The organism is Nocardia sp. NPDC003183 (assembly GCF_053590715.1).
Genome location: NZ_JBSFTG010000016.1, coordinates 1 through 111,604, shown reverse-complemented (window position 1 = coordinate 111,604; position 111,604 = coordinate 1). Strand labels below are relative to the sequence as shown.

Below are 111,604 nucleotides of genomic sequence, written 5' to 3'. Positions count from 1 at the left end.
CGCGCAGTTCACGGGCGGTGAGCTGGGCCACCTGGTAGCCGCGCTGCTGACGGTGGGTGACCAGGCCCTCCCCGATCAGCGTCTTGAGCGCCTCACGGACCGGGATGTGACTCACCCCGAACAGCTCGGCGACTTCGCGCAGCGGGATCACGGTGCACGGCGGTACGGCACCGTCGAGGATCACCCGGCGCAGTTCGCCCAGAATCACTTGCGGTCGGCCTGGCTCATCGACCACAAGCCTTGCGAGCAGCGCCGATCGTCGTCTCGGGGGCATGCAAGCATGCTATGGACCGCGTATTGCGTGCGCGGTGTTCGGTGTGACAGTTAGGAAACGATCACCGTACCGACCGGTCCCTAGTGTGTGATGGCATGCTCGAAGGATGGGAGTTTCGACAGCGCAGTCGGTGGATCGCCGTTTCGTCCGCTTGGTCACCGTCTTCGACCATCTGTTCCGCAAGCCCTCGCACGGCGGTGGCGCACTGTGCGTGTATCTGCACGGCGAGCCCGTCGTCGATGTGTGGGCGGGCTACGCGAGCCCTGGTGTGCCGTGGACTGCGGACTCGGTGGCGTTGGGCTTCTCCACCGGAAAAGGCGTGGCTTCCACCGTGATTCATCAGCTGGCCGATCGGGGACAGCTCGACTACGACAGCCCGGTCGCCGAGTACTGGCCGGAGTTCGCCGCGGCAGGCAAGGCCGCCATCACCGTACGCGATGTACTCACCCACCGCGCCGGCCTGCACCGGCTGCGTGGCCTGCTGCCCGGGCCGATCGAGAGTTTCCTCGATGACGCTGCCGTCACCGCCGCGCTGGCCGCCGCCACTCCCGATCCGCGGCATCGGGTCACCAGCGGCTATCACGGAATCAGCTACGGGCACTTGGCCGCCGAGATCGTCGCGCGGGTGACCGGCCGCGCATTCGTCGATGTGGTGCGCACCGAACTGGCCGAACCTCTCGATGCCGAAGAACTCTGGTTCCGGGTGCCGCACGATCAGCGCCACCGCATCGCCACCACCTTCCCGCGCCTGCGCGCCGCGGGCATGGACTGGGACACCGGCTCCGATCTGCTCACCCGTACCCGTTTCGCCGCCGCCGCGGAGACCACCCCGCGCGGGTTCGCCGACCTGATCGTCGATGAGCGCGTCCACGATTCGGTGATGCCCGGCGTGAACGGTGTCTTCTCCGCCCGCGCGCTCGCCCGCGTGTATGCCGCCCTGGCCAACGGCGGCGAACTCGACGGCACCCGCATCCTCTCCCCCGGCTCGATCCCCCGCTTCGCCGCGCGCCAGGTCTTCACCCCCGACTACGTCCTGGCGTTCCGCATCCCCTGGGCCATGGGCTTCCACGGCGTCCCGATGAAACCCTCCAAGGCCGACCCGATCTCCGCCTTCGGCCACTTCGGCCTCGGCGGCTCCGGCGCCTTCGCCGATCCCGAAACCGGCCTCTCCCTGGCCTTCGTCACCAATCGTCTCGGCGGCAAACTCACCCCGCTCGGCGACGCCCGCCTCACCCGCCTCGGCACCATCGCCCACAACATCGCGAAGTCCTCGCAACTGCGCTGAGCCACTCGCCGGGCGGTTGATCACTGCACAATATGGACGCAACGCCGGGATACCCGACTGGCGATGCCGAACCTGGCACCATGTGGCCGATGGAGACCGTGGGACTGGAGCGGATCGAGGAAGCCGCGCGATTGCTGGCGCCGGTGATTCGACGGACACCGATCGTGGGGTCGCGGGTGTTGTCGGAGCGGGCGGGTACGCAGGTGCTGCTCAAATGCGAGAACCTGCAGCGGACCGGGTCGTTCAAACCGCGCGGGGCCTACAACCGGATCGCCCATCTCCCGGCGGCGGATCGCGCGCGGGGCGTGGTGGCAGCCAGCGCCGGCAACCATGCGCAGGGGGTGGCGTGGGCGGCGAGCGAGCTCGGGATCGCCTCGACGGTGTTCATGCCGGTCGGGGCCTCGCTGCCGAAGCTCGTCGCGACGCGCGCCTACGGTGCCGACGTGCATCTGGTGGGCGACACGATCGACGAATCCCTGGACGCCGCACAGGAATTCGCTGATCGGACCGGCGCGACCCTGATCCATCCTTTCGACCATCCCGACATCGTCGCCGGACAGGCGACGGTCGCGCTGGAAATCCTCGAGCAGGTTCCCGAGGTGGGTACGGTCGTCGTGCCCACCGGTGGTGGCGGGTTGCTCGCGGGTGTCGCGGTGGCGTTGCACGCGCTGGCGCCGAATGTCCGGGTGATCGGCGTGCAGGCGGCCGAGGCGGCGGCGTGGCCGGATTCGCTGGCGGCGGGCAGGCCGGTCCGGGTGCCACGGATGTCGACGATGGCCGACGGTATCGCGGTCGGACTACCCGGCGCGGTGCCCTTCGCCCATGTCGCCGAACTGGTGTCCGAGATCGTCACCGTCGACGAGGACGCCCTGTCCAGGGCCCTGTTGCTCTGCCTGGAACGGGCCAAACTCGTCGTCGAACCCGCGGGTGCGGCGGGCGTGGCCGCCTTGCTCACCTCCGCTCTCGAAGATCTGCCCGGCCCCGTGGTGACCATCGTGTCGGGCGGGAATATCGACCCGCTGTTACTCACGCGCGTGATCGGCCACGGTCTCAGCGCCGCGGGCCGCTACCTGGCCATGCACGTGACGATCGACGACCGGCCAGGCGCCCTGTCCGCGCTGCTCGCCGTGGTCGGGCGCGCCGGCGCGAGCGTGGTGGATGTCGTGCACTCGCGAACGGGGCCGTGGCTGGCCGTCGACGAGGTCGAGGTGTCGCTCACCGTGGAAACCCGCGGCTCCGCGCACCGCGACGACGTTCTGGACGCACTGCGTGACTCGGGTTTCCGCGTACACGCCGAGCTCTAGAACCCCGTGCGCGCACCGGGTTCCCGCACCACGCGCCCGGGGATCACCGCGTCAGTGCGCCATTTTCAGCCCGACCACACCGGCGACGATCATCACCAGGAACACGGCCTTCACGACCGAGAAAGCTTCCGCGCCGGTGACCATGGCATAGACGACGGTCAGGACGGCGCCGATGCCCACCCAGACCGCGTACGCGGTGCCGACGGGGAGATCACGCATGGCCAGCGCCAGCCCGGTCATGCTGGCTGCCAGGGCTACGCCGAAAACCACGGTCGGGACGAGCCGGGTGAACCCTTCGGTCCGGCCCAGCGCGGTGGCCCACACTGCTTCCAGTACACCGGAGATGACGAGCAGAATCCACGACATGACGAGCCTCCTGTGGCCGTCTTGTCGCGTTCCGGGTACGGCTACCCTCGTCCGGGAGCCCCGTTCGGGCTCACTGCCAAGTTGTCACACCGGCAATCTCTTGGCAAGCAGGTGGTGGGTGAAGTCACCACCTCCCCGCCTCAGCTCAGCCAGGCGCGAGCGTCGTCCGCGGTCTTGCGGACCTCGTCGAGCTGTTCGGCCACACGCACACCGGCGGTGCCACCCCGCGCGTTGCGCGAGGCGATCGAACCCTGCACCGTGAGCACCTCGCGCACACCGGCGGTGAGCGCGGGGTCGACGGCGGCGAACTCCTCGTCGGTCAGCTCGTCGAGACCGACACCACGCGCCTCGGCGACGCGCACGCACGCACCGGCCGCCTCGTGGGCGACACGGAACGGAACACCTCGGCGCACCATCCATTCCGCGATATCGGTGGCGAGGGTGAACCCGGCGGGTGCGAGTTCGGCCATCCGGTCGGTGTGAAAGGTCAGGGTGGCGACCAGGCCCGCGATGGCGGGCAGGAGCAGTTCGAGCTGGGCGACCGAGTCGAAGACCGGCTCTTTGTCTTCCTGCAGGTCCCGGTTGTACGCCAGCGGTTGGGCTTTCAGCGTGGCGAGCAGGCCGGTCAGGTTGCCGATCAGGCGGCCCGCCTTGCCACGGGTGAGCTCGGAGACATCGGGGTTCTTCTTCTGCGGCATGATCGACGAACCGGTGGACCAGGCGTCGGCCAAGGTCACGTAGCCGAATTCCGGTGTGCTCCAGATGATGACCTCTTCGGCCATCCGGCTCAGATCGACGCCGATCATGGCCAGCACGAAGGCGGCCTCGGCGGCGAAGTCACGCGAGGAGGTGGCGTCGATCGAATTGGCGGCGGAGGCGGTGAAGTCCAGTTCGGCGGCGATCTGCTCGGGATCGAGGCCCAGCGAGGAACCGGCCAGCGCGCCCGAACCGTACGGGGAGATGGCGGCGCGCTTGTCGAAGTCGCGCAGGCGTTCCAGATCGCGCAGCAGCGGGTGCGCGTGGGCGAGCAGGTGATGCGAGAGCAGTACCGGCTGGGCAGCCTGGAGGTGGGTCTTGCCCGGCATCACGGCGTCGGGATGCGCGGCGGCCTGCGCGACCAGCGCGTCGACCACGTCGAGCACCCCGGCGGCGACGCGACGCACACCGTCGCGCAGCCACATCCGGAACAGGGTCGCCACCTGGTCGTTGCGCGAACGACCGGCCCGCAGCCGACCACCGAGCTCGGTCCCGACCCGCTCGATCAGGCCACGCTCGAGCGCACCGTGCACATCCTCGTCGGAGTCGGCGGGGCCGTAGGCACCGGAGGCGACATCGGCCGCGAGCGCGTCGAGACCGGCCAGCATGGCGGGCAGATCCTCGTCGGCGAGCAGCCCGGCCTTGTGCAGCACGCGAGCATGCGCCTTGGACGCGCGGATGTCATACGGAGCCAGCACCCAGTCGAAGTGGGTCGACTTGCTCAGCGCCGCCATCGCCTCGGCCGGACCGGAAGCGAATCGCCCACCCCAGAGCGCACCTTCGTTGGTTCCACTATGGGTCATCGTGTGCCCTCTCCTGGGTATAGGCGGTCGCGTTCACAGTCGCACATCGGCTGCCAGCGCACGAAGGGCAACCGAATCGAGCCTACGGTTGCCGACTGATCTAGCGAGAACATGGGTAACTCATCGGGCACCCCCAGAACAGATGTACACCTCAGGCGAGCCCGGAACCGACGCCAACCGCCCCCCTACGACCGGCAGAAGTCGCGGGAGGCGGGAAGGCGGCGGGCGTGCTTACTTCTGGTTCAGGTCGCGGCGGGCGGCGACCTTGGAGGACAGGCCGTGGATCTGCACGAAGCCCTTGGCCAGCGACTGGTCGAAGGTGTCGCCCTCGTCGTAGGTGGCCAGGTTGAAGTCGTAGAGCGACTGCTCGGAGCGACGGCCGTTGACCACCGCGGACCCGCCGTGCAGCACCATCCGGATCTCGCCGGTGACGGTCTGCTGGGTGTCGGAGATGAAGGCGTCGAGTGCGCGCTTGAGCGGAGAGAACCACAGGCCGTCGTAGGCCAGCTCGCCCCAGCGCTGCTCGACCTGCCGCTTGTAGCGGGCCAGCTCGCGCTCGACGGTGACGGCTTCGAGCGCCTGGTGCGCGGTGATCAGCGCGATGGCGCCCGGCGCCTCGTAGATCTCGCGGCTCTTGATACCGACGAGGCGGTCCTCGACCATGTCGAGACGGCCCACGCCCTGACGGCCGGCGCGGGTGTTCATCTCCTCGATGGCCTGCAGCACCGAGACGGGACGGCCGTCGATGGCGACCGGCACACCCTTCTCGAAGGTGATGATGACCTCGTCGGGCGCCTCGAAGTTCACCGTCGGGTCGGCGGTGTAGTCGTAGACGTCCTTGGTGGGCGCGTTCCACAGGTCCTCGAGGAACCCGGTCTCGACCGCGCGGCCCCACACGTTCTGGTCGATGGAGAACGGCGACTTCTTGGTGACGTTGATCGGCAGGCTGTTCTGTTCGGCGAAGGCGATGGCCTTCTCCCGGGTCCAGGCGTAGTCGCGGACCGGGGCGATGACCTCGAGGTCGGGCGCGAGCGCGCCGATGCCGACCTCGAAGCGGACCTGGTCGTTGCCCTTGCCGGTGCAGCCGTGCGAGACGGTGGTGGCGTTGTGGAACTTCGCGGCCTCGACCAGGTGCTTGACGATCAGCGGGCGGCTGATGGCCGAGACGAGCGGGTACTGGCCCATGTACATGGCGTTGGCCTGGATGGTGGGCAGGCAGTACTCGTCGGCGAACTCGTCGCGCGCGTCGACCACGATGGCCTCCACGGCGCCGCAGTCGAGTGCGCGCTGTCGGATCGCGCTCATGTCCTCGCCGCCCTGGCCCAGGTCGATGGCCACGGCCACCACCTCGGAACCGGTCTCCTTCGCGATCCAGCTGATGGCGACGGAGGTGTCAAGCCCACCGGAGTAGGCGAGTACGACGCGATCGGACATGTCTGTTGTGCTCCTCGAAGTCTGGTACGTAAAAAGGGCTGCCCTGAGCAGTATGGATGCTCCGGCCGCCGGTCGGCTCACGCCGTTGCTACAAATGATTATGCATGATGATGCAATCTCATTCATAACCGGGGGGTACGGCCTCGGACGTACGCCGGCGAAATAGCCGATCACCTGCGACGACACCAGCGCAGCCCTTGGCGAGTACTCTCAGCTATGAGACGCTGGTCACAGCAGATAGCCATCAGGTCGGGACCGAAGGAGAGCCATCATGCAGTCGCTACGTGATTTCGCCGAGGCCAACTACGACCTGATCGGAACGGTTGTCATCGGACTCGGGAACCTCAGCCTGACGGTGGCCAAGGCTGTCATCGACCTCGGCACTCCCCTGCTCCAGGGATTCTTCGCCTGACTCACCGACCTCGAATCCAGGGAGCACATCATGGATGAAGTCCTGCAGTTCCTCTCCGACAATTACGAGGCAGGCGCCGCCCTCGGCCTCTATGTCGGCCGTGCCGTCTTCGAGATCACCGCCCCACTGACCCTGCTGATCCTGAACTTCCTCAACTCCTGACTCCTCACCTGTGGCACTCTGGGAGAGCACTATTCGGCTCGCCACACGTGAGGACGAACAAGATGCTCCACTACATCGCGCAGGAATTCTCGACCCTCGGCAACGGTGTTCTCGATGTCGGTAGAGCAGTCGTCGAGCTGGTTCAGAACATCATCGACATCGCCACGCCGAATAATCGCGGCGGCGGCGCGGGCGGCGGGCAGTACCCGTTCAACTGAAGACCACATCCCAGCTTTCGGCGTGAGTTACCGCTGAGGGCATAGTCACGCGGCTAGTGTGCGAATCATGACCGACGATGTGCGGCTCGATGTCGGCTCCGCGGGTCTCACGATCGCCCCCGGCGACGGCGGCGCGATCCACAGCCTGACAGTCGACGGCACCGAACTGCTCCGGCAGGATCCGGGCACCGGCTGTTTCGTCATGGCGCCGTGGGCAGGTCGGCTCGGCGACGGCGAACTGACCGTCGGCGACCACACGTATCAGATGCCGATCAACAACCCGCCGCACAGCATTCACGGCACCGCCCGCGACGGAGTGTGGGAGGTGGTCGCGGCTTCGCCGACGGAGGCGACGATCAGCCATCGCCTCGGTGATCCGTGGCCGTTCGCGGGCACGGTCACCCAGACGTTCACCCTCACCGACACCGGCCTCACCCTGGCGATGCGCATCGCCACCGACCACGACGCCTTCCCCGCCCAGGGCGGCTGGCATCCGTGGTTCCTGCGCGAAGTCCCGCCCGCGACCGGGCCGGTGCGGCTCGATTTCGACCCGGCATGGCAGTACGAACGCGGCGACGACTACCTGCCCACCGGCCGCGAGATCGCGCCGACGCCGCCACCGTGGGACGACTGCTTCGGCATGCCCGACGGCGTTCTCGCCCGCCTCACCTGGCCCGGATTCCTGGCATTCACCATCACCAGCCCCGTCCACGACGTCGTCGTCTGGACCCTGCCGGAGCAATCCCTGTCGGTGGAGGCCCAGTCCGGCCCACCCAACGGCCTGAACACCGCACCCCGGATGGTCACACCCGACTCTCCACTCGATGTCCACGTCGACTGGACATGGCAACGCCTGTCGCGGAACCGAACGACTCCGCAGCCCGAGTAGCCCAGCACCACAGCCGATTACGGTGATTGCGTGCCGATCACGTTCGCCCATCCCGTCGCGGTGCTGCCCTTCGCTCGATACCTCCCCCTTCCCGCACTCGTCGCGGGATCCATCGCCCCCGACGTCGTCTACTACCTGCCCGGTCCCCTGTCCGGCACCACCACCCACTCGGTTGTCGGCGTTCTGTGCTGGGACCTGCTGATCGGCCTGGTGCTACTCGTCGCTTTCCGGCTTTCCACCGGCCCGGCCTCGGCGCTTCTCCGCCTGGCGCCCGCCTCGTCCCCTGATCCCAGATCAGCGGGGCTCGCGGCGGTTTCGACGGTCACCGCCCTGGTACTCGGTGCCGCGACACACGTGGTCTGGGATTCTTTCACTCAGACAACAGGTTTCGTGGTCCAGCACTCGGCTCTGTTGCGGACGTCGGTCATCGAGCCGCACAAGACCTACAACGTCCTCGGCTATCTCTCCTCTCTCGCCGGAACGGTGGTCCTCACCTACCTCGTGGTGCGCCGCACCCGGCGCAAGGTTCGCCCACCCACGTGGACGCACCGGGCCGTCGTCGCCGTGCTGCTCACCGCGCCGGTCATCGGTGTGGCACTCGCCGTCGACGACCCGGTCACCCGGGTCAGTACCTACGACCTGATCCGACACACGATCGTCGGTGCGGCTCGGGCGACGGTTGTCGCCTGGGCCGTCTACGCCGCGCTCTGGCACCTCGGCGCAGGTCGCGTGCGCTCACCGCGGCGAGCGGACGCTGCGGAAGGTGAGCGCGACCAGGAAGGTCAGGGCGGCGATGACGGCGGCTGCCGCGAAGGCGGCGGTCATGCCGCCGACCAGGGCGTGGGTCGGTGAACCGCCCGCGTCGCGCGCGGCGGTGCCGAAGATCGTCACCAGGATCGCCAAGCCCAGCGCGCCGCCGGTCTGCTGCATGGTCTGCAGGGCGCCGCCCGCCGCACCCGCCTCGTCGGGCGAGACCGTGGACATGATGATCACGTTCAGCGGCGAGAACGCCAGCCCGATACCGCAGCCCATCGCGACCATCGCCACGAACAGCAGGGGGAAATAGCCGGAGTCCTCCGAAAGCCTGGTCAGCAGCACGAGTCCGACGACCATGGCGACGGCGCCGGTGAGCGTCACCGGCTTCGGGCCCAAGCGTGCCAATAGTCGCGGGATCAGCCGGATCATGGTGAACATCAGCACCGCTGTGGGCAGGAACGCGAAACCCGTTGCCAGCGAGCTCATTCCCAGCACATCCTGCAGATACTGCGTGAGGAAGAAGAACATCGACATGCCTGCCATCGGCCCGAGGAACATGTTCAGATAGCCGGCGGCGCGGTTGCGATCGGCGAACAGGTGCAGGGGCAGAAGTGGTTGTGGCGCACGCAGTTCGATCGCGATGAAGGCGGCCAGCAAGGCCGCCCCGATCGCGAGCCAGATATCGGTGCCCGCCGCGCCCCAACCGTGCGAGGCGGCACTGATGAAACCGTAGACCAGGGCGGCCACGCCCGCGGTTGCGGTCACCGCGCCCGGCAGGTCGAGCCGGGCGGCACGACGCGGCAAGTCTGGCAGGTACCGCAGCGCGAGTACCGCGATGACCAGGCCGAACGGCACATTGATGAACAGCACCGAGCGCCAGCCGAACCATTCCGTGAGCAACCCGCCGACGATCAAGCCGATCGCGAATCCGGCGCTGGACATCCCGGAGAACAAGGCGAGCACCCGGATTCGAGCCTTGGGCTCGGTGAACGTAGTGGTCAGGAGCGCAAGGGTATTCGGCCCGGCCATGGCGCCGCCGATGCCCTGGAGCACGCGGGCCGCGAGCAACCACCCGGCCGACGGCGCCAGGCCACCGGCCAGCGAGGCCACGGTGAACAGCACCACGCCCGCGATGAACAGGGTGCGCCTGCCGAACAGGTCGCCCGCGCGGCCGCCGAGCAGCAACAGGCCGCCGAAGACGAGCGTGTAGGAGTTCATCACCCAGGACAGGCCGGTCGCGCTGAACTCCAGGTCGGTCCTGATGTGCGGCAGCGCCACATTCATCACGGTGATGTCGAGAATGATCATGAGCTGACAGGTCAGCAGGGTGACCAGGACGATCCGTGGCCGAACGCGTTCGACCCGGTCGATTTCGGAGAGTGTGGGGGCAGTCAAGAACGCTCCATCAACAAGGAACTCAAACGGAGAGACTCTCCGTTTATGACAGAGCTAGCATAGGGAGAAAGTCTCCGGTTCCGCAAGACTAAACGGAGACTTCATCCGTTTCCAGTGGAGGATCTTGTGGACGCACCGTCGCGGCCGATGCGCGCCGACGCACGCCGCAATTACGAGCGCATCGTCGACTGCGCCCGCGACGCGTTCGCCGAGCACGGCACCGACGCACCGCTGGACGACATCGCGCGACGCGCGGGGGTCGGTCCCGGAACGCTGTATCGCCACTTCCCGAATCGCACCACGCTGATGGAAGCGGTGTATCGCGCCAATATCGAGACACTCGCCGCGCGGGCAGACGAACTACGCCGAACGCACGCCCCCCTCGACGCGTTCGACGCCTGGTTCGGCGAGCTGGTCACCTACATTCTCGAAAAGCACGGCCTGGCAACCACTCTCAAAGCCGCCATCGACCGGACCTCGGACACTTTCGCCGCCTGCTCCGCCCTGCTGGCCGAGGCCGCGGGCAGCGTTCTGATCCCGGTACAGGAGGCAGGCGAGATCCGCCCCGAGGTGAGCCCCCGCGACATCCTGCGCCTCGGCCACGGCATCGGCGCGGGCTGCCAGGCCGCCCCGGAGTCCGCCCCACTGCTCACCGACGTGGCGCTGGCCGGCCTTCGCGCCCAGCGCTAACGGCGCTCAGGCCAGGTCTTCGATTTTCGCCGCCAGTTCGGCGCCGGTGAGCGGCTCGCGGGCGATGACGGCGATGGTGTCGTCGCCGGCGATCGTGCCGACGATGTAGGGCAGGGCGGCGCGGTCGAGGGCGCTGGCCAGGAAGTGGGCGGCGCCGGGCGGGGTGCGCAGGACGGCGAGGTTGCCGCTGGCGTCGGTGGAGACGAGCAGGTCACCGAGGAGTTTGGACAGGCGGCCGGTGCCGCCGGTGACCCCACGCACGGGGCTGCCGTCCTCGGGGACGATGTAGACGCCCGCGCCACCGTCGGCGGCGCGCAGTTTCACCGCGCCGAGTTCGTCGAGGTCACGCGACAGGGTGGCCTGGGTGGTCTCGATCCCCTCGGCCGACAGCAGCGCGGCGAGTTCGGTCTGACTGCGGACCGAATGCGAGGTCAGCAGTTCGATGATGCGTGACTGGCGGCCGGCGCGGGTGCGAGCGATCGCGGGCGAGCCCTTTTCGGGCGCGCTCATCGCCCAGCCCCCACGCCGGCCCCGGTTCGCGGTCTCACGCGGCGGCTTTCGCGAGCAGCCACACCAGCAGCGCCTTCTGCGCGTGCAGGCGATTCTCGGCTTCGTCCCAGACCACACTGTGCCCACCGTCGAGCACCTCGTCGGTGATCTCTTCGCCGCGGTGCGCCGGAAGACAGTGCAGCACAATCACTTCCGGAGTCGCGTGGGCGAGCAGCTCGGTGTTCAGCTGGAACGGGCGGAACGGGCCGACGCGGTCGAGACCGTCGTTCTCCTGCCCCATGGAGGTCCAGGTGTCGGTGACCAGCACGTCGGCACCGGTGGCACCGACCACCGGGTCACCCGTGACCGACACGGTCGCACCGGTTTCCGCGGCCCGCTTGGCGGCGGCGTCCAGGATCCACGGCAGCGGTTCGAAGCCCGCGGGCGCGGCCACGGTCACGTTCATGCCCGCCGTCACGCCACCGAGCAACAGCGAGTGCGCCATATTGTTGGCGCCGTCACCGAAGTAGGTGAGGTTCAGCCCGGCGAGCGAGCCCTTGCGCTCGCTGATCGTCTGCAGATCGGCGAGCACCTGGCAGGGGTGGAACTCGTTGGACAGCGCGTTCACCACGGGAACCGTCGCGGTGACGGCCATCTCGTCGAGACGGGACTGTTCGAAGGTCCGCCACACGATGGCGTCGACGTAGCGCGAGAGCACGCTGCCGGTGTCGCCGAGGGTCTCCTCACGACCCAGCTGGGTGTCGCGACCGTCGACGACCACCGCATGCCCGCCGAGCTGAGCGATGCCCAGCTCGAACGAGAAGCGGGTGCGGGTGGAGTTCTTCTCGAAGATCACCCCGACTCCGCGCGGGCCGTCTAGCGGCCGGTGCGCGAAGGGGTCCTTCTTCAATTCGGCGGCGATGGCGAGGATCTCGGCCTGTTCGGCCTGCGTCACATCGTCGTCGCGCAAGAAATGACGCAGGGTCACTTGGTCGCTCCCTTAGCATCGGCGGCGGCCTTGTCGAGGATCTCGGGCAGGTCGGCGACGAAATTGTCGGCCTGGGTTTCGGTGAGCACCAGGGGCGGCGCCAACCGGATCACGTCGGGCTTGGCGGGGTTCAGCAGGTAGCCGGCCTCGCGCGCCCGTTCGCCGACGTAGGCGGAGATGTCGTTCTTCAGCACGATGCCGATGAGCAGACCCGCACCGCGCACGTGGTCGATCTCCGGATGCTCGAGCAACGCGATGCCGTCGCTGAGCTTCTTGCCCACCCACTCCACGTGGGTCAGCAGGTTGTCGGAGTCGATCGTGCGCAGCACGGCCAAAGCCGCTGCCGCACAGACGGGATTGCCGCCGAAGGTGGTGCCGTGCAGACCCGGCGTGAGCAGTTCGGCGGCGCGGCCCTGGGCCAGCACCGCGCCGATCGGCAGGCCGCCGCCGAGCCCCTTGGCCAGGGTGATCGCGTCGGGCACGATGCCCGCCGCCTGGTGCGCGAAAAATGTTCCGGTGCGCCCGATTCCGGTCTGGACCTCATCGAGGATCAGCAGCGCCCCGGCCCTGGACGTGATCTCCCGCGCCTTGGCGAGATAGTCGAACGGCGGGACGACCACACCGCTCTCCCCCATCATCGGTTCGAGGAACACCGCGGCGGTGTCGGAATCGACCACGGCTTCGAGCGCGGCGGCGTCACCGTAGGGCACGTGCACGACGCCGGGCGGCATCGGCTCGAACGGTGTCCGCTTGGCAGGCTGACCGGTCAGGGCGAGCGCGCCCATGGTGCGTCCGTGGAACGCCTCCTCGGCGGCGACGATCTTGGACCGCCCGGTGAGCCGCGCGATCTTGAACGCGGCCTCGTTGGCCTCGGTGCCGGAGTTGCAGAAGAACGCCTTGCCCTCACCGTCGCCGAAGTGGGCCAGGAGCTTCTCGGCCAGCTCGATCACGGGCTCGCTGGCGTACAGGTTCGACACGTGGCCGAGCGTGCCCAGTTGCTGGGTGACCGCTTCCAGGATGGCGGGGTGGGCGTGGCCGAGGCTGTTGACCGCGATGCCACCGAGGAAGTCGATGTAGCGCTTGCCATCGGCGTCGTAGAGCACCGCACCGGCGCCGCGCACCAGCGCGACCTTCGGGGTGCCGTAGTTGTCCATCATCGCGGCCGACCACCGCTGCTGCAGCATCTCTGTTTCGCTCATGATTGCGTTCCATCCGGCGCCCCGGCAGGGGTCACCATGGTTCCGATTCCTTCTCCGGTGAACAGCTCCAGTAGTACCGAATGCGGGACGCGCCCGTCGATCACGTGGGCACTGGGGACCCCGCCGAGCACGGCGCGCAGACACGCTTCCATCTTCGGCACCATGCCCGCATCCAGGCGCGGCAGCAACTTCGCCAACGCGTCGGCGTCGATCCGGCTGGTCAGCGAGGAGCGGTCCGGCCAGTCGGTGTAGAGGCCCTCGACATCGGTGAGCACGACGAGTTTCTCGGCGCCGATGCCCTCGGCCAGCGCGGCGGCGGCGGTGTCGGCGTTGATGTTGTGCACCACGCCGTCGGCGTCGGGGGCGATGGTGGAGACCACCGGGATGCGGCCCGCGTCGATCAGGTCGAGCACGGCGCCGGGGTTGACCTCGGTGACGTCGCCGACCAGGCCGATGTCGGTGGCGACGCCCGCCACGGCGACGGTGCGCCGGGTGGCGGTGAACAGGTGCGCGTCCTCACCGGAGATGCCGACCGCGTACGGGCCGTGCGCGTTGATGAGCCCGACGAGCTCACGGCCCACCTGACCGAACAGCACCATCCGCACCACGTCCATCACCTCAGGGGTGGTGACGCGGAAGCCGCCGCGGAATTCGCCTTCCATGCCCAGCCTTTTCAGCATGGCGTTGATCTGCGGGCCACCGCCGTGCACGACTACGGGATGCACGCCGACGGTGCGCAGGAAGGCCATGTCGGCGGCGAAGGCCGACTTGAGTTCGTCGTCGACCATGGCGTTGCCGCCGTACTTCACGACCACGATCTTGTCGCGGAACTTCTGCAGCCACGGCAGCGCGTCGGCGAGCACGTGCGCCTTGTCCAGCGCCGAAAGAGTGTGCACCACACTGTTACTCATGAGCTGTACGCCGAGTTCTCTTCGACGTAGGCGTGCGAGAGGTCGGTGGTGCGCACCATCGCGGTGCCCTCCCCCACATTGAGCTCGATCAGCACGTCGACGTCCTCGCCGGACAGGTCGACCTCGCGGGCGCCGGGCGCGCCGACACTGTCGACGCAGACCGGATTGCCGTTGAACGACACCGCGATCCGGTTCGGGTCGAGGGTCACCGGTGCGATGCCGACGGCGGCGAGCACACGACCCCAGTTCGGGTCGGAGCCGAACAGCGCGGTCTTGACCAGACTGTCGCGGGCGACCGCGCGGGCGACGGTGAGCGCCTCGTCCTCGGAGGCTGCGCCGGTGACGGTGACCTGGACCCGCTTGGTGACGCCCTCGGCGTCGGCCATCAGCTGCGCGGCCAGGTCGTCACACACGGTGAACACCGCGGCGTCGAGATCCTCCTGCGCGGGCGCGACGCCGCTGGCGCCGTTGGCCAGCAGCAGCACGGTGTCGTTGGTGGAGCAGGAACCGTCGACGTCGAGCCGGTCGAAGGTGTATTTCGTGGCCTTGCGCAGGGCGGAATCGAGCTGCTCGGGTGTGGCCACGGCGTCGGTCGTGAGCACGACGAGCATGGTGGCCAGCGACGGCGCGAGCATGCCCGCGCCCTTGGCCATGCCGCCCACATTCCACTTGTCCTCGCTGTGGAATGCCGACTCCTTCGGCACGGTGTCGGTGGTCATGATGGCGTGGGCGGCGTCGGAGCCACCCGACATGCCGCCGCCCATCTCGTGCACGATCTCGGTGATCGCCGGGACGAGCTTGTCCATCGGCAGGCGGTCACCGATGAGACCGGTGGAGCAGACCGCGATCTCGCCCGCACCGGTCTCGGTGCCCCAATTGCTCAATGCCGCGGCGAGTTCCTCGGCGGTCTTGTGGGTGTCCTGGAAACCGCCGTGGCCGGTGCAGGCGTTCGCGCCACCGGAGTTCAGGATCACCGCGCGCAGATGACCGGTCTTCAGCACCTGCTGCGACCACAGCACCGGCGCGGCCTTGACCTGGTTGCTGGTGAAGACGCCGGCCGCCGCGTATTCGGGGCCCTCGTTGAGCACCAGCGCGAGGTCGGGCTTGCCGCTGGCCTTGATACCGGCCGCGATGCCCGCCGCGCGGAATCCCAGTGGCGCGGTGACGCCCTGGGTGTGGATCAGTTTGCCGTGGTCCGGGGTCTGCGGATCAGGGGTCGTCACGGTGCCACTCCTACGGTGGAAAGTCCTGCGGTCTCGTCGAATCCGACGGCCAGATTCATCGATTGCACCGCGGCGCCCGCGGTGCCCTTGGTCAAGTTGTCGATCGCGCCGATCACCACGAGCAGACCCGCGTCGGCGTCGACGGTGACCTGCAGGGTGATGGCGTTGGATCCGAGCACCGAACCGGTCTGCGGCAGTACGCCTTCGGGCAGCAGGTGCACGAAAGGTTCTTCGGCATAAGCTTTTTCGTAGACGGCACGTGCCTGCGCGGCATCGACCTTCGTCGGTGCGGTGCAGGTGGCCAGGATGCCGCGCGGCATCGGGGCCAGCACCGGGGTGAACGACACCGAGACATCCACGCCGCCTGCGGCTTTCAGGTTCTGCGCGATCTCGGGGGTGTGCCGGTGTGCGCCCGCGATGCCGTAGGCCCGGACACTGCCCATCACTTCGGACCCGAGCAGGCCGACATCGAGTTTGCGACCGGCACCCGAAGTACCGCTCACCGCAACGACATTCACCGCTGGCTCGATGATCCCGGCGGCGATCGCCGGGGCCAGCGCCACACTCGACACGGTCGGGTAGCAGCCGGGCACGGCGATCCGCCGGGCACCGGTGAGCTTCGCCCGGCCGCCGGGCAGTTCCGGCAGGCCGTAGGGCCAGCTGCCCGCGTGGGGGCTGCCGTAGTACTTCTCCCAGGCGGCGGCGTCGGTGAGCCGGTAGTCGGCGCCGCAGTCGATGATGACGGTCTCGTCGGGCAGGGCCGCCGCGATGGCGCCGGACTGACCGTGTGGGAGGCCGAGGAACACGATGTCGTGACCGGCCAGGACCTCGGGAGTGGTCTCCTCGAGAATCCGGTCCGCCAGGGGCAGCAGATGCGGCTGCAGCGCGCCCAGTGCGGTACCCGCGTTGGAACCGGCGGTCAGCGCCCCGATCGCGAGGCGCCCCGCTCGGTATTCGGGATGACCGAGCAGTAGACGCAACACTTCGCCACCGGCGTATCCACTCGCACCGGCAACCGCCACCCGCAACACGGGTCCTCCCGACGAATCAACCATGTGATGATTATGCATGACTATGCAAGCTCATTCATGAGCGGGTGTGACCGACTTCGCCTCCGACGCCCCGATCAGGCGTGCGACCAGCGGAAACACCAGAACGGTCGTCGCGCCCGCCGCGACCAGGATCGAGGCGACCTCGGCGGTCAGCAAGCCCGTTTGGGTGGCCACCTGGGTCACCGCGACGATGATCGGCAGGCCCGTCGCGGCAAAGAGCGCCAATTCGACGCGTTCCCGTGCGGTCGGCAGGGTGTCCGCGCGCGGCACGAACCGCTCACTCAGCCAGACGGGCAACCCGCGGGCGATCGCGATGGTGACCACGAACCACAACCACAGTGCCGGATTCCGGCCGACCGCCGCCACATCGATGCCCATGCCCGACACCACGAAGAACACCGGGATCAGCAACCCGTACCCGATGGCCTCGAGCGAGGAGTCCACATCCGGATGCCCCGCCGCGATGAGCCGCCGCAGAATCATGCCCGCGGCGAACGCGCCGAGAACCACGTCCAGATCGAAGACCTCGGCGACCACCATCAGCACCAACAGCAGCAGCACCACCCCGCGCACGGGCAGCTGCGACGTGCCACCGCCCAGCTTGGCCAGCCCGGCGCCCAGATCCGGCATGCGATCGAACATCCGCACCGGCACGAATCCGACCACCACGGCCGCCACCACGAACATCACGACGACCACCACCGCGCTGCCCGCATCGCGACTGGTGAGCAGCACCGACATCGCCACGATGGGCCCCAGCTCGCCCACCGCGCCGTGCGTCATCACCGCCCGGCCCAGCCGCGAGTCGAGGATTCCCGCCTGCTTCAGAATCGGCAGCAGGGTGCCGAGCGCGGTGGAGGTCAACGCGATCGCGACCGCGATGCGGGTGCCGTTGGAGGTGTCCGTCGCCACCATGACGATCACGAACGCGAACAGCAGACACACGATCCACACCACCCACGCCGTCCGCCCGGAGCGGCCGCGCAGCAACCGCGGATCGAGCTCGTAGCCCGCCAGCAGGAACAGCATCCCCAGGCCCAACTCGCTGACCAGGTCGACCCCGCCCGCGCTGCTCGCCCACCCGAGCACGTGTGGTCCGACCACCGCCCCGGCCACCAGCAGGATCACCACATCCGGCAGATACCCGCGCACCAGCCGCGACAGCAGCGGTGCGACCACCGCGATGAGCGCGATCCAGAACAGCGAGACGATCGGCGAGGGATCGCCGACACCCTCGGAAGCGAGCAGATCCATGCAGGTCATCGTGGCACAGCGGCATGCCCGATCCCCGAAACCGCGCGCGGGCGATCGGTCACACCACCGCGCGCGCAGGGATGACTCAGTGCTTGCGGACGACGGTTTCGCCCGCGCCCGGTTTCCAGACGGTGATGTCGAGGTGGTCGTCGTTGGTTTCGACGGTGGAGGCTCCGGTGAGGTCGGCGACGTAGAAGTGGTCGAATTTCTCGCCGCGGATGTCGAAACCGCTGTCGTCGAAGAGCTTTTGGGCGAAGCGGGCGTGGACGGTTTCGTCCTTCAGGTCGGTGACGGTGCCGAAGAGTTTCGCGTCGCCGTCGGAGACCATGGTGTCGACGGTGGCGGTGTGCAGGCAGAAGCGTGGGTCACGCGCGAGATCGTCGAATTTTCGGGTATCGGGCATGCCGGCCAGGACCAGCATGTCCTCGAAGACCATCGGCTCGATCGGGCTGATGCGTGGCGATCCGTCGGCGCGCAGGGTGCCGAGCATGCACAGTTTGCCGGTGGCCTGGTGTCTGCGCTGGAACAAGGCCGCGATGCTCGGTGCTTCTTCGGTGAACTGGCTCCACGTGGTCATATCTCGTACGGTACGACCCAACCTTGACATCTTGTGTCAGGTTTCGCGGCTAGTCTCCGACTATGCGAGCGAGCAGGTTGGTGCAGTTGCTGCTGCTGTTACAAGCGGGCGGCGGCGCGACCGCGAGCGAGTTGGCACGCGAGCTCGAGGTGTCGGTACGCACGGTGTATCGGGACGTGGAAGCACTCTCGGCGGCAGGAGTTCCGGTGTACAGCGAGCCGGGGCGCGGCGGCGGTGTCCGGCTGATCGACGGCTACCGCACCCGGCTCACCGGCCTCACCTCCGACGAAGCCGACGCCGTCCTGCTCGCCGGCCTCCCCGGCGCCGCCGCCGACCTCGGCCTGGGGACCGTGCTGGCCACCGCCCAGCTGAAAATGCTCGCCGCCCTGCCACCGGAACTCCGCGGCCGGGCGACCCGCATCGCCGAACGGGTCCACATCGACATGCCCGGCTGGTTCCAGCGCCCCGACGACACCCCCACCCTGGCCACGGTGGCCGACGCCCTCTGGCACGACCGCCGCCTCGTGATCACCTACCGCCGCCGCGATCGCACGGTGGAACGGACCCTCGACCCACTCGGCCTGGTCATGAAGGCAGGCACCTGGTATCTGATCGCCCGCGAACACACCGACATCCGCTCGTACCGGGCGAGCCGCATCGCCGCCGCCGTCCACACCGGCGAATCATTCATCCGCCCAGCGCCTTTCGATCTGGCCGAGCACTGGCAGTCCGCCGCCGAGGAGTTCGCCCGATCCATGCTGCGCGTGAGCGCACACTGCCGGATCTCCATCGACCACCTGAGCCTGCTGCGCCTCATGAACGACCCCGCCGCCGTCCGCGAAGCCCTCGCCTCGACGGGCACCCCCGACGCGGACGGCTGGGCCGACATCACCATCCCCGCCGAGTCCTACGAAGTCCTGGCCCACGCCCTGCTCCCCCTCGGTGCACACATCGAAGTCCTCACCCCACCCGAGCTCCGCGCGAGCATGACCGCCATCGCCGCGGCCATGCTCGCCCGCTACCGGCGACCGACGGCGACCTAGGCACCCGAGCACCGCGAAACCTACGCCGACGTCGAGGTGCCCGGCCGGCTGAACTCGACGCAGTCAGGGCATTCGTCGACGATCGGGTGAGTACAGCGCAGCACGTGACCGAGGAAGTCGATGGTTCGGGTGAGGTCGTCGACGTGCGCTCGCAGTTCGGCTTGCTTGTCGGCGAAGAGCGCTACCCGCCGGGCCCTCGACCTCGTGTCGAAAAGATCTTTGATCTGCGCCAGGGACAGCCCCGCTCGTTGACAGAGCTGGACGAGGCGGGCCTGAACGATCAGTGCGCCGTTGTAGATCCGTTGCCCGCCGGGCGCGCGGGGCGGAACCAGGACACCGGCGTCCTCCCAGTGGCGCAGGACATGAGCGGCGACGCCCAATTCGGCGGCGGCGTCACCGATGCGGCGCAGCCCGTCGGCATGCGGCATATTCACCCCTTTACTTCAGGTCGACCTGAAGTTTTAGCGTACTTCGCATGGGACACAACGACAATCGGACTCCATTGATCGACTCGATCGCGACACCGGACTTGTGGCGCTGTTGCCGATCCGTGGGATCGGCGGTGACGGGCGCTCTGCGGCCACGACAACCTGACCGCAGGTTCCTGGCCTCGTTGCCCGATCACGACCTACCACGCGGCACAACGACGGTCGAGCTGACAGTTCTGGCGCAGAACGCCAAGAGTGTGCCGACGGCAGCGATCGTCGAAGGCCTGTTCGCCCCGCGACGGATCGATTCCGCGATGACGGCTTTCGTGGTCCGGCATCCGAAGGCGACTTTTCTCGTGGACCCGGGCATCTGCGTCGACGTCCACGACCGAGCGGTGGTGGAACTCCCCCGGATATTGCGGCTCGCGGTGACGCCTCCGAAGGACGTACTCGACATCCGCGAGTCACTGCATCGCAGCGGAATCGAGGCGAACGCCCTCGACTTCGCGCTGCCGACACATCTGCACTGGGACCATATCGCCGGCCTGCTCGATCTCCCCGGGCTGGCACTGCGCCTGCACCGACCGGAGCACGCATGGGCGATGGAGGGTCCGGTGGCGCCGGTCGGCGGCGTGCGGCGAGCCGTTCGCGAACGGCCTCTCGATGTCTACGATCTGGACGGTCCACCCGTTCTCACCTTCGCCCGCAGCCACGATCTCTTCGGAGACGGCGCGGTGCTACTCGTCGACCTGTCCGGCCACACCCCGGGTAGCATCGGTGTGCTCTTACGCACCGAACACGGTCCGGTCCTGCTCGCGGGGGACGCGATCTGGCACAACCTCCAGACCGAGGAGCTACGGCAGAAGTCCGGCTATCCCGGCATGCTGGCCGACAACGACCGCACCGAGACCTGGCGTACTGTCCACCGGCTGCACGCGATCCGCAGCGCTGTTCGCATCATTCCCAGTCACGACCATCGGGCGGCGTGCGCGTGGCACGAGGACTCGCGAGCACTGCGGTCGAGGCAGCTGTGACCTCACGACTTCCAGTCGAGAATCTCTGCCATGGAACGCAACTGGGTCGAGGTGGGGGTCAGGCGTAGGGCCGTGTTGCGGAGGGCGACCAGGGGGCGCGCGGACAGCTGGGCGATGGTGCCGATCCGGGCGGAGCGGGCGGTGATCATCTGGGTTCGGGGGCGGCGTTCTCGGTCGTAGCGGGCGAGGCCGTCCGGCTCGCTCGCCGAGCGGGCCAGGATCACCGCGTCTTCCAGGGCCTGGCAGCCGCCCTGGCCGAGGTTCGGCGTCATCGCGTGGGCGGCGTCGCCGAGGAGGGCGATGCGGCCGGCGGTGAAGGTCGGTAGCGCCGGTAGGTCATAGATGTCGTTGTGCAGCACCGTGTTCTGGTCCGCGGCGGCGAGGAGGGCCGGGATCGGGTGGTGCCAGTTGTCGAAGCGGTCGCGCACTTCGGCGAGGCTGCCGGGGGCGTTCTCGGGGGCGTCGTAGACGGCGAAGCAGTAGACGCGACCGTCCGCGAGCGGGGCCATGCCGAACCGTGCGCCGCGACCCCAGGTTTCACCGAATTCGGTGAGCGGCTCGTCGATGTCGACCACCGCGCGCCATGCGGTGTAGCCGGCGTAGCGTGGCGCGACTTCGCCGCACACCGCACGCCGGACGACGCTGCGAATGCCGTCGGCACCCACGACCAGGTCGGCGGAGGAGGTGCCCGAGGAGTGCACGACCGCGCCGTCGGTCGTCGCCTCGCGCACCGAGATCCCGGTGTGCACAATCCCTTCCGGAAGCGCCGCGCGCAGAATGTCCAGCAGCCGGGCGCGGTGGATCACGACCGGCGCACCGAATCGCTCGCGCAGGGTCGCCACATCGGTACGTGCGAGCCATCGCCCACGGTCGTCCCTGATTCCGGCCGACACCTCCGCCAGACCCTGCGCACGGACCGTGTCACCCACACCGAGGGCATCCAGCGCCCGTAAGGCATTGGACCACAGGGAAATCCCGGATCCCACGTCGGCGATCTCCGGCGCCCGTTCCAGTACCTGAACCGACCACCCCTTCCGAACGAGCGCGAGCGCCGCGGCCGTTCCGCCGATTCCGCCACCGACGACGATTGCTGTGGACATCGCACACTCCCTCGTTTCGAGTACGACACGAACGGCGTCCGCACGCAGGCGCGCTCGGCGCTGTTCGGCGAGTCGCAGACGATGCCCATTCTTGCCGAGTCGGTGCATCGTGGGCACCAGCGGCTGCGCGCCCGGCAGGTCCCGACTTCGTCCGGGCCGGTCGCGGATCCGTGCTCGGCCCAACACGAAGCCGGGCTGCCCCGTGGGGACAGCCCGGCTTCGCGGTAGGTGTCAGACGATCGAGAACAACAGGGCCGCGACCGCGAAACTGACCACCGACAGGATGGTTTCGAGAACCGTCCAGGTCTGCAGAGTCTGCTTCACCGTCATGTTGAAGTACTTCGCGATGATCCAGAAGCCGCCGTCGTTGACGTGGCTGAGGATGATCGAGCCCGCCGCGATCGCCATGGCGATCAGCGCGATCGACATCTGCGAGTAGCCCTGCTCGGCCACCAGCGGCGCGACGATGCCGCCGGTGGTGACGATGGCGACCGTGGCCGAACCCTGGGCGATGCGCAGTCCGCAGCTGATCAGGTAGGCGAGCACGATGATCGGCAGTCCCGCCGCCGACATCGTGTCGGCCAGGGCCGTGCCGATGCCGGTGGCCGAGATGACCTTGCCGAAGAAGGCGCCTGCGCCGACCACCAGCAACACCATGCCGACCGGCTTGAGCGACTCGGCGGTGATGGTGCTCAGTTCCTGCACCGTCGAGCCTCGCCGGATCCCGAGGAGATAGAACGCGACGAGCACGGTGATGAGCAGCGCGACCGCCGGGGTGCCGAAGAAGGTGAGCACCTGCAGCAGCGTCGAATCCTTGTCCAGCAGCTGGTAGCCGAATGTGGCGCCCAGGATCAAGACCAGCGGGATCGCGATGATGCCGCCGATCAGCGCTACCGAGGGCGGCGATTTCGTGAGCACCGCGGTCCCACCCGAACCGTCGGCCTGCTCGGGCTCGAGCTCGGGCTCCAACGGAACGAACTCCTCGGGCACCGACACCTGCACGCGCTTACCGATATAGCTGCCCCACACGATGCCCGCGGCGATGAAACCCGGAATGCCACAGACGAAGCCCATGAGAATCAGCCAGCCCAGACTCACCCCGAGCAGCCCACCGAGCGCGACGGGGCCGGGGTGCGGCGGCAGGAAAGCGTGCGTCATCGACAGACCGGCGAGCATCGGCATGGCGTAGAGGACCAGCGAGCGCCCGCCGCGCTTGGCCGCGACATAGACCAGTGGCGCGAGCACGAAGATGCCGATGTCGAAGAACACCGGGATGCCGAAGATGAGCCCGAGCAGGCCCATCGCGACCGGAGCGCCCTTCTCGCCGAACATCTTCAGCAGTTTGTCGGTGAGAACATCGGCGCCACCGGATCTTTCGAGGATCGCGCCGAGCACGGTTCCCAGACCGATGATCACCGCGATGTGACCGAGGATGCCACCGAAGCCTGTTTCCAGCAGTGACTCACCGGCTTTCAGCGGTGTGCCGACGATCTGGGAGATCGGCAGCCCGGCGGCCAGCGCCAGCAGGAGTCCGGTCAGCAGCAGCGCGACGAACGGCTCCAGTTTGACCTTGATGATGGCGATGAGTAGGACAGCGATCGCGAGACCGCACAGCACCAGCAACCCGGGGGTGGTGGTGCGCAACCAGTCGATGGTGGCGCCCATGGAAAACCTCTCAATCCAGCGAATGAACGAAATGCGCGGCTTTGGAGCCGATGTGGGACCAGCGCGCGGCCTCGACGTCGGCCGGGGCGACCACTTCGGTGCCCGCGGTGACGGCGATCGCGCCCGCTCGGAGGAAATCGCGGGCGTTGTGGGAATTGACGCCGCCGGAGGGGATCAGGAACATGTGCGGGAACGGCCCGAGCAGATCCTTGAAGTACTGCGGGCCGAGCGCGCGAGCCGGGAAGATCTTCACCGCCGCCGCCCCCAGCTCCGCCGCGGCGAGCACCTCCGACGGCGTGAACGCGCCCATGATCACCGGAATCGTGTGTGCCGCCGCCACTTCGGCGACCTCGGGGCGCAGCGCGGGCGTCACCAGGAAGCGGGCGCCGACCTCGATGGCCGCTTCGGCCTGCGCACGGGTGGTGACGGTGCCGACCCCGATCACGGCGTCGGTGACCGCGCTCGCCTTGCTGATCGCGTCGAGCACACCGAGAGTGGTGAAGGTCAGTTCGACCGCGCGAATACCGGCGCCGGCGAGCGCTTCGGCCAGCGCGGCCGGGTCTGGGATATCGGGGGCGCGGACCACTGTGAGGGCACGATCCGCGCGGATCACGTCCATGGCCTCCGACGACGAGCTCAGCAACGGGTTCATCGGGTTTCCTCCTTCGTGGGGTCCAGGCGCAGGGAGCGACCGGCACGCACGCCGGTCGCGGTGCCGTTCTCCAGCGCGAATTCACCGTTGACCAGTACGTGCTGGATGCCACGGGCCTGCTGCTGGGGATGCTCGAATGTCGCCGTGTCGTGGATCGTCGCCGGATCGAAGACGACCAGGTCGGCGGCATAACCGGGCCGGACGAGGCCGCGTTCGGCCAGGCGGAGCCGGGCGGCCGGGCGGCCGGTGAGGTGATGCACGCAGTCCTCGAGATCGAGCACACCCAGTTCCCGGACATAGCGCGACAGATAGCGCGGGAAGGTGCCCCAGGCGCGCGGGTGCGGTCGGGCGCCGACGAGCAGGCCGTCGCTGCCGCCCATGTGGCCGGGGTCGACCATGATGGCGCGCACGTTCTCCTCGTGGCCGACGTGCTGCAGGATCGTCGTGGCGAGCTGGTCACGGCGCAGCAGGTCGAAGAACACCTCCGCCGGGGCGGTGCCGCGCTCGGTCGCGAGCTCGGCGACAGTGCGGCCCACCGCGTCCGCGAGCGCGTCGTCGCCGACGCCGCTGATCTGGATGGTCTCCCATTCGACGGTGACGCCGTGGCAGCCGTCGGAGCCGTTGACGTCGACATCTTCGGTGATCCTGGCGCGCTCGGCCGGATCGTCGAGCCGAGCGAGTGCGGCGTCGGGACCGCCCGACATCGCCCAGCTGGGCAGCAGTGCGGACAGGGTGGTCGAGCCGGGCAGATAGGGGTAGGTGTCGAGGGTGATGTCGCAGCCGTCGGCGCGAGCCGCGGCGAGCATCGCGAGGAATTCCGGTGCGCGGCCGCGGTTCACGCCGAAGTTCATGGTGGCGTGGGTCAGGTGCAGCGCGCAGCCGGTCGCTGTCGCCAGGCCGATCATCTCCGCGTAGGCCTCGAGCGCGCCCGCGCCGTAGGAGCGGGTATGCGGTGCGTAGAAGCCGCCGTAGGACGCGACCACCGAGCACAACGCGGCGAGTTCGCCGGTGTCGGCGTACATTCCGGGCGTGTAGGTGAGACCGCTGGACATGCCGACCGCGCCCTGGTCGAACCCCTCGGCCAACAGCGCGCACATCCGGTCGATCTCGGCGGCGGTGGCGACCCGCTGCTCGCTGCCGAGCACGAGCATGCGCAGCGTGCCCTGGGGGACGAGGTAGGCGGCGTTGGGCGTGATGCCCTGATCGAGGCGGTCCAGGTATTGCGCGACGGTGCGCCAGCTGAAGTCGAAGTCCCCCGGGTTACCGTTCCAGCCCGCGATCTGCTTGCGTACCACCGCGAGTGCGGCATCGTCGATCGGCGCGTAGGACAGCCCGTCCTGGCCGATCACCTCGGTGGTGACGCCCTGGGTGATCTTCGGGAAGTGATCGGGATGGGTGAGCAGGTAGAGGTCCGAATGCGCGTGCATGTCGATGAATCCGGGCGCGAGAACCGAACCAGGCTGCACCGGAACGACTCTCGCACCGGAGTCGACGGTGCCGGGTGGCGCGATGTCGGCGATGCGGCCGTCGCGGACCAGCACATCGCCCCTGGTGCGTGGGGCGCCGGTGCCGTCGACGATGTCGATGTCACGAAAGAGCAGGTGCGTCATGGTCATCCGTCAGAAGTAGGTGCGGATCAGATCGATCACGCGCGGATCGGGCGCGTCGACGCTGTCGATCACCGGGATCAGGCGCCACTTGTCGAATGCGGTGCACGGGTGTGAGAGACCCAGGCGCACGACGGAGCCGACCGGGAGATCAGCCGCGTCGGCGCCGGGCAACCGCAGGAAGGTGTGCTGATCGTTGAGCGCGGTGACCACCGCGTTCGGTGGAAGAGTGCCGCCGACCACCAGTTGGGGCACCGGCAGACCCTCGTCGAAGGGGAAATCGCGTTTGCCGCCGTCGAGCAAGGCCAGCTCCGGTTCGGGCCGCGAGACCACCCTGGCCCAGCCGTGCATGGCGGACCGGAGGCCGGGCCCCTTCGCGGGCGCGGCGAGCGGGGAGATTCCCGCGTAGAAGCCGTCGTCGTGGACAACGTAAGCGCCACTGCGCAGAACCACTGTGGTCGGCACACCGCGCACACCCCCGGGGTCGGCCAGTCCGGCGAGTTCCTCGACCACGAGCTCGGGGTAGGCGCTGCCGCCCGCGGTAACCACCGCCGGGCCCGAATAGGCTCCTGCCGCAACGAGTTCAGTGTGCAGCGCGGCCAGTTCGCGCAAATAGCCGCGCACCGCCGCGACACCCTCGACGCTGCGATCGTGAGCCAGCGCGCCCTCGTAGCCCGCGACTCCGGCCAGGCTCAGCCGCTCGCTCGCACCGATGGCGGCGGCGACCGCGTGCGCCTGGGCCCGGGTGCGGGCTCCGGTGCGGCCGTGCGGTCCCCCCAGCTCGACCAGCACGCGCACCCGCGAACCCGCAGCGGTCTCGCGCAGGATCTTGTCCATCAGTTCGACGGTGGCGACGCCGTCGGCCCAGCAGTACAACTCGAAATCTGCCTCGCGTGCGGATTCCGCTGCGGCCCAGGCCAACCCGACCGGGTCGAGCAGGGTATTGGCGAGCATGATCCGGCCGACACCGAACGAGCGCGCGAGCTGCGCCTGCCACGCGGTGGCCACGGTGATCCCCCACGACCCGGCCACGAGCTGCTCGCGCCACAGCTGCGGCGCCATCGTCGTCTTGCCGTGCGGGGCGAGCGCGACGCCCGCCGTGGCGGTCCACTCGGCCATGAGGTCGCGGTTCGCGTCGAGCCTGCCGCGGTCGAGGGTGAGCAACGGCGTCTGCCACTGGTCGAGTCGCGGTGCGCCGGCGAGATATTCGCGCACGGCGCTGCCCCACGCCGCGGGCGGCGCGCTCTTGTCGTGGGGTCCGAGCAACTCGTCGGCGAGGGCGTCCACGACGTCGTTGTCGATGATCACAGCATCCCTTTCTGTCGACCGAGCCCGGGATGGCGGCTCGATCAGTCATATCGAACAAACATTGCACAGTATGCAACGGTGGTTGCGCTGAATGTTTCTGCTCGTTATTGTGCATCTCGAAGGCAGTGACCGCAAGCACGAAAGGGCGAACAAGGTGACCCAGGCAACATCCACTCCGCCCAGAGCGGTCACTGTCGGCGAGGGGCTGGCCGTGCTGATCGCGGGCGCGGGACCCCTGGAACTGTCCGCGCGGTTCGATCGGGGCGCGGGCGGCGCGGAGGCCAATGTGGCCGTGGTGCTCGCCCAGCTCGACGTGTCGGCGGCCTGGCTGTCGCGGGTCGGTGACGACGGATTCGGGCGATATCTGGTCGCCGAGCTCAGCGCGCAGGGCGTGGATGTCGCGGCGGTCGCGGTCGACCCGATGCGGCCCACCGGCCTGTACGTCAAGGAACGTGGTGCGGGCTCCGGCCTGGCCAACGATCTGGACGCCGATGCCAGCCGCATGCACTACTACCGCACGGGTTCGGCTGCCAGCGCACTGTCGCCCGCCGATCTCACGGACCGGGCGGAGTTGCTCGAGGGCGCCGATCTCGTGCACTTCACCGGCATCACCCCGGCGCTGTCGGCATCGGCGACCGAACTCACCCGCGCGCTGCTCGCCAGGCCGCGTCGTGCGCTGGTCAGCTTCGACCTGAATTACCGTCCGGCAGTGTGGGGTTCGCGCGTCGACGAGGCCACCGACGAACTCGCCGCGCATCTTCGCGGCGCCGATGTGGCGTTCCTCGGCGCCGACGAGGCCGAGGAGATCTTCGGCACCGGCGAACCGGCCGCCCTGCGCGCGTTGTTTCCCGAACCCGCCCAGCTGATCGTCAAGAACGACAAGCACACCGTCACGGGATTCGACGGCGATTCCTCGATCGAGGTGCCCGCGTTGACACTGGAGATCACCGAGCGCATCGGCGCCGGCGACGCCTTCGCCGGCGGTTATCTCGCCGCCCTGCTGCACGGCGCCGACCTGCGCACCCGGCTTCGATACGGCCATTTGTGCGCGGCGGCAGCGCTGACCGCGACCGGCGATTCGGCGAAACTGCTACCGCCCCAGGATATTCAGCGCCTCGCGCTGCTTCCTGACGAGATCTGGGCCACGCTGCGCTATCCGGCGGCGCTGGATGAAACGATCAGCGCATGAGTCAAAGCGTGTCGCGGGCCCTGTCCATTCTCATCGCCCTCGGCGAGAACTCGCAGTCCCTCGACGAGTTGGCTGTCCGGCTCGGCGTCCACAAGTCGACGGTGCTGCGCATACTGCAGACCATGCAGGCCGATCGGTTCGTCGTGCGCGACAACGCGCACCGCTACTCGCTCGGCACCCGCATGTTCGAATTGGCCAGTCGCGCACTGGAGAACCGTGACGTGCGCACCGTAGCCCGCCGGCATCTGAGTGCGCTGGGCGCGGCCACCGGGCAGACCGTACACCTGGCGGCCTACGAATCGGGCGACGCCGTCTACATCGACAAGGTCGACGCCGAGCAGGCGGTGCGGATGTACTCGCGGATCGGCAGGCCCGCGCCCCTGCACTGCACCGCGGTCGGCAAGGTGCTCGTCGCCGCGCTGCCACGCAGCGAATGGGCGGCAGTGGCAGCCCGATTGGACTACCACCCCTTCACCACCCGTACCCTGCGCACCCCCGAGCAGTACCTGACCGAATTGAAACTCGTTGCCGCGCAGGGCTTCGCCGAGGACCACGAAGAACACGAGAGCTTCGTCAACTGCATCGGCGTCGGCGTCCGCGACGGCATCGGCGCCGTCGTCGCCGCCGTGTCGGTCTCCGTTCCCGACGTGCTGCTCGACCATGACCAAGTGCTGGCACTGTTGCCGCAGCTCAGGGCGACGGCCGACGCCATCTCCACCGAACTCGGCTGGGACCCCCACCGAGACGTCACCGCGAGGAAAGGCTGAACCCATGTCCGACAAGACCGCCGTGCGCACCTCCGACGCCCCGGCGCCCGCCCACACCTTCTCCCAGGGTGTGCGCAAGGGCCCGTTCGTCCAGGTGTCCGGCCAGGGACCCGTGGACCCCGAGACCAACGAGTACCTGCATCAGGGCGATGTCGCCGCCCAGACCACGCGCACCCTGATGAACGTCAAGGCGATCATCGACGCGTCCGGCGCCACCTTCGACGATGTGATGATGCTGCGTGTCTACCTCACCAAGCGCGAGGACTTCGCGATCATGAACGAGGCGTACGGCGAGTTCGTCACAAAACACACCAGCAACGGCGTGCTGCCCTCGCGCACCACCGTTTTCACCGGCCTGCCGCGCGCGGAGATGCTGGTCGAGATCGACGCGATCGCCGTCGTAACCGGCTGAGCCACCGCGAATCCCGCGATGTCGTGGACGCCGTCGGCGCATCGTGTTGAGATGGGGTCGCCCCCGCACGGGGGTGTTCACCCCGTTCTACCCGAGGATCAGCCTATGTTCGCCAAGATCGCCCGCCCGCTCGCCGTCGCCGCCCTTGCCCTGTCCGTGACCGGGATCGGCGCCGCAACCGCATCGGCCGCCCCCGCACAGCCGGTCGTCGGCTCGGTGTCGATCTGCACCGGCATCCCGGTCGGGCCCTTCACCATCAGCGTCTGCCTGTAGCCGCTACCCCGAGTTGTCGCTACCCCGAGTTGCGCAGCGCGGTGGCCAGGCCGTTCATGGTGAGCAGGATGCCCCGCTTCACCAGTTCGGAATCGTCGCCGCCGCGCAGCCGGGCCAGCAGGTCGACCTGGAGCTGGTTCAGCGGCTCCAGGTAGGGGAAGCGGTTGTGGATCGACTCGGCCAGCGACGGGTTGTCGCTGAGGAGTTCGGCGTGGCCGGTGACCGCGAGGTACATGCGGATGGTGCGGGCGTGTTCGTCGGCGATCATGGCGAAGATCTTCGCGCGCAGTGTTTCGTCGGTGACGAGCTCGGCGTAGCGGGCGGCGATGTCGAGGTCGCTCTTGGCCATCACCTGGGCCAGGTTCGACAGCACGGTATTGAAGAACGGCCACCGCTGGTAGAGGTCGGTGAGACGCGCGAGGCGGGCCGGATCGTCGCCGACCCAGTCTTCGAGCGCGGTACCGGTGCCGTACCAGCCGGGCAGCATGACCCTGGCCTGGCTCCAGGCCATCACCCAGGGGATCGCGCGCAGGTCCGAGACCGAATTGGTGGGTTTGCGGGAGGCGGGGCGGCTGCCGATATTGAGGTCGCCGACCTCGGCGACCGGGGTGGATTCGCGGAAGTACTCGACGAAGCCGGGGGTGTCGTGCACCAGGTTCGCGTAGGCGGCGCGAGCGCGGGCGGCGAGGTCGTCGAGGAGTTCGTAGGCCGGTTCGGCGTCGTCGCCGAGACCTTCCACGTCCAGTAGCGTCGACTCCAGGGTACCCGCGATCAGCGACTCCAGATTGCGGTGTGCCGCACCGGATTCGGAGTATTTCGCGGCGATCACCTCACCTTGTTCGGTCAGTCGCAGCGAACCCCGCACCGCGCCCGCGGGCTGCGCCAGGATGGCGTCGTAGCTGCGGCCACCGCCGCGACCGACGGTGCCGCCGCGACCGTGGAACAGCCGCAACCGGATACCCGACTTCCTGGCCACCTCCACCAGGTCCAGTTCCGCGCGGTAGAGCGCCCAGTTCGCGGCGAGATATCCGCCGTCCTTGTTGGAATCGGAGTAGCCGAGCATCACTTCCTGGCGCATGCCCGCCGCCTCGACCAGCTCGCGATAGACCGGAACCTCCAGCACCGCGGCCAGCGTCGACGCACCGGCGCTGAGGTCCTCGATGGTTTCGAACAGCGGAACGATGCCGACGGGACAGCTCGGCGCGGTGTCGGCGGTGCCCGGATCGAGAATGCCGGATTCCTTCAGCAGCAACGCCGCTTCGAGCATGTCACTGACCGAGGTGCACATGCTGATGATGTAGTTCGGGACGGCGGCGGCACCGAAGGTATCGATGACCTCCTTGGCGGCGCCCAGGACCCCGAGTTCCTTGGCGGCGAGTTCGCTCAGCTGCGCGTTCGGCCCGAGAAGTGGTCGGCGCGTGCGCAATTCCGCGGCGAGCAGCTCCACCCGCCGGGCTTCGGACAGGCTCGGATAGTCGGGATGCACGCCCGACCACGCCAGCAGTTCGGTGACCACCTGCTCGTGGACCTCGGAGTTCTGCCGCATGTCCAGGCCCTGCAGGTGGAAACCGAAGGTCTCGATGGCGTGGCGCAGCGCGGCGAGACGGTCGTCGGCGAGCAGTCCGTCGCCGCTGGCGCGCATGGACTCGTCGATCGCGTCGAGGTCGTCGAGGACCGATTGCGGCGTCGGATACGGCGCGGCGCCGGTGTCGAGGCCGTGTTCGGGCAGTTCACCGAGCGCGAGCTCGGCAGTGGCGCTGAGCCGGGCCCGAATCGCGTGCAGCGCACGGCGATACGGCTCGTCGGCGAACAGGCCGGGGTCGGGGTAACCCGCTGCCGCGAGTTCCGCGACCCGGGGTGTCACCCGCACCAGGCGGGCCGATTGCGACAGGGTCTTCTCGAGTTCGACCAGCTCGTCCAGATAGCGGCCGAAGGCGTAGGCGGCGGCCTGCTCGGCGGCGGTGTGCACGACTTCGGCTGTCACGAACGGGTTTCCGTCACGGTCGCCGCCGATCCACGAGCCGGGGCGCAGGATCGGGCGCGGCAGGAGGTCTTCGGCGGGCCAGCGCGTCCGCAGCGCCGCGCGCACCTGCGCGTTGATCGCGGGGATCACGTCGTAGAGGGTCAGATCGTAGTAGCGCAGACCGACGGAGATCTCGTCCTGGATCCGCAAGCGCGCCAACCGGATCAGCGCCGTGCGCCACAGGGTGAGCACTTCGCGGCGGATCCGCTGTTCGGATTCGTCGAGGCCGGGCTCGCCGGGTTCGAGGCGCCGGCGCAGGCGCATCAGCTCGGTGATCTTGGACTGCACGTCGAAGACGGTGCGCCTGCGGGTTTCGGTCGGATGCGCCGTGATCACCGGGGAGACGAGCGCGTCGGTGAGCAGGTCGGCCACCACGGTGCCGTCCAGGCCGGCCGCGTCGAGTTTGTCGTAGGTGGCGGCCAGGGAGGAGTCCTGGGGTGGTTCGCCCGCCGCCACGTGCACGGCGCGGCGTCGATCACGCTGGATGTCCTCGGCCAGGTTGGCCAGCAGCACGAAGTAGCTGAACGCCCGGATCAGCGGGATCGCGACCTCGGTGGGGGTGCCGTCGAGCATGTCGGCGACGGCGCTGCGCTCGACCTCCTCGCGGCGCACCCGGAACGCCTCGATGCGGACGCGCTCGATCAGGTCGAACACCTCGGGACCTTCGTGGTCGCGGATGGTGTCGCCCAGGATGCCGCCGAGGAAGCGGATGTCCTCGCGCAGCGGCCGGGTAGCTTCGGGTTCCATCTCGATTCGCGATTCGCCCATGGTCGAACAGTATTGCCGCCGGGCCGCGGGCGCGACCCGACGCCGCACCCGCACCGCATGTCGCGCTCAGCCGTGGTGGCGAGCGGTGAAGCGGATCTGATTGCCCCACGGGTCACGGAACGCGCAGTCGCGGCCGTATTGCTGGTTCACGATCTCCTGGGCGACTTCGGCCCCGGCGTCGCGGATACGGGTGAAGGTGGCGTCGATGTCGTCGGTGGCGAAGATGACGGTGGACTGGGCACCGCTGTCGATGCGCGCGAGCGCGGCCGCCCGGTAGGCGGGGTCGGGGGCCATCTCCGGGACCTCGAGCACGAATTCCAGGTTCTTCTGGTCGACCGGGCCGACCGTCAGCCAGCGCGTGTTGTCGCCGAACGGCATGTCGGTGCGGACCTGCAGGCCGATCAGGTCCCGATAGAAGGTGAGGGCCTGGTCCTGGTCGCCCACGAGCAGCATGACGTGGGTGAGGGAGAGATCTTCGCCGTGGCGCATCCGGTCTCCTTGGGTCGGGCGTCAGCGGTGCGCAGGCGCCTGCGTTCCAGCGTAGCCAGCGAACCTAGAGTTGCCGGATGACCCGCGCCGGATTGCCCGCCGCGAACACCCGGTCGGGCAGATCGCGGGTCACCACGCTGCCCGCGCCGACCACCACGTCGTCGCCGATGGTCACACCCGGGCACACGATCACCCCACCACCGAACCAGGCATTGTTCCCGATCCGGATCGGCGCCGCCGATTCCCAGCGCTGCCTGCGCTTTTCGTGATCCTGCATCGGATGCAGCGCGGTGAGCAGCTGACAGCGCGGCCCGATCGAACAGTCGTCGCCGATGGTGATCGGCGCGCAGTCGAGCAGGATCGCGTCGTAGTTGAGGAAGCTGTTCGCCCCGATCTCGATCAGGTATCCGTAGTCACACTGGAATCGCGGCATGATCCACGAACCCTCCCCCAGCTTGCCGAGGAGATCACTCAGCAACTCGGTGCGCCGCCCGGTCTCGTCGGGCCCGGTGCGATTGAACTCGTCGCACAACCGTTGTGCCCGTTGCCGTTCGGCCACCAGTTCCGGATCGTTGTCCTTGTACAGCTCCCCGGCCAGCATCCGCTGCTTCTGTTCGCCCACCCCGCCGAGTGTAGGGGTGGGCGAACACGGCGCGTTCGACCTACTTGGCCGGGTCGACCTCGAAGGTCTTGGCGATGTCGTCGAGGACCGCGTGGGCGCCGGTGAGGCCGACCGAGGTCAGCCAGACCAGGTCGTCGACCGGGGTGACCTTGCCGCGCAGCTGGTTCCACAGCGGGTTGGCCTCGGCGGCCGCCTTGCGCTGTGCGGCGGCGTCCTCGCCGTTGCTGGTGAGGAAGACGTAGTCGGCGTCGGCGTCGAGGAGCCGCTCAGGGCTGAGGGTGATCGAGAAGTCGTTCTTGGGGTCGTCGGACTTGTCGAGCTGGTTCAGACCGGCGTCGGCGAAGATGTCGCCGACAAAGCTGACCCGCTGCATCAGCCGGTCTTCCTTGGGCAGGAAGCGCAGTAGCGACACGGTCGGCGCGTTGCCGCCGTTCTTCGCCTTGATCGCCGCCCCGATCTTGGTGGCACGGTCCTGGTACGCCGCCAGCTTGGCCTGCGCCAGGTTCTCCTTGTCGACCGCCTTGGCGAGCAGCAGCAGGTTCTCCTTCCAGGTGGCGCCGGTGGTCTGGCTGAACACGACCGGCACGGTGCCCGAACCGAGCTTGATGCCCTTGAACTGCTCGTACTGCTTCTCGTGACGCACCTTCGCCGACACGATCAGATCCGGCCGGGCGCCGGCCAGTTTCTCGATATCGGGGGTCTGCAGATTACCGATGTTCACCGCCCGCCCGCCACAGGTCTGGGCGGCCGCGCCGAGGAACGCGGGCAGCTTCTCGCCCATGGACTGGTAGGTCGTGTACGCGACGACTTCGGTGTTCAGCACCAGGGCGGCGTCGACGAACGTCTGATCCAGCGCCGCGACCCGAACCGGTCGGGTGGTGATGGTCGCCGGGTCGACGACCGTGCCGACATTCGTGCCCGCCTTGTCCTTGACCGCCCCGGCCTCGATGGTGCGCGGGTACGCGCCGCCGTCGAGGTTGCTCGCGGTATCGCAATCGCTGCTCGCGGCGCCGGTGGCCGACCGGTCCTGGCCACACGCGGACAGGCTCAGGACGGCGGCGGCGACTGCCGCGGCAGCGGCGAGCCGACGGCTCAGTGGGGTGTTCATCGAGGTCTCCCGAGTGGTTCAGAGTTCTTTAGGGTTGCTAACCTAGCGAAGCCTTACCTAATTACCAACTATGAAGAGGGACAGTGCCCGCATCGCCGCCCGGAGTCGTGTTCGCCAACACACGGTCTCGCCGGTTGCTACTCATCGCCGGACTCGTGGCCGCGGTGTTCGCGACCGTCCTGCTCAGTTTGGCCATCGGTTCCAAATTCATTGCTCCCCTTGATGTTCTGCACGCACTCGGCGGCACGACCGACACCGAGACCGGCGCCATCGTCAACGGTCTGCGCCTGCCACGCACGCTGCTGGGGGTCCTCGCCGGTCTCGCGCTCGGCATCGCGGGCGCGGTGATCCAGGGTCACACCAGAAACCCCCTCGCCGACCCCGCGCTGCTCGGCATCACCCAGGGCGCGGCGCTCGGCATCGTCCTGGCGGTGATGATCGGCGGCATCTCCAGCCTGTTCGGCTACGTGTGGTTCGGCTTCGCCGGCGCGCTGATCGCCACCATCACCGTGTTCGTCATCGGCGCGACGGGCCGCGGCGGACCGACCCCGGTGACCCTCGCCCTGGCGGGCGCCGCCGTGAGCTACCTGCTGCAGGGCCTGATCTCGGCGGTGGTGCTGTTCGACACCGACGTCACCGACATCTACCGCTTCTGGAAGGCCGGTTCGCTGGTCGGATCCAACCTGGACCTCCTCGGTAAGGCCACCCCGTTCATCCTGGTCGGGATCGTCCTCGCGCTGGCCAACACCTCCGCGCTCAACGCGCTCAGCCTCGGCGAGGACACCGCCCGTGCGCTGGGCCATCGCGTTTCGCTGGCGCGCGCCGTCGGCATCGGCTCGATCGTGCTGCTCACCGGCGCGGTCGTGGCGATCGCGGGACCGCTCGGCTTCGTCGGGCTCGTCGTCCCGCACCTGGCCCGCGGTATCACCGGGCCCGACTACCGCTGGCTGGTCCCGGTCGCCGGGTTGCTCGGCGTGGTCATGGTGCTGGTCGCCGACATCGCGGGGCGGCTGGTGCTGGACAAGGGCGAACTTCCGGCGGGCATCATGCTGGCCTTCGTCGGCGTCCCGTTCTTCATCGTGTTGGTCCGCCGCCGAAAGCTGGTGAGCATATGAGTACCGTCCGGGCGGTCCGGCTGGGACCGGTGTCCTGGCAACTGCGACTGCGCACGACGGCGGTCCTGGTCGTCGGGCTCGCGATTCTCGGCGCCGCGAGTTGCGTCGCGCTGGCGCTGGGCACCTACACGATGCCCGACGGCGGTCCGGTCACGCCGTGGGACGTGCTCGCGGTGCTCGGCGGTGGCGGCGACGACGGCCTGGCCTATGTGGTGTGGGATCTGCGGCTGCCGCGGATTCTCACCGGGGCGCTGGTCGGCGCGGCACTGGCGCTGTCCGGCGCGATCACGCAGGGCATTGCCCGAAACCCGTTGTCCAGTCCCGATATTCTCGGCGTCACGGCGGGCTCGAGCGTGGCCGCGGTCGCGGTGATCGCGCTGTCGGGCAGCCGTGGCCAGATCAGCGGCGCCGCCGCCGAGATCGGGGTGCCGATCGCGTCCATGCTCGGCGGCCTACTCGCCGCGCTCGGCGTTTTCCTCCTGGCCTGGCGCGGCGGTATCGAGGGCTATCGGCTCGTGCTCGTCGGTCTCGGCGCCGGTTCGCTGCTCTCCAGCGTGACCTTCTGGCTCCTCAGCGTCGGCGACGTGGATATCGCGACGCGGGCGGTGACCTGGCTGACCGGCAGCCTCAACGGCAGCAGCTGGATCCAGGTGACACCGGTGGCGATCGCCCTGGCTGTCCTGGTGCCGGTCGTCCTCGGGGGCACCCATCTGCTCGGCGCGCTGCATTTCGGCGACGACACCGCCCGCTCACTCGGCGTGCGGCTCAACGCCGCCCGGCTGACGCTCCTGGTGCTGGCCGTGTTGCTCGCCGGAGTCGCCACCGCCTCGGCGGGCGCCATCATCTTCATCGCGCTCGCAGTGCCGCAGGTAGCACTGCGTCTCACCGGTTCGGCACAACCACCGCTGCTCACCTCGGTGGTGCTCGGCGCGGCCTTCACGGTCGCCGCCGATCTGGTCGCGCGCACCCTGCTGCCCGCCGGCGAACTGCCCGTCGGGGTGATCACCGCTGTCCTCGGCGCGCCCTATCTGATCTATCTGTTGATGCGGCGCAATCGCGTCGGGAAAGCGGGCGTGTGATGACCGTTCGGCTGCAGGCCAGCGAGCTGACCCTCGGCTACGGGCCGACAACCGTCGTGGACGGTCTGGATCTGGACATCACCGGTGGCACCGTCACCGCGGTGATCGGGCCCAACGGGTGCGGCAAATCCACCCTGTTGCGCGCGATGGCCCGGCTGCTGCGGCCCGCCGGTGGTCATGTCCACCTGGACGGCAAACGGATCGACCGCATGTCGACCAAGGAAGTGGCACGCGTGCTGGGCATCCTGCCCCAATCCCCGCTGGCTCCGGAGGGTCTCACCGTCACCGACCTGGTCGCCCGCGGCAGGCACCCGCACCAGCGCTGGTACCGCCAGTGGTCCGACGACGACGAAGCCGCCATCACCGAGGCGCTGACCTGGACCGACATGGTCGAGTTCGCCGATCGCTCCCTCGACGAGTTGTCCGGCGGCCAACGCCAGCGCGCGTGGATCTCGATGGCGCTGGCCCAGAACACCGACCTGCTCCTGCTCGACGAACCCACCACCTTCCTCGACCTCGCCCACCAGATCGAGGTTCTCGACCTGGTCCGGCGCCTGCACGCCGAAGCGGGCCGGACGGTGGTGATGGTGCTGCACGACTTGAATCTCGCCGCGCGGTACGCGCATCGACTGGTCGCGATGCGCGCGGGCCGGGTGGTTGCCGCGGGTACGCCCGCCGAAGTGCTCACCGAGGACGTGGTGGCGCAGGTGTTCGGACTGCGCGCCAAAGTGATCGACGACCCGGTCACCGGCACTCCGCTGGTGGTCCCGATCGGCCCCGTCGACGCCGGCGCCTCGACCGAATCCTGAACAGTAGGGTCATGGGGTGACCTCTGGGCGGACTCGACACAACTACACCGGCACCTCGGTCGCCGAACGACAGGTCGAGCGCCGGGCGCTGTTCATCGACGCGGGACTGACCGTGTTCGCGGAGAAGTCGTACGCCAACAGTTCGCTGACCGATGTGTGCGCGGCCGCGGGGCTGTCGCGTCGGCAGTTCTACGAACAGTTCGCCGGGCGCGAGGAACTGCTCGTCGCGGTGTACGACTCCGTGCAGGACAAGGCCGGGGCGGCGGTGGCCGCCGCGCTGGCAGCGGCGGACTCCGACGAACTGCGCACGCTGATCGACGCGGCCGTGCGGGCGTACACGACGGCGATCACCGACGACATCCGATGCGCCAAAGTCGCTTTCGTCGACATCGTCGGGGTGAGCCCCGAGATCGAGGCGTATCGGGCGCAGGTCAGGGATCGGTGGGGCGAGGTGGTCACCGCGATCGCGGCCGGTCGCGACGGGGTACGGATGCCGCCCGGCGGCTGGCGGGTGCCGATGGCGGCGTTCATCGGGGCGGTGAACGGCGCCGTGCACCAGTGGAGCCTGGACGACCCGAGACCACCCGTCGACGAACTGGTCGACGTGTTCTCCACCATCCTGAACAGCCTGATCTCAGCGACGCCCCCCGGCGCGTGATTGCGATCTGCGCCACACCCATGTCATAGTTGCCGCTATTGAGACGAAGGCGTCTCAATTCATGTGAGGACTGTGCGCGATGAGATCTCCCTTCGTTCAGCGATGGCTTGCCCTTGCCACCGGTGTGCTCGCGGCGGCAACGGTGATGACCGCCGGGCCGGTCGCGGCCGAGCCGCCGGCGGCGCCCCCGCCGGTGATTCCACTACCGCCCGAATGGGATCCGGGCTTCTACCTACCGCCCGCGGACGTGGTGGCGGCGACCGCGCCGGGTGCGATCATCGCGGTCCGGCAGGTGCGGGTCGCCGATTTCGGTCTGCTGCCGATCGATGTCGACGCATGGCAGGTGTCGTATCGCTCCAACAACAGCCGTGACGAGGCGATCCCCGCGGTCGCCACCCTGATCAAGCCGCGCGGGCAGGCGCCGAACCCGCGCAAGCTGCTGTCGGTGCAGCTGGCCGAGGACTCGACCGCGGGCTACTGCGCACCCTCCTATGCGCTGCAACATCTCTCGGCGGCCGCGGTGGCGGGCCAGATCGTGGTGCCCGCCGAGTTCCTGTTCGCGCAGGCAGCGCTGTCACAGGGCTGGGCCGTGGTCGTTCCAGACCATCAGGGCCCCGATTCGGCCTACGCGGCCGGACCGCTGGCGGGCCGGATCACCCTCGACGGCATTCGCGCCGCGACCAACTTCGCCCCGCTCGAGGCGGGACCGACCGCACCGGTGGGCCTCTACGGCTACTCCGGCGGTTCCATCGCGACCGGTCACGCCGCCGAACTGCACAGCAGCTACGCGCCCGAACTGAACATCGTGGGCGCGGCAGAGGGTGGGGTCGGGGCCGATCTCGGCGCCGCCTTGAGCATGGCGAACAACCAGGCGACCTCGGGTCTGGTGTTCGCCGCCGTGCTGGGACTCACCCGCGAATATCCCGATTTCGCCGCCTACCTCGATCAGCGGCTCGATCCGCTCGGCAAGGCCCTGTTCGCGATCAAATCGCCGCTGTGCGTGCAGTACCAGTCGGCGCTGCTGCCGTTTCTGAATCTCACCGGCATGATCGGTTCCGACGGTAATCCCCTCGACGATCCGCCGGTCGCGGCGATGCTCGACGACACCCGTATGGGCAAGTCCGTCCCCGGCATGCCGCTGTTCGTCTGGCATTCCGCGTGGGACGAGATCCTGCCGCTGGCCGCCACCGACACCTTGGTCGACACCTACTGCCGCGATCCGAACACCTCGCTGACCTACACCCGCGACCACGCCAGCGAACACATCGTCGCGGAAGTGGTCGGCGGTCCGGCCGCGCTGATCTGGCTGCGCGACCGCCTCGACGGCGTCCCGGCCGCTGCCGGCTGCACCACCTCCGACGCGGGCACCATGGCCGCGACCCCCGGCGCCCTGGACTTCCTCGGCGACTCGCTCGCCGCGAAGTTCGCGTCCCTGTTCGGCATGCCGCTCGGGAGCCGCTGACTCGACGAATCGGCGAACTCGGCGATACACATTGACGTTCGATGTTGATTTGTATCATACTCGCCGAGTTCGTCGATCATGAGCAGGAGGTGCCCCGTTGACCGACAACGCGCGGGCCGCGCTGGAGATTCTTCGCGATGCGAGCCAGTTCAAGTGGTATGTCATTCCGCTGTTACTGGTGGTCATCTACATCTACGCGGTCGAAGTCGAGCGGCGTAACTGGAATGTGCTGTTCGCCGGGCTCGCGCTGTGGGGCATGGACTGGTTCAACGAGATCTGGAACGCGCTGGTCTTCCACTTCACCGCGCGGGCGCCGGTCTGGGCGGCGAGCGGACCGACGGCGTACCAGATCCTGATCGGGCTGAACATCGAGATCTGCTTCATGTTCGCGATCATGGGCATCGCGGCCGCGAAGATGTTGCCGCCGAAGGAAACCCGGATCTTCGGGCTGCCGAACCGGCCGGTGCTGATCGCGATCAACTCGATCGCGGCGGTGGGTGTCGAGATACTGCTCAACAAGGCCGGCGTGCTGACCTGGGATTGGTCATGGTGGCAGCCCGGCTTCCCGTTCCTGATCTGGATCATCGGGTACGTGCCGTTCTTCGCGGCCTGCTTCTTCGTGCACGATCTACCGAGCGTGCGGAGCAAGGCGCTGGTGGTCGGCACGATCTTCGGGATCGACGCGATCGCCCTGATCGGTTTCGGCGCGGCGGGGTGGCTGTGAGGCCCGGGCACGCCGTCCGGCGTACAGCGGTGATCGCGGCAGCCGGACTGGTATTCGCCGGAGTGACAACACAATCGGCGGCCATCGCCGATCCGGGGTGTCTGGCGGTGGGTACGGTCGGCACCCCGGAGGTGAGCGTCGACGCATCCGACGCCGGACTGGCGGCGTTCGCCCCGGCAACGGTCGCGCTGCCCGAGCAGGTGTATTTCCGCACCACCACCGAGTCGTTCAACCGCCGCTGGACCTTCGCCACCCGCGACGGTCAGGTGTACGTGAAACCGGCTGCCGCGCCGGGTGGTTGGCGCATGATCGCGCTGCCGGGCTGCCTGGCGGGCACGATCGCCGGTGTCTCGGCCGACGACGACGAAGTGATGATGATCGACCGCGACGGCCGGTTCGTCACGATGGATCACGCACTCAGCGCTCCCGCGGACTGGAACTGGAGCAGCCGCTACGGCGCCCCGCTGTGGACCGGGCCCGGCAACACGCTGCCGCCGGGCGCGCCGGCCTGGTCGTGGTCGGTGTTGTCGCCCACCGAGGATCACGTGTGGACAGATACCGCGGGCAACAAACACCCCGTCGGCGGGGCGAAGGTGTCGCACGTCTTCGCGCTGACCCACGGCGGTCAGCGGATCCAGTACGTCGACCCGTGGCTGCCGGTGGACCACAGCTACGAGATGAGCACTCCGCTCGGTGGGCGGTTCCAGGCTGTCGCGTTGTCCACCAGCGCGTCGACCTCGCTGGTCGTCAACCGGTACGGCGACTTCTACACGCGCCTCTACGATTTCGACATCTCCGGCGCGGACAAGGTCTTCTTCCGCTACTCCTACGAGGACCAGCGCGGCCTACCCGAAGCGCCGGACATGCTGTCGGAGCGCATCGATTCTCGCTACGCCGCCATCCAGCTGCCCGCACCGGACTGGGTCGCGCAGCCGAAGGTGCCCGGTGAGATCACCGACCGCATCTCCGTCCACCGGACCGGGCCCGGCTCGGCGGCGCGAGAGCTGCGCGTCGAAGGGCGCGACGGTGGCCGGACCGGGTTCTGGCGCAAGATGCTCACCGACGCGTCGTGGACCTTCGTCGTCACCGATCAGCCGCTTTCCGGTGCGGCACTGGAGAACTCGCCGGTGCACCGCGCTCACGAGACGCTCGGTCCTGTGTCCGAGTACGACTACCAGGGCGTTTCGGCCCAGGGGTGGATCGCGCGGATCCAGTCCTTCGATCCGGCCGTCTCCCCCACACCGCTGCGGATCGAATTCGGTGACGGGAGCGGGCTGGACGTCGTGCTGCACACCGTCGACGGCTTGCGGCAGACACCGCAGCAGCCCGGGATCACCGCGCAGCCGCGGTTCTTCGACGGGACCATCGAAGTGCCGCGGGAACTTCTCGCCTCGGTAGACGCGCAGCCGAGCACCGTGCGCGACTTCCTGCGGAACACGCTGGGCGCCAAGCGATTCACCGACACCTCGGTCGATGTCACCGACACGCGGTTCCACCTGGCCCTGTCGGACCTCACACTGCATCGACGCTGACCGGTGCGACGGGAGGTGGGCTCAGCTCACCTCCCGCTGTCGAGGTTGGACGCGGTGCAGCAGGACCTGTTCGAGCAGCGCGACCAGGACATCGCGCACGGAGTCGCGGTCGCGGGCATCGCAGTCCAGCACCGGGATCCAGTCGTCGAGGCCGAGCGCTTCACGGACTTCACCGAGATCGAAGCGGGTCGCGTCGGCGAAGCGGTTCACCACCACGACGAAGGGCGTGTGGTGTTCTTCGAAGTAGTCCAGGACGGGGTAGCAGTCTTCGACCCGGCCGGTGTCGACGACGATCACCGCGCCGAGGGCGCCGTCGACCAGGTCGTCCCAGAGGAACACGAATCGATCCTGGCCGGGGGTGCCGAAGAGGTAGAGGATCAGCGACCGGTCGAGGGTGATCCGGCCGAAGTCCAAAGCCACTGTGGTCGCGGTCTTTTCGGCGCGACGACCGGGGTCGTCGACACCGATGGAGACTTCGGTCATCGACGCTTCGGTGACCAGTGGCTCGATTTCGGAGATGGCGCCGATGAAGGTGGTCTTACCGACGCCGAAGCCGCCGCTGATCACGATCTTCACCGACGACGGCATGGCTGGTGCCTCAAAGTGCGCGGACAAGGTCGCGGATCCTCTCGATGGCGGCGGTCGACAGTTCCGGCGCGTCACGGACGGTCACATGCCCCGCCGCCGCCAGATCGCTGACGATCACCTTGGCGATGCCGACCGGAACCCGCAGGGCGGCACCGATTTCGGCGATGGAGTGCGGCGTCAGACACAGCTGCACCACGGTGCGTTCTTCGAACCGCAGCGGCGCCGACAGTGCGGACGGCGGTGCCTGGACGAGGGTTTCGATGCGCAGGCCGTCCAGCACCGGGACGGTGCGGCCCGCGGTGACCACGAACGGGCGAACGAAGCGGTCATCGACATCGTCGTGGTCGGTGGGGGTCACCGGCACCGACGGGACGAGACCACGCCACCCCGCCGGCTGGTTCATCGGGATCATGCGCGGGTCCGGCAGCCGCGGGAGATCGAAATCTCTCATCTGCGCAACGACTCTCGCAATTCGCTGATCAGCAGCGGGTCCAGCAGCGATCCGGCGCGTTCGGCGAGGATCGCCATCTCGTAGCCGACCAGGCCGACATCGCAGCCGCCGTCGGCGATCACGCCGAGGCAGCTGCCGTCGCCCAGCGCCGACACCAGCAGGAAGCCGCGCTTCATCTCGATCATGATCAGTTTGAGGCCGTCGAAATCGTAACTGCGCGAGGCACTCCGGGCGAGGCTGGACAGGCCCGACACCATCGCGGCGAGCCGGTCGGCACCGGTGCGGTCGAGTCCGTCCGACATCGCGATCAGCAGCCCGTCGGAGGAGACGGCGACGGTGTCGCGCACGCCGTCGGTATTGCGGACGAAGTTGCCGAGCAACCAGTTGAAGGTGTTTGGATCGGCGGTCGGTAGGTGGGTGGTCACCGGGTCTCCTGGGGTCTTGTCCGATCGGTCAGCGGGTGGGATCGAGTGGCGTGGAAGAGGATTCGGTCTCGCCGCCGCGTTCGTGGCCGGTGCGGAACGAGGAGAGCATGCTGCGGGTCTGGTCCGGAGTCCGTTCGACAACCGGGGGCCGGGCCGGGCCTGCGGCCAGATCGCGGCGGGGCCGCTCGGGCGCACCGGTGATCTTGGCGCGCTTGCTGCGTTTGACCAGGCCGTTGCGGGTGCGTTCGACGGCGGGTGCGCCGATGGACTCCACGGCGGGCAGTTCACGCGATGGCGGTACCGGCGAGCTGGTGTGCCCTCGGGCCTGCCCCTCCGAGCGTTCCGGGGCTACCACGCCGTAGTGGTCCTCAGCCGACGCCCCGTTGCGGGCCGCACCGTTGCGCGGACGCGCGGAATCGGTGGAACTGCTGAGGAACTGCGCGTAGACGGAGCCGGTGGACGAATGGTTCGCCGCGGCCGGACCACTGCCGTTGGTGCTGTTGCCGGCTCCCGATTCCGGATTCCGGCTGTGCCGCGACCGCCCGTTGGTGCCGGTCGGCGACGCCGAGCCACCGCGGATGGCGTGCGACGTCTCGCCGAGGAAGCCGACCGGTCGATCATCGCTACGGTCCGCACCTGGCACGCCGGCCGGGGTCACGTGGTGTCCCGGTGTCGCCGAACCGATCGTGGCCCCAGCGCCCGCAGGTGCCACCACGTGACCCACGGCGACGGAGGTGTCCGTGCGCTCCAGGGTTGCGGGTTCGGCCAGATCCTGACTTGCGGGGCCGCGGGCGGCGCCCTCTCGCGGATCCGCTGCCTGCCCGGCTTTTCCGTCGGCGAGCAGCGACGGCGGGAGGAGCAGGCGGGCGACAATGCCGCTGACCGGTGACGTGTTCAGTTCCACGTCGATGCCGAGGCGCCCCGCCAGCCGACCGACCACGTAGTGGCCCAGGTAGCGGGTGGAGGCCACGATGAAGTCCTGCTCGCCGCGCAGCCGGGCATTGGCTTCGGCGAGTTGCTCGGCGGGCATGCCGACGCCGTGATCGACGACGGCGAGCAGGTAGCCGCCCGCGACCTTGCGGCCGTACACCTCGACCTCGAGATCGGGCGGCGAGAAAGCCAGCCCGTTCTCGATGAGTTCGGCCAGGATGTGCGCCAGTTCGCTGACGACGGCGCCGGTCACCGCGATGTCGTCGATCCGGCGCAGCACCACCCGCCGGTAGTCGTCGACCTCGGACAGCCCGGCCCGGATCACGTCGGTGAGCGCGATCGGCTCGGCCCACCGGCGCGGACTCGCCTCGCCGACCAGCACCAGCAGACTTTCGGCGTTGCGCCGCATACGGGTGGCCAGGTGGTCGAGTTCGAACAGGTTCGACAGTGCCTTCGGGTCGAGCTCCTCGCGTTCGAACTCGCTGATCAATCCCAGCTGACGGCGCACCAGGTTCTGATTGCGGCGGGCCAGATTCGCCATCGATTCGGTGGTGTTGCGCCGCACCAGCGCCTGCTCGGAGGCGAGGTCGAACGCGGTGGTCTGCACGCGATCCAACGCACCCGCGACAGCGGCGATCTCCACGCTCGCGCCGGGAGGCGTGCGCACGGAGGCGGGCGGATCGGGTTGAGCGTCGGCGGCACTGTGCCAGGCCGCGATCACCTCGGGTAGCCGGGTGGAGGCGACGTCGTCGGCTTCGGTCGCCAGCTGGGCCAAGGGGCGGACGATGGCCCTGATGCTGGCGAAGACGAGCGCGAACTCGGCGGCGATCGCCAACAGTGCGGCCAGGGCGAAGGCGCCCAGCATCAGCGCGGCGTCGCGGCGCAGTGTCTCGGCCCGCGCGCCGACGTCGTCGCCGATGACCTGCTGGACCCTGCGTTGCTCGTCGATGACCGCGGTCATCTGCGTCCACCACACGGCCGGGTCGACCGGCTGAACCAGCGGTCCCAGCGTCGAGGCGATCGCGACGTTCTCCGATTCGGTTGCCCGCGTGGCGTTCTCACTTGCCAGCACCGCGTCCAGACGTGCCTGCTGGGCGGGCGTCGCGTCGTGGCCGAAGGCGGTGAGCGCGGCATTGCGGGCAGCGCGGATGTCGAGGAACTGCACGTACTCCCCCGGCGCGAATTCTCCGGCGGCGAAAACGCCGTTGAGGAAACCGCGTTCACGAGCCGCGAATTCCTTCGCGTCACCGAGCGCGTAGAGCGCTTGCAGGCCGTGCCGGACGGCCGGGTCACGCGCCTGGTCGAGACCGAGCGAGAGACGGTTCAGCGCGTCGATGCCGTCGGTGTAGAACTGGAACGCCGCCTGCCGGGTGACATTGCGATTGTCGACCTGGGAGCGGATCGCGGGCAGACCCGCCAGATGACCCAGCGCCGAGCGCACCTCCCCCGCACCGGGCGGGTTCCCCACGACGGCGTTCACCAGGGCATGCAGGGCGGCGTCGGTACCCGTGCGCTGGTCGGTGACGGGCTGGCGCAGGCGCTGATCACCGCCGAGCAGACCGTTGCTCAGACCGCGTTCGCGCTGCACCTGCTGCACGAGGTCCTGCGCGGCCAGCGCGACCGCCACCGCGTCCACGGTCTCCCCGCTGCGGCGGTAGGCGCTGACCTGTGTCGACATGGTCAGCCCGAGCAGCGCGAGCACCAGCACCAGCGACACCACCAGGATCCGGGCGAGCTGTCCGGAGATGGTGCGCGGCCGGATCAGCCCGGCGCCGGCCCGCTGCCCTCGAGCGCCGCCATCCGATCGGGTTCCGGTCGGGTTCGGCCGGGAACGTGCACGCACACCTACTCCTTGGCAATGCCACCGCAACGTCGGTCACGGTGGCTCACGGAAAGTCAGGTGCAAACTTGCACTCCGCGCAGTGCGCGGTCAATGCGGAACGGTGTAAAGCAGCAATTCGTGCACTGATCTAAACATGCCGGAAATCCAGCGGGCTTTGTGTAGCCGAATGCTCACAGCCGCACCGGCGGCGAGTTGGTCGGCCGGTTCACTGCCGGATACATACAGGTCACCAGAGAGCGTGACACACAGCACATTTGATGCGGCCGATCAGAAGCGGCAATTCGAATGCTCGACATCACTACCGGTTGCGGCGATGTCACGCAAATCGAGAAGCAAAGTCGTATCGATCAATTCGCGTTGCCGAACGGTATTCGAGAGAATTACTCTCCGCCGAGAATTCCCAGCACCTGATCGGAGTAGAAGAACGGCTCGAGCCGCTCCCGGATCAGCCCGGCCAACACACCGTTGCGCTTGGCCGCCTCGATGACAGCCGGCCCGTAGCGCAGGATCTCGGTACTGATGTCGTCGGCATCGAGACCGAGTTCGGGCAGCATCGCCGAGAGCGTGTGGTCGCTGTACCTGGCGTAGAACACCTCGACGCACTCGCGCACGAGCAGGCCGAAGTACTCCTTCTCCCTGGTCGTCACCGCGATCTCGTAGCAGATCTGGACCAGCTCGTTGAGGTCCTTCTGGGTGAGGTACTCGCGCAGGCCCGCGACGGGTTCGTCGGCGTGCAGGTCCCAGAATTCCATCGCCGCCGAGTGCACGGGCGCGTCGCGCAGCATGTCGCGGATGGCGTTGTTGGTGCGCTTGAGCGCGAACAGCGCGCCCTTGCCCGCGAGGTCACCGACGAAGGTGCTGTCGGCGGCGACCTTCTTGGCCCGGTTGGCAGCGGACTGACCCAGCGACATCAGCGAGGAGACGCCCGGAATCTTCTCGGCGCGCTCGCGATTGGCCTGCATGAAATCGCCGATCAGCTTGTCGACGAAGCGCGAGGCCACCGTGGCGACGAGCGGGCTCTCGGTGAGCCGGTCCAGGATCCGCTCCTGGGCCTGGTGCATGCCGAAGATCTTCTCCAGCAACGCTTCCACCGGTTCGCGGTCGACCACGTCGCCAAGGGTGTATTCGGTGTTCGAGGCGATGTGGTCGTAGATGGCGTCGGAGAAGATACCGACGGTATCGGCGATCACGGGGCTGCCGCCGATGCGGTCGAACACGGTGGCCACCGTCTGCTCGCCCTGTTCCAGGGAAACCACGTCACCGAACCTGATCGACTCGCCGACGGCCAGCACGGCGGCCACATCGCGGGCGATCACCTCGGCGAACCGTTCACCGGTCACCTCGGCGAGCAGGAATTCCACCTGCGCATCGAGTAGTCGGTCGGCGATCTGGCGCGCCTGCGTCATCTGTGTGTCCACCCATCACGTCGTTACCGGAAGGGAGGACGCGTGGCTACTTCTCGCCGGAATCGTTGCCCTGCACCGATTTCCGGATCTGATCCAGCCGCTCACGCGCGGCCTTCTCCCGCGCCTCCCATTGCTCGTCGACGCTGCGACCCGCGGGAGTCTGCCGGTCGAGCTCGTCCATTCCCTGCGCGGTGCCGAAACGCTGCTCGACCTTATCCCGAACCGAGTCGAATGTCGGCACTCCGGAAGTGGAATATCCGCCGGTGGCGGTGGGTGCGCCGGTCACCGGTAGCCCGGACGGTACCGGCGGTACCGGCATCGCGCCTCCGACCTGCCCGGATGCGACGGGCACCACATCCGCGTCGATGACGTTCGTGTCCAGAGTCACAGGCGATCCGGTTTCGGCATGACCGATCTCAGCCTGGGCCAGCGCGGCGGCGACCGCGCCGAGCCCGGGGCGTCCGGCGACCGCGGCGCGCAGCACCGACACCAGCTCGTCGTCGGGCAGCGCAGCCAGGCGGCCGAGGAGTTCGCTCGTTTCGCTCATACCGCCAGGCTACGCAGAATCCAGCGACCCTCGACGACGACCGGGCTGCGGCGTTATCGAGCCGCCCAGTCGGCGATGATCTTCGGCCACTGGGCGCCGAGCGTGTCGATCACATCGTTGTGACCCGCGCCGGGCACCACGATCAGCTGTTTCGGTTCCCGCGCCGCCGCGTACAGGCGTTCGGCGTGGCGCAGCGGGAGGAGTTCGTCGCGGTCACCGTGCATCATCAGGACCGGGACGCGCAGGTTCGCGATGTGCCGCAGGCTCGGATACGCGTTCGGGATCAGCGGCGCGGGCAGGAACGGGTAGACCGAACGCGCGGCGGCGCGCATGCCGCTGAACGTCGACATGAGGATCATGCCCGCGGGCGGATATTCGCCCGCCAGTTCGAGCAGTACCCCGCCACCGAGAGATTTGCCCAGGTAGTAGACCCGATCGGGATCGACTTCGGGTTGCTCGAGCAGGGCTTGGCGGGCAGCTCTGGCGTCGAGGTAGGTGCCCTGTTCGCTCGGGGTGCCCGTGCTGTGGCCGAAACCGCGGTAGTCGAAGGCGAGCACGTCGAAGCCGGCGTCGACCAGCAGCGCGATGATCGAGACGCGGTCGCCGATGGTGCCCGCGTTGCCGTGCGCGTAGAGGATGTGACCGCGGGGGCGCTCGGCCCGCACGAACCAGCCGTGCACATCGACGCCATCGGCGGTGCGCATGGTCAGATCGCGATAGTCCAGGCCAAGCGCCGCCGGGGTCTGGGCGACGTGCTTGTCGGGGTGGTAGACCAGCGCGTTGAGCACGCGCGTCGCGGGATGCCGGATCATTTGCCGCGGCCCGCCTGGAAGCCGAAGTCCCAGTTGTACAGGCGCGCGATCTCCACGACACCGCCGCCCGGTTGCCCGGCGGGCGGGCGGACGAAGCTGCCCTCGCGGCGCACCACGAACTCGCCGTCGACGTTCTCGAGCGCGAACAGCACCGCGTCGCGGGAGTTGTCGGTGCAGCCGTCGAGCGTCATCTCGATGGGCGCGGAATTCACGGTGTGCAGGGTGACGGTGGCGTGCACATTGCGGAAATCGCTGGCACCGTCGTAGATCGAGGCGAACACGAGGATACGGCGGATGAACTGGGTGTAGTCGAGATTGACCGACAGGTTCTCGCCGGTGATGCTGGCACCGGTGCGGTCGTCCTGATCGAGGTGGATGAACGGCGGTTCGTAGAGGGCGCCGAAGCGGCGGTCGAGGGCGCGCACGGAACCGATCGCGCCGTTGACCAATTCGAAGAAGCAGCACAGGTCGAGGTCGATGTTCTTGCCGCGGAGTTTCCCGAAGAGGCGGCCGGTGGCGGCCATCGAGGTCCAATTGAGGTTCACGCGCATGACGCCGCCGGTGGCGCCGTGTTTCGTCAGGGAGACCGACGGGGCTTCTTTGGTGAGCGAGACCTTGGCGAGGTCGACCGGAGGTGGTGGGGGCGGGGCGAACTGGGGGTTGCGCTGGGGTGGGATGCCGGGCTGGTTCGGCGGCGGCGCGTACTGCTGCTGATTCGGCGGGAACACCGGGGTCGGCGGGCTCGGCGGCGGGGTGTGGGGCCGGTTCGGCTGAGGCGCGGGGATGAAGGGCTGTGTCGGCGGGGCGTACGACTGTTGCGGAGTCGGCTGCCCCGAGCCGAACGGCTGCGGGGGCGCGGGAGGCGCGGGAGGCGCGGGAGCATCGTCGACGGAGATGCCGAAATCGGTAGCGAGCCCGGCCAATCCGCTGTCATAACCCTGGCCGACCGCACGGAACTTCCACGCACCCTGGCGGCGGTACAGCTCGCCGAGCACGAACGCGGTTTCCGTGGTCGCCCCGCTGCTGTCGAACCGCGCAACCTCGGCGCCGGTCGCGGTGTCGATCACCCGGATGTAGAGCCCGTGGAACTGACCGAAGGTCCCCCCGTCGGCGGACGCGGCGAGCACGATCGTCTCGATCTGCGGCTCGACCTGCCCGAGATTCACCGAGAGCGCGTCGACAACGGTGTGTCCCTGCTGTTTTCCTTCGTGCCGCACCGCGCCCGAGGGATGCACGGCCTGGTTGTAGAACACGAAGTCGTCATCGGAGCGCACCTTCGCCCCGGCGAGCAACAGCGCGGACGCGTCGGCATCGGGCACACCCGGCCCCGACTGCCAACCCAATTCGACGCGGACCGCGGAAGCAGGCACCGCGACATTGGCACCTTTCATCATCGACACACCCTCCAACCTAGCCCGCCCCCGGTCCGAGCCCAACCGCTCGCCCCCACTCCCCGCGCACCACCGCCGAATTCTGGCGTCGTGCCGCGAAGGTGGATCCTTGCGCCGACTACGCGTGCCGGTCGTGATCGGCGGCGCGCCACCGGTAAGCGACAGCGGCCGCACTCGCGTCGCAGCGCCGGGTTCGGGTTCGGGTTCGTCAGACGTGAAACAACCTGAGGGACAACGGCTCACGACGAAGGCCGCCCGGCGGAACCGGGCGGCCTTCGGATGTCGGGTGAGGATCAGCCGCGCAATTCGGCGCCGACCGCGGTGGTGGCCGAGGCGACGGCGGCGTCGCGGGCGGCGCTGGCCTCGTCTTCGGTGAGGGTGCGGTCGGGGGCCCGGAAGCGCAGGGCGTAGGTGAGGGATTTGCGGCCCTCGCCTGCTTGGGCGCCTTCGTAGACGTCGAACAGAGCGATGCTCTCGAGCAGGTCGCCGCCGCCGGTGCGGAGCGCGGTTTCGACCTGCGCGGCCGGGACGGCCTTCTCGACGCTGATCGACACGTCCTGCAGGACTGCCGGGAACGCCGAGATCGTCGGCGCGGGCAGGGATTCACTCAGCGGCAGGGCGTCGAGGTCCACTTCCAGCGCGCAGGTGCGCGGCGGCAGACCGGCGCGCTCCAGGACGGCGGGGTGGAGTTCGCCCGCGTGGCCGACGACCACACCGTCGACGAGCAGTTCCGCGCAGCGACCGGGGTGCCACGGGAGGTAGGCCGCGGCCCGGCGTTCGATGACCACACCCGCCGCGTCGGCGATGTCGTCGACCAGCGCGAAGGCATCGGCGGCCTCGGCCGCACGGCCCGGGCCCCACGGCCCGCGCGGGTCGTGCTTACCGCTGAGCACCGCGACGACGCGCACCGGCTGAGCGGGCAGCGACGCTTTGAGCTCGGCGATCTGCTCGTCGGTGGGACGACGGTCCACCGGCAACGCCTCGACCGAGTGGGTCTGCGCGCCGGGCTGCACCACCTGGGCGATGCCGTAGATCGTCAGGTCGCGCGCACCGCGCGAGATGTTGCGGGCGGCCACTTCCAGCAGACCCGGCAGCAACGTGGTCGCCAGTTCGGGGCGGTCGCTGTCGAGGGGGTTCAGGACGCGGGTGGTGTTGCGGCGCGGGTCGTCGGCGTCGAGCCCCCACACCTCGAATACGCCACCGGGCAGGAAGGCCGGCGGCGGCACCTCGACGGCACCGGCGAAGGCCAGCGCCCGGCTCACCGCACGACGACGCTGCTGCTGCGCGGTCAGACCGCGACCGCCGGGCGCGGTCGGCAGCACGGACGGGATCTGCTCGAGGCCCTCCAGCCGCAGGACTTCTTCGACCAGGTCAGCGGGCTGCGAGAGATCGGGGCGCCAGCTCGGCGGGGTCACCAGCAGCTGGGTCTTGCCCGCGTCGTTGACCTCGATCTCGACGCCCGCGCCGATCTGGGCCAGCCTGCGCACGGAGGTGCCCGCCGGGTAGGTGACGCCGGCGACGCGGTCGGGCAGGTCGATGTCCATCGCGATCGGCGCGACCGGCTCCAGCGGCACCCGGATGTCGGTGAGCGCGGATTCGATGGTGCCGCCGGTGATGTCGGCGAGCAGGGTGGCGGCGCGGTCGAGCGCGACGATGTTGATCTCGGGATCGACGACGCGTTCGTAGCGCTTGCCCGCCTCCGAGGAGAGCTTGTGCCTGCGCGAGGTCCGGTACACCCGCAGCGGATTCCAGACGGCGGCTTCCAGCACCACGTCGGTGGTCTCCGCGCCGACCTCGGTGCTCGCACCACCCATGACACCGGCGAGGGAGATGACGCCGGAATCATCGACGATCACCACGTCCTCGGCGTCGAGGGTGCGCTCGGTGTCGTCGAGGGTGCGCAGGGTCTCGCCCTTGTGCGCCGAGCGAACCACCAGACCGCCGTGCAGCTTCGCGGCGTCGAAGGCGTGCAGGGGCTGACCGAGTTCGAGCATCACGTAGTTGGTGACGTCGACAGCCGGGGAGATCGGCCGCATGCCCGACAGCATCAGCCTGCGCTGCAACCACAGCGGGCTCACCGCGTTCGGGTTGATCCCGGTGACGCGGCGCACGCCGAAGCGGGTGCAGTCCGCATCGTCGTCCAGGCGAACGGGCCAGGCCTCGGAGTCGGCCTCCGGCAGCGTGCGCACGGCGGGGTCGGCGTATTCGAGGTCGAACCCGCAGGCCAGCTCGCGGGCCAGGCCGCGCACCGAGAAGCAGTAGCCACGATCGGGGGTGATGTTGAGTTCGATGATCGTGTCATCGGTGCCGAGGAGCACGTTCGCGTCGTCGCCGGGCTGCGCGGAACCGGGCTCGAGCACCAAGATGCCGTCGTGATCCTTGCCGATGCCGAGTTCGGCGACCGAGCAGATCATGCCGTTGGAGGTGTGACCGTAGGTCTTGCGCGAGGAGATCGTGAACCCGCCGGGCAGCACGCCACCGGGCAGCACGACCACAACGAGGTCGCCGACCGCGAAATTGCGCGCGCCACAGACGATTTCCTGCAACTCAGGGTTGCCGACGTCGACCTTGCAGAAGCGGATCGGCTTCTTGAACTCGGTCAGTTCGGTGATCTCGGCGACGCGGCCGACGACCAGCGGCTTGTCGATACTGCCGCCGATCGGCTCGAGCTTGTCGACCTCTTCGACTTCCAAACCCACCCGGACGAAGCCCGCGTCGAGCTCTTCCGCCGACACCGACCACTCGGGGGTGGTGCGCTGCAGGATCTCGGTCAGCCAGGACTGTGCTACTCGCACTTGACGTTTCGCTCTCTCTCTAAGACCGGATACCGAAGGGCAGGGTGAACCGCACATCACCCTCGACGATGTCGCGCATGTCGGCGATGGTGGTCTGGAACTGCAGGGTGCGCTCCATGCCCATGCCGAACGCGAACCCGGAATACACCTCGGGATCGATGCCGCTGGCGATCAGGACCTTCGGGTTGACCATGCCGCAGCCGCCCCACTCGATCCAGCCCGCGCCGCCCTTCTTGTTCGGGAACCACACGTCGACCTCGGCCGACGGCTCGGTGAAGGGGAAGTAGTTGGGGCGCATGCGAGTACGGGTCTCGGGGCCGAACATGGCCTGGGCGAACGCGTCGAGGACACCGCGCAGGTGCGCCATGGTCAGGCCCTTGTCGATCGCCAAACCCTCCACCTGCGAGAACACCGGGGTGTGGGTGGCGTCGAGCTCGTCGGTGCGGAAGGTGCGACCGGGGCACGCGACGTAGATCGGCACCTCGCGCTCGAGCATGGACCGCACCTGCACCGGTGAGGTGTGCGTGCGCAGCACCTGGCGCGAGCCCTCCGGGGCGATGTGGAAGGTGTCCTGCATGGTGCGCGCCGGGTGGTCGGGCAGGAAGTTCAGCGCGTCGAAGTTGAAGTGCTCGGTCTCCACCTCGGGACCCTCGGCGACCTCCCAGCCCATGCCGACGAAGAAGTCGGCGATCTGCTCGGAGATGACGGTGATCGGGTGCCGGGCGCCCACGGGCCGACGACGGGCTGGCAGCGTGACGTCGATCTTCTCGGAGATGAGCACCGCCTGATCGCGCTCGGCCAAGAGCGCGGCGCGGCGCGCCTCGAACGCGTCCGATACCCGCTTACGCGCGACGTTGACCCGCTTACCGGCCTCGGCCTTCTCCTCCTTGGGCACACTGCCCAGACCGCGCTGCGCGAGCGCGATCGGCGACTTACCGCCGATGAAGTCGGTCTTGGCGACCGCCAGCGCATCCAGATCGGCCGCCGCGGCAAACGCCTTCTCGGCCTCCGCCGCCGCTGCCGCGAGTGCCTCCTCGGTCAAAGAGGCGTTTTGCTCGACTCCACTGTTGTCGTCGGCCACGATCTTCTCGACTCTCCCCTGGGGATCGGTTCGCGGGCGCGTCATTGCCATCCCGCATCGGTGCTGCGTAAATCCTATGGGATGGGGTTGACGCGATTCATCCGGATTACTCGCGACGCGATCAGCGCAGGTCGGCAGGGTCGCGAGACAGACCCATCAGCGCACTGGAGGGCGCGGATCCACAGCGCAGGTCACGCGAATTCTCGCTCCCGGTTCCGGCGCGGGTTGTCGTCGACCACGAACCACATGGATGCCACTCGAACATCCTGTGCGGGAAGTTCAGTGGCTCGCGAGCAAACTCGCGCACAGCCTTCGTATGGATCCTGCAATCGCGGCCTGACCGATCTGGTCAGGGGTCGTGCGCGGCTACTCGTCGTATCGGGGCAGGCAGGCAGTGTCGAGGGACAACCCCAGGGGATCGAGGAGGCTGATCGGATCGCCGTATATGCCTTCGATCAGTTCGGCGTAGCCGCCTGCGGCGGGACCGGCGAACAATGCCCAGCGGCCGACGCGAGGGTCGATGACGAGCAGGGCGCGCACGCCCGCCGCGGCGTACCAGCCGTTCTTGCCGTTGATCTGCGCCGCCCGCTCCGACTTCGAGATCACCTCGACGGCGAGTTCGACATCGAGGGGGTCGGCGAGCCAGTCATCGTCGGTGTCCCAGGTATCAGGGAGGATGACCAGGTCGGGAGTGCAGTAATCGTCGTCATCATCGGGCATCGCGATCGAGGTGACCTCATATGCGGCCAGCCCATTCGGCATCGATGCCTCCAACTGCTGACGCAGTCGGCGGATGGAACCCGCGTGTTTTCCACGCGGGGTCGGTGACATCACGAGCGCCCCTCCCAGAATCTCGACACGCAGACCGGTCGCGCGTTCGATCTCCTCGGCGACCTCACGAAGGTTGCCTGGCCGAGGATGCATCGCGGGAAGGGTCATGCGGTCGCTCCATTCGTGCGGACTGCTGTGGTCAACGATACCGCGACCTGGTCGAGCCAGTGATCAACCGGCTCACCGCGGTGACCTGGCAACGAATTCCCCCACGGTCCCCACGGAGCGCTCCGTACCGCGCGATATCGGAGCTGCGCGCGGCGTCGGGTGTTGTGCCCGAATCGGCTGTTTCTCAGGGCAATCGGAAAGCAGTCCGAATTCGAGGGAACCGAATGGGATCGGGGCGCGTCCAAATGAGCAAACACACCAGCGTGTTCGACTCGAGAACAGGACGACTCGATGGCTGAACAGACCGGCGATCCGACGTCTGCGCGGGGGCGGCGTGCTCGACTCACCGCTGCGGGGAGCGGGCTTGCGTTGTGTGGCTTCGGGATTCGGCCCGTGGGGCGGCGTCCGTTCCCGCGTGCGGCGGGGTTGTGCGCGCACCGGCCCGAACAGCAGGCGGCGCCCGAGCAGGGCCAGCACCCGGACAGTGTCGGATGACAGGGCCGAGCGGCCGTCGGGTCACGTCGGCGAGCGCACTGTCCTACGTTCGATTCCAGGCTGCGCAGCCCAATCGACACGGTCGACATCCGGGCGTGTTCGGCCTGGTGAACGGGCTGTGGACCGCAGGGCACCTGAGTGCCGGGGAGGTGCGGTTCCGCCGGGGCGGCAACGATTGGTTCAGCGAGAATCTGACGAATCCGAGTGACGTCGACCCGGGGGTGTACGACCGCGCACGGCATCCAGGTGCCGCCTCGTGGTTCAAGGCGAGCGCGGTGTCGATGATCGAGCGGGTCGAGGGATACCTCGCGATCCTCGACGCGCACGGCGTCGAATGGGAGCGGTTGGACTCCGCCGCACCGGGCACCATCATCTATGACGATGCCGAGCAGGTGGTTGTCGTGCCGTTCGGCGACAACCACCTGCTCAGGGAACCGATCAGCGGCTATCGCGCGGGCTGAGTGTGCCGGGGCAGGAACGCTGCCACCACCGCTGCGCAGGCGACCAGGGCGGCACCCACCCACACCGCAGGGACGAGGCCGTCCACATAGGCCTGGGGGTCGGTGTAGGAGCCGTGGGAGGCGAAGACCGAGGCCAGGACGGCGATGCCCATGGCGACGCCAACTTCGCGAACGGTGCTGCTGATGCCCGACGCCATGCCCTGGTCGGCGGGGGAAGCGCTGGCCATGACGATGGTGGACGAGGGCGCGAAGGTGAGGCCCATGCCGATGCCGCCCAGGACGAACGGGGCGACGAAGGCGAGATAGGGGACGTCGGCGGTGGTGATCATCGCCATCCAGCCGAGGGAGACGGCCAGGCAGAGCTGGCCGATCGCGATGAGGGTGCGGGCGCCGACGCGGTCGACGATCAGGCCGGCCAGCGGTGCGACGACCATCGGGACCATCGTCCACGGCATCGTGCGGATGCCCGACTCCAGCGGTGAGTAGCCCTGGACCACCTGGAAGAACTGGGCGAGCAGGAAGATCGAGCCGAAGACGCCGGACGAGAACCCGAAGGACACGATGAAGCTCAGGCTCAAGCCGCGGGATCGGAACATGCGTAGCGGGAGCATCGGATCGGTGGCATAGGTCTCCCAGACGACGAACGCGACGAGCAGCACGGCGCCGCCGATCAGCGCGGTGAGAACCTGCGGTGCGGTCCAGCCGTCATCGGCACCGTGGATGACACCCCAGACCAGCGCCAGCACGCCACCAGCCGAGAGCAGCACGCCCAAGTAGTCGAGTTTCCGTGCGGCGCCCCGTGATTCGGACAACATGCGGGCAGCGAAGGGCAGCGCCAGCAGACCGATCGGGACGTTGAGCCAGAAGATCCACTGCCAGTTCAGGCCGTCGACCACCGCACCGCCGACGACCGGCCCGACGGCGACGCCCAAGCCGGCGATGCCGCCCCAGATCCCGATCGCGGCGCTGCGCATCTTCTCGGGTACCGCGGCGGCCAGCAAGGTGAGCGACAGCGGCATGACGGCCGCACCACCGACGCCCTGCACCGCACGGGCGGCGATGAGCATCCACGGCTCGGTGGCCAGCGCGCACGCCGCGGAAGCGACGACGAAGATGCCGATTCCGGCCAGGAAGACCCGGCGCCGGCCGATCCTGTCGCCCAGGGCCGACGCCGACAGCAGCAGCGCGGCGAAGGACAGCGTGTAGGCGTTGATGAACCATTGCAGGTCCGACAGTGACGCTCCCAGTTCGGTTTTGATCACCGGGAGGGCGTTCGTCACGACGAGATTGTCCAGCGTGACCATGAACATCGGAATGCCGACGGCGGCGATCACCGCGCCGAGCGGCTTGTTCTTCGCCCCGGAGTTCGGTGGCGTCACGGCGGCTCGCGCGCCGCCGGATTCGAGTGTCTGCGTCATGCCAAACCCTTAGTTGTTATTGACTGATAACTTCCCCGCTTATCGTTATGCATCGACTGATAACATGTCAAGAGGCATTCGAACGAGGAGGCAGTGACGCCCATGACGAGAACCCGGATGACCGCGTCCGAGCGCAGCGCCCAGGTGCTCGAAGCCGCGATCCATGCCTTTGCCGAAACCGGCTATGCCGCAACGAAAACCGATGAGATCGCTCGGCTGGCGGGAGTGTCGCAGCCCTACGTGATCCGCCTGTTCGGAACCAAGCAGCAGCTGTTCATCGCCTGCCTGCTGGAGGTGTGTACGCGCATCGAGCAGGTGTTCCGTGACGCCGAGATCGCCCCCGGCGCCGACACCTCGGAGGCATTGCGCACCCTCGGCCACGGCTTCGATGTCTTCCTGGCCGAACGCGAACTCCCCCTCGTACTGCTGCACGGCGCCGCCGCCAGCGCGGATCCGGCGATCGGCGACCACATGCGGGAGCGATTCGGGCGCATCTATCGCCTGATCGGCGAACTCACCGGCGCCGACACACTGGAATCGCGCCGCTTCGTCGCCACCGGCATGCTGCTCACCATCATGACCGCGATGCAGGTCGCGGGCAGCGACGCGATCACACTCCCCTGGGCCACCGAAATCCTCACCGACCTGCGCAGTGCCACCACCCCCTCGTGCTGAGGCCGGTCAGCGCGCGAGCAGCGCGGACCAGTTCTGCGCATCGGCCCAGTCCGTGAACAAATGCCAGGCGACGTCGGGGTACGCACGACGCAGGCCGCTGACATCGACGTCGAGGCCGACGGTGGCGAAGTAGTCGAACATGGCGGCCAGATCCTCGGAATGGCCGCGAACGTAGTCGAGCGGGACTTCGTGGTGTGCGATCGGACGGTCGAGGGCGACAGCCAGGGCGGCGGCGAGCCGGTCCGGGGTGAGTTCGTCGGCGGCGATGTCGATGCGGCGGCCCGCGAACTCGGCGCGGCGATCGAGGGCGAGCGCGGCGAAGGCGCCGATGTCCTCGGCACAGATCAGCGTGAGCGGGCGATCGGCGGGCATCGGCCAGGCGAAGGTGCCGTCACGGAGGCCGTCGAGGGTCCAGCCGGTGGCGTAGTTGTCCATGAAGGCGGCGGGCGCGATGACGGTCCACGGGACGCCGCTCGCCCGCAGATGCTCTTCGATCGCGAATTTGCTGTCGTAGTGCGGGATTCCGGTGGCGCGGTCGGCATGCGCGGCGGAGGTGAAGACGATGTGGCCGACACGTGCGGCACCGGCGGCATCGATGAGGGTGACGCCGTGGCGGGTTTCGGCGGCGGTGTCGGTGCCGAACGGCGTGGTCACGGCGAAAAGGGAGTCGACACCGGCCAGGGCGACGCCGAGGGAGCCACGGTCGTCGAAGTCGGCGTAGTGGATCTCGGCGCCGAGATCGCGCAACGCCACCGCGGCGGGGCCGTCGGGAAATCGGGTGAGCGCGCGGACGCGGTGACCCAGGGTGAGCAGGGCGCGAGCGGTGGCGCCGCCCTGTGCGCCGGTGGCACCGGTCACGGCGATGGTGAGCATGATGTTTCCTCCGGTATGATTTGCTGTGTGGCACATTAACTGTGTCATGCAGCAATCTATCCGTTTTAACTGCGTCGCGCAGCTGATAAGGAGTGTGATCCGGATTACAGAGCAGAGTCGACGTGCCCGCTACGCGGAGTTGTCGCGCGTCTCACGGCAATACATGGCCTCGTATGTCCTGTTCAATCAGGCAGTCGCCGACCATCTGGGCCTCCACCCCACCGATCTGCAATGCCTGAGCCTGCTCACCGCGGAGCCGCAGCCACTCACCGTCAAACAGATCGCCGATCTGACCGGACTCACCACCGGCTCCGCCACCCGATTGGTCGATCGACTCGAACGCGACGGCTATGTGATGCGCGAACCCGACGCCGAGGATCGCCGCCGGGTGCTGGTCTCCCCCGTACCCGAGCGCGTCGCCCGCGTCACCGCCGTCTGGGACGACCTCGGCGAGGGCTGGGAGGCGCTACTCGACACCCATACCGAGGACGAGCTCGCGGTGATCACCGATCACATGCGCAAGGCCGAGCAGCTCAGTCACACCCAGATCGACTATCTCCGGGGCCGCGCCGCACCGGCGTGAGAACTACCTCGCGTGCTGGACGCGAGCGCTCGCATAGAGGCAGATAGCCGCTGCCGCAGCCAGATTCAGGCTTTCGGCGCGGCCGTGGATGGGGATGCGGATGCGGTGATCGGCGCGGGCGGCGACGGCGGGGTCGAGGCCATGTGCCTCGTTGCCGAAGAGCCAGGCGACCGGTCCGCGCAGGATGTCGTCGGCGGCGTCGAGGTCGACTTCGCCGTTGGCGGCGGTCGCGAGGATCGTCACGCCCGCGGCGGAGATCGCGTCGAGAGTCGCGGTGATGTCGCGGCTGCGGGCCACGGGGACGTGGAAGAGGCTGCCCGCGCTGGCGCGCACGCATTTGCCGTTGTGCGGGTCGACGGTCTCGCCCGCCAGCACCACCCCGTCGGCGCCGACCGCATCGGCGACCCGGATCAGGGTCCCCGCGTTGCCGGGTTCGGCGATCTCCACCGGGACGGCGAGCATCCGTGGGCGACCATCGAGAATCTCACCGAGCGGCACGTCGATGAGTTCGCACACCGCGACCAGGCCGGGCGCCGTGACGGTTTCACCGAGATGTTCGGCGGCGCGATCGCTGACCAAGGTGGTACGGACGCCGTCGGCGGTGGCACCGGCGATCAGCGCGTTCTCACGACCGGCGGCCGCGAGCGAATAGAAGATCTCCCGGACGCGGCCGGTCTCCAGAGCGGCGGACACCGCGTTGGCCCCCTCGGCGAGGAACAGGCCGGACTTGCGGCGCTGGGCCGCGCGCTGGAGCTTGACAGCGGAAACGACCCGCGGATTGCGCTCGGAGAGCGCGTCCACGGGCCGTTCCGACAGATCGCTGTGTGTTGTCAAGCTCAGGCAGCGGTGGCCGGGGCGTTGACGTCGGCCGGCAGCGCGGCCTTGGCGACAGCCACCAGGCCGGCGAAGGCCTCGGCGTCCGAGACCGCGAGCTCGGCGAGGATCTTGCGGTCCACCTCGACACCAGCGGCCTTGAGGCCCTGGATGAAGCGGTTGTAGGTGATGTCGTTCAGACGCGCGGCGGCGTTGATACGAGCAATCCACAGCTTGCGGAAGTCACCCTTGCGCGCCTTGCGGTCACGGTAGGCGTAGGTCAGCGAGTGGAGCTGCTGTTCCTTGGCCTTGCGGTACAGGCGCGAACGCTGGCCCCGGTAGCCCTTGGAGGCCTCGAGGATGGAACGGCGCTTCTTCTGAGCGTTGACGGCCCTTTTGACGCGTGCCACTGTGATAGTCCTTGATCATCTGGGGGCGCGGCGGCGCCCGAATTCGGTAGTTGTCGGCGTCCGGTTATCCCGGCCGCGGAATCGTCGGGTTGCGACGGTCGAGCTGACCGGAGAGGTCAGGCGAGACCGAGCAGCCGCTTCACGCGGGGGACGTCGACGGAAGCGACGGACTCCGTGCCTTCCAGACGACGAGTCCGGCGAGAGGACTTGTGCTCCAGGAGGTGGCGACGGTTCGCCTGCTCGCGAAGCAGCTTGCCCCGGCCGGTCACCTTGAATCGCTTCTTGGCGCCGCTGTGGGTCTTGTTCTTCGGCATGGATTCCTCTATCTAGTCGTTGAAATCGTTTTACTGCGGGTCGGCCGGCGCAGCCTGCTCGGCAGGCGCGGCCTGCTCGACCGGTGCGGCCTGCTCGACCGGTGCGGCCGGGTCTGCACTCGCGGGACCGGTCGGCAGCGGCTGACGTGTCGCCGCCGGCGCCGAAGAGTCCTGCTGGGCCTTCACCCGCGTCTTCGCACCCTTGTGGGGAGCGAGGACCATGGTCATGTTGCGGCCGTCCTGCTTGGCCGAGGTCTCGACGAACCCGAGATCGGCCACATCGGAGCCCAGACGCTGGAGCAACCGGAAGCCGAGTTCGGGACGCGACTGCTCACGACCGCGGAACATGATCGTGACCTTGACCTTGGACCCGGCTTCGAGGAAGCGAACCACGTTGCGCTTCTTGGTCTCGTAGTCGTGGTCGTCGATCTTCGGACGGAGCTTCTGCTCCTTGATCACGGTCTGGACCTGGTTCTTACGGGACTCGCGCGCCTTCTGCGCGGTCTCGTACTTGAACTTGCCGTAGTCCATGATCTTGCAGACCGGCGGACGGGCATCGGGTGCTACCTCGACGAGGTCGAGGTCGGCTTCGAGCGCGACGCGTAGTGCATCTTCAACACGCACGATCCCAACCTGTTCGCCGCCGGGTCCGATGAGACGAACCTCGGGAACACGGATGCGATCGTTGATGCGGGTCTCAGTGCTGATGGGGCCTCCTAGGTCAAGCGGTGTCGTCTTAACGACCGCACGCAATAACTGCAACCCCTGATTCAACACGAAAGCCCCGCTGCGGTATTTCTCCGCGACGGGGCCCGATGTCGACCGATCGCCCACAGCCGATGCCCTCACGAGCTCGGTTGTCGACCCCCGCGCGCCAGGCACACGGGAAACCCACCACAATGAGCGGGTGACCGGGACCGTTTATCCGAACGATGGATCGCCGGTAACGGTGGGAGTCGGGCTCCACTTATCTGCCCCACGGATGCATGACACATCCAGGGGCGGTCGTCAGCGGAAAGTCTAGCATGGCGTTGGGCTATCACCGAATCGGCCGGGCGCGAGCAACCGCGATCGGGCTCGCTATAGCCTGATCAGCATGACTGACGAGCTCGATCCTCCTGTGCGCGACCTGGCCGACATCCCCGCTGTCGAGGTGATCAGCCGGGCCGCCGTGATGCTGATGAGTTCGGCCGCGGAGAAGCTGGGCCTGGCAGGCGAGAACCCGGATTCGGGCGCGGGCGTCGACCTCGACGAGGCGCGCCGGGTGATCACCGCACTGGCCGGACTGGTCACGGCCTCGGTGGAGTACCTCGGCCCGCACGCGGGCCCGATCCGCGAGGGTTTGCAGGCGCTTCAGCGCGCGTTCCGCGAGGCATCCTCGGTACCGGACGCGCCGGGGACGGGACCGGGCGAGAAGTACACCGGTCCGGTGCACTGAGTTCCGCACAACGAAAAGATCCGCCGGCGCAGTGCGTCGGCGGATCTTTTTCTGTGCTGCGAGCGAACGTCGCGACTCAGACCACGGGGGTCGGAGTGGGACCGCCGGGGGTGACCGAGACGGCCGAGCCGGAGGAGATCATGTTGGCGAGTGCGGTGAGCAGCGCCGCGCTTCCGGTATCCATTACAGGCGTTCCTTTCGAATCCAGGTCAGACGGTCGGCTTGGTGGGCTCGTAAGCCAACGATGACCCGCCGGCGAGGAAACCGAGAATCTGGGCGATGAGCGCCGTGGTGGCTTCATCCATGAGGACGTTCCTTTCGAACTACACGACGATCGAGCCGTCGACAAACCGCTACTACCCGGCATTCCGGGGACGGTGAGGCGAATGTTACCCACGGCTGTTTCACTTCGTGGCGCTTTCGGAAAGTCCCTGCCGGAACGTCTCGAAAAGGACGGTAGCCCGGCTCAGCGCAGCGCGGCCGCCTTTCGCGCCAACCGCTTGGCCGCAGTCGTCTCCGCCGGTGCCTTCTTCGCCGGGGCGGCTTTCTTCGCCGCCTTCTTCGCGGCGGGCTTCTTCGGCGCCGGCGCTGCCAGCACCTCCTTCAGGAACTGACCGGTGTAGCTGTCCGACACCCCGGCGATATCCTCCGGCGTGCCGGTGGCGACCACCGTACCGCCGCCGGAACCGCCCTCGGGGCCCATGTCGATGACCCAGTCGGCGGTCTTGATGACGTCGAGGTTGTGCTCGATGACGATCACCGTGTTGCCCTTGTCGACCAGTCCGTTGATCACCTTGAGCAGTTTGCGGATGTCCTCGAAGTGCAGGCCGGTGGTCGGCTCGTCGAGGATGTAGACCGTCCGGCCCATGGACCGTTTCTGCAGCTCGGCGGCCAGCTTCACGCGCTGCGCCTCACCGCCGGACAGGGTCGGCGCGCTCTGGCCCAGCCGCACGTAACCCAGGCCGACCTCGACGAGGGTCTTGAGATAGCGGTGGATCGAGGTGATCGCCTCGAAGAAGTCGGCCGCCTCGTCGATCGGCATGTCGAGGACTTCGGCGATGGTCTTGCCCTTGTAGTGCACCTCGAGGGTTTCCCGGTTGTACCGAGCGCCGTGGCAGACCTCGCACGGGACGTACACATCGGGCAGGAAGTTCATCTCGATCTTGAGCGTGCCGTCGCCCGAGCAGGCTTCGCAGCGCCCGCCCTTGACATTGAACGAGAACCGCCCGGGCTGATAGCCGCGCACCTTGGCCTCGGTGGTGGAGGCGAACAGGGTGCGGATCTTGTCGAAGACGCCGGTGTAGGTGGCCGGGTTCGAGCGCGGGGTGCGCCCGATCGGCGACTGATCGACCTGCACCAGCTTGTCGAGGTTGTCGAGGCCGTTGATCCTGGTGTGCCGGCCCGGCACCTGGCGGGCACCGTTGAGCTTGTTCGCGAGAACGGTGGCCAGGATGTCGTTGACCAGGGTCGACTTGCCCGAACCGGAGACACCGGTGACCGCGGTGAGTACACCCAGCGGGAACGCCACGTCGACATTGCGCAAATTGTGTTCGGTGGCGCCCACGACGGTGAGCTTGCGCTTCTTGTCGATCGCGCGCCGCACCAGCGGCAGCTCGATCTGCTCGCGGCCGGAAAGATAAGCGCCGGTGAGTGATTCGGGCTCGGTCAGCAGCTCCTCATAGGGACCGCTGTGCACCACGCGACCACCGTGCTCGCCCGCGAGGGGACCGATGTCGACCACCCAGTCCGAGGCGCGGATGGTGTCCTCGTCGTGCTCGACGACGATCAGCGTGTTGCCCAGCTTCTTCAACCGCAGCAGCGTCTCGATGAGCCTGCGGTTGTCGCGCTGGTGCAGACCGATCGACGGCTCGTCGAGAACATAGAGGACACCGACCAGACCGGAACCGATCTGGGTGGCCAGCCGGATGCGCTGGGCCTCACCGCCGGACAGGGTCGCGGCCGCCCGCGACAGCGTCAGGTACTCCAGGCCGACGTCGAGCAGGAAACCGAGCCGGGCCTGGATCTCCTTGAGCACCTGACCGGCGATCGCGGTCTCGCGTTCCCCCAGCGTGAGCGCATTCAGGAAGTGCGCGCAGTCGCCGATGGACAGTTCACTGACCTCGGCGATCGACTTGTCGGTGCCGTCCGAGGCCAGGGTGACGGCCAGGATCTCCGGGCGCAGCCGGGAACCGTTGCAGACCGGGCACGCCACATCGCGCATGTACCCGTCGTAGTGCTCTTTCATCTGCTCGGACTCGGTGTTCTCCATGCGCCGCTGCAGGAACGGCATCACGCCTTCGAAATCGGCGTAGTAGGAACGCTTGCGCCCGTAGCGGTTGGTGTAGGACACGTGCACCTGGTCGGAGCTGCCTTCCAGCACCGCCTTGCGTGCCTTCGCGGGCAGATCGCGCCACGGGGTGTCCATCGAGAAGCCGACCGCCTCGGCCAGCCCGGAGAGCAACCGGTTGAAGTACTCGGCGGTCTGCCCGCGCGACCACGGGGCGATCGCGCCGTCGGCCAGGCTCAGGTCGGGGTCGGGCACCACCAGTTCCGGATCGACTTCCTTGCGGATGCCGAGGCCGGTGCAGTCGGGGCAGGCGCCGTAGGGCGAGTTGAAGGAGAACGAACGGGGCTCGAGGTCCTCGATGTCGAGGGGGTGGCCGTTGGGGCAGGCCAGACGTTCGGAGAAACGGCGCTCCCGGTCGTGGGCGTGCTCGTCGCGGTCGACGAAATCGAGCACCACGATGCCGTCGGCCAGGCGCAGCGCGGTCTCGATCGAGTCGGTGAGGCGCTGCTTGGAGGCGGCCTTGACCGAGAGGCGGTCGACGACCACCTCGACGTCGTGCTTCTCCTGCTTCTTCAGCTTCGGCGGATCGGTGAGCGGGTACACCACGCCGTCGACCCGCACGCGCGAGTAACCCTGGGTCTTGAGCTGGTCGAACAGGTCGACGAACTCGCCCTTGCGGGTGCGCACCACAGGCGCCAGCACTTGGAACTTGAGGCCGTCATCCATCGCGAGCACCTGGTCGACGATCTGCTGCGGGCTCTGCTTTTCGATCAGCTCGTGGCAGACCGGGCAGTGCGGCGTGCCCGCGCGGGCGTAGAGCAGGCGCAGGTAGTCGTAGACCTCGGTGATGGTGCCGACCGTGGACCGCGGGTTGCGGTTGGTCGACTTCTGGTCGATCGACACCGCGGGCGAGAGCCCCTCGATGAAGTCGACATCCGGCTTGTCCATCTGCCCGAGGAACTGACGCGCGTAGGCCGACAGCGATTCGACGTAGCGACGCTGTCCCTCGGCGAAGATCGTGTCGAACGCCAAGCTCGACTTCCCGGAACCGGACAGACCGGTGAACACGATCAGGCTGTCGCGCGGCAAATCCAGGTCTACACCTTTCAGGTTGTGTTCCCGAGCTCCGCGCACAGTGAGGCGTTCCGCCACCTGGTGAATCCCTTCTCCATCGTCATCCGCCGACCGGACATATTCCCCCGTCGTCAATGCTAGGCCGGGGGTCCGACAAGTTTCGGTCCGCAGGCGAGCGGCCCCGTCGACCCAGGGCTCTGCGCAGGGGGCGTGACATTTCTCGTTCGCCGACAGGCCCCACGACCGAGATACGCGGATTATGTTGGACCACAAGGGGGGATCGCTCGACATGATGAAGGAGCCGGCGTGCTCGAGGTGTTCCTGGTCGACGACCACGAGATCGTGCGGCGAGGGTTGATCGACCTGCTGGAAGGTGATCCAGAACTCACTGTGATCGGTCAGGCGGGCGGTGTCGCCGAGGCGATGGTGCGCATCCGCGAGGCCCGCCCCGATGTCGCGGTCCTCGACGTGCGGTTACCCGACGGCAACGGCATCGAGCTGTGCCGCAACCTGCTGGCCGAATTCGACGACCTGCACTGCCTGATCCTGACCTCGTTCTCCGACGAGCACGCCATGCTCGACGCCATCCTGGCCGGCGCCAGCGGGTATGTGGTGAAGAACATCGACGGGATGAAACTGGCCGACGCGATCAAGCAGGTGGGCGCGGGCCACTCGCTGCTCGATACCCGCGCCGCCGACGCCCTGCGCGCCCGGCTGCGCCGCAGCGCCGAACCCTCCGGGCCGCTGGCCGGGCTCACCGACCAGGAACGCCGGCTACTCGAACTGCTCGGCGAGGGTCTGACCAACCGGCAGATCGCCGCGCGCATGTTCCTCGCGGAGAAGACGGTCAAGAACTACGTCTCGCGGCTGCTGGCGAAACTGGGTGTCGAACGCCGCACCCAGGCGGCCGTCCTGGCGACGAAACTCCGCGAGCCGTGACGGTTCAGGACGGGACGACGATGGTGAGGTTCCCGTCGTAGCGGCGGTAGAGCAGGTTGCCGCGGCCGGTGTGGCTGTCGGTGAAGAACAGGTAGGGCAGCCCGGCGGCGCACAGCGCGTCGGAGGCCTCGTCCTCGGCGAAGACGGGAGCCGCGTCCTGCACCACCCGGACCGGCATCGCGCTCGCGGTCAACGGCAGCTCGGCCGAGGAGTCCGCCGCGGCGGTGAGCCGCTGCCTGGCCAGCGCGACGCCGTGCGGGTCGGCCCACGTGACGATGGCGTCCTCACCGGTATCGGCGTCGGTGAACAGGTAGGCGTCGTAGTCCATCGCGTCCAGCACGGTGCTGGCTTCCAGCGGCGTTCCGGTCATCAGGGCACAGTCCTTGCGACGGATGATCGGCCGCGTCTCGGTGATCTGGGCCAGCGGCCGACGGGCCGGGTCGGGCCACGCGCCGCGCGCTTCCTTGCCCGCGCGGCGGGCGAGCTGACGGTCGAGCCGTTCGGCGGCGAAGGTGACCGCGAAACCGCCGGGGCCGGTGACCTGGACACGGGTGAAGGTGTCGTTGGTACGGATATTGGCCTGCACCAGGGTCGGCTCGTCGTACCCCTGCGGCGCGGTGACGCGCACCCTGGCCGGACTGTCGAGATGATGCCTGCGCATCACGCGGGTGATGGCCCGAACAGCACGGGTGACGTCCTGGGCCGGCACTTCGCCACGCGTGGTCACGGCGAGCTCCGGGTCCGCGGCGGTCGTCCAGTGCTGGGTGCTCGACAACGAATTCATCATGTGCCCCACTTCTCGATCCCAATTCCCGGTGCCCAATGCCACCACTACCGCCGGTGCGAGTGAAGGGCCGAAAGTCCCCTCATTGCGGACTAGACTTTGCTTCGACTCACTCGAGGAGCTGCGAAGACGGGGTACTGCGATGGCGAACGACGGTCGGGGCGGCCGCTATTCGGCTGACCAGACGGTGTCGCGGCAGATGTTGCGCAGCCTGCTCGGCGAGGTCGCCGACCGGGTCGAAGTGATGATCGGTTCGCGCGATCGGATGGACGGCCTCGTCGAGGCCATGCTCACCGTCACCGCGGGTCTGGACCTGGACGAAACCCTGCGCACCATCGTGCGGACCGCGATGAGCCTGGTCGACGCCCGCTACGGCGCGCTGGCGGTCCGCGGCCACGATCAGCAGGTCGCGCAGTTCATCGACGAGGGCATGCCGGATCAGATCCGCGACCGGATCGCGCGATTACCCGCGGGCCACGGCGTACTCGGCGCGGTGTTCGCGCACAAGGCGCCGCTGCGGCTGGCCGATCTCACCCAGCACGAATCCTCGATCGGGTTTCCGGCGGGACATCCGCCGATGCACACGTTCCTCGGTGTGCCCGTACGCATTCGGGACGAGGTGTTCGGCAGTCTCTATCTGACCGAGAAGTCCGACGGTCAGCCGTTCACCGAGGAAGACGAAGTCCTGGTACTGGCGCTGGCGGCCGCCGCGGGCATCGCGGTCGACAACGCGCGACTCTACGAGCAGGCACGCACCAGGCAGGCGTGGATCGAGGCGACGCGCGATATCGCGACGGAATTCCTGGCCGGTACCGAATCCGATCGGGTGCTCGGTCATGTGGTCGATCACGCGCGCGGGCTCACCGGATCGCATCAGGCGTTTCTCGCCTCGGTGCCGGTGCCCGACGAATTGCCCGGCGAGATCAGCGAATTGGTGGTCACCCAGTGGACCGGCCCCGATGCGGGCCAGGACTGGCAGACCATCCCGATCGCGGGGACGGTGGTGGGCGACGCCTTCAGCAGACGCACACCGCTGCGCTTCGACGACGTGTCGCAGGTGACACTGGGCGTCGAGTTCCCCGTGGCCGAATTGCCCGGAGCCGGACCGGCTCTCGTGCTGCCGCTGTGCACCCCCGATGCCACCCTCGGCGTCCTGGTGACGTTCCGGCCGCCGGGTTTCGCGCCGTATTCCGACGAGATGCTCGAGCTGACGGCGGCCTTCTGCGATCAGGCCGCGCTGGCGGTGCGGCTGGCCGACGCGCAGCAGCGGATGCGCGAACTCGACCTCGTCGCCGACCGCGACCGGATCGCGCGCGACCTGCACGACCATGTGATCCAGCGCCTGTTCGCGATCGGCCTCACCGTGCAGGCGACCCTGCCCAAGGCAGTGGTTCCCGAAGTGCGGCAACGGCTTTCGACGGTGATCATGGATCTGCAGGAGGTGGTGCAGGAGATCCGCACCTCCATCTTCGATCTGCACGCCAGCGGCTCCGGTCACAGCGAAGGGCTGCAGCAGCGCCTCGAGGTGGCGATCCGTCGCCAGACCTCCGATATCGCCCTGCGCGCGACGATCCAGGTGTCGGGCCCGCTGTCGGTCCTCGATCCGCAGCTGGCCGACCACGCCGAGGCGGTGGTGCGCGAGGCGGTGAGCAACGCGGTGCGCCACTCCGGTGCCGACACCGTCGCCATCGTGATCGAGGTGGCCGACGATCTGGTGATCACGGTGTCCGACAACGGCTGGGGCATTCCGAACCACGTCATCCGCAGCGGGCTGCGCAATCTCGAGCAGCGCGCGCAGGAGGCGGGCGGGTACTTCGAGGTCGGTCCGGCGAAACGCCCCGACGCCGACGGCAACCACCCCGAGATGCCGGGCACACAGCTGCGCTGGGCGGTGCCCCTGCCCCAGGACGCGCCGACGACCGGCGGATTCGCCCTCGCCGCCGGACCCGAGACGGGCGAGGATTGAGTCAGGCCGCGGCCAGGACCACGGCGGCGTTGTTGCCGCCCATTCCCATCGACAGTTTCAGCGTCGCGCCGTCGAGCAGCGGGGTCGGGCCGTTGAGCAGTCGCGGGTGCGCGGTCGCCACAGCCGGCGCCGACGCGACGATGCCGCGCTCGTAGGACAGGGAGATCGCGGCGACTTCGACCGCCGCGCAGGCGCCTTGACAGTGCCCGGTGAGCGGTTTGAGCGCGGCGATGGCGGGCCGGTCGTCGAAGACGGTGCGCAGCACGTCGCGTTCGGCGGCATCGCACTGCCTGGTCCCGGTGCCGTGCGCGTTGTAGTACGCCACGTCGCCGGCGTCGATCCCCGCGTCGGCCAGAGCGCGCCGGACGCAGGCGATGATCTGGGTGTGGCTGGGATCGACCGAGACGACATGGAAGGCGTCGTTGGTCATCGCGCCGCCGAGCAGCCGCGCATAGGGCCGCTCGACCGCGTCGGTGAGCAGCAGCGCCACCGACGCCTCGGCCATCGTGAAACCGAGGGTGCCCTCCTGAAAGGGCCTGCAGGCGGTGAACGGGTCGGCATCGGCGATCGCGGCGCCCAGACCGACGAAATGTTCGAGCATGTCCGGGGTGGCCGACAGGTCGGTGGTGATGCACAACACATCGTCGACCAGACCCGCGTCACGCCACATCTTCGCCGTCAGCAGCGCGACAGTGCCCGAACTGCACGCCGCCGACACGTTCATCGCGGGCCCGTGGAAACCGAACTCCTGCATCACCACCGAAATGGGTGTCGACGGCAGCATCCGCAGATAGTCGCGTGAGCGCCGGTGGCCCTCGTCACGACGGTAGAAATCGCGCCAATCGGCGACATCGCCCAGGGTGAACGCGTGCACGAGGCCGACGGTGCGCCCCTCCCGGCGCCACCCGCGTTCCTGCGCGTCGGCGATCGCCTCGGCGGCCGCGGCGAACACGGCACGCCCGAACAGACCGGTTCCGTAGGCTGCGTCACCACCGTCGGGAATCAGCCCGACCCAGGCGTGCTGATCACGTCCGGGCCCGTAACCGGGGTACAAACGGGCTGCCGGTTTGCACCCCAACAATCCCTGCCACAGCGATTCCCGACCCCACCCGTAACCGGAGACAACACCCATGCCGGCGATCGACATAGAATCGAGGCGGTGGGTCATGCCGCCCGTGAGCACATCCAGTGTCACATCGCTCCTCGCGGATCTTCATGAAGGATCACCAGACTAGTCCGGTATGCCGTTCGCAGACCAGGCCGAGATCGGGGGTTTCGCAGTGGGAGAAGGAAGGACCGACGCGGCGAGCGCCGAGCAGCTCGCGCAGCGCTACCGGTCGCTGGTCGAACACACTCCCGATGCCATCTGTGTGCACGAGTCGGGGACGATCGTCTACGTCAATCCGGCGATGGTTCGCCTGCTCGGCGCCCGTTCGGTGGACGACCTGCTCGGCTTGTCGATCACCGACTTCGTCCATCCCGATTCCGTCGCGGCCATGCTCGAACGGATCGATCAGCTCACCGCCGAGGGATCGGCCTCGCCGCCCACCGACATGGATCTCGTCCGGGTGGACGGGCGCACGGTGCCGGTGCAGACCGTGTCGGTGCTCACGGTGTGGCAGGAGAAGCTCGCGTTCCAGGTGGTCGTGCACGATCTCACCGCCCAGCGCGCGGCGGAGGCGTCGGCGCGGCAGGCGGAGGCGTATTTCACCACCGTGGTGTCGCAGCTGGAAGAAGGCGTGCTCGTCGTCGATCGGCGCGGTCGCCTCGAATCGATCAACCCCGCAGGCAAACGCATACTCGGCATCGCCGCGGAGGCCGAGCCGGTACTCGGACTGCACATCGACGAACTGCCCATGAAAATGCTCGACCGCGACGGCCGGCCACTCGCGCCCGACCAGCATCCGATGGCGCGCACCCTCGCGACGGGAGAGGCGGTGACCCAGTTCATTTTCGGGGTCGAGCGCACCGACGGGCAGCTGGTATGGCTGTCGTGCAACTGCCGATTACTCAATCCGGACAGCCCGGAGTCGGCGGGGGTGTCCTCGTTCGCCGACATCACCGCGTTCCGGGCCAGCAAGCGCCAGCTCGAGTACCAGGCCACCCATGACGCGCTGACCGGGCTCGCGAATCGTTCCCTGATCCTGTCGCAGCTGTCCACGGCGCTGGCCGACGACGGCGGCACGCTGATCACCACGGTGCTGTTCATCGACCTCGACGGCTTCAAAGCGATCAACGACACCCTCGGGCACGCCATCGGCGACACGGTGTTGCAGATCGTCGCCCAGCGGTTGCAACAGGCGTTGCGCACCGAAGACCTGGTCGGGCGGCTCGGGGGCGACGAATTCCTGGTGTTGCTGGCCGGTCATCCGCAGCGCGCCGACCTGCCCGCACTGGTGGAGCGCCTGCGCGTGAAGATGGCGGAACCGATCATCGCCAGCGGTCACCGTCTCGAGGTGAGCGCCTCGGTCGGCATCACCGAACTCGGCCCGCACGAGCGGCGCACGCCCGAAGCCGTGCTGCACGACGCCGACCTGGCGATGTACCGCGACAAGCCGTCGGCCCATCGTGAGCTCGGTCTCGGTCAGAATCGACGCTCGAACAACACCCACGCCTCCTGACAGACTGGTCGGCGTGATCGTCGAACACGCGCTGTTACCCGTTCGCCCCGGCGCCGCCGCCGCTTTCGAAGCGGCCTTCGCGCAGGCGTATCCGATCATCGCGGGAATGCCCGGTTTCGGTGGGTTGTCGTTGTCGCGCTGTGTCGAGCGGCCCGACTGCTTCCTGTTGCTGGTGCGCTGGGAGCAGCTGGCCGACCACACAGTGGGATTCCGCGAGTCACCGGAATATCAGCGCTGGCGTGCGCTGTTGCACCACTTCTACGAACCTTTCCCGGTGGTCGAACACTTCACGCCGATCCTCGGCAACGAAGTGTTCCCGGTCGCGGCGGCCCTGCCCGCGGACACGTAGACTCGACAACTCTGTTCTCAACGCGGTGACAAAGGAGTCCTGTTTTGCCCGACCGCCTCGCCGACGCCTCCCCGGCCGCGCACAACCGCGAGATCGAACAGGAGCAGCAGTACCTCTCGGTGCTCTACGACCGGCTCGACGGCATGCGCGACTACGCGCAGAACCGGCTCAAGACTGTGCTCCTCGAATCCGGTGGCACACCGCAGGCGCGCAGTGAGCGCGAGTCCTTCACCCAGCTCTACAACGAGGACCTGTCCAAATACGACGCCGCCGAGCACGGTCTGTGCTTCGGCCGGATCGATCTGGAAGGCACCGAGGACGCGGCGCGCTACATCGGCAGGCTCGGCATCCTCGACGAGGACAACGACTACGAGCCGCTGCTGCTCGACTGGCGCGCTCCGCTGGCCCGCCCGTTCTACCTGGCCACCACCGCCAATCCCGAGAACGTCACCCGGCGCAGGCACATCCGCTCGCGCAACCGCGCGGTGACCGCGATCAACGACGAGTACCTCGATCTCGATGCCGCCGAGCGCGACGGTGTGGTCGGCACCGACGACGGCGTCGGCGGTGAGAGCGCGCTGCTGTCGGCACTCAACGCCGCCCGCACCGGGCACATGAACGACATCGTCGAGACGATCCAGAGCGAGCAGGACGCGATCATCCGCTCCGAGCACAAGAGCGTGCTCGTGGTGCAGGGTGGGCCGGGCACCGGCAAGACCGCCGTCGCGCTGCATCGCGCGGCCTTCCTGCTCTACACCTATCGGCAGCAGCTGGCCAAGAGCGGCGTGCTGATCATCGGCCCGAACGCCACCTTCCTCGACTACATCGGCCAGGTGCTGCCCTCGCTCGGCGAGACCGGCGTGCTGCTGTCGACCATCGGCGACCTGTACCCGGGGGTGAAGGCGGTGCGCGAGGATTCGCTGCGCGCCGGGGAGATCAAGGGTTCCCTCGACATGCTCGAGGTGCTCAAGCAGGCGGTGCGCGACCGTCAGGAAGTGCCGTCGGAGCCGGTGCGCCTGGCGTTCGACGGCTACCCGGTGACGCTGGACCGCAAGATGGCGACCAGGGCGCGTGGGCGGGCCCGCTCCTCGCGACGCCCGCACAACCTGGCCAGGCCGATCTTCGCGTCGTCGGTGATCGACGCGCTCACCGATCAGCTCGCCGCCACGATGGGCGCCGACCTGTCCGGCGGCACGAGCCTGCTCAGCTCCGCCGACCTCAGCGAGATCGGCGACGAGATGCGCGCCGACCCGCACGTGCAGGCCGCGATCAGCGCGCTGTGGCCGGTGCTCTCGCCCCAGGAAGTGCTGGCCGACCTGCTCGCCGACCCGGCGCGTCTCGACCGCGCCGCCAAGACGTTGAGCCCCGAGGACCGCGCCGAGCTGGTGCGCTCCGACGACGGCACCTTCGGCGCGGCCGACGCCCCGCTGCTCGACGAGCTGGCCGAGCTGCTCGGGGTCGACGACACCGAGGAACGCGAACGCTCGCGTCGCCGGTGGCGAGCCCAGATCGAGGAGGCCCAGGACGCCCTCGACATCCTCACCGGTTCCGCCCCGCAGGACATCGAGGACGAACTCGATCCCGAGATCCTGATGGCCTACGACCTGATCGACGCCTCCCAGCTGGCCCAGCGCCAGGAATTCGGCAACCGCCAGACCACCGCCGAACGCGCCGCGGGCGACCGGACCTGGACCTACGGGCACGTGATCGTCGACGAGGCACAGGAGCTTTCGGAAATGGCGTGGCGCATGGTGATGCGGCGCATCCCGAATCGCTGGATCACCGTCGTCGGCGACGTCGCCCAGACCGGTGATCCGGCCGGCGCGTCGTCCTGGCAGCGGGTGCTGGAACCGTATGTCGCACAGCGCTGGAAGCTCACCGAGCTCACGGTGAACTACCGCACTCCCGCCGAGATCATGGCGGTCGCGGCCGATGTGCTCGCCGAGATCGACCCGGGTACCAAGGTGCCGCGTTCGGTGCGCGAGACCGGCAATCCCCCACGCGCCTACCGGGTGTTGCCCGCCGACGTCGCGGGCGAGGTGGCGCGGTTGCTCGAGGTCGAGCACGGTCCGGGTACCTCCGCGGTCCTCGCTCCCGCGACCCTGGTACCCGAATTATCCTCGCTGGCAGGTGAATCCGTTCAGGTCCTCACCGTGCACGACGCGAAGGGCCTCGAGTTCGACCGGGTGTACCTGGCGGAGCCACAGGCGATCCTGGACGAGTCCCCCCGCGGACTCAACGACCTGTACGTCGCGCTGACCCGCGCGACCCAGCGACTGGCCGTGGTGCACACCGAGGACCTCCCCGAGGTGCTGTCCGCGCTCGAACCGGCCTGAGACACAACGAAGGCCCCTGACCGCAGTCGGTCAGGGGCCTTCCTCGTCGAACTAGCGGACGGTGTGCACGATCAGCACGTCCGAACGGGACTTGCGGGCCACGTCCGAGGGGACAGAGCCGAGCAGGCGACCGGTGAGGGTGTTGAGGCCTCGGTTGCCGACGACGAGCAGGTCGGCGTCCACTTCGTTGACGAGGTCGAGCAGCGAATCGACCGGCTCGCCGACGATCGCGCGGTCGACGATGTTCTTCGCACCGGCGGCCAGCGCCTTCTCCCGGGCGACGTGCAGGATCTCGTTGGTCGGGGCCGAGCCACGGACCTGGTAGGCCTCGTCCTTGAGCACATCGGCGGCAGCGGCGACGTCGCGGTCGTCGGTCGGGAAGTAGGCGCAGGCCAGCACGAGAGTTGCCTCAGCGTCCCCGGCGAGCGCCGCGGCCTTCTCCACCGCCACGTACGACGAATCCGAGCCATCAGTACCGACGACAATGGTCCGGTAGGCGGTCATCTCTCCTCCAACTTGGTCGGTGCCAGCACCGAACCACTCGGGAATCGAGCGTCAGCGCGGCAATTGGCTCGACCCTAACGCCAAATCAGGCCGATTTATCAGAAATCGCAACAGATCACACCGGGAGTGTTGGCGCCCCTGCCCGATGTCACGGTGGCCTTCGCAACAATCGAGAAGATTCACCTGCGGCAACAAGACCGCAGTTCGAAGAAATTGTGGCCTATCACAACACGATCAACGACGTAGTGCGGCTGGGACTTTGATCACATCAACCGGAGAAACTGGGGAACCCGCAGGCCGCGCTTCCGGTGCCGGTATTCGCCGCCACGGTCACCGTGGCGGGGGTGATCCACCAGCTGTTGAGATAGCTGTCGACTTTCGCCGTCAACTGGTGCGAGCCGGCGGCGGCGGGACGCCAGGAGGTCTTGGTCTCGCCGATCGCCGGGATCGCGACCGTGTCGATCACGTCACCGTTGTCGTAGAAGGTCACCGGTGCGCCGGCGTGGCCCGAGCTGTAGCCGACGACGTTGACCGCGACCACCGTGTAGGAACAGCCGACCTTCGGATCGGCACTCGATACGCTGACCCGCTGGCCATCCGAGATGTCCGCGTGCGCGCCCGGCGCGAGTAGAGCCGTGGCGGCCAGCGCGGTCGCGAGGGCGGCGCCGAGACAAGCGGTCCGATCGAATGATGTTGTCACTGTTGATGTCCTGACTTCTCCACGCAGCAACGGCCGCTGCGAATGCGGTGACACTATCGACGAACACCGCTGTTCCAAGGTGGAACGCCAATATTTCAGACCCCCTACTTCTCGGGTCTGGACGCACCCGGTCAGCGCGCCGTGGGGACAGCGCTCACCGCCTGTGCGCTGCGCGCGTATTCCGTCGGCGACATCCCGATCTCGGCGGTGAATTCACGGCTGAAATGCGCCTGGTCGAAATAGCCGAGCTGGGCCGCGAGTACCGCGAGATCAGGGCGGCCGTGCGCGAGCAGATCGGCGGCGTCCTGCAATCTGAACCGGCACAGCACCCACTTCGGGCCTGCCCCGACATAGCGGCGGAACAGGCGTTGCAGGGTGCGGATCGGAACGGCGAAACGATCGGTGACCTGGTCGACCCTGGTCAGCTCCGGATCGTTCGCCATGGCGGTGACGATGCGGGTCACCAGCGCGTAGTGCGGATCGTCGGTGCGACCACGGCCCGCGAAGAACTCCTCGACGATGTCGCGGCGGCGCTCGTCGGACTGTTCGGCCAGCACTCGGTCGGCCAGGCCCGCGGCCTCGGGCAACACCGCGCACAGCGGGGCCGAATCATCGCGCAGCGCGCCGACATCCATGCCGGTGAAGGCACCGAATCCGCCGGGGGCGAACCGGATGCCGAAGGTCTCGCCTTCCCCGGCGAGCTCGCGCACGTACTTCGTCGTGCACACCCCGGTGACGAAGCCGCCGGTGCGGATGGTGCTGCGTTCGAAGGTGACGTTCACACACGGGAACGACAGCACCTGCGCCGAATAGCTGGGCCGGCCGCGCAGATCCCACCGCACCACCCAGTACCGGTCCGCGAACTCGGCCAGCGCGGGCCCGACCCCCAGCCGGTTCAGCGACCGGTGTCTCGCCTGCTCCTCCGGGTGCAGGATTCCTTTCACATCACCGGGATCCGGCGCCGCCGTCATCATCGGCCGATCTGTCGCGTTCTTACAAGACGGGCCGTCGGCCGCGGAGCAGGATCGTATCCATGACCAATCCCGTTGCGCCCATTCCGGAGGGCTACCACTCCATCACCTGTTTCCTGGCCGTGCCGGACGGAAACGCGGCCATCGACTTCTACACCGCGGTCTTCGAGGCGAAGGTGCTCAGCCGCGCCGATCTGCCCGACGGCCAGCCCGCGCACGCCGAACTGCTCATCGGGGATTCCACCCTGCAGCTCGGAATGCCCGTCCCCGACAACAATGTTCGCGCCCCCGAGGACTGGGTGCACACCTCGGTGGTGCACTACTGCCCCGACGTGGACGCGGTGATCGCCCGCGCGCTCGCCCACGGTGCCCGCAGCGCCGAGGAACCGCAGACCTTCGTCACCGGAGATCGCTTCGGCGTGGTGATCGACCCCTTCGGCCACCGCTGGGCGGTGATCACCCGCGTCGAGGACGTCTCGAAGGAGGAGGCCGACCGCCGCGTCGCCGCGTGGATGGCCGAGCAGGCGTAGCGCCCCGCCGGGCCGGGTCCGCAGCGGCCTCGCCTCCGAGCAGCACCCGCGCGATCGGTCGCGCGACTCGGGGGCGGGGTCGCCCGGGGACCGTGGCGCCGGCATGGTCAAGAAATCCCCGCGGCGTCCATCCCGCGCAGCTCCTTCTTCAGGTCGGCGATCTCGTCACGCAACCGGCCCGCCAGCTCGAACTGCAATTCGCGGGCCGCGTTCATCATCTGCGCGGTGAGTTCGGTGACCAGGGCGGCCAATTCGGCACGTGGCATCGACTTCACATCGCGTTCGGCGTAGATACCCGAGCTGGCCCGGCCCGGTTCGCCCTGGGCGCGCCTGCCGCGGCTGGCATTGCGGCCCGATCCGCCGACGGCCACCTCGTCCTCGGCCTCGGTATACACCTGATCCAGGATGTCGGCGATCTTCTTGCGCAGCGGCTGCGGGTCGAGGCCGTTCTCGGTGTTGTAGGCGATCTGCTTGGCACGGCGACGGTCGGTCTCCTCGATGGCGTGCTGCATCGAGTCGGTGATCTTGTCCGCGTACATGTGCACTTCGCCGGACACGTTGCGCGCCGCGCGGCCGATGGTCTGGATGAGGCTGGTGCTCGACCGCAGGAAGCCTTCCTTGTCGGCGTCGAGGATCGCGACCAGCGACACCTCGGGCAGGTCGAGGCCCTCACGCAGCAGGTTGATGCCGACGAGCACGTCGTATTCGCCCAGGCGTAGCTGCCGGAGCAGTTCGACGCGCCGCAGCGTGTCGATCTCGGAGTGCAGGTAGCGGACCTTCACACCGAGGCCGAGCAGGTAGTCGGTGAGGTCTTCGGACATCTTCTTGGTGAGTGTGGTGACCAGAACCCGCTCGTCGCGCTCCGACCGCTCACGGATCTCGTGCACCAGGTCGTCGATCTGCCCCTTGGTGGGCTTGACCACGACCTTCGGATCGACCAGGCCGGTCGGGCGGATGACCTGCTCGACCACCTCACCGCCGACCTGACCCAGCTCGTAGTTGCCCGGTGTCGCCGACAGATACACCGCCTGGCCGATCCGACCGGCGAACTCCTCCCAGGTCAGCGGCCGGTTGTCGACCGCCGACGGCAACCGGAAACCGAAATCGACGAGGTTGCGCTTACGCGACATGTCACCTTCGAACATGCCGCCGATCTGCGGCACCGTGACGTGCGATTCGTCGATCACGAGCAGGAAGTCGTCGGGGAAGTAGTCGAGCAGCGTCGCAGGCGCCGAACCCGCCGGGCGCCCGTCGATGTGGCGCGAGTAGTTCTCGATGCCCGAGCAGAAGCCGACCTGACGGATCATCTCCAGGTCGTATTCGGTGCGCATGCGCAACCGCTGAGCCTCGAGCAATTTGCCCTGACGTTCCAATTCCTCGAGCCGCGCGGCCAATTCGGCCTCGATGTCGCCGACCGCGCGCTCCATCCGCTCCGGACCGGCCACGTAGTGGGTGGCCGGGAAGATGCGCGCCGAATCGACCTGGCGCACCACGTCACCGGTGAGCGGGTGCAGGTAGTAGAGCGCCTCGATCTCGTCACCGAAGAACTCGATGCGGATCGCCAGCTCCTCATAGGACGGGATGATCTCCACGGTGTCGCCGCGCACCCGGAAGGAACCCCGGGTGAACGACATGTCATTGCGGGTGTACTGCACGTCGACGAGCAGCCGCAGCAACGCGTCGCGGTCGATCTCGCCGCCGACCTCGAGCTGCACCGACCGGTCCAGATACGACTGCGGGGTGCCGAGACCGTAGATGCACGACACCGAGGCGACCACCACGACATCGCGACGCGAGAGCAGACTCGAGGTCGCCGAGTGCCGCAGCCGCTCGACGTCGTCGTTGATCGAGCTGTCCTTCTCGATGTAGGTATCGGTCTGGGCGATGTACGCCTCGGGTTGGTAGTAGTCGTAGTACGAGACGAAGTACTCGACCGCGTTGTTGGGCAGCATCTCGCGCAGCTCGTTGGCCAGCTGCGCGGCCAGGGTCTTGTTCGGTGCCATCACCAGCGTGGGGCGCTGCAACTTCTCGATCAGCCAGGCGGTGGTCGCCGATTTACCGGTACCGGTGGCGCCGAGCAGGACGACGTCCTTCTCCCCCGCGTTCACCCGGCGCTCGAGCTCGGCGATGGCCGCGGGCTGGTCGCCGGCGGGCGAGTACTCGCTGACCACCTCGAATCGAGCGCCCGAGCGCTCGATCGTGCCGACGGGGCGGTGTTCGGAATGGGCGATCGGGTGACCCCGCTCTTCGTACCCTTCCGTCGGGATCTCGGTTGCGAATGCCATGGATCCAGCTTAGGCGCGACCACTGACACGTTTGCGCTCCAGCGAGCCGCCGCCCGTCCGCCACACCCCGCGCCGCGCCGAGCGCCGCCGGTCGGGTCGTGGTCGTTCTGGTGAACTTCTGCTCATCGATGCCGTCGCGGCACTGCGCGACTGTGACAACAGCCACCGGCAAGCAAACCGTCGGCGACCCCCATTTCGCCTGGTCGGGGGGACCGCCCACGAACGCGGCGAATGCCCGGCACTTCGCGCGATGTCCGAAAAGTCCCTTGCGCCAATGATATTCGACGATCGAGGCGCCGAATCGACCACGCCACAACTCCCGATGCGGGCGTACCCTGAGTTGATCATCGGACGTGGTGAAGGACAAGGCCATGAGCGTTCTACTTCCCCTGCTCGTCGCGGCTCCCGCGGTAACCGGATTCGCCGGCTATTTCGCCAGAGAGATACGCGGCCCGCTAACACCGACCACCGTCTCCACGACCGTCGCCCCCTCTGCCAGACCCCGGGTCGAATACTTCGACCTGGCCGAGCTGACCAGCACCGACACCAAGGGCTACATCCGCCCGGTCGACCGGTACGAAGTGCAGCCGTGGGGCATCTACCTGGCCCGCATCCTCGACCGGCCGCACGGTCGCTACGAGGAGTCGTGGATGCTGCCCGGCCAGGCCATTCGCGCCACCATCAGCCACGACCGGCCCGGCCATCACCGCAGCCACGACTACGTGCTCGACATCATCGAGTGCGTCCAGGTCGGGCCGAAACGGTGGCGGGCCACCGACTACTTCCTCGACATCGCGGTGCGGCGCGGCCGGTCCTCGACGCTGTCCGGGTCCAGCGAACTGCTCGCCGCGCACGCCGCGGGCCATGTCGGCACCGAGCCCGCCGACCGGGCATTCGAGCGTGCCGCGCACGTGCTCGACGGGCTGGCGGCCAACGACCACGATGTCGAACAATGGTTGCGGTCGCAGGAGATCACCCTGACCTGGATGTGACCGGCGACCGGGCGCGGGTCGGCACGCGCCGGTAGATTCTGCGCTCATGACGCAGGCATCCACCGTGCACGTGCATCCACCCAAGGTCGAGTACTTCGACGTCGCGGCCGGAACGAACACCGATCCCAAAGGTTTCGTCCGGCCGGTGGAGATCTATCGGGTGGAACCGTGGGGCCTGTACATGGGTCGCCACTCCGATCACGCGCACTTCCACTACCTGGAATCGTGGGTGCTGCCGGAGTTGTCGCTGCGGGCGTCGAAGCTGCACTACAACCCCGGCGTCGAGCAGTGGCAGGACATCTATGTCGATGTGGGCGCGTTCACCAGGGAGTCGCCGACACTGTGGCGCTCGGTCGACCACTACCTCGACGTACTGGTCCGCACTCGGCGTGATGTCCGGCTCGTCGACGTCGACGAGCTGCTGGCCGCGCACACCGACGGCCTGCTGGACGCCGCGCAGTGTCAGGCGGCGATCGAACACGCCACCGCGGCGATCGACGGGATCGCCGCGCACGGCTATTCACTCGAGGAGTGGCTGAGCACCTTCGGGATGACGCTGACCTGGCGCCGAAACGACGAACCGCCCGGACCTCGGTAGGCGGGTCCGGGCGGTGCGGGGAGTCGGTATCAGCCGGCCGACAGGCTCGGGAACAGATCCGCGAGGCCACCGCCGCACGACGCGCTTCCGGTGCTGCCCGCCGCACCCACGGTGACGGTGATCGAGTCGCTGATCAGCAGCTGACGCGCTTCGAGCTTGTGCTGGCCCGCCGTGGTCGGCTTCCAGGTGATGCTCACGGTGCCCGAGAGCAGCGACGGCGACACCGGGCTGCCCGGAATATCCACGCCGTTGTCGGTGAACTTCACCGAGGTCAGCCGGTCGACCTCGACGCTGGCGGTCAACTTGTAGCTGCAACCGACCTTGTGGTCGGTTCCGGCCACGCCGAGATTGCCGACCCAGGCCGAGGCCTGCGGAGCGGCCAGCACGAGGCTGGCGGCGACGGCGCCGAGTGCGGTGATGCCGAAGCCCGCACGGCCGAACTGACGGTGATGTGTTGTCATACGCGCTACAACTTCCCTGTGAATCGAGTCACCCTGTAGTGACTTCGCACAATTTACACAGCGCGCGACAGCGTGCGGACAGTTTCCGAAACATTGACGTTTAACAGATTGGTACGCGGTTCACGCGCGGGCGGTGGCCCACTCGGTGACCACCGGATAGACCGCGTCGAACCACGGTTCCTTCACCACGTAGTAGGCGTCACCGGCTGCGTCGTCGGTCAGATCCGCCGCCGCGAGCTCGGCTCCGCGCTTGACCGCCAGGTACTCCGACCGCGCGCTCTCGTTCGCGCGCAACCAGTCACGCAGATCGAGCGCGAACCGCTGGCCGAGCGAATCCCGCACGCGCAGATGGATATTGGCCGGCCTTCCCGGATCGGCGTTGCCGTGCAGACGCTTTCCCCACCGGGCGAGGTCGGTCCCCTCGGGATCGCCGTGACTCGGTTTCGGATTGTCGTGCGTCACCTGGGGAGCGAGCGGGAACCCGGCGGCCGTCAAGGCATCCGTCAGCGATTCGGCCGTGGCCATGTCGGCCACCGTCACCTGGATGTCGATGATGTCCTTGGCGGGGAGCCCGTGCACCGCGGTGGATCCGACGTGATCGATGCGCACCGCCGACGCACCGCAGGCCAGGTGCAGCCGGGCGATGATCCTGCGCGCCTGCATATCCCATTCCGGGTCGGTGACGAGAACGTAGCCGGCTCGCGCCCGGACGCCCTCGCGCTGATTGCGCTCGAACGGCACCAGCCGTCGCGTCCACAGGTCACGGACCCGCGCCTCGACCACCTCCGGCGCACCGTTGTTGTCGAGCCACACATCGGCGACCGCGCGGCGCTGGTCGTCGGTGGCCTGGGCCGCGATCCTGACTCGCGCGTCGGCTTCGGCCACGCCGCGATGTTCGACCAGCCTGCGCAGCCTGGTCTCCTCCTCGGCCCCCACCACCACGACGAGCTGCATCAGCGGTGCGAGCCCATTCTCGACCAGGAGCGGAATATCCTGCACCACAACGGCATCGGTGGCCGCCTCGCCGATCAGATCCGCGGTGCGGGCGCCGACCAGCGGATGGGTGATGGCGTTGAGCTTGCCCCGCGACACATCGTCGGCGAAGGCGACCGCGGCCAGCGCGGGCCGGTCCAGGCTGCCGTCGGGGCTCAGAATGCCCTCGCCGAACTCCTCGACCAGCGCGGCCAGACCCGGTGTCCCGGGGGCGACGACCTCGCGGGCGATCGCATCGGAGTCGATGAGCACCGCCCCGAGTTCGACCAGCGTCCGCGCCACTGTGGATTTACCCGCTCCCATGCCTCCGGTGAGGCCGATCCGCAACATGGGCCCAGTCTCGCATCCCCGCCGCCGCGCCGTGGCACCTGCTCCGACACGCCCATGCCCGGAGCGGCGGAAGATCCCGGGCCGGGCGCGTCGCGTGGATTAATCTTCCGCGCAGGCGAGAAGGCCGCACGACTACCGGAGGATGATCATGAGTACCAGGAACCACCGGGCGGCTCGCCACCGCCTCGGTATGCCGGGCGGTGTGCACTGCATCGAATTCCCGGCTGTCGCAGCGACTCTCGCCGAGTACCGGCGCTCCTGGTTCAGTACCCTGCTCTCCCCCGCCAGACACAGCTTCGCCGCGATGCGCAAACGCCCGAGCATGGCCACCGGATACTGGTCGCCCGCCGCCGCGAGCTGACAGTGGGCCCGGCGCGATGCCGAGCCCACCCCCGGCTCAGACGCCGACGAGACCGCTCGGCGCGCGCCGCGCGCCCGGCTGCTGCGCCGGCATCGCATTCGGCGGCACCGGGTACGGCACACCCTGTCCGAGAGTGCCCGCCGCGATATTCGGACCGCACTGCGCGATCGCCGCGTCGGCCTTGGGGCGAGGGTCGGGCAGCACCGGTTTCGCGGCATCAGGCGCCGCGGCAAAGTCGAACGTGGACGTCATATCGCCGGTGACGCTGCGTCGCCACGCGGTCAGATTCGGCACATCGACACCGAATCTGGTTTCCAGCAACCGCAATTGGGACGTGTGGTCGAAGGTCTGCGAGGCGACCAACCCACCGCGGCTGTACGGCGAGATCACCATGCACGGCACCCGGTAACCCAGTCCGATCGGGCCGGTGATCCCGCCCGCGGCGGGCACCCGATCCAGTGGCACCGTCAGGAATTCGCCCGCGGTGCCGGGCGGCGGGGTCGGCGGCGTGACGTGGTCGAAGAAGCCGCCGTTCTCGTCGTAGCTGATGATCAGCGCCGTCTTCTCCCACACCGCCGGATTCGAGGTGAGGATATCGAGGAGCTGCACTATGCCGAGCGCACCGAAAGCCGCCGGCAGCGCGGGGTGTTCGCAGTGCAGCAGCGACGGCACCACCCAGGACACCGCGGGCAACGTGTTGTTGGCGACGTCGGCCTGGAAGTCGTTCGGGTAGGTCGGTGCGATACCGCGTCGCGCCAGTTCGGAATTCGGGTCGGCGGCCTGGGTGAAGCAGCCCATCATGCCGTCCAGGATCATCGACGAGGCCGGGCCGACATCGCGATTGCTGTAGATCTTCCACGGCACCCCGCCCTCGGACAGGTTCTCCGGGTAGGTACGCCAGCTGTAGACGTTCTTCGGAAGCAGGGTCGGCGTCTCCACCAGCGGACCGCCCGCCAGACCGTCGGGGTCGATGCTCGCGCTCATCCAGTACAGCCGATTGGGGTCGGTGGGGCCGAGCACCGAGCAGTGGTAGTTGTCGCACAGCGTGAACGCCTGCGCGAGCTCGGTGTGGATCGGAATGTCTTCCGGCAGGTAGTAACCCATCGCCGCGGGCGCGTTCGCCGGCCCGACCGAGGCCACCGACATCGGCATCCAGCCGTCGTTGCGGCCGTTGTTGAATGCCTTGTGCATGCCCGGCCAGGTGTGGTCGGGGTCGTTGATGCACTCCCCGTCCAGTGTGGCGCCGCGGGTGGTGTCGAGCCGGAACGGTTCGACGAAACCGTCTGCGGTGGGCCCGATTCCGGGCGACCACCCGTACTGACGCCACGACGCGGAGGATTCACCGAACCCACGCACCCCCGACAGGGTGCCGAAATAGTGGTCGAAGGACCGGTTTTCCTGCATGAGCAAGACGAAGTGCTCGATATCGCCGAGCCCGCCCATCCCCACCGGATCGGCGGCGAAAGCTCGGTCGATAATCGGATTCGCCCAGGTGGCAAGCGTTCCCACCGCACCGGCGGCCATCGCTTTCGCGAGGAACTGTCGCCGGTTGAGGCCGGCGAAGGGACCAGAACTCATCGGAGTGGAGCACCTTTCCCGTAGGGGATGGAGCAATCGCGCACACGCTACACCCCACCGGAAAAGGCCGAAGGCCCCGGTCCGTATGGACCAGGGCCTTCGGTAGTGCAAAGGGTGATTCAGCCGTTACCGGTGAATCAGGCGTTGCCGCTGAGCTTCTCCCGCAGAGCCGCGAGCTGGGCATCGCTGGCCAGCGAGCCGCCCGTGGACTCGGCCGGACCGGAGGTGGACGCAGCCGCGCTGCCACCGGTCTCGGAGGAGTAGTTGCCCGCGACGGGACCACCAGCGGCGGCCTCGGCGGCAGCGTCGGCTGCCATCTTCTCCATCTGAGCAGTGTGCATCTTGTGGCGACGCTCGGCCTCGGCGTAGCGGCCTTCCCACTCTTCACGCTGCTTGTCGAACCCGTCGAGCCATTCGTTGGTCTCGGGATCGAAGCCCTCGGGGAAGATGTAGTTGCCCGCATCGTCGTAGCTGTCGGCCATGCCGTACTTCGACGGGTCGAACTCGGCGTTGTAGTCCTCGTTCGCCTGCTTCAGCGACAGCGAGATACGACGACGCTCGAGGTCGATGTCGATGACCTTGACCATGGCGTCGTCGCCGACGGCCACAACCTGGTCCGGGACCTCGACGTGGCGCTCGGCCAGCTCGGAGATGTGGACCAGGCCCTCGATGCCCTCTTCGACGCGCACGAAGGCACCGAAGGGAACCAGCTTGGTGACCTTGCCGGGCACGATCTGGCCGATGGCGTGGGTCCGGGCGAACTGACGCCACGGGTCTTCCTGAGTCGCCTTGAGCGACAGGGAGACGCGCTCGCGGTCCAGGTCGACGTCGAGAACCTCGACGGTGACCTCGTTGCCGACCTCGACAACCTCGGACGGGTGGTCGATGTGCTTCCAGGACAGCTCGGAGACGTGCACCAGGCCGTCGACGCCACCCAGGTCCACGAAGGCACCGAAGTTGACGATGGAGGACACGACGCCCTTGCGGACCTGGCCCTTCTGGAGCTGGTGCAGGAATTCGCTGCGGACCTCGGACTGGGTCTGCTCGAGCCAGGCGCGACGCGACAGAACCACGTTGTTGCGGTTCTTGTCGAGCTCGATGATCTTGGCCTCGATCTCCTTGCCGACGTACGGCTGGAGGTCGCGGACACGACGCATCTCGACGAGCGAGGCGGGCAGGAAGCCACGGAGACCGATGTCGAGGATCAGGCCGCCCTTGACGACCTCGATGACGGTGCCCTTGACGGCCTCGTCCTTCTCCTTGAGCTCCTCGATCGTGCCCCACGCGCGCTCGTACTGCGCCCGCTTCTTCGACAGGATCAGGCGGCCTTCCTTGTCCTCCTTCGTGAGGACCAGGGCCTCGACCGCGTCGCCCACGGAAACGACCTCGTTCGGGTCGACGTCGTGCTTGATGGAGAGCTCGCGGGAGGGGATGACGCCTTCGGTCTTGTAACCGATGTCCAGCAGGACCTCGTCACGATCGACCTTGACGATGGTGCCTTCGACGATGTCACCATCGTTGAAGTACTTGATCGTTGCGTCGATGGCGGCCAGGAAATCCTCGGCGGAGCCAATGTCGTTAATGGCTACCTGCGGCGAGGTGACGGTGGTGGGCATATGTGGGTTTGCTCCGGACGGATTGTGGTCGGTTGCGGACATTGGATCTTTCGGTACGCTGCGAGATCACCGCGACGACGCGACGAAGGGATACCGGTAAAGTATCGCACGGACCGTCGCACTTGCCGCTGATCAAATTCAGCGTCCCTCTACAGCGTGCATCAGCCTACGCGACCCGCGCCGAGCCGGGCAAACCACCCCCCGCACCACGCCGATACCCTGTTGGCCGTGTCCGACGACGAACGCCACGCGCAGGCCAACGCGCTGCTGGGTACCTCAGCAACCACCCGAACCAAGATCGATTCGCGCGACAGCGAGCGCGCGAATCGCCGCTGGTGGGACGCCGACGCCGAGCAGTACCACCAGACCCACGCCGACTTCCTCGGCGTCGACTCCCCGGGCGGCGAGTTCGTGTGGTGCCCGGAGGGCCTGCACGAGGGCGACATGGGTTTCCTCGGCGACGTGACCGGCAAGACGATCTTGGAGATCGGCTGCGGGTCGGCGCCGTGCTCGCGGTGGCTGGCCGGGCACGGCGCGTTCCCGGTCGGGCTCGATGTGTCGAAGGGGATGCTGGAGCGTGGCGTGGCCGCGATGGATCAGGGCGGACCGCGCGTACCCCTGGTTCAGGCGGGCGCCGAGGCGCTGCCCTTTACCGACGCGTCGTTCGATCTGGCCTGCTCGGCGTTCGGCGGGGTGCCGTTCGTCGCCGATTCGGCGCTGGTGATGCGTGAGGTGGCTCGGGTGTTGCGCCCGGGCGGGCGCTGGGTGTTCTCGGTGAATCATCCGATGCGCTGGATCTTCCCCGACGATCCGGGCGAAGCGGGTCTGACCGCCACGATCCCGTATTTCGACCGCACTCCTTATGTAGAGGTGGACGGCGACGGTGTGCCGACCTATGTCGAGCACCACCGCACGATCGGTGACCGGGTCCGCGAGATCGTCGGCGCCGGTCTGCACCTGGTGGACATCGTGGAACCGGATTGGCCGGAATGGCTCGACCGCGAATGGGGTCAGTGGTCGCCGCTGCGCGGGCAGATCTTCCCCGGGACCGCCATCTTCATCGCCGAAAAGCCCTAGAACTCGGGCAGCGCGGCGAACGAGGGGTCCACGCGCACGTTCGGCACGGTGTCGGCGACCCAGCGGCGCGCCCTGGTGAGCGCGTGATCGGGGAATTCGACATCGAAGCGGACGTCATCGGACAGCAGATAGGGCAACCGGCCGCGCAGACCGGGCGCGTACGGGTGGGGCGGGCACATCTCGTCGCGCCGAACCTGCCGGCCGATCAAGGTCTCGCGCGCACCGGGCACCCCGGTCTCGGGGCAGATCACCTGGAACACCGCCGAGCACCGGTCCTTGGGCACCACGATCGACGCCGCGAAAACCAGCTCACCGTGCGGGCCCGGCAGTTGGGTCTTCTCCACCCGCAGCAGGGCGGGCAACTGGTCCACCCACACCACGAAGGCCTCGATCAGGCAGCCGGTCCGGGCGTGGTGCTCGGCCAGCCGCCTGCGCAGCCGTTTCAGGTCGTGCAGGCGGGCGGGCAGGTCGGGCGTGCCGTTGACATAGGTCAACGCGACGACGTCACGAGTGGCCGGATTCCCCCAGGTCGTGTCGTCCAACTGTTGCATTCCAGGAATGTCGAACGAGATGGGCACCGGATCAATTTACCGGCGGATTCGAGTTCGGTTGTCCCCGTGGGGCGCCCGGCGCGTCGATCAGGCCGAAATCCGCTCGTCGACCACGTCGACGAGCCAGGCTTCGTGACTGATCACCATCGCGCGGCTGCGCGGGGTGGCGAGCACGGTCGCCAACGCGGCGCGGAACGCCTCGGCGGCCGCCCGATCGTCGAAATCGAGGTCGATGAGGACGCGGGGTGGTGTGCCCTCGACGCGGCCGACGCGGTAGGCGCGAACGCCGTTGTCGGCGCGGAAACGCTCGAACTGATCGAACGCGGCCTTCCAGTCGTCGTAGTCGCGAACGGTGTTGTCGATGTGCAGGGTGACGGTCATGGTGACCTCCGTGGTCGTGCTGGATGGGTAGCTCAATGGTCGGCCCGTTCTGGGCACCGGAACATCCCTGATCCTGGGGGTTTTCCGCCGTAGACTGGGTGCGTGCCGAGCACCTTGGCAGACCGGATCGGCCGTCTGTGCCGCGCCGGGCACTCCGCCAAACGATTGCGTGAACTCGTCCTGGTCGAGATCCGCGCGAGGATCCCGTTCACCGGCCATGTCTTCGCGCTCACCGATCCCGTCACCGCGGTCGCGACGGCGCCGCTCGCCGACGTCCCCGGCCTCGATCTCGCGCTGTTGCCCGACTTGATCCGCGCCCGGTACCTCACTGCGCTCAATCGCTGGGACACCGTGCGCGGCACCGGCGCCCATTCTTTGCTGGGCGCCACCGACGGCGACCCGGAACGCTCCCTGCTCTGGCGCACCGCCCAGCACGATCTCGGCGTCACCGACTCCGCCACCGTCACCTTCGCCGACCGCTACGGCTGCTGGGGCTTCCTCGAACTGCTCCGCTACAGCGAACCCCCGTTCACCACAGCAGAACTCGGTGAGCTGAGCACGCTGACAGCACCGGTCACCGCAGGCCTGCGCCGTACCGTCGGCGCCACCTTCGTCGAATCCGACGCCCAGCTCGCGTCGCTGGGCCCCGCGGTCGTCCTGCTCGACGACACCCTGCGGGTGCGTTCCCAAACGGCAGCCGCCGCAGATTCCCTCCTGCGCCTACTCCCCCCGGACGAACCGATTCCCCCCGTCCCCGCCTCGGTCTACAACGCGGCCGCCGCCCTGCTCGCCACCGAGGCCGCCGTCCCGCTCGGCCCCGCCGTCTCCCGCATCCACCTGGGCGGCAACCGCTGGCTCACCGTCAAAGCCGACCGCATCGGCCCCGACATCGCCGTGGCCCTGGAACCGAGCACCGCCACCGAACGCCTCGACCTGTTCGCCCGAGCCCACGCCCTCTCCACCCGGGAATCCCAGGTCCTGACGCTGCTGGCGACCGGCCTGGACTCCCACGAACTGGCCGCGGAACTGTTCCTCTCCGAACACACCGTCAACGACCACGTCAAAGCCGTCCTCGCCAAATCCGACACCCGAACCCGCCAACGCCTCCTCACCCGCGTTCTCGGAGTCGGCTGAGACGACATGATCGATCGACTAGTTGCGCTTGGGTTTTCGGCCTGCTTGGTCGAGGGCAAGGCGGAGGGCGTATTCGATTTGGGAGTTGATGCTGCGCAGGTCGTCGGCCGCCCACTTGGCTATTGCCTCGTGGACGGCCGGGTCGAGCCGTAGCAGGATCTTTTTGGGGTCCTTCTTCGGCTGGGTCATCGGGCGGCTCAGGAGTAGAGGGATCCGGTGTTGACCACCGGCTGGGTGGCGCGGTCGCCGCACAGGACGACGAGCAGGTTGGAGACCATGTTGGCCTTGCGTTCCTCGTCGAGTTCGACGGTGCCCTGTTCGGCGAGGCGATCGAGGGCGAGAGCGACCATGCCGACGGCGCCTTCGACGATCTGGGTACGGGCGGCGACGACCTGGGCGGCCTGTTGGCGGACCAGCATGGCCTGGGCGATCTCGGGGGCGTAGGCGAGGTGGGTGATACGGGCCTCGATCACCTCGATGCCGGCGGTGAGGGTGCGTTCGCGCAATTCGACGGTGAGTTCCTCGGCGACTTCGGCCCCGTCGCGAAGGCTGGTGCGGGAGTCGTCGTGGGCGTCGTAGGGGTGGGTGGTGGCGAGGTGGCGCACCGCCGCCTCGGACTGGGTCTCGACGTACTCCTCGTAGTCGTCGACGGCGAAGGCGGCCTTGAAGCTGTCGACCACCTTGTAGACGACCACCGCCGCGATCTCGACGGGGTTGCCGTCGGCGTCGTTGACCTTGAGCTTCTGGGTCTCGAAGTTACGCACGCGCAGCGAGATGGACTTGCGGTCGGTGAGCGGGACCACGGAAAAGAACCCGGGCTCGCTCACCGAGCCGATGTAGCGACCGAAGAAGGTGACGACCTTGGCCTCGTTGGGGTTGACGATGATCAGCCCGGTGGCGAGCAACCAGACGACCAGGATCACGACGACGGCGGCCACCGCGCCGATCCAGGCCAGTGCGCCACCGTTGTGCTGGGTGGCGGCGATGAACGCGAGAACGGCGGCGGCCCCGAACAACAGGGTGAACACCAGCCACCCCAGCACGACGACGAATCCATTGACGCGGAATGCGGACCGCAGCTCCATGACATCCTCCCGATATCTGAGTGATATCACTAAGATAGTAGATATCGAGAGGCCGAGCAAGCGGCGCTAGGAACCGGGGGCGATATTGCGGTTGGCGCGGAACATGTTTCGCGGGTCGTACTTCGCTTTCGCCGCCGCCAGCCAGCGGTAGGTATCCGGGGAGTAGCCTGCCGCGGTCTGGGCCTCGTCCGCCGCGCCGCCCGCACCGTAGAGGAACGCGAGACTGTGCCCGATCGTCCACGGCGCCAATGCTTCTCGCACCTTCGCGAGCCCTTCGGGTGCGGAGTCACCCTCGCCGGGGCCGGTGATCACCCGCACGATGTACTCCGCATCGCGATGATCGATCGAGGCCGGGCCACCGTGGCGCAGGGCCGCACCGAGATGGCGGATGTCGATGACCGCGTCGACCGATCCCCCCGGGGCCGTCAACGCGCGCAGCGCGGACAGACCCTGCGGGGTCAGCTCCGAGAGCAGCGCGTTGGTCGCGGCGTAGGCGTGCGGAAAAGGCGGGTCACTGTGGATGGTGTGTGATTCGGCGTAGGGCATCGTGCGCAGGTCCTCGTGCAGTCGAGGTCCGATCCGCCGCAACGGCGCGACCCACCGCTGCCCCTCCTCGTCCGGCCCGTCGAAGGCGATTCGGATCGAAGCGACGTGGCGGCCTCGCAAGGATTCCGGCACGGGCGGGATGTCGGGATAGGTCACCAGCGCGATCGTGGAGGTGAGCGCGCTCGGTACGGTCTCGGTCCAGGTGCGCCATGCCTCCAGCGCCGCGTCGACCAGGGGCGCGTCGAAAACCAGCTGACCACCATAGATTTCGGCGACGGGCACGAGATCGAGTTCGAGACCGGTCACGACGCCGAAGTTCCCGCCGGAGCCCAGTACCGCCCCGAACAACTCGTCGTCCGGGCCGAGCGAGCGCATCCTGCCGTCGGCGGTCACCAGTTCGACGCGGCGCACATGATCTGCGGCATAACCGAATTCACGGGCCAGCAATCCGAGCCCGCCGCCGAGCACATACCCGACGACGCCCACCGACGGCGACGACCCGTTCAACGGCGCCAGCCCGTACCGCGCGGCCGCCTCGACCAACGCGCCCGCCCGCACCCCGGCCCCGATGTGAGCGGTACGAGCCTGCGGGTCGACGGTGATGGCGTCCATGCGTCCGGTCGTGATGAGCACCCCGCCGTCGGTGGCTACCGACAGACCGTGTCCGGTCGCCTGCACGGCCACCGACAGCCCGCGCCGTGCGGCGAATTCCACGGCGGCGCGCACGTCCTGGCCGTGCTGGGCGCCGACCACGAACGCCGGACGGTGGGTGTAGGCGGTTTGGAAGCCGGCGATCTCCTCGGCGTACCCGGGGTCGTCCGGAGTGAAGACAGGACCAGTGAACTTCGTTGCGATATCGGTCATGTCTTCGACTCTGCTCGCCGAAGATGAATAAGTACAAGAGATAGATCTTCTATTATCTATAATCAATAATTATGGAACTGCGGCAGCTGCGCTACTTCGTGACGATCGTCGACGAGGGCGGGTTCACCAAGGCCGCCGAACGGCTGCACTTGTCCCAGCCCGGCCTCAGCACCCAGATCCGCCAACTCGAACGTGAACTCGGGCAACGTCTACTCGACCGCGGTGCGCGCACCGTGACACCGACCGACGTCGGCGCCGCGGTGCTCACACACGCACGCGCCGCCCTGGCCGCCGCCGACCGGATCGGCGACACGGTCGGGGAGTTCACCGGATTGCTGCGGGGTCAGGTCCGGCTCGGCATGATCTCCGGGGCAGCGTCGGAGGTCTTCGATGTCGCGGGCGTCCTCGCCGATTTCCACCACGATCATCCGCAGGTCGGGATCAGCCTCACCGAGGACACCGCGGAAAGGATGCTCGCCGCCGTCGAACACGGTGAACTCGACATCGCGTTGACCGGATTGACCGGCGCGCCAATAGATTCCGGCATCGGACTCGAGGTGATCCTGGAGACCGCGCTCGTCGCCGCCGTCGCCCACGATGCGCCCATCGACCCCGCCGAATCAGCGGGCTCCATCACCTTGGAAGCCCTCGCCGATCGCCGCCTCATCTGTCTCACCCGGGGCACCGGCCTTCGCGGGGTATTCGAACGCTCTTGCGCCGCCGCCGGTTTCACCCCGAACATCGCCTTCGAAGCCGCCGCTCCCCCGCTGCTCCTCGACCTTGCCGCACGCGGGCTGGGAACCGCCATCGTCCCAGCCCTCACCACCGCCGAAGCTGACGCCTTCGGCGTCCGATCCCTCGACATCGTCGACCCCACCATCCACGGCCGGCTGGCCCTGGCCTGGCGCACCGATCCCCCGCCCGGCCCGGCGGCGAAGGTGCTGCTCGGGCAACTGCGTATCGCCTTCGGCGGCCACACCTCCGCCGTCGATCGGTAGGCGCGGGCGGTCAGGGGGAAGACTTCAGGCGGGCGATTTCGGCCTCGAGCTCGGCGTTGCGGTGTTGTAGACGCTCGATTTCGGCTTCGAGAGGAGCGCGGCCCGCGCGCAGGTAGTCCTGGATCCACTCGGTGCGGTAGCGCGGGGTGATGTTCTTGGTGCAGTTCCGGTCGAACGCCTCGACCCGCACCACGAACGCCCGGTCCGAGCGTGCGTCGATCGGGCCCGCCGACGTGGTCAGGAGGCGGTCGAGCAGGCCGGGATCGTCGGCGCGTTCGACGACCTCGACCCGACCGAAGATCTTGACCCTGGTGCGCGTCGGGTAATCGATGAAGAACAGGGACACCCGATCGTCGATGTCGAGATTGCCCACAGTGACGAACTGGTTGTTACCCGCGTACTCGGCCCACGCGATCGTCGACGAGTCGAGTACATGCGCGAAACCTTGTGGACCGCCGCGATGTTGGATGTAGGGCCAGCCGGATCCGGTGACGGTAGCGAGGTAGAACGAGTCGGCCTGCCGGATCAGGCCCGCCACTTGGGGCTCCAGTTCTTCGGGCTCGCCGATGTCGGCGCCGTCGGCCATCCGCCTGCCGTGGACGGTGAAACCACCACCGCTGCGCTGGCGGCGCTCGGTGGCCGAGGAGAAGGCGATCGCTCCGTATCGGGTCGGCTTGTTCACCCCACCCACGGTACGACGCGTGATTCGTCAAGGATCAGTCCGCCGTGCCGCTGATGTCGGCGCGGACGTCAGCGCTACGCTTTGGCTAACCGATGAAGGAGAGCTCGACCAGGACGAGGAAGGGCGTGCGTGGTGGAGTCGACTACTGCTGCGAAACTGCAAGAGCTGCGGGACAATCTGAGGGCGGCGCGGGAACCCGCGGGGGATGCGGGGATAGCCAAGCGTGCGGCGAAAGGAATCCCCGGTCCACGCGAACGCATCGAAATACTTCTCGACCAGGGCAGTTTCACCGAAATCGGGGCGCTGGTGAAGCAACCAGGCGCGGCCGACGGACTCTACGGCGACGGTGTGGTCACCGGGCACGGCAGGATCGACGGGCGCCCGGTGGTGGTGATCGCCCACGACCAGACCGTGTTCGGTGGATCGGTGGGTGAGATGTTCGGGCGCAAGGTCGCGATGGCGATGGATCTCGCGGCCGATATCGCCTGCCCGTTCGTGGCGATCAACGACTCCGGCGGCGCCCGGGTGCAGGACGCGGTCACCTCGCTGGCCTGGTACGCGGAGATGAGCAGGCGCCAGACCCGGCTGTCCGGGGTGGTGCCGCAGGTGTCGGTGATGCTGGGCAAATGCGCTGCGGGCGCGGTGTATTCGCCGATCAACACCGATGTGCTGATCGCGACCGAGTCGGCGTACATGTTCGTGACCGGTCCCGAGATCATCCGCGAGACCACCGGCGAGGAAGTGACCCTCGACGAGCTCGGTGGCGCGTTCAACCAGGCGCACAACGGCAACATCCATCACGTGGCGGCGGACGAGAAGGCCGCTTTCGAGTGGGCACGAACGTATCTGAGCTTCATGCCGTCGAACTGCTACGAGCGTGCTCCCCTGATCAATCCCGGTCTGGAGCCGGCGATCACGGACTCCGACCGCGAACTCGATTCGCTGATACCGGATTCCGATCGCCGGGGCTACGACATGTACGAGATCCTGCTCCGGATCTTCGACGACGGGGAGTTCCACGAGATCGGCGACGGCGCCGCCCGCAATCTGATCACCGGATTCGCCCGGGTCGACGGGCGTAGCGTCGGTGTAGTCGCCAATCAGCCGCTGGTGGCCAGCGGCGCGATCGACGCGCGCGGGTCGGACAAAGCCGCGCACTTCATCCGCCTGTGCGACGCGTTCGACATTCCGCTGGTGTTCATCGTCGACACCCCGGGCGTGCTGCCGGGCGTGGAGGAGGAGAAGATCGGCGTCATCAAACGCGGCGGACGATTCTTCTACGCGGTCGTCGAGGCCACCGTTCCGATCGTCACCGTCGTGGTCCGCAAGGCCTACGGCGGCGGCTACGCGGTGATGGGGTGCAAGCAGCTCGGCGGCGACATCAACCTGGCGTGGCCGACGGCCCGGATCGCCGTGATGGGCGCCGAAGCCGCCGTGGGCCTGACCCAGCGCAAACAGCTGGCCGCCGTCCCCGAGGCAGACCGACCGGCCGTACGTCAGCAGATGGTCGACTTCTACAACGCCGCCGTCGCCACCCCGTGGATCGCCGCCGAACGCGGCTATATCGACGCGGTCATCGAACCGTCCACTACCCGGCTGGAAATCCGCAAAGCGCTGCGCCTGCTCGGCGACAAACACATCGAGCAGGCACCGCGCAAACACCGCCTGATGCCGTTGTAGAGCCGCGTCACCGCGCGGTGGCCAGCACGCACGCTTCCACATAGCCGGCGACGAGTGGACGGTTGTCGTCACGTCGCCAGGCCAGGGCGAGTTCGCAGGGACTCACGCCGGTGACCGGCCTGGTCACCACGCCGTCGTGGGCGACCAGCGCGGCGTTGCCGGTGGCGAGCAGGACGATGCCGTCGAGGTTCACGAGTGCCTCGTAGGTCTCTTCGGTGCTCGACACCTCGGCGCCGATGATCGCCGGTCGCCCGGCGCGTTCGTCGACGGCGAGCCAATAGTCGCGCAGGGGGCCCGCCGAGCGGGGCAACGCGAGGAAGGGCTCGTCGAGCAGGTCGGCGAACTCGATCCGGTCGCGCGCGGCGAGGTGGTGCGACTGTGGAAGGGCCACCAGCCGGGGTTCGGTCGCGACCACCAGCCAGCGGTAGCGGTCGCTGTCGAGCAGCGGCAGCCAGACGAAGGCCACGTCGCTGGCGCCGTCGGCCAGGCCGGCGGTCGGGTCGTCCCAACCGACCAGGCGCAGCACCGGTTTCGCGTGTGGAAACGCGGTGCTGAATCGGGAGCGCACGGCCGGCAGGATGCCTCGACCGGGACTGGTGCTGATGCCGATGGCCAGCGCGGCCTCCTCGGTGGCTTTCGCCGACTCCACCGCGGCCTCGGCGGTTTCCCAGGTCGCGAGGAGGCGCAGCGCGTGCGGCAGCAGCGCCGCGCCGACCGGGGTGAGGGTGACCGAGCGGGAATCACGCACGAACAGTGCCGCACCGAGGTGACTTTCGAGTCGGCGGATCTGTTTGCTGAGCGCGGGCTGCGAGATGTACAGCACCTCCGCGGCGGCGGTGAAGCTCAGGCGGTCGGCCACCGCGACGAAGTACCGCAGGTCGCGTCCGTGGACATCCATAACTCCTGGTTATCACAAAGGATCTTGGACTTCCATCTCGTCCGGGCGGAAGTATTGCGCACGAAACATCAACGGACACAGGAGAACCTGATGAGCATTCCGAAGATCTGGCTGGTCACCGGCGCGAGCAGCGGGTTCGGCCGCGCCATCGCACAGGACGCCGTCGACGCGGGCGATATCGTGATCGCCGTCGCTCGCCGCACCGCCGCCCTCGACGATCTGGTCGCCGCGCATCCCGATCAGCTCGAGACGATCGCGCTCGACGTCACCGATACCGCTCGCATCGACGAGGTCGTCGCCGATGTCGTCGCCCGCCACGGCCGCATCGATGTGCTGGTCAACAATGCCGGTCGCACCCATGTCGGCGCGGTCGAGGAAACCACCGAGGCCGAATTGCGCGGACTGTTCGACCTGCACCTGTTCGGCCCCGCCGCCCTCACCCGTGCGGTGCTGCCCCACATGCGCGCCCAGCGCGGCGGTGCGATCGTGCAGATGAGCAGTGTCGGCGGGCAGCTGTCCTTCGCGGGGTTCTCCGCGTACAGCGCCACGAAGTTCGCGCTGGAAGGGTTGTCGGAGGCACTCGCCGAAGAGGTGGCGCCGTTCGGCATCAAAGTACTGATCGTCGAACCCGGCGCCTTCCGTACGGGACTGTTCGGCCCCGGAGCCGCGGCGTTCAGTCCCGAGTCCGACGTTTACGCCGACACCGCGGGTGCCACCCGTCGCATGGTCGAGGGCGGCGACGGCACCCAGCCCGGCGACCCGGCCAAGGCCGCCGCCGCCATCCGCGTCGCCCTGTCCGCCGAGAAGTCGCCGCTGAGGCTGCCGCTGGGCGGCGATTCCGTCGACGCGGTCCTGGGCCACCTCGATGCCGTCCGCGATGACGTCCTCGCGTGGGAAAAGGTCTCCCGCGCGACCACTTTCGACGAAAGCTGAGGGCACACGCGCACCACACCGTGACGCACCGCTGCCGCGGCGGCGCTGCTCGAGCTGGAGTCTCCGAACCGGACGGTCATGGAGCTCTACTTCACCCGGGCCGGCGAACCGGAGCGCCTCGCCTGGCCGGGTAGCGCTCACCCGCCGCACGTGAACCACGTCTGCCGGACTCCTCGGAGTCCGGCAGACGGCACTACGCGCTGACCGCGCTCGCCCGCGGCACCGGCGAACTATCGCGTCGGGCGACCGCACGGACCAGCAGGTAGATCGGAAAGGCGATGGGCGACAACAGAATCGTGCCGACCAGCAGTGGGCCCATCAGCAACGGGTGGACGTTGCGCTCGCGACTGTCGAGGTAGATCCAGCGGCCGAGGAACAGGTCCCACGCGATGATCTGCGCCCACAGCGCGGTGAGCACGGCGGGGTCGGCGGCGGCCTCGGTGATGGCGGCCAGGGACGGCGATGTCACCAGCGACCACATCGCACCCAGCACCGGCATCGCGACGATCGCCCACACCACCAAGGGCACCAGCACAATCCACGGTGCGGAGATGATCGCGCGGGTCCAGCGCCACGTCGGGGCGAAGATCATCAGCGCCCAGAACGGCACCGTGACCCAGAACGACAGGTCGAACAGCGTGCTCATGCAGTAACCACCTTTCGGGTACCGGCCGCGCTCGCGACCGAGATCATTGCTCCGACAACTACTCCGGTGACGATCGCGGCCGCGGCAGTCAGCGTGGCCTGATCGGGGTGGATCAGCGGCTGCCCCCGCAACGCCTGCCAGGTGACCAGCGCGAGCACCGCCGCGTACCCGGCAGACGCGGTGATGATCAGGCCGAGCCGAACGCGCACCGACCGCAGCAACGGGATCCGTGGCGCCAGCACCACCAGCAGTGCCGCGAGCAACGGCAGTGCCTGGAGCGCGTGCATGCCGAAGAAGTGTGGAATGCGCAGGTCACCATCGGTGGTGCTCCACCCCGTGAGCGGCATGCCGGGCGTGCCGTCGGGAGCTCCGACCGTGTGCGCGCCCGCGATGCCCTCGACGCCGGATTCCCGCTGAGGCATCAGATTTCCCAGCGCCAGCCCGACCAAGGTGATCGCGATGCCGCAACGAATCGACCAGGTGATCGAGGCGTCACCGAGGCGTGCGCGCATCAAGCCGATCCCGATCACCAGGGTTGCCAGGAACAGGATGACGATGGTGGACCCCATGATCACCCAGAGGGTGCCGTCCAGGGCGGTGGTCATGTTGTAGTGGCTGCGGGTCCCGCGGATCACCTGCCCGAAGATGATCGCCTGTTCGATCACCCCGGCGACCACGATCACGGTGGCCATTCGCGACGCGAGCCGAGAAGGGTTGGGCCGCAACGACATCAACCATGCCAGCGCCACGCCGTAGAACACGAACGAGATCGCGAACTTGGTCGGCTTGAACCAGGCCGCCGACCCGGCGATCACCCGGTCGTCGACCAGCATCCCGATCAGGCCGACCACGACGAGCGCGGCATTGACGGCGGAGAAATACATCAGCGGGCGGTGCAGGGGGGCGTTGGGGCGGGGCAGCGAGGGGACGGTCAGGACTGACATTCGAATCTCCCAGAGATAGATAGCTATACTATCCGTTATGGATAGCTAGACTATCCGCTATGGGTGACGTAGGCAAGGGGTAGGAACAACACGGAGGTAAGAGTGCGAATCTCGGAGTTGAGTGATCGCAGTGGCATCGCGGTGGCGACCATCAAGTACTACCTGCGCGAGGGACTGCTGCCGCCGGGTGAACGCACCAGCCCCAACCAGGCCAGCTACGGCGAAGACCACCTGCGCCGACTCCGCCTGATCCGCGCGTTGATCGAGGTGGGCGGAATACCGGTCGCCACCGTCTCCGATGTGCTCGCCGCGATCGACTCCCCCGACATGCCGCTGTTTCATGTGCTCGGAGTGGCGCAGGACAGCCTGTCCACCCCGGTCCCCGCCGCCCATGACGCCGAATGGGATCGCGCCTACGAGGCCGTGCGCGCGGAGATGGACCGACGCGGCTGGGACATGAAACCCAGCCCGCAGGCCGTCGACACGCTCACCGGAGTGATCGTCCGACTCGCGCAACTCGGCTACCGGGACTGGGCCACCACCACCCTACCCACCTATTTCGACAGCTCGCGGGCAGTCGCGGAAACCGACGTAGCGGCCGCCCTGTCCGCGGGCGGGCGCGACGACATCATCGACGCGGTCGTCGTACTGACCGTCCTGGGCGACACCGCACTGGCCGCCATCCGCCGCATCGCCCAGGCCCAGGTCTCCCTGGAACGCCTGAAGAACCCAGAAACCCCGTAACGCACAGCGGCCCCGCGAGAATCCGCGGGGCCGCTGTGTCGTCTCTCAGAGCAGACGTGACAGGAAAGCCTGTGTCCGCTCGTGTTGCGGGTTGGCCAGCAGCTCACGCGGCGGGCCCGATTCCACGACCACACCGGCATCCATGAACACCAGCTCGTCGGCGACCTCGCGGGCGAAGCCCATCTCGTGGGTCACCACCAGCATGGTCATGCCCGAATCGGCCAGCTCCCGCATCACCGCGAGCACCTCACCGACCAGCTCGGGGTCCAGCGCCGAGGTCGGCTCGTCGAACAGCATCAGCTTGGGATCCATCGCCAGCGCTCGCGCGATGGCGACGCGCTGCTGCTGACCACCGGACAGCTGCGCCGGGTAGGCGTTGCGCTTGGCCGAGAGCCCGACCCGCTCGAGCAGCTCCTCGGCCCTGGCGACGGCCTCGGACTTACGGATCCCGCGCACCTGGATGGGCGCCTCGATCACGTTCTCCAGCGCCGTGCGGTGCGGGAACAGGTTGAAATGCTGGAACACCATGCCGATATCGCGACGCTGGATCGCGGCATCGCGCTCGTGCATCTCGTAGAGCTTGCCGTTCTTCTCCCGGTAGCCGACGAGATCGCCGTCGACGTAGAGCCTGCCCGCGTTCACCTGCTCGAGGTGATTGATGCAGCGCAGGAACGTCGACTTGCCCGAGCCCGACGGCCCGACCAGGGTCAGCACCTTCCCACGCTGGACCTCGAGCGAGATGCCCTTGAGCACCTGCAGCGCGCCGAAGCTCTTACACACCCGGTCAGCCAGGACCATCGGCGGGACTGCCACAACTGGTTCTGTCATTTCGCCTTCACCGCCGCCTGCGCTGTGGCCAGTTCCTGAAGCTGCTTGGCCGTCAGCTGCCGGGTGGCGCCCCGCGAGTAATAGCGTTCCAAGTAGTACTGGCCGACCATGAGCACGCTGGTGATCGCCAGGTACCAGGTGGCACAGACGAGCAGCAGCGGGATCGGCTGGAAGTTCACACCGTAGATGTCACGGGCGCGGCCGAACAAGTCGGTACTCAACGGAATCGCGGTGACCAGCGAGGTCGTCTTGAGCATGCCGATCAGCTCGTTGCCGGTGGGTGGGATGATCACCCGCATGGCCTGCGGCAGCACCGTGCGGCGCATTGTCTGCGTCCACGACATGCCCAGCGCCACCGAGGCCTCGCGCTGCCCCTCGCCGACGGAGTTGATACCCGCGCGCACGATCTCGGCCATGTACGCGGCCTCGTTGAGGCCGAGGCCGATCACCGCGAACAGGAACGCCGCCTGCAGGTGCTGCACATCGAAGTGGAAGAACTGCGGACCGAACGGCACACCGAGATCGATCTGCTTGTACAGCGAGGGAACCAGGCCCCAGAACACCAACTGCACGAACACCGGGGTGCCACGGAAGATCCACAGGTAGATCCACGCGGCGGTGCGCAGCACCGGGTTCGGCGACAGACGCATCACCGCGAGGACCGTGCCGAGGGCCACCGCGATCGCCATCGCGAGCACGGTGAGCTCCAGGGTGACGATCGCGCCGGCGGTAATCCGGCTGTCGAACAGGTACTTGCCGTAGGTATCCCACCGGTAGGCGGGATTCGTGGCGGCGCCGTAGACGAACAATCCCACCAGGATCAGGATGATTGCCGCCGCGATCCAGCGGCCCGGCCTGCGCAGCGGGACCGCCTTGATCGGTTCGGGTTCGGTGCCCGGTCCGGGCACCTCCACCGTGTCTTTCGCGTCGGTCACGTCAGCTCACTGCACCGTTGATCACCGAGGTCTTGATCTGACCGTCCTGCACACCCCAGTTGGTGGTGATCTCGCCGTACTTGCCGTTGTCGATCAGGTGCTGCAGCGCCTTCTGCAGCGCCGCCGCCAGCGGGGAGGTCTTCTGCACGGCCCAGCCGTAGGGCGCGGAATCGAACAGCGGGCCCGCGGCCTCGATCTTGCCTTCGCTCTGCTTGATCGCGTACGCGGTCACCGGGGAATCGGCCGACATCGCGTCGACCTGGCCGAGCACCAACGCGTTGGTCGCGGCGCTCTGCTCGTCGAATGCCTTCATTTCGATGGCGGGCTTACCTTCGGCGACGCACTTGGCGCTCTTGGCGGGAATCTCGTCGGTGTGCTCGACCGTAGTGGACTGTACGGCGACCTTCTTGCCGCACGCATTGTTCGGATCGATCGCTTTACCGGTTTGCTGGGCCCACTGGATACCCGCGGAGAAATAGGTCGTGAAATCGACCTGCTGTTCGCGTTCGCGCGAATCGGTGATCGAGGACATACCCACGTCGTAGGTCCCTGCCTGAATGGCGGGAATGATCTTCTCGAACGAGGATTCGACATAGTCGACCTTCAGTCCGAGGGTGCTCGCGACGGCGTCGAGGAGGTCTACATCGAAGCCGACGATCTTGCCGCTCGCGTCCTTGTACTCGTTCGGCTGGTACGGCACGTTCACGCCGACGACCAACTTGCCTGCCTGCTTCACCTTGTCGGGGACCGCCGCGGCGAGCGCGTCGACCTTCTCCGCCGACACCTTGTTCACCGAGGCGCCGTCGCCCTCGGTGTTCTCGGCGCAGCCGGTCAACAACAACGCACCGCCGGCGACGGTACACAGCAGCCGCACGGCGCCACGGCCGAGGACAGTTCGAACAGACAAAGGAGCCTCCACATTTCACGTCGACGCCGGCCACGTGTCAGCGCCTGTTTGGCAATGTATGCGAACCGGACACAGCGTGGTGCGACAGTAACCGAAGATTAATCAGCCGATGTGAAAGGGGTCCCTTCACCTCCGGTGCACGCGAGCCCGTACCTGCTCGGTGAATTCGCTGGTGGAAGCCAGACCGCCGAGATCCGCCGTCGCGATTCCGGCGGCCAACGTGGCCGCCACCGCACGGGTAATTCGGTCGGCGGCATCATGGAGCGGACTATTGTCGTCACGAACTGCCAACCAGCGCAACAGCATTGCCGCCGACAATTGCAACGCGGCGGGATTGGCCCGATTGTGCCCCGCCAGACCGGGCGCCGCGCCGTGCACAGCCTGTGCCATCGCGCGCGTGTCGGAGCAGTTGAGCGAGGCGGCCATGCCGAGTGAGCCACTGAGTTCACCGGCCAGATCCGAGAGGATGTCACCGAACAGGTTCTCGGTGACGATCACGTCGAACTCGGCGGATGAGCGAACCAGGTGCGCCGCCATCGCGTCGACGTGTTCGTCGTCGACCGTCACGTCCGGATACTGCTCGGCCACTGCGTAACAGACGTCACGGAACAGGCCGGTCGTCATCGGCAGCACATTGGCCTTGTGCACCACGGTGACCCGCTTGCGCCTGCCCTGCGCGAGCCGCAGCGCCTGATGGGCGATCCGCTCGCACGCCGTGCGGGTGATCACCGCGACCGCCATCGCCACGTCCTCGGTGGGACGGAACTCCCCCGACCCGGCGAACATATTGCGGTCCGCGTAGAAGCCCTCGCTGTTCTCCCGGACGATCACCAGATCGATGTCGGGCGCCATCGCGCGCACGCCGGCGAAGGCGGCGGCAGGGCGGATGTTCGCGTAGAGCTCGAGCCGTTTGCGGATGATGCCGCCCGGTGCCACGCGCATGTCCGACGGGTAGGAGGCGTTGTCGTGCGGACCGAGAATCCAGGCGTCGAGATCCTCGAGAGCGGTCAGGGTCTGTTCCGGCAGCGGGTGGCCGTAGGCGGCGATCGCCTCGTGCCCGATCAGCAGCGGCACCCACTCCACCGGCGCGAGCCCGGCCGCGCCGATCGCTTCGTCGACCACCGCCCGGGTCGCGGCCACCACCTCGGGGCCGATTCCGTCGCCGTCGATCACACCGAGTCGCAGGTTCGCCTTCACACCGTTCACTCCCCCATCCTCGCGCGTGTCCGGACCGGATCGAGCGAGTGGGCGGTGCGGACACGCCGCAGCGACTAGTTTCTGCAGATCATGGTGCAGTCGGTGGAGTTGCTCCTCGACGAGGGCGGCGAGACAGAGATCCGCAGGCAATGGGCGGTTCTTGCCGAAGCAGGCCTGGGCAATCCCCACCCCGGGACCGCTCGGCCGCACATCACCGTCGCGGTGGCGCGCGAGATCTGGCCGCGCATCGACCACGCGCTCGAGCGGCTCGCGTTCGAGCCGCTGCCGATCCGTTTGGGCGGGCTGCTCGTCTTCGGGGCGCGCCGGCCGATCCTGGTCAGGGCGGTCGTCGTCACCGCGGACCTGCTCGCCCTGCATCGCCGGGTCAGCGAGGTGGTCTCACCCTGCCCCGGCGTACCGGCGACCATGGCTCCCGGCGCGTGGACACCGCACGTGACCCTGGCGCGGCGCGTGCCCCCCGAACGGCTCGGCGACGCGGTGCGGACGGTCGCGGCCGACACCGATTTCCGGTCGCTGATCGTGGGGATTCGCCGCTGGGACGGGGAGGCGCGGCAGGAGCGAATCGTGATCGGGGGAAGATAGTAGGACGCCCCGGCGTTACAGCCGAGGACACCGACAAGGAGAGGACGTCATGGCCACCCAGACGCTGACCCAGCAGAACTTCGACGAAGTCATCACCGGAAACGACGTGGTCCTCGTCGATTTCTGGGCTTCCTGGTGCGGTCCGTGCCGCAGTTTCGCACCGACCTACGAGACCTCGTCGGAAAAGCACACCGACGTCGTCTACGGCAAGGTCGACACCGAGGCCGAGCAGGGACTCGCCGCGGCCGCCAACATCCAGTCGATTCCGACCATCATGGCCTTCCGCGAGGGCGTACTCGTCTTCGCGCAGCCGGGCGCGTTGCCGCCCGCCGCGCTCGAGGACCTGGTGACCCAGATCAAGGATCTGGACATGGACGAGGTGCGCAAGCAGATCGCCGAGCAGCAGGAATCCTCTCCCGCCGAATAGTCCGGCGCCGAGAACACACAGGGCCCGTTCACCTTTCGAGTGAACGGGCCCTTGTGCGTGTTCGGGTGGTGTCAGCCCGCGAGCAGGTTGACGCCGGCGATCATGGCGCGCACGGTCGATTCCGCGCTGCCGGCGGCGGTGGCCACCGCCCAGCCGCGCCTGCCGTTGAACTCGCACTGCATGAAGGTGGCGGTGCCGTCGGCGGTCGGGCGCTGATGGAAGTGCAGGATCTCGAGGGGGTAGCCCTCGTCGTAGAGCGCGGAGGTCATCGCGGCAACGGGACTGCCGGTGGCGATGACGGTGCGCAGGTGGTCGGCGAATTCCAGGGTGGCGGTGAAATCCGTTCCGGAACAAGACCATTCGCGCAAGGCGATGGATCCGTCGGCGCGGGTGTACCGGTCGAGGAAGGCGGCGGGGTCGAGGTCGGTGAGCTCGGCGCGCAGGCCCTTGGGGGCAGCGGCGAACAGGGCATGGTCCAGTGTCAGCGTCATTGCAGGTGAGGTCTTCCCGAAGATGTCTTCGTTGGCAGGTGGGACCAGCAGAACGATGAAAAGCAGCCCGCAGCGTAGGGGCTGGTCCGAATCAGACCCCGCTACGGCGGGTTACTACGAGAAGAATTCGCCGTGAGGCTGCCTGCGCGGTCTGCGCAGCAGCGACCGCGAGGTCGCGGTCAGCGACTAGCAGCGCGGCACAGCGGGCGGGATTCGGCACGCAGTCGAGAATAGGGCGATCATCGCGAAACCGCAACCTGGTTCACTGCCCGGAGTGTCTACCGGTGAGTACCATCACCGCAGCTCAGGATCGGTAACGTCGGCCCCCGCGACGGCGATGGGTACCGTATCGGGTTAGAACAGCGGCAGAGCACGCTGATGCACCGGGAGGACCCTTCGGAGGGTGCCCCGCCGCGGGATCGGGTGAATCTGGCGGGCGGGTCGGCGCGGCTCGTCGCCCGCGAGCGCTGAATCCGGTCAGCGCCGCGACGCTGCACCGGTCAGGGGTTCCACCGAGGCGAGGGCGCGGGCCGAACCGTCGACGTCGACCTGGACCCGCAGGCGCTCGGGTTGCGAACTCGTCCGCAACACCACTTTGTCGCCCATCATCACCGGGCCGACGTGTTCGACGATCGCGCGGTACGGCAACCGATGACGGTCCGGGTGCGCGGCGAGCGCTTCCTCCATGGCCTCCCAGTACACCGCGTTGTTGACATGGCCGAGCCGGTCGACGTCGGTGACGCGCAGCGGGAACGGCACCTCCTCCACCTCCGCGACGTCGAGTTCGGTGAGCGCGGCTTTCCAGCGCAGGCGATGTTCGGTGGTGCCGGCCAGCATCGGCGCCATGAACGCGTCGCTCATCCGCGCGGGACGGCCGGCGACGGGGTCGATGTGGATCAGGAACGCCGCGGCCTCGATGTGCCCGCCCTTCTCTCCGCGCAACCGAATGCGCATGTCGCACCAACGATTCGAGAGCGCGTCGGCCCAGCGGCGGAGCTGGACGCGGTCGCCGAACATGATCGGCTCGTACACGTCGATCACCGTGCGCCGCACGATCCAGGCCTGATGGGTGTCGCCGTCCTCCACCGCGTCGAGATGATCGAACCCGATGTCCTGCAGGTAGCGCGCCACCGCGTCGAGCCGCAGCCGGTCGTCGCCATCGGTGTCGCCGAGTCGTACCGGCCACGACATCGCGAAGGCCTGCTCGATATCGGGGCAGTCGGGCAGCGGGGTCGCGATGACGGGCTCGGTCATAGGGCCGATGCTGCCACACCGGTGTCGCCAGTGACACGCGCCTCAGTACGGATCCGCCGAAGGCATTGAATCACTACGATTTTCGGCCGTAGGGTCGGTTCGACGCCGGACGACAGGATGGATGCGATGCTGATCGATTTCACGCCGGACAAGGCGCTGTACCCCTTCGAATCCCGCTGGTTCGAATCGTCGGCGGGCCGGGTGCACTACATCGACGAGGGCTCCGGGATCCCCATCCTTTTCTGTCACGGCAGCCCCACCTGGAGTTTTCTCTACCGCAAGATCATCGGTCAGCTGGGCGACCGGTTCCGGTGCGTAGCAGTCGACTACCCGGGCTTCGGACTGTCCGAACGACCACCCGGGTACGGCTACACGATCGCCGAACATGCCGCCGTGGTCGGCGAGCTCGTCGACCATCTCGGGCTCGACCAGTTCGTCGTCATGGGCCAGGACTGGGGCGGACCGATCGGCGCCGCGGTCGGCGCCGATCGAGCCGATCGGGTGCGCGGGCTGGTGCTCGGCAACACCCTGTTGTGGCCGACGGATACCTGGCCGCAGAAGGCGTTCAGCCGGGTCATGAGCAGCTCGCCGATGCAGCGGCGGATTCTGCGCGACAACCTTCTCGTCGAGCGTTTCCTGCTCGGTGAGCTGCGGAACACGATCAGCGAGGCCGAGGCCGATCACTACCGTGCGGTGCAACCTTCACCCGAAGCGCGGCGCGGGATCGCCGCGATGCCCGGGCAGATCCTGGCCGCTCGCCCCTTCCTCGAACAGCTGGCGATCGATGTGCCCGCCCGGCTCGGCGCCACACCGACGCTGCTGATCTGGGGCATGAAGGATATGGCGTTCCGTCCCGCCGCGTTCCTGCCACGAATGCGCGACACGTTCACCGACCACCGGGTCCTCGAGCTGCCCGACGCCAGACACTTCATCCCCGAACACGAGCCCGGCAAGATCGCCGAAGCTATCGTCCAGCGTTTTCGCTGACGCCGCCCCGACCGCTTCCTCGCGAGGCAGCGGGGCACTCCGTCGGCAGCGAGCGGTGCGCCGGTTTCCGCGATCGACCGTGAGCGAATCGCTGGCTAATAAAATGTGACCAGATTGTGAATCTCCCGCGAGTCGCCGCCGAGAACGGCCGATCGCACGGTAGCGTCGCGGCCGCTAGGCCAATTGTTACTGCGTGAAAGGAATTGTTCGACATGGCATTCGAAGTCACTGGGGCTATCGGCGATCACTACAACGAAGCCGGTGGCGCGTCCAGCCCGCTGGGTGAGCCGACCTCGGCAGAGCAGGACGCCGCCAACGGTGGCAAGTTCCAGGAATTCACCGGCGGAGTCATCTACTTCAAGCTCCCGACCGGGGCCAAGACCGTGTACGGCGCCATCCGTCAGGCATGGGAAGCCGAAGGCGGCGCGGGCGGCCGGTTCGGCTACCCGACCTCCGACGAACAGGACATCGAAGGCGGCAAGATCAGCCACTTCGAGAACGGCTCGATCAGCTACTCGATCGCCGATGACGCTGTGACGGTCAACGCGTAACTCGCGTTCCCGCTACGCCACGAGGGGCGCCTCCCCGGCCGGGGAGGCGCCCCTCGTGCTGTGCGGACCAGCTCAGTGCGCGGCCGAATCCCAGCTCCGGCCGGTACCGACGGAGACGGTGAGCGGGACCGAGAGGTCGATCGCGGCCGACATCTGTTCGCGCGCAAGGGCCTCGAGGGCCTCGCGTTCGCCGTCGGCGACCTCGAAGACCAGTTCGTCGTGGATCTGCAGCAGCATCCGCGAGCGCAGGCCCGCTTCGCGGATCGCGTTCTGCACGTTGATCATCGCGACCTTGATGATGTCGGCGGCGGTGCCCTGGATCGGCGCGTTCAGTGCCATCCGCTCGGCGGATTCACGGCGCTGACGGTTGCTGGAATCCAGGTCGGGCAGGTAACGCCTGCGGCCGAACAGCGTTTGGGTGTAGCCGACCTTGCGGGCCTGGTCGACGACGTCGGACAGGTAGTCGCGGATGCCGCCGAAACGGTCGAAGTACACGTCCATCTGCTCTTTGGCCTCGGTGGTGCTGATCTTGAGCTGGGCGCTCAAGCCGTAGGAGCTCAGACCGTAGGCGAGACCGTAGGACATGGCCTTGATCCGGCGGCGCAGCTCGGAGCTCACCTCCGCGATCGGGATGTCGAAGGCCTTCGATGCGACGAAGGTGTGCAGGTCCTCGCCGGAATTGAAGGCCTCGATCAGGCCCGCGTCCCCGGACAGGTGCGCCATGATGCGCATCTCGATCTGGCTGTAGTCGGCGGTCATGAGTTCGGCGAAGCCGGGGCCGACCACGAAGGTGTCGCGGATCTGGCGGCCGGTGTCGGTGCGGATCGGGATGTTCTGCAGGTTCGGCTCGGTCGAGGAGAGGCGACCGGTGGCGGCGATGGTCTGGTTGAACGTGGTGTGCACGCGGCCGTCGTCGGAGACCGACTTGAGCAGGCCGTCGACGGTCACCTTGAGCCGGGTCGCGTCGCGGTGGGCCAGCAGGTGTTCCAGGAACGCGTGACCGGTCTTCTCGAACAGCGATTCCAGCGCGTCGGCGTCGGTGGTGTAGCCGGTCTTGGTGCGCTTGGTCTTCGGCATGTCGAGCTCGTCGAACAGCACCACCTGCAACTGCTTGGGCGAGCCGAGGTTGATCTGCTTGCCGATCACCTCGTACGCGGAGTTCGCGGCCTCGGTGACGCGGTCGGCGAACTGCTGCTGGAGGTTCTCGAGCTGGGCGACGTCGACCGCGATGCCCGCTTCCTCCAGTTGACCGAGCACGCCGAGCAGCGGCAGCTCCATCTCCGTGAGCAGTGGGGTCGATTCGATGGCTTCGAGTTCGGTATCCAGGGCGACGGCCAGGTCGGCGACCGCGCGGGCACGCAACATCTCCTCGCGGGCGATATCGGCGGCGACAGTGTCCTCGTCGTCGAGCAGGGACAGCTGGCCCGTGTCGCCGGTCTCGACGCGCAGTTCGCGCTTGAGATAGCGCAGTGACAGATCGTCGAGGTTGAAGCTGCGCTGACCGGGGCGGACCAGGTAGGCCGACAGGGCGGTGTCGGTGGCGAGACCGCCCAGGGTGAAGCCGCGCCCGCGCAGTGCGTGCCCGGCGGACTTGGCCTCGTGCAGCGCCTTGGGCACCTCGGGATCGGCCAGCCAGGTGGCCAGCGCCGTCTCGTCTTCGGGGGTGAGGACGGTCAGGTCGATGTAGCCGCCCTCGCCGTCGGCGGCGGCGATCGCCAGTGCCCGCGCGTCACCGTGCACCGGCGTCCCGGTCCCGACGATCGAGAGGCCATGGCGCACACCGGCTTTCGCGTGCTCGGCCAACCAGTCGGCGACCGCGCCCTGATCGAGGGCACCACCGCTGATCTCGAAACCCGACTCGGCTTCCGGCTCCGGGGAACCGAGGGTGTCGAACAGCCGGTCGCGCAGGACCCGGAACTCGAGGTCGTCGAAGAGCTGGTGGATCTTGTCGCGGTCCCACGGCGCCTTGATCAGCTGGTCGGGGGTGTAGGGCAGCGGCACCTCGCGCACCATCTCGGTGAGCTGGCGGTTGAGCACCACACTCGACAGGTTCGCCCGCAGGGAGTCGCCGACCTTGCCCTTCACCTGATCGACGCGGTCGACCAGGGTGGCGAGGTCGCCGTATTCGCGGATCCACTTGGCGGCGGTCTTCTCCCCCACGCCGGGAATGCCGGGCAGATTGTCGCTCGGGTCGCCGCGCAGAGCCGCGTAGTCGGGATACTGCGCGGGCGTGAGGCCGTATTTGGTCTCCACCTCCGCCGGGGTGAAGCGGGTGAGATCCGAGACGCCCTTCTTCGGGTAGAGCACGGTGACGTCGTCGTTGACCAGCTGGATCGCGTCGCGGTCGCCGGTGACGATGAGGACCCGGTAGCCCTGTGCCATCGCCTGGGTGGTGAGAGTGGCGATCACATCGTCGGCCTCGTAGCCGTCGATGGCCATCACCGGGATGCCCATCGCGCCGAGCACGTCCTTGGTGAGTTCGACCTGCCCACGGAACTCGTCGGGGGTGGCACTGCGATTGGCCTTGTACTCCGGGTACGCCTCGGTGCGGAACGTCTTGCGCGACACGTCGAACGCCGCGGCCACATGGCTCGGTTTCTCGTCGCGCAGCAGATTGATCAGCATCGAGGTGAATCCGTACACCGCGTTGGTGGTCTGACCCGTGACAGTCTTGAAGTTCTCCGCCGGTAGCGCGAAGAACGCGCGATAGGCGATCGAATGCCCGTCGAGGAGCAGCAGCGTAGGCCGCTCACCCTCCGGGGCGGTGGTCGTTGTCGATGCCTGCGCAGTCGTCGGTGAACTCACCCGAGTGAGTCTAGGGACACCCTCCGACAGACACGAACACCGCCATCACCGCACTCCAGCCCCCCACCCGCGACCCCTAGGGAGCGGCGGCCACGCAGTGGCCGGTCGCGGCCGGGTCGCCGGTTAGCCGCCGGGGCGTAGGCGACGAAGGAGCAGTCAAGGACATTCTGAAGCCCGGCGTCTATTCGG

112 protein-coding genes and 1 riboswitch (1 of these 113 cut by a window edge) are annotated in these 111,604 nt (G+C 68.0%); of the genes, 45 read left to right on the top strand and 67 right to left on the bottom strand.

What is annotated here, in order from left to right; genetic code table 11:
• Positions 1-274 carry the beginning of a GntR family transcriptional regulator gene (locus tag ACWDXS_RS30655; protein WP_378636910.1) on the bottom strand. 449 nt of this gene lie to the left of the window's left edge, so the window shows 274 of its 723 coding nt (coding positions 1-274); it begins with the start codon at positions 272-274; its stop codon lies beyond the left edge, outside the window.
• 106 nt (positions 275-380) lie between these two features.
• Between ACWDXS_RS30655 and ACWDXS_RS30650 the strand changes: the two genes are divergently transcribed.
• Positions 381-1,559, top strand: coding sequence for a serine hydrolase domain-containing protein (locus tag ACWDXS_RS30650; RefSeq protein WP_378994238.1), 1,179 nt, complete (start codon positions 381-383; stop codon positions 1,557-1,559).
• A gap of 80 nt (positions 1,560-1,639) precedes the next feature.
• Positions 1,640-2,863 carry a threonine ammonia-lyase gene (ilvA, locus tag ACWDXS_RS30645; protein ID WP_387448213.1) on the top strand — a complete coding sequence of 408 codons (1,224 nt, stop codon included), beginning with the start codon at positions 1,640-1,642 and terminating at the stop codon, positions 2,861-2,863.
• A 51-nt stretch (positions 2,864-2,914) separates the two neighbouring features.
• Here ilvA and ACWDXS_RS30640 read toward each other — a convergent pair whose 3' ends face one another.
• The 3 genes from ACWDXS_RS30640 to ACWDXS_RS30630 all read right to left on the bottom strand — a co-directional run bounded on the left by ACWDXS_RS30640 (position 2,915) and on the right by ACWDXS_RS30630 (position 6,222).
• Entirely contained in the window at positions 2,915-3,229 is a 315-nt protein-coding gene (locus ACWDXS_RS30640) for a DMT family transporter (protein ID WP_358114922.1), read from the bottom strand.
• Positions 3,230-3,239: 10 nt separating this feature from the next.
• Positions 3,240-3,304, bottom strand: a riboswitch (guanidine-III (ykkC-III) riboswitch).
• A gap of 65 nt (positions 3,305-3,369) precedes the next feature.
• The gene (argH, locus tag ACWDXS_RS30635; RefSeq protein ID WP_378636916.1) at positions 3,370-4,788 is read right to left on the bottom strand and encodes an argininosuccinate lyase; all 1,419 of its coding nucleotides are present in this window, start codon (positions 4,786-4,788) and stop codon (positions 3,370-3,372) included.
• 231 nt (positions 4,789-5,019) lie between these two features.
• Positions 5,020-6,222, bottom strand: coding sequence for an argininosuccinate synthase (locus tag ACWDXS_RS30630; RefSeq protein WP_378994234.1), 1,203 nt, complete (start codon positions 6,220-6,222; stop codon positions 5,020-5,022).
• A 271-nt stretch (positions 6,223-6,493) separates the two neighbouring features.
• On the opposite strand from ACWDXS_RS30630, the gene ACWDXS_RS30625 reads away from it, so the two are divergent.
• The 5 genes from ACWDXS_RS30625 to ACWDXS_RS30605 all read left to right on the top strand — a co-directional run bounded on the left by ACWDXS_RS30625 (position 6,494) and on the right by ACWDXS_RS30605 (position 8,755).
• Positions 6,494-6,634 carry a hypothetical protein gene (locus tag ACWDXS_RS30625; protein ID WP_266287497.1) on the top strand — a complete coding sequence of 47 codons (141 nt, stop codon included), beginning with the start codon at positions 6,494-6,496 and terminating at the stop codon, positions 6,632-6,634.
• 30 nt (positions 6,635-6,664) lie between these two features.
• Positions 6,665-6,796, top strand: coding sequence for a hypothetical protein (locus ACWDXS_RS30620; protein WP_255284563.1), 132 nt, complete (start codon positions 6,665-6,667; stop codon positions 6,794-6,796).
• 62 nt (positions 6,797-6,858) lie between these two features.
• The gene (locus ACWDXS_RS30615; protein ID WP_378994231.1) at positions 6,859-7,014 is read left to right on the top strand and encodes a hypothetical protein; all 156 of its coding nucleotides are present in this window, start codon (positions 6,859-6,861) and stop codon (positions 7,012-7,014) included.
• Between the two features lie 67 nt (positions 7,015-7,081).
• Positions 7,082-7,903, top strand: a complete 822-nt coding sequence (locus ACWDXS_RS30610; protein WP_378994229.1) for an aldose epimerase family protein — start codon at positions 7,082-7,084, stop codon at positions 7,901-7,903.
• A gap of 30 nt (positions 7,904-7,933) precedes the next feature.
• Positions 7,934-8,755, top strand: coding sequence for a DUF4184 family protein (locus tag ACWDXS_RS30605; protein WP_449971023.1), 822 nt, complete (start codon positions 7,934-7,936; stop codon positions 8,753-8,755).
• On the opposite strand, the gene ACWDXS_RS30600 is transcribed toward ACWDXS_RS30605, so the two are convergent.
• A complete protein-coding gene (locus tag ACWDXS_RS30600; RefSeq protein WP_449971020.1) occupies positions 8,639-10,054 on the bottom strand; it encodes an MFS transporter in 1,416 nt (471 codons plus the stop codon). The genes ACWDXS_RS30605 and ACWDXS_RS30600 overlap by 117 nt on opposite strands.
• 126 nt (positions 10,055-10,180) lie before the next feature.
• On the opposite strand from ACWDXS_RS30600, the gene ACWDXS_RS30595 reads away from it, so the two are divergent.
• The gene (locus ACWDXS_RS30595; RefSeq protein ID WP_379314395.1) at positions 10,181-10,744 is read left to right on the top strand and encodes a TetR/AcrR family transcriptional regulator; all 564 of its coding nucleotides are present in this window, start codon (positions 10,181-10,183) and stop codon (positions 10,742-10,744) included.
• Between the two features lie 6 nt (positions 10,745-10,750).
• Here ACWDXS_RS30595 and ACWDXS_RS30590 read toward each other — a convergent pair whose 3' ends face one another.
• The 8 genes from ACWDXS_RS30590 to ACWDXS_RS30555 form a co-directional block, all read right to left on the bottom strand.
• Complete coding sequence (locus ACWDXS_RS30590) at positions 10,751-11,254, bottom strand: arginine repressor (protein WP_056824335.1); 504 nt, start codon at positions 11,252-11,254, stop codon at positions 10,751-10,753.
• A gap of 34 nt (positions 11,255-11,288) precedes the next feature.
• Positions 11,289-12,221, bottom strand: a complete 933-nt coding sequence (gene argF, locus ACWDXS_RS30585) for an ornithine carbamoyltransferase (protein WP_378994221.1) — start codon at positions 12,219-12,221, stop codon at positions 11,289-11,291.
• Positions 12,218-13,420, bottom strand: coding sequence for an acetylornithine transaminase (locus ACWDXS_RS30580; protein WP_449971014.1), 1,203 nt, complete (start codon positions 13,418-13,420; stop codon positions 12,218-12,220). The genes argF and ACWDXS_RS30580 overlap by 4 nt, the downstream gene beginning before the upstream one ends.
• Entirely contained in the window at positions 13,417-14,331 is a 915-nt protein-coding gene (gene argB / locus ACWDXS_RS30575) for an acetylglutamate kinase (protein ID WP_387448162.1), read from the bottom strand. Before argB ends, ACWDXS_RS30580 begins: the two co-directional genes overlap by 4 nt.
• Positions 14,328-15,554: a bifunctional glutamate N-acetyltransferase/amino-acid acetyltransferase ArgJ gene (argJ, locus tag ACWDXS_RS30570; RefSeq protein ID WP_449971011.1), complete on the bottom strand. Its 1,227-nt coding sequence runs from the start codon at positions 15,552-15,554 to the stop codon at positions 14,328-14,330. Before argJ ends, argB begins: the two co-directional genes overlap by 4 nt.
• Complete coding sequence (gene argC, locus ACWDXS_RS30565) at positions 15,551-16,609, bottom strand: N-acetyl-gamma-glutamyl-phosphate reductase (RefSeq protein WP_449971008.1); 1,059 nt, start codon at positions 16,607-16,609, stop codon at positions 15,551-15,553. The genes argJ and argC overlap by 4 nt, the downstream gene beginning before the upstream one ends.
• Positions 16,610-16,636: 27 nt before the next feature.
• Entirely contained in the window at positions 16,637-17,860 is a 1,224-nt protein-coding gene (locus tag ACWDXS_RS30560) for a cation:proton antiporter (protein ID WP_449971005.1), read from the bottom strand.
• 85 nt (positions 17,861-17,945) lie between these two features.
• Entirely contained in the window at positions 17,946-18,437 is a 492-nt protein-coding gene (locus tag ACWDXS_RS30555) for a pyridoxamine 5'-phosphate oxidase family protein (RefSeq protein WP_378994209.1), read from the bottom strand.
• A 62-nt stretch (positions 18,438-18,499) separates the two neighbouring features.
• On the opposite strand from ACWDXS_RS30555, the gene ACWDXS_RS30550 reads away from it, so the two are divergent.
• Positions 18,500-19,480: a helix-turn-helix transcriptional regulator gene (locus ACWDXS_RS30550; RefSeq protein ID WP_449971002.1), complete on the top strand. Its 981-nt coding sequence runs from the start codon at positions 18,500-18,502 to the stop codon at positions 19,478-19,480.
• Between the two features lie 20 nt (positions 19,481-19,500).
• Here ACWDXS_RS30550 and ACWDXS_RS30545 read toward each other — a convergent pair whose 3' ends face one another.
• Positions 19,501-19,908, bottom strand: coding sequence for a MerR family transcriptional regulator (locus tag ACWDXS_RS30545; protein ID WP_387448159.1), 408 nt, complete (start codon positions 19,906-19,908; stop codon positions 19,501-19,503).
• A 134-nt stretch (positions 19,909-20,042) separates the two neighbouring features.
• Between ACWDXS_RS30545 and ACWDXS_RS30540 the strand changes: the two genes are divergently transcribed.
• Complete coding sequence (locus ACWDXS_RS30540; RefSeq protein WP_449970999.1) at positions 20,043-20,942, top strand: MBL fold metallo-hydrolase; 900 nt, start codon at positions 20,043-20,045, stop codon at positions 20,940-20,942.
• Positions 20,943-20,944: 2 nt separating this feature from the next.
• Here ACWDXS_RS30540 and ACWDXS_RS30535 read toward each other — a convergent pair whose 3' ends face one another.
• The 5 genes from ACWDXS_RS30535 to ACWDXS_RS30515 form a co-directional block, all read right to left on the bottom strand.
• Entirely contained in the window at positions 20,945-22,042 is a 1,098-nt protein-coding gene (locus ACWDXS_RS30535) for an FAD-dependent monooxygenase (protein ID WP_449970996.1), read from the bottom strand.
• Between the two features lie 231 nt (positions 22,043-22,273).
• The gene (locus ACWDXS_RS30530; protein ID WP_449970993.1) at positions 22,274-23,707 is read right to left on the bottom strand and encodes a GntP family permease; all 1,434 of its coding nucleotides are present in this window, start codon (positions 23,705-23,707) and stop codon (positions 22,274-22,276) included.
• A 10-nt stretch (positions 23,708-23,717) separates the two neighbouring features.
• Complete coding sequence (locus tag ACWDXS_RS30525) at positions 23,718-24,359, bottom strand: bifunctional 4-hydroxy-2-oxoglutarate aldolase/2-dehydro-3-deoxy-phosphogluconate aldolase (RefSeq protein ID WP_387448151.1); 642 nt, start codon at positions 24,357-24,359, stop codon at positions 23,718-23,720.
• Positions 24,356-25,969 (bottom strand): N-acyl-D-amino-acid deacylase family protein, encoded by a 1,614-nt coding sequence (locus tag ACWDXS_RS30520; protein ID WP_449970990.1) that lies wholly within the window; start codon positions 25,967-25,969, stop codon positions 24,356-24,358. The genes ACWDXS_RS30525 and ACWDXS_RS30520 overlap by 4 nt, the downstream gene beginning before the upstream one ends.
• A gap of 9 nt (positions 25,970-25,978) precedes the next feature.
• Positions 25,979-27,271, bottom strand: a complete 1,293-nt coding sequence (locus tag ACWDXS_RS30515) for an amino acid deaminase (RefSeq protein ID WP_449971085.1) — start codon at positions 27,269-27,271, stop codon at positions 25,979-25,981.
• Between the two features lie 157 nt (positions 27,272-27,428).
• On the opposite strand from ACWDXS_RS30515, the gene ACWDXS_RS30510 reads away from it, so the two are divergent.
• The 4 genes from ACWDXS_RS30510 to ACWDXS_RS30495 all read left to right on the top strand — a co-directional run bounded on the left by ACWDXS_RS30510 (position 27,429) and on the right by ACWDXS_RS30495 (position 29,915).
• Entirely contained in the window at positions 27,429-28,463 is a 1,035-nt protein-coding gene (locus tag ACWDXS_RS30510) for a sugar kinase (RefSeq protein WP_449970986.1), read from the top strand.
• Entirely contained in the window at positions 28,460-29,230 is a 771-nt protein-coding gene (locus tag ACWDXS_RS30505; protein WP_449970983.1) for an IclR family transcriptional regulator, read from the top strand. Before ACWDXS_RS30510 ends, ACWDXS_RS30505 begins: the two co-directional genes overlap by 4 nt.
• A gap of 4 nt (positions 29,231-29,234) precedes the next feature.
• A complete protein-coding gene (locus tag ACWDXS_RS30500; RefSeq protein WP_378994188.1) occupies positions 29,235-29,642 on the top strand; it encodes a RidA family protein in 408 nt (135 codons plus the stop codon).
• Positions 29,643-29,747: 105 nt separating this feature from the next.
• Entirely contained in the window at positions 29,748-29,915 is a 168-nt protein-coding gene (locus ACWDXS_RS30495) for a hypothetical protein (protein ID WP_378994186.1), read from the top strand.
• A gap of 19 nt (positions 29,916-29,934) precedes the next feature.
• Here ACWDXS_RS30495 and ppc read toward each other — a convergent pair whose 3' ends face one another.
• The 4 genes from ppc to ACWDXS_RS30475 all read right to left on the bottom strand — a co-directional run bounded on the left by ppc (position 29,935) and on the right by ACWDXS_RS30475 (position 34,925).
• Complete coding sequence (gene ppc, locus ACWDXS_RS30490; protein ID WP_449970979.1) at positions 29,935-32,706, bottom strand: phosphoenolpyruvate carboxylase; 2,772 nt, start codon at positions 32,704-32,706, stop codon at positions 29,935-29,937.
• A 66-nt stretch (positions 32,707-32,772) separates the two neighbouring features.
• The gene (locus ACWDXS_RS30485) at positions 32,773-33,195 is read right to left on the bottom strand and encodes a VOC family protein (protein ID WP_378994182.1); all 423 of its coding nucleotides are present in this window, start codon (positions 33,193-33,195) and stop codon (positions 32,773-32,775) included.
• A gap of 64 nt (positions 33,196-33,259) precedes the next feature.
• On the bottom strand, positions 33,260-33,817 hold the full coding sequence (locus tag ACWDXS_RS30480) for a sugar O-acetyltransferase (protein ID WP_387448139.1): 558 nt from the start codon (positions 33,815-33,817) through the stop codon (positions 33,260-33,262).
• A gap of 40 nt (positions 33,818-33,857) precedes the next feature.
• Entirely contained in the window at positions 33,858-34,925 is a 1,068-nt protein-coding gene (locus ACWDXS_RS30475) for an ABC transporter substrate-binding protein (RefSeq protein ID WP_387448137.1), read from the bottom strand.
• Positions 34,926-35,032: 107 nt separating this feature from the next.
• On the opposite strand from ACWDXS_RS30475, the gene ACWDXS_RS30470 reads away from it, so the two are divergent.
• The 7 genes from ACWDXS_RS30470 to ACWDXS_RS30440 all read left to right on the top strand — a co-directional run bounded on the left by ACWDXS_RS30470 (position 35,033) and on the right by ACWDXS_RS30440 (position 42,304).
• The gene (locus ACWDXS_RS30470) at positions 35,033-36,040 is read left to right on the top strand and encodes a FecCD family ABC transporter permease (RefSeq protein ID WP_378994176.1); all 1,008 of its coding nucleotides are present in this window, start codon (positions 35,033-35,035) and stop codon (positions 36,038-36,040) included.
• Entirely contained in the window at positions 36,037-37,119 is a 1,083-nt protein-coding gene (locus ACWDXS_RS30465) for a FecCD family ABC transporter permease (protein ID WP_378994174.1), read from the top strand. The genes ACWDXS_RS30470 and ACWDXS_RS30465 overlap by 4 nt, the downstream gene beginning before the upstream one ends.
• The gene (locus tag ACWDXS_RS30460; RefSeq protein ID WP_378661481.1) at positions 37,119-37,928 is read left to right on the top strand and encodes an ABC transporter ATP-binding protein; all 810 of its coding nucleotides are present in this window, start codon (positions 37,119-37,121) and stop codon (positions 37,926-37,928) included. Before ACWDXS_RS30465 ends, ACWDXS_RS30460 begins: the two co-directional genes overlap by 1 nt.
• A 16-nt stretch (positions 37,929-37,944) precedes the next feature.
• Positions 37,945-38,586, top strand: a complete 642-nt coding sequence (locus ACWDXS_RS30455) for a TetR/AcrR family transcriptional regulator (protein ID WP_379314136.1) — start codon at positions 37,945-37,947, stop codon at positions 38,584-38,586.
• Between the two features lie 79 nt (positions 38,587-38,665).
• Positions 38,666-40,048: a lipase family protein gene (locus ACWDXS_RS30450; protein ID WP_449970971.1), complete on the top strand. Its 1,383-nt coding sequence runs from the start codon at positions 38,666-38,668 to the stop codon at positions 40,046-40,048.
• Positions 40,049-40,145: 97 nt separating this feature from the next.
• Positions 40,146-40,772 (top strand): hypothetical protein, encoded by a 627-nt coding sequence (locus tag ACWDXS_RS30445; protein ID WP_387448129.1) that lies wholly within the window; start codon positions 40,146-40,148, stop codon positions 40,770-40,772.
• A 62-nt stretch (positions 40,773-40,834) separates the two neighbouring features.
• Positions 40,835-42,304 (top strand): hypothetical protein, encoded by a 1,470-nt coding sequence (locus ACWDXS_RS30440; protein ID WP_449970967.1) that lies wholly within the window; start codon positions 40,835-40,837, stop codon positions 42,302-42,304.
• Between the two features lie 21 nt (positions 42,305-42,325).
• Here the strand turns inward: ACWDXS_RS30440 and ACWDXS_RS30435 are convergent, their stop codons facing one another.
• The 11 genes from ACWDXS_RS30435 to ACWDXS_RS30385 form a co-directional block, all read right to left on the bottom strand.
• Positions 42,326-42,892: a GTP-binding protein gene (locus ACWDXS_RS30435; protein ID WP_378994296.1), complete on the bottom strand. Its 567-nt coding sequence runs from the start codon at positions 42,890-42,892 to the stop codon at positions 42,326-42,328.
• Positions 42,893-42,902: 10 nt separating this feature from the next.
• Positions 42,903-43,343, bottom strand: coding sequence for a DUF742 domain-containing protein (locus ACWDXS_RS30430; RefSeq protein ID WP_378994161.1), 441 nt, complete (start codon positions 43,341-43,343; stop codon positions 42,903-42,905).
• The gene (locus ACWDXS_RS30425) at positions 43,340-43,768 is read right to left on the bottom strand and encodes a roadblock/LC7 domain-containing protein (RefSeq protein ID WP_449970964.1); all 429 of its coding nucleotides are present in this window, start codon (positions 43,766-43,768) and stop codon (positions 43,340-43,342) included. The genes ACWDXS_RS30430 and ACWDXS_RS30425 overlap by 4 nt, the downstream gene beginning before the upstream one ends.
• Positions 43,769-43,796: 28 nt before the next feature.
• Positions 43,797-46,541 (bottom strand): nitrate- and nitrite sensing domain-containing protein, encoded by a 2,745-nt coding sequence (locus tag ACWDXS_RS30420; RefSeq protein ID WP_449970961.1) that lies wholly within the window; start codon positions 46,539-46,541, stop codon positions 43,797-43,799.
• A gap of 380 nt (positions 46,542-46,921) precedes the next feature.
• Entirely contained in the window at positions 46,922-47,947 is a 1,026-nt protein-coding gene (locus tag ACWDXS_RS30415) for a hypothetical protein (protein WP_378994155.1), read from the bottom strand.
• Positions 47,948-47,993: 46 nt separating this feature from the next.
• A complete protein-coding gene (locus ACWDXS_RS30410) occupies positions 47,994-48,494 on the bottom strand; it encodes a PspA/IM30 family protein (protein ID WP_378994153.1) in 501 nt (166 codons plus the stop codon).
• Between the two features lie 53 nt (positions 48,495-48,547).
• Positions 48,548-49,306 carry an alpha/beta hydrolase gene (locus ACWDXS_RS30405; RefSeq protein WP_387448119.1) on the bottom strand — a complete coding sequence of 253 codons (759 nt, stop codon included), beginning with the start codon at positions 49,304-49,306 and terminating at the stop codon, positions 48,548-48,550.
• Positions 49,303-50,700, bottom strand: a complete 1,398-nt coding sequence (locus ACWDXS_RS30400; RefSeq protein WP_449970956.1) for a TerD family protein — start codon at positions 50,698-50,700, stop codon at positions 49,303-49,305. The genes ACWDXS_RS30405 and ACWDXS_RS30400 overlap by 4 nt, the downstream gene beginning before the upstream one ends.
• A gap of 290 nt (positions 50,701-50,990) precedes the next feature.
• On the bottom strand, positions 50,991-53,492 hold the full coding sequence (pheT, locus tag ACWDXS_RS30395) for a phenylalanine--tRNA ligase subunit beta (protein ID WP_449970953.1): 2,502 nt from the start codon (positions 53,490-53,492) through the stop codon (positions 50,991-50,993).
• Between the two features lie 19 nt (positions 53,493-53,511).
• On the bottom strand, positions 53,512-54,573 hold the full coding sequence (pheS, locus tag ACWDXS_RS30390) for a phenylalanine--tRNA ligase subunit alpha (protein ID WP_067457595.1): 1,062 nt from the start codon (positions 54,571-54,573) through the stop codon (positions 53,512-53,514).
• Positions 54,574-54,939: 366 nt separating this feature from the next.
• Positions 54,940-55,512, bottom strand: coding sequence for a Uma2 family endonuclease (locus tag ACWDXS_RS30385; protein ID WP_378994145.1), 573 nt, complete (start codon positions 55,510-55,512; stop codon positions 54,940-54,942).
• Between the two features lie 491 nt (positions 55,513-56,003).
• Between ACWDXS_RS30385 and ACWDXS_RS30380 the strand changes: the two genes are divergently transcribed.
• Positions 56,004-56,468, top strand: a complete 465-nt coding sequence (locus tag ACWDXS_RS30380) for a hypothetical protein (protein WP_387448113.1) — start codon at positions 56,004-56,006, stop codon at positions 56,466-56,468.
• Here ACWDXS_RS30380 and ACWDXS_RS30375 read toward each other — a convergent pair.
• Entirely contained in the window at positions 56,453-57,886 is a 1,434-nt protein-coding gene (locus tag ACWDXS_RS30375) for a DHA2 family efflux MFS transporter permease subunit (RefSeq protein ID WP_378994141.1), read from the bottom strand. The two genes, ACWDXS_RS30380 and ACWDXS_RS30375, sit on opposite strands and share 16 nt — an antisense overlap.
• Positions 57,887-57,988: 102 nt before the next feature.
• Here ACWDXS_RS30375 and ACWDXS_RS30370 point away from each other — a divergent pair, with 102 nt between their 5' ends.
• The gene (locus ACWDXS_RS30370) at positions 57,989-58,561 is read left to right on the top strand and encodes a TetR/AcrR family transcriptional regulator (protein ID WP_378994139.1); all 573 of its coding nucleotides are present in this window, start codon (positions 57,989-57,991) and stop codon (positions 58,559-58,561) included.
• 6 nt (positions 58,562-58,567) lie between these two features.
• On the opposite strand, the gene ACWDXS_RS30365 is transcribed toward ACWDXS_RS30370, so the two are convergent.
• Positions 58,568-59,434, bottom strand: a complete 867-nt coding sequence (locus tag ACWDXS_RS30365; protein WP_449970948.1) for an NmrA/HSCARG family protein — start codon at positions 59,432-59,434, stop codon at positions 58,568-58,570.
• A gap of 94 nt (positions 59,435-59,528) precedes the next feature.
• On the opposite strand from ACWDXS_RS30365, the gene ACWDXS_RS30360 reads away from it, so the two are divergent.
• Positions 59,529-60,017 carry a MarR family winged helix-turn-helix transcriptional regulator gene (locus ACWDXS_RS30360; RefSeq protein WP_378994134.1) on the top strand — a complete coding sequence of 163 codons (489 nt, stop codon included), beginning with the start codon at positions 59,529-59,531 and terminating at the stop codon, positions 60,015-60,017.
• Positions 60,018-60,020: 3 nt separating this feature from the next.
• Here the strand turns inward: ACWDXS_RS30360 and ACWDXS_RS30355 are convergent, their stop codons facing one another.
• The 4 genes from ACWDXS_RS30355 to infC form a co-directional block, all read right to left on the bottom strand.
• Positions 60,021-60,818 carry a TrmH family RNA methyltransferase gene (locus ACWDXS_RS30355; RefSeq protein WP_378994132.1) on the bottom strand — a complete coding sequence of 266 codons (798 nt, stop codon included), beginning with the start codon at positions 60,816-60,818 and terminating at the stop codon, positions 60,021-60,023.
• Positions 60,819-60,853: 35 nt separating this feature from the next.
• Complete coding sequence (gene rplT, locus ACWDXS_RS30350; protein WP_019046423.1) at positions 60,854-61,240, bottom strand: 50S ribosomal protein L20; 387 nt, start codon at positions 61,238-61,240, stop codon at positions 60,854-60,856.
• Positions 61,241-61,356: 116 nt separating this feature from the next.
• Positions 61,357-61,554 carry a 50S ribosomal protein L35 gene (gene rpmI, locus ACWDXS_RS30345; protein WP_056824456.1) on the bottom strand — a complete coding sequence of 66 codons (198 nt, stop codon included), beginning with the start codon at positions 61,552-61,554 and terminating at the stop codon, positions 61,357-61,359.
• Positions 61,555-61,584: 30 nt separating this feature from the next.
• On the bottom strand, positions 61,585-62,316 hold the full coding sequence (infC, locus tag ACWDXS_RS30340) for a translation initiation factor IF-3 (RefSeq protein ID WP_449971082.1): 732 nt from the start codon (positions 62,314-62,316) through the stop codon (positions 61,585-61,587).
• 334 nt (positions 62,317-62,650) lie between these two features.
• On the opposite strand from infC, the gene ACWDXS_RS30335 reads away from it, so the two are divergent.
• Positions 62,651-62,992, top strand: coding sequence for a DUF1844 domain-containing protein (locus tag ACWDXS_RS30335; protein ID WP_378637057.1), 342 nt, complete (start codon positions 62,651-62,653; stop codon positions 62,990-62,992).
• Between the two features lie 466 nt (positions 62,993-63,458).
• Here ACWDXS_RS30335 and uvrA read toward each other — a convergent pair whose 3' ends face one another.
• Complete coding sequence (gene uvrA, locus ACWDXS_RS30330) at positions 63,459-66,431, bottom strand: excinuclease ABC subunit UvrA (RefSeq protein WP_378994130.1); 2,973 nt, start codon at positions 66,429-66,431, stop codon at positions 63,459-63,461.
• A gap of 228 nt (positions 66,432-66,659) precedes the next feature.
• Between uvrA and ACWDXS_RS30325 the strand changes: the two genes are divergently transcribed.
• Positions 66,660-67,292 carry a response regulator transcription factor gene (locus ACWDXS_RS30325; RefSeq protein ID WP_056824462.1) on the top strand — a complete coding sequence of 211 codons (633 nt, stop codon included), beginning with the start codon at positions 66,660-66,662 and terminating at the stop codon, positions 67,290-67,292.
• Positions 67,293-67,296: 4 nt separating this feature from the next.
• On the opposite strand, the gene ACWDXS_RS30320 is transcribed toward ACWDXS_RS30325, so the two are convergent.
• Positions 67,297-68,079, bottom strand: a complete 783-nt coding sequence (locus ACWDXS_RS30320; RefSeq protein WP_378637062.1) for a sigma 54 modulation/S30EA ribosomal C-terminal domain-containing protein — start codon at positions 68,077-68,079, stop codon at positions 67,297-67,299.
• 139 nt (positions 68,080-68,218) lie between these two features.
• Between ACWDXS_RS30320 and ACWDXS_RS30315 the strand changes: the two genes are divergently transcribed.
• Complete coding sequence (locus ACWDXS_RS30315) at positions 68,219-70,042, top strand: sensor histidine kinase (protein ID WP_378994126.1); 1,824 nt, start codon at positions 68,219-68,221, stop codon at positions 70,040-70,042.
• A 1-nt stretch (position 70,043) separates the two neighbouring features.
• On the opposite strand, the gene ACWDXS_RS30310 is transcribed toward ACWDXS_RS30315, so the two are convergent.
• A complete protein-coding gene (locus ACWDXS_RS30310) occupies positions 70,044-71,189 on the bottom strand; it encodes a beta-ketoacyl synthase N-terminal-like domain-containing protein (RefSeq protein ID WP_449971079.1) in 1,146 nt (381 codons plus the stop codon).
• 94 nt (positions 71,190-71,283) lie between these two features.
• Between ACWDXS_RS30310 and ACWDXS_RS30305 the strand changes: the two genes are divergently transcribed.
• Genes ACWDXS_RS30305 through ACWDXS_RS30295 form a run of 3 tightly spaced genes read left to right on the top strand, consistent with a single transcriptional unit; the run spans position 71,284 to position 75,348 of the window.
• Positions 71,284-72,663: a diguanylate cyclase domain-containing protein gene (locus tag ACWDXS_RS30305; RefSeq protein ID WP_379317105.1), complete on the top strand. Its 1,380-nt coding sequence runs from the start codon at positions 71,284-71,286 to the stop codon at positions 72,661-72,663.
• A 13-nt stretch (positions 72,664-72,676) separates the two neighbouring features.
• Positions 72,677-73,012: an antibiotic biosynthesis monooxygenase family protein gene (locus ACWDXS_RS30300; protein WP_449970938.1), complete on the top strand. Its 336-nt coding sequence runs from the start codon at positions 72,677-72,679 to the stop codon at positions 73,010-73,012.
• Positions 73,013-73,056: 44 nt separating this feature from the next.
• A complete protein-coding gene (locus ACWDXS_RS30295) occupies positions 73,057-75,348 on the top strand; it encodes a HelD family protein (RefSeq protein ID WP_449970935.1) in 2,292 nt (763 codons plus the stop codon).
• A gap of 51 nt (positions 75,349-75,399) precedes the next feature.
• On the opposite strand, the gene ACWDXS_RS30290 is transcribed toward ACWDXS_RS30295, so the two are convergent.
• From ACWDXS_RS30290 to ACWDXS_RS30280, 3 genes are all read right to left on the bottom strand, one after another.
• Entirely contained in the window at positions 75,400-75,852 is a 453-nt protein-coding gene (locus ACWDXS_RS30290) for a universal stress protein (RefSeq protein ID WP_378661184.1), read from the bottom strand.
• Positions 75,853-76,120: 268 nt separating this feature from the next.
• The gene (locus ACWDXS_RS30285; RefSeq protein WP_449970932.1) at positions 76,121-76,552 is read right to left on the bottom strand and encodes a hypothetical protein; all 432 of its coding nucleotides are present in this window, start codon (positions 76,550-76,552) and stop codon (positions 76,121-76,123) included.
• Between the two features lie 131 nt (positions 76,553-76,683).
• Positions 76,684-77,526 (bottom strand): helix-turn-helix domain-containing protein, encoded by an 843-nt coding sequence (locus tag ACWDXS_RS30280; protein WP_378994115.1) that lies wholly within the window; start codon positions 77,524-77,526, stop codon positions 76,684-76,686.
• A 59-nt stretch (positions 77,527-77,585) separates the two neighbouring features.
• Between ACWDXS_RS30280 and ACWDXS_RS30275 the strand changes: the two genes are divergently transcribed.
• Entirely contained in the window at positions 77,586-78,053 is a 468-nt protein-coding gene (locus ACWDXS_RS30275; protein WP_449970929.1) for a VOC family protein, read from the top strand.
• Positions 78,054-78,160: 107 nt separating this feature from the next.
• On the opposite strand, the gene uvrB is transcribed toward ACWDXS_RS30275, so the two are convergent.
• Positions 78,161-80,338 (bottom strand): excinuclease ABC subunit UvrB, encoded by a 2,178-nt coding sequence (gene uvrB / locus ACWDXS_RS30270; protein ID WP_378994113.1) that lies wholly within the window; start codon positions 80,336-80,338, stop codon positions 78,161-78,163.
• Between the two features lie 371 nt (positions 80,339-80,709).
• On the opposite strand from uvrB, the gene ACWDXS_RS30265 reads away from it, so the two are divergent.
• Both ACWDXS_RS30265 and ACWDXS_RS30260 read left to right on the top strand, forming a co-directional pair.
• Positions 80,710-81,330, top strand: a complete 621-nt coding sequence (locus ACWDXS_RS30265; protein WP_449970926.1) for a DUF402 domain-containing protein — start codon at positions 80,710-80,712, stop codon at positions 81,328-81,330.
• 46 nt (positions 81,331-81,376) lie between these two features.
• Positions 81,377-81,928 (top strand): DUF402 domain-containing protein, encoded by a 552-nt coding sequence (locus tag ACWDXS_RS30260; RefSeq protein ID WP_378994109.1) that lies wholly within the window; start codon positions 81,377-81,379, stop codon positions 81,926-81,928.
• Between the two features lie 29 nt (positions 81,929-81,957).
• Here the strand turns inward: ACWDXS_RS30260 and ACWDXS_RS30255 are convergent, their stop codons facing one another.
• Positions 81,958-82,389, bottom strand: coding sequence for a hypothetical protein (locus ACWDXS_RS30255; protein WP_378661173.1), 432 nt, complete (start codon positions 82,387-82,389; stop codon positions 81,958-81,960).
• Positions 82,390-82,509: 120 nt separating this feature from the next.
• The gene (coaE, locus tag ACWDXS_RS30250; RefSeq protein ID WP_449970921.1) at positions 82,510-83,712 is read right to left on the bottom strand and encodes a dephospho-CoA kinase; all 1,203 of its coding nucleotides are present in this window, start codon (positions 83,710-83,712) and stop codon (positions 82,510-82,512) included.
• 148 nt (positions 83,713-83,860) lie between these two features.
• Here coaE and ACWDXS_RS30245 point away from each other — a divergent pair, with 148 nt between their 5' ends.
• Positions 83,861-84,073 (top strand): hypothetical protein, encoded by a 213-nt coding sequence (locus tag ACWDXS_RS30245; protein WP_387448101.1) that lies wholly within the window; start codon positions 83,861-83,863, stop codon positions 84,071-84,073.
• Between the two features lie 36 nt (positions 84,074-84,109).
• Here ACWDXS_RS30245 and ACWDXS_RS30240 read toward each other — a convergent pair whose 3' ends face one another.
• Positions 84,110-85,651, bottom strand: coding sequence for a phospholipase C (locus tag ACWDXS_RS30240; RefSeq protein WP_378994102.1), 1,542 nt, complete (start codon positions 85,649-85,651; stop codon positions 84,110-84,112).
• Positions 85,652-85,788: 137 nt separating this feature from the next.
• Positions 85,789-87,267 (bottom strand): 30S ribosomal protein S1, encoded by a 1,479-nt coding sequence (gene rpsA, locus ACWDXS_RS30235; protein WP_056824523.1) that lies wholly within the window; start codon positions 87,265-87,267, stop codon positions 85,789-85,791.
• Positions 87,268-87,495: 228 nt separating this feature from the next.
• On the opposite strand from rpsA, the gene ACWDXS_RS30230 reads away from it, so the two are divergent.
• Positions 87,496-88,344 (top strand): class I SAM-dependent methyltransferase, encoded by an 849-nt coding sequence (locus ACWDXS_RS30230; RefSeq protein WP_378994100.1) that lies wholly within the window; start codon positions 87,496-87,498, stop codon positions 88,342-88,344.
• On the opposite strand, the gene ACWDXS_RS30225 is transcribed toward ACWDXS_RS30230, so the two are convergent.
• On the bottom strand, positions 88,341-88,895 hold the full coding sequence (locus tag ACWDXS_RS30225) for a hypothetical protein (protein WP_378994098.1): 555 nt from the start codon (positions 88,893-88,895) through the stop codon (positions 88,341-88,343). The genes ACWDXS_RS30230 and ACWDXS_RS30225 overlap by 4 nt on opposite strands.
• Positions 88,896-88,982: 87 nt before the next feature.
• On the bottom strand, positions 88,983-89,276 hold the full coding sequence (locus ACWDXS_RS30220) for a hypothetical protein (RefSeq protein WP_379314892.1): 294 nt from the start codon (positions 89,274-89,276) through the stop codon (positions 88,983-88,985).
• Between the two features lie 102 nt (positions 89,277-89,378).
• On the opposite strand from ACWDXS_RS30220, the gene ACWDXS_RS30215 reads away from it, so the two are divergent.
• Positions 89,379-90,410, top strand: coding sequence for a helix-turn-helix transcriptional regulator (locus tag ACWDXS_RS30215; RefSeq protein WP_378994094.1), 1,032 nt, complete (start codon positions 89,379-89,381; stop codon positions 90,408-90,410).
• 18 nt (positions 90,411-90,428) lie between these two features.
• Here the strand turns inward: ACWDXS_RS30215 and ACWDXS_RS30210 are convergent, their stop codons facing one another.
• The 3 genes from ACWDXS_RS30210 to ACWDXS_RS30200 form a co-directional block, all read right to left on the bottom strand.
• Positions 90,429-90,599, bottom strand: a complete 171-nt coding sequence (locus tag ACWDXS_RS30210) for a toxin-antitoxin system HicB family antitoxin (RefSeq protein ID WP_378637115.1) — start codon at positions 90,597-90,599, stop codon at positions 90,429-90,431.
• Between the two features lie 8 nt (positions 90,600-90,607).
• Complete coding sequence (locus ACWDXS_RS30205; RefSeq protein WP_387448091.1) at positions 90,608-91,495, bottom strand: SPFH domain-containing protein; 888 nt, start codon at positions 91,493-91,495, stop codon at positions 90,608-90,610.
• 66 nt (positions 91,496-91,561) lie between these two features.
• Positions 91,562-92,905: an FAD-binding oxidoreductase gene (locus tag ACWDXS_RS30200; protein ID WP_449970913.1), complete on the bottom strand. Its 1,344-nt coding sequence runs from the start codon at positions 92,903-92,905 to the stop codon at positions 91,562-91,564.
• 71 nt (positions 92,906-92,976) lie between these two features.
• Here ACWDXS_RS30200 and ACWDXS_RS30195 point away from each other — a divergent pair, with 71 nt between their 5' ends.
• A complete protein-coding gene (locus ACWDXS_RS30195; protein WP_449970910.1) occupies positions 92,977-93,903 on the top strand; it encodes a LysR family transcriptional regulator in 927 nt (308 codons plus the stop codon).
• 10 nt (positions 93,904-93,913) lie between these two features.
• Here ACWDXS_RS30195 and ACWDXS_RS30190 read toward each other — a convergent pair whose 3' ends face one another.
• Positions 93,914-94,585, bottom strand: coding sequence for a pyridoxamine 5'-phosphate oxidase family protein (locus ACWDXS_RS30190; protein ID WP_449970907.1), 672 nt, complete (start codon positions 94,583-94,585; stop codon positions 93,914-93,916).
• Between the two features lie 132 nt (positions 94,586-94,717).
• Between ACWDXS_RS30190 and ACWDXS_RS30185 the strand changes: the two genes are divergently transcribed.
• A complete protein-coding gene (locus ACWDXS_RS30185) occupies positions 94,718-96,265 on the top strand; it encodes an acyl-CoA carboxylase subunit beta (RefSeq protein ID WP_449971076.1) in 1,548 nt (515 codons plus the stop codon).
• A gap of 7 nt (positions 96,266-96,272) precedes the next feature.
• Here ACWDXS_RS30185 and ACWDXS_RS30180 read toward each other — a convergent pair whose 3' ends face one another.
• Positions 96,273-97,163, bottom strand: a complete 891-nt coding sequence (locus ACWDXS_RS30180) for a LysR family transcriptional regulator (RefSeq protein WP_378994076.1) — start codon at positions 97,161-97,163, stop codon at positions 96,273-96,275.
• Positions 97,164-97,253: 90 nt separating this feature from the next.
• Between ACWDXS_RS30180 and ACWDXS_RS30175 the strand changes: the two genes are divergently transcribed.
• Positions 97,254-98,096, top strand: a complete 843-nt coding sequence (locus ACWDXS_RS30175; RefSeq protein WP_378994074.1) for an oxidoreductase — start codon at positions 97,254-97,256, stop codon at positions 98,094-98,096.
• Between the two features lie 193 nt (positions 98,097-98,289).
• Here the strand turns inward: ACWDXS_RS30175 and ACWDXS_RS30170 are convergent, their stop codons facing one another.
• Entirely contained in the window at positions 98,290-98,742 is a 453-nt protein-coding gene (locus ACWDXS_RS30170; protein WP_449970903.1) for an ABA4-like family protein, read from the bottom strand.
• Positions 98,739-99,686 (bottom strand): hypothetical protein, encoded by a 948-nt coding sequence (locus ACWDXS_RS30165; protein WP_449970900.1) that lies wholly within the window; start codon positions 99,684-99,686, stop codon positions 98,739-98,741. Before ACWDXS_RS30165 ends, ACWDXS_RS30170 begins: the two co-directional genes overlap by 4 nt.
• Before the next feature lie 102 nt (positions 99,687-99,788).
• Here ACWDXS_RS30165 and ACWDXS_RS30160 point away from each other — a divergent pair, with 102 nt between their 5' ends.
• Entirely contained in the window at positions 99,789-100,430 is a 642-nt protein-coding gene (locus ACWDXS_RS30160; protein ID WP_449970897.1) for a MerR family transcriptional regulator, read from the top strand.
• Between the two features lie 45 nt (positions 100,431-100,475).
• Here the strand turns inward: ACWDXS_RS30160 and ACWDXS_RS30155 are convergent, their stop codons facing one another.
• The 4 genes from ACWDXS_RS30155 to ACWDXS_RS30140 all read right to left on the bottom strand — a co-directional run bounded on the left by ACWDXS_RS30155 (position 100,476) and on the right by ACWDXS_RS30140 (position 104,306).
• Positions 100,476-101,228 (bottom strand): amino acid ABC transporter ATP-binding protein, encoded by a 753-nt coding sequence (locus ACWDXS_RS30155; RefSeq protein ID WP_378994290.1) that lies wholly within the window; start codon positions 101,226-101,228, stop codon positions 100,476-100,478.
• 26 nt (positions 101,229-101,254) lie between these two features.
• A complete protein-coding gene (locus tag ACWDXS_RS30150) occupies positions 101,255-102,193 on the bottom strand; it encodes an amino acid ABC transporter permease (protein ID WP_378994066.1) in 939 nt (312 codons plus the stop codon).
• 1 nt (position 102,194) lies between these two features.
• A complete protein-coding gene (locus tag ACWDXS_RS30145; protein ID WP_378637131.1) occupies positions 102,195-103,100 on the bottom strand; it encodes an ABC transporter substrate-binding protein in 906 nt (301 codons plus the stop codon).
• A 126-nt stretch (positions 103,101-103,226) separates the two neighbouring features.
• Positions 103,227-104,306: an isocitrate/isopropylmalate dehydrogenase family protein gene (locus ACWDXS_RS30140; protein ID WP_378994064.1), complete on the bottom strand. Its 1,080-nt coding sequence runs from the start codon at positions 104,304-104,306 to the stop codon at positions 103,227-103,229.
• Between the two features lie 81 nt (positions 104,307-104,387).
• Between ACWDXS_RS30140 and ACWDXS_RS30135 the strand changes: the two genes are divergently transcribed.
• The gene (locus ACWDXS_RS30135; RefSeq protein ID WP_449970892.1) at positions 104,388-104,900 is read left to right on the top strand and encodes a 2'-5' RNA ligase family protein; all 513 of its coding nucleotides are present in this window, start codon (positions 104,388-104,390) and stop codon (positions 104,898-104,900) included.
• Between the two features lie 49 nt (positions 104,901-104,949).
• Positions 104,950-105,327 carry a thioredoxin gene (trxA, locus tag ACWDXS_RS30130; protein ID WP_056824580.1) on the top strand — a complete coding sequence of 126 codons (378 nt, stop codon included), beginning with the start codon at positions 104,950-104,952 and terminating at the stop codon, positions 105,325-105,327.
• Between the two features lie 71 nt (positions 105,328-105,398).
• Here the strand turns inward: trxA and ACWDXS_RS30125 are convergent, their stop codons facing one another.
• Complete coding sequence (locus ACWDXS_RS30125) at positions 105,399-105,818, bottom strand: 2-keto-3-deoxygluconate kinase (protein ID WP_387448075.1); 420 nt, start codon at positions 105,816-105,818, stop codon at positions 105,399-105,401.
• A 309-nt stretch (positions 105,819-106,127) separates the two neighbouring features.
• On the opposite strand from ACWDXS_RS30125, the gene ACWDXS_RS30120 reads away from it, so the two are divergent.
• Entirely contained in the window at positions 106,128-106,289 is a 162-nt protein-coding gene (locus ACWDXS_RS30120; protein WP_449971072.1) for a DUF6191 domain-containing protein, read from the top strand.
• A gap of 6 nt (positions 106,290-106,295) precedes the next feature.
• On the opposite strand, the gene ACWDXS_RS30115 is transcribed toward ACWDXS_RS30120, so the two are convergent.
• The gene (locus ACWDXS_RS30115) at positions 106,296-107,072 is read right to left on the bottom strand and encodes an acyl-[acyl-carrier-protein] thioesterase (RefSeq protein WP_378994058.1); all 777 of its coding nucleotides are present in this window, start codon (positions 107,070-107,072) and stop codon (positions 106,296-106,298) included.
• 126 nt (positions 107,073-107,198) lie between these two features.
• Between ACWDXS_RS30115 and ACWDXS_RS30110 the strand changes: the two genes are divergently transcribed.
• A complete protein-coding gene (locus tag ACWDXS_RS30110; protein WP_378994056.1) occupies positions 107,199-108,059 on the top strand; it encodes a haloalkane dehalogenase in 861 nt (286 codons plus the stop codon).
• 212 nt (positions 108,060-108,271) lie between these two features.
• Positions 108,272-108,610: an LGFP repeat-containing protein gene (locus ACWDXS_RS30105; RefSeq protein WP_378994054.1), complete on the top strand. Its 339-nt coding sequence runs from the start codon at positions 108,272-108,274 to the stop codon at positions 108,608-108,610.
• A gap of 72 nt (positions 108,611-108,682) precedes the next feature.
• On the opposite strand, the gene polA is transcribed toward ACWDXS_RS30105, so the two are convergent.
• Positions 108,683-111,415 carry a DNA polymerase I gene (gene polA / locus ACWDXS_RS30100; protein ID WP_379317170.1) on the bottom strand — a complete coding sequence of 911 codons (2,733 nt, stop codon included), beginning with the start codon at positions 111,413-111,415 and terminating at the stop codon, positions 108,683-108,685.
• Positions 111,416-111,604 lie beyond the last annotated feature (189 nt).

Bases quoted from the DNA above. Each gene is read 5' to 3' on its own strand.
- ACWDXS_RS30650 (WP_378994238.1), top strand. From the start codon at position 381: ATGGGAGTTTCGACAGCGCAGTCGGTGGATCGCCGTTTCGTCCGCTTG.
- ilvA (WP_387448213.1), top strand. From the start codon at position 1,640: ATGTGGCCGATGGAGACCGTGGGACTGGAGCGGATCGAGGAAGCCGCG.
- ACWDXS_RS30640 (WP_358114922.1), bottom strand. From the start codon at position 3,229: ATGTCGTGGATTCTGCTCGTCATCTCCGGTGTACTGGAAGCAGTGTGG.
- argH (WP_378636916.1), bottom strand. From the start codon at position 4,788: ATGACCCATAGTGGAACCAACGAAGGTGCGCTCTGGGGTGGGCGATTC.
- ACWDXS_RS30630 (WP_378994234.1), bottom strand. From the start codon at position 6,222: ATGTCCGATCGCGTCGTACTCGCCTACTCCGGTGGGCTTGACACCTCC.
- ACWDXS_RS30625 (WP_266287497.1), top strand. From the start codon at position 6,494: ATGCAGTCGCTACGTGATTTCGCCGAGGCCAACTACGACCTGATCGGA.
- ACWDXS_RS30620 (WP_255284563.1), top strand. From the start codon at position 6,665: ATGGATGAAGTCCTGCAGTTCCTCTCCGACAATTACGAGGCAGGCGCC.
- ACWDXS_RS30615 (WP_378994231.1), top strand. From the start codon at position 6,859: ATGCTCCACTACATCGCGCAGGAATTCTCGACCCTCGGCAACGGTGTT.
- ACWDXS_RS30610 (WP_378994229.1), top strand. From the start codon at position 7,082: ATGACCGACGATGTGCGGCTCGATGTCGGCTCCGCGGGTCTCACGATC.
- ACWDXS_RS30590 (WP_056824335.1), bottom strand. From the start codon at position 11,254: ATGAGCGCGCCCGAAAAGGGCTCGCCCGCGATCGCTCGCACCCGCGCC.
- ACWDXS_RS30580 (WP_449971014.1), bottom strand. From the start codon at position 13,420: ATGAGCGAAACAGAGATGCTGCAGCAGCGGTGGTCGGCCGCGATGATG.
- argB (WP_387448162.1), bottom strand. From the start codon at position 14,331: ATGAGTAACAGTGTGGTGCACACTCTTTCGGCGCTGGACAAGGCGCAC.
- argC (WP_449971008.1), bottom strand. From the start codon at position 16,609: ATGGTTGATTCGTCGGGAGGACCCGTGTTGCGGGTGGCGGTTGCCGGT.
- ACWDXS_RS30560 (WP_449971005.1), bottom strand. From the start codon at position 17,860: ATGGATCTGCTCGCTTCCGAGGGTGTCGGCGATCCCTCGCCGATCGTC.
- ACWDXS_RS30555 (WP_378994209.1), bottom strand. From the start codon at position 18,437: ATGACCACGTGGAGCCAGTTCACCGAAGAAGCACCGAGCATCGCGGCC.
- ACWDXS_RS30550 (WP_449971002.1), top strand. From the start codon at position 18,500: ATGCGAGCGAGCAGGTTGGTGCAGTTGCTGCTGCTGTTACAAGCGGGC.
- ACWDXS_RS30545 (WP_387448159.1), bottom strand. From the start codon at position 19,908: ATGCCGCATGCCGACGGGCTGCGCCGCATCGGTGACGCCGCCGCCGAA.
- ACWDXS_RS30535 (WP_449970996.1), bottom strand. From the start codon at position 22,042: ATGTCCACAGCAATCGTCGTCGGTGGCGGAATCGGCGGAACGGCCGCG.
- ACWDXS_RS30530 (WP_449970993.1), bottom strand. From the start codon at position 23,707: ATGGGCGCCACCATCGACTGGTTGCGCACCACCACCCCCGGGTTGCTG.
- ACWDXS_RS30525 (WP_387448151.1), bottom strand. From the start codon at position 24,359: ATGAACCCGTTGCTGAGCTCGTCGTCGGAGGCCATGGACGTGATCCGC.
- ACWDXS_RS30520 (WP_449970990.1), bottom strand. From the start codon at position 25,969: ATGACGCACCTGCTCTTTCGTGACATCGACATCGTCGACGGCACCGGC.
- ACWDXS_RS30505 (WP_449970983.1), top strand. From the start codon at position 28,460: ATGAGTCAAAGCGTGTCGCGGGCCCTGTCCATTCTCATCGCCCTCGGC.
- ACWDXS_RS30500 (WP_378994188.1), top strand. From the start codon at position 29,235: ATGTCCGACAAGACCGCCGTGCGCACCTCCGACGCCCCGGCGCCCGCC.
- ACWDXS_RS30495 (WP_378994186.1), top strand. From the start codon at position 29,748: ATGTTCGCCAAGATCGCCCGCCCGCTCGCCGTCGCCGCCCTTGCCCTG.
- ppc (WP_449970979.1), bottom strand. From the start codon at position 32,706: ATGGGCGAATCGCGAATCGAGATGGAACCCGAAGCTACCCGGCCGCTG.
- ACWDXS_RS30485 (WP_378994182.1), bottom strand. From the start codon at position 33,195: ATGCGCCACGGCGAAGATCTCTCCCTCACCCACGTCATGCTGCTCGTG.
- ACWDXS_RS30475 (WP_387448137.1), bottom strand. From the start codon at position 34,925: ATGAACACCCCACTGAGCCGTCGGCTCGCCGCTGCCGCGGCAGTCGCC.
- ACWDXS_RS30465 (WP_378994174.1), top strand. From the start codon at position 36,037: ATGAGTACCGTCCGGGCGGTCCGGCTGGGACCGGTGTCCTGGCAACTG.
- ACWDXS_RS30460 (WP_378661481.1), top strand. From the start codon at position 37,119: ATGACCGTTCGGCTGCAGGCCAGCGAGCTGACCCTCGGCTACGGGCCG.
- ACWDXS_RS30450 (WP_449970971.1), top strand. From the start codon at position 38,666: ATGAGATCTCCCTTCGTTCAGCGATGGCTTGCCCTTGCCACCGGTGTG.
- ACWDXS_RS30435 (WP_378994296.1), bottom strand. From the start codon at position 42,892: ATGCCGTCGTCGGTGAAGATCGTGATCAGCGGCGGCTTCGGCGTCGGT.
- ACWDXS_RS30430 (WP_378994161.1), bottom strand. From the start codon at position 43,343: ATGAGAGATTTCGATCTCCCGCGGCTGCCGGACCCGCGCATGATCCCG.
- ACWDXS_RS30415 (WP_378994155.1), bottom strand. From the start codon at position 47,947: ATGACGCAGGCGCGCCAGATCGCCGACCGACTACTCGATGCGCAGGTG.
- ACWDXS_RS30410 (WP_378994153.1), bottom strand. From the start codon at position 48,494: ATGAGCGAAACGAGCGAACTCCTCGGCCGCCTGGCTGCGCTGCCCGAC.
- ACWDXS_RS30405 (WP_387448119.1), bottom strand. From the start codon at position 49,306: ATGATCCGGCATCCCGCGACGCGCGTGCTCAACGCGCTGGTCTACCAC.
- ACWDXS_RS30400 (WP_449970956.1), bottom strand. From the start codon at position 50,700: ATGATGAAAGGTGCCAATGTCGCGGTGCCTGCTTCCGCGGTCCGCGTC.
- ACWDXS_RS30385 (WP_378994145.1), bottom strand. From the start codon at position 55,512: ATGACCCTTCCCGCGATGCATCCTCGGCCAGGCAACCTTCGTGAGGTC.
- ACWDXS_RS30380 (WP_387448113.1), top strand. From the start codon at position 56,004: ATGACAGGGCCGAGCGGCCGTCGGGTCACGTCGGCGAGCGCACTGTCC.
- ACWDXS_RS30375 (WP_378994141.1), bottom strand. From the start codon at position 57,886: ATGACGCAGACACTCGAATCCGGCGGCGCGCGAGCCGCCGTGACGCCA.
- ACWDXS_RS30370 (WP_378994139.1), top strand. From the start codon at position 57,989: ATGACGAGAACCCGGATGACCGCGTCCGAGCGCAGCGCCCAGGTGCTC.
- ACWDXS_RS30365 (WP_449970948.1), bottom strand. From the start codon at position 59,434: ATGCTCACCATCGCCGTGACCGGTGCCACCGGCGCACAGGGCGGCGCC.
- rpmI (WP_056824456.1), bottom strand. From the start codon at position 61,554: ATGCCGAAGAACAAGACCCACAGCGGCGCCAAGAAGCGATTCAAGGTG.
- ACWDXS_RS30335 (WP_378637057.1), top strand. From the start codon at position 62,651: ATGACTGACGAGCTCGATCCTCCTGTGCGCGACCTGGCCGACATCCCC.
- ACWDXS_RS30320 (WP_378637062.1), bottom strand. From the start codon at position 68,079: ATGATGAATTCGTTGTCGAGCACCCAGCACTGGACGACCGCCGCGGAC.
- ACWDXS_RS30315 (WP_378994126.1), top strand. From the start codon at position 68,219: ATGGCGAACGACGGTCGGGGCGGCCGCTATTCGGCTGACCAGACGGTG.
- ACWDXS_RS30310 (WP_449971079.1), bottom strand. From the start codon at position 71,189: ATGTCGATCGCCGGCATGGGTGTTGTCTCCGGTTACGGGTGGGGTCGG.
- ACWDXS_RS30305 (WP_379317105.1), top strand. From the start codon at position 71,284: ATGCCGTTCGCAGACCAGGCCGAGATCGGGGGTTTCGCAGTGGGAGAA.
- ACWDXS_RS30290 (WP_378661184.1), bottom strand. From the start codon at position 75,852: ATGACCGCCTACCGGACCATTGTCGTCGGTACTGATGGCTCGGATTCG.
- ACWDXS_RS30280 (WP_378994115.1), bottom strand. From the start codon at position 77,526: ATGATGACGGCGGCGCCGGATCCCGGTGATGTGAAAGGAATCCTGCAC.
- ACWDXS_RS30275 (WP_449970929.1), top strand. From the start codon at position 77,586: ATGACCAATCCCGTTGCGCCCATTCCGGAGGGCTACCACTCCATCACC.
- uvrB (WP_378994113.1), bottom strand. From the start codon at position 80,338: ATGGCATTCGCAACCGAGATCCCGACGGAAGGGTACGAAGAGCGGGGT.
- ACWDXS_RS30265 (WP_449970926.1), top strand. From the start codon at position 80,710: ATGAGCGTTCTACTTCCCCTGCTCGTCGCGGCTCCCGCGGTAACCGGA.
- ACWDXS_RS30260 (WP_378994109.1), top strand. From the start codon at position 81,377: ATGACGCAGGCATCCACCGTGCACGTGCATCCACCCAAGGTCGAGTAC.
- ACWDXS_RS30255 (WP_378661173.1), bottom strand. From the start codon at position 82,389: ATGACAACACATCACCGTCAGTTCGGCCGTGCGGGCTTCGGCATCACC.
- coaE (WP_449970921.1), bottom strand. From the start codon at position 83,712: ATGTTGCGGATCGGCCTCACCGGAGGCATGGGAGCGGGTAAATCCACA.
- ACWDXS_RS30245 (WP_387448101.1), top strand. From the start codon at position 83,861: ATGAGTACCAGGAACCACCGGGCGGCTCGCCACCGCCTCGGTATGCCG.
- ACWDXS_RS30240 (WP_378994102.1), bottom strand. From the start codon at position 85,651: ATGAGTTCTGGTCCCTTCGCCGGCCTCAACCGGCGACAGTTCCTCGCG.
- rpsA (WP_056824523.1), bottom strand. From the start codon at position 87,267: ATGCCCACCACCGTCACCTCGCCGCAGGTAGCCATTAACGACATTGGC.
- ACWDXS_RS30225 (WP_378994098.1), bottom strand. From the start codon at position 88,895: ATGCAACAGTTGGACGACACGACCTGGGGGAATCCGGCCACTCGTGAC.
- ACWDXS_RS30220 (WP_379314892.1), bottom strand. From the start codon at position 89,276: ATGACCGTCACCCTGCACATCGACAACACCGTTCGCGACTACGACGAC.
- ACWDXS_RS30210 (WP_378637115.1), bottom strand. From the start codon at position 90,599: ATGACCCAGCCGAAGAAGGACCCCAAAAAGATCCTGCTACGGCTCGAC.
- ACWDXS_RS30205 (WP_387448091.1), bottom strand. From the start codon at position 91,495: ATGGAGCTGCGGTCCGCATTCCGCGTCAATGGATTCGTCGTCGTGCTG.
- ACWDXS_RS30200 (WP_449970913.1), bottom strand. From the start codon at position 92,905: ATGACCGATATCGCAACGAAGTTCACTGGTCCTGTCTTCACTCCGGAC.
- ACWDXS_RS30195 (WP_449970910.1), top strand. From the start codon at position 92,977: ATGGAACTGCGGCAGCTGCGCTACTTCGTGACGATCGTCGACGAGGGC.
- ACWDXS_RS30180 (WP_378994076.1), bottom strand. From the start codon at position 97,163: ATGGATGTCCACGGACGCGACCTGCGGTACTTCGTCGCGGTGGCCGAC.
- ACWDXS_RS30175 (WP_378994074.1), top strand. From the start codon at position 97,254: ATGAGCATTCCGAAGATCTGGCTGGTCACCGGCGCGAGCAGCGGGTTC.
- ACWDXS_RS30170 (WP_449970903.1), bottom strand. From the start codon at position 98,742: ATGAGCACGCTGTTCGACCTGTCGTTCTGGGTCACGGTGCCGTTCTGG.
- ACWDXS_RS30165 (WP_449970900.1), bottom strand. From the start codon at position 99,686: ATGTCAGTCCTGACCGTCCCCTCGCTGCCCCGCCCCAACGCCCCCCTG.
- ACWDXS_RS30155 (WP_378994290.1), bottom strand. From the start codon at position 101,228: ATGGTCCTGGCTGACCGGGTGTGTAAGAGCTTCGGCGCGCTGCAGGTG.
- ACWDXS_RS30135 (WP_449970892.1), top strand. From the start codon at position 104,388: ATGGTGCAGTCGGTGGAGTTGCTCCTCGACGAGGGCGGCGAGACAGAG.
- trxA (WP_056824580.1), top strand. From the start codon at position 104,950: ATGGCCACCCAGACGCTGACCCAGCAGAACTTCGACGAAGTCATCACC.
- ACWDXS_RS30125 (WP_387448075.1), bottom strand. From the start codon at position 105,818: ATGACGCTGACACTGGACCATGCCCTGTTCGCCGCTGCCCCCAAGGGC.
- ACWDXS_RS30115 (WP_378994058.1), bottom strand. From the start codon at position 107,072: ATGACCGAGCCCGTCATCGCGACCCCGCTGCCCGACTGCCCCGATATC.
- ACWDXS_RS30110 (WP_378994056.1), top strand. From the start codon at position 107,199: ATGCTGATCGATTTCACGCCGGACAAGGCGCTGTACCCCTTCGAATCC.
- ACWDXS_RS30105 (WP_378994054.1), top strand. From the start codon at position 108,272: ATGGCATTCGAAGTCACTGGGGCTATCGGCGATCACTACAACGAAGCC.